Below are 108828 nucleotides of genomic sequence, written 5' to 3'. Positions count from 1 at the left end.
TACTGGAATACAAGGCTGAATGGTATGGTAGAACTGTACACAAAATAAATACCTTCTACCCTTCAAGCCAATTGTGTTCAGTATGTGGCTACCAAAATGCAGAAGTTAAGGACTTAAATATAAGGAAATGGGTATGTCCTAAATGCCATAGCATACACGATAGAGATGCTAATGCAAGTAAGAATATTCTAAAGCAAGGATTAAAAGAACTAAAAATAGAGGTGGCGTAATCCTGTAATAAATACGGTAGGAACTATCGGAATCAAGCCTGTGGAGATAGTAGATTGCGAGGTCGAAGAAGCAGGAAGCCCCATCCCCTTGTGGGTGGGGTAAGTTCACGATAAAATATTTTACGTAAACAAAAGAAAAAGGAGTATCTTTGTATGAATCTAGTTCAATGGATAGGATATGCGGCGTCAGCATGCATATTAATATCACTTACAATGACCAATATTGTAAAGCTTAGAATTGTAAATACAATAGGTTGTCTTTTGTACGTAGTATATGGTGTCTTATTAGATGCATATCCTGTGGCAATCCCCAATTTTATAATAATATTTATCAATTTGTACAATTTGTATAAGCTAAAGAAAAACAGAACACTGGAAAATGGTGAAAAAAATTAAAGATTTACGGACTAACCCTCTTCTATGGAACAATGGCAGAGGGTTTTTTTACTTTAATAATTCCAAGATTAATGGTAAGATATATATTAGTTATCTTAAAGAGAAAAGGAGAGAAAATATGAGCGTAATATCTAATTTATTTCAGCCGAGAGACATGACTGAAGGGACACCATGGAAGAGGATTGTTGAATTTTCTATCCCTATGTTGCTAGGAAACATTGCCCAGCAATTGTACAACACTGCCGATTCAATTATTGTTGGAAAATACATCGGTGATAATGCCTTAGCTGCTGTAGGCAGTGCAGGACCAATTCTAAATTTACTTATAGTATTATTCGTTGGTATATCCGTTGGAGCTGGTATAATGGTATCACAGTATTTTGGAGCCAAGGAGAGAGACAATTTATCCAATACTGTAGGGGTTTGCATAACTCTTACTGCCATTGCTTCTGTGATCATAATGGTCATTGGGCCAATCAGCACATATCCCATATTAAATTTACTAAATACCCCTAGATCCATTTTAACTTGGTCAGGGCAATATCTCATTATTTATTATTTAGGCATTGCTGGATTTGCTTATTACAATATTTTATCAGGTGTACTTAGGGGACTAGGTGATTCAATTTCATCTTTGCTTTTTTTAATCGTAGCAACCTTAATTAATGTTGGTTTAGATCTTTTGTTTGTAGCAGTTATGGATATGGGTGTAGCTGGAGTGGCATTGGCCACGGTTATTGCCCAGGCTATATCGGCAATACTTTGTATGATAAGGTTAGCACAGATGAAAGGAACCTTTGATTTAAATTTAGAGACTTTAAAACTTAAAAAAACTTTTTGTTTTCAAATCATAAAACTTGGTCTGCCTTCGGGCATTACCCAGGCTATATTTTCCATGGCCATGATAGTTGTCCAATCTCTAACAAATAGTTTTGGCGAGATGGTAATTGCGTGCAATGTAATAGTTATGAGGGTAGATGGATTTGCCATGATGCCTAATTTTACTTTTGGAAATGCTATGACCACATTCACAGGCCAAAATGTAGGGGCTAGGAAGCTTCATAGGGTACATGAAGGAACTAAGCAAGGAACAATAATTGCTGTTAGTACAGCCTGTGTCATCACGGTTGCTATTCTTTTATTTGGAAGAAGTCTAATGAGTATCTTTACAGATACACAGGAATTAGTGGATATGGGAATGAGGATGATGAAGATTCTAGCTGTGGGCTATATTGCCATGGCAATAACCCAATCTTTATCTGGTGTTATGAGAGGAGCAGGGGATACAATGACTCCCATGTGGATTTCTCTTATAGTAACGGTTTTGTTAAGAGTTCCTGTGGCATATGGGATAGCGTATTTTACAAGAAGTGTTGCTTACCCTCATGGAAGGCCTGAATCCACTTTTATATCTTTGCTAGTTTCTTGGAGTATGGGAGCTATTATAACAATTATAGCTTACAAAAAAGGTGCATGGAAAAATAAAGGCATAACTTTTAAAGGGGAATAGTATGAATAAAATAGCTGTTGTAGATGAGTTAGATAATATTATAGCTTATGAAGAAAAAATGTATGTACATGAAAAAGCCATACTCCATAGGGCTTTTTCACTTCTTATTTACAATAAAAGTGGGGAAATGCTTGTACAAAGAAGAAGTTTTTCAAAATACCATTCTCCAGGTCTTTGGACTAATGCATGCTGTAGTCATGAAATAGAAATAGATGATGATATAATGGCGGCGGTAAAAAGAAGAGTTACTGAGGAATTAGGTATTGAGATAGAAAACATTGTGGAAACTGGTGTGATAAGGTATAGATGTGATTTTCAAGATGGACTAAGCGAAAATGAAATTGATCATATATTCACATGTGAGTATAATGGGGATATTCCTTTTAATAAAGAGGAAATTCATGAAATTATGTGGATATCCCTTGAAAAGCTGAAAAAATGGGTGGAAAGCAAGCCTAGTGAATTTACATATTGGTTTAAAGTTATGGTAAAAAATAATATGATATAAATGTACCATGATATAAATATAATGGTAGTGAAGTATAATAAATATAATATATATGATACTATATATTATATAGTAAATTAGAAATGTAGAGAAAGAGGGTAAGAGTATGAAGGTTATACTTGTCAATGGGAGTTCTCATAAAAATGGTTGTACATACACAGCATTAAAGGAAGTTGAGGGGGAATTAAAGAAAGAAGGTATAGAAACTGAAATATTTCAAATAGGTTCAGGAGCTATTAGAGGCTGTATTGGGTGTGGAAAATGTAGAAACAATAATAGACGATGTGTATTCAATGATGATTGCGTAAATGAGTTCATCGAAAAAGCAGAGAAGGCAGATGGATTTGTATTTGGATCCCCTGTTTATTATGCCTCTGCCAATGGAGCACTTATATCCCTTTTAGACAGAGCTTTTTATGCTGGAAAGTGTTTTGCTTTTAAGCCAGGGGCTGCAGTTGTAAGTGCAAGAAGGGCAGGAACTACTGCTACCATAGATCAGATAAATAAGTATTTTACTATTTCGAATATGCCAGTGGTTTCATCTCAATATTGGAATATGGTTCATGGCAACACTGCAGAGCAAGTTATGCAAGACGAAGAAGGTCTTCAAACTATGAGAGTTCTTGGACGAAATATGGCTTGGTTATTAAAGTCTATTGAGGCTGGAAAAAATGCAGGTGTTACATTGCCAGAAAGAGAAACACGAGTAAATACGAATTTTATTCGATAAAATAAGCAAGGGTGGAAACATGGAAGAATTAATGAAAAATATTGACCAGTTACTTGGGTATGATCCTTTTAAATTGGTATTAAGCAATAAATCCAATAAGGATTTTGAATTTAATAAAATAGTATTCAATTTAAAGATAGACAGAGAATCTCGCAAATACTTTCAGATTGAGAAATATACTGACAAACAAGTGTTTCATGAAAACATAGATATAGCACAATTACAGGAAAAGCTTGTGGAGTATTTTTTTAATTCTTATAAGCAACTTGACTTGTGGAGTGAAGAATATACAGCAACTTTAAAAATATCAAAAAAAGGCAAGGTGTTTTTATCTAAGAAAAAAAATCAGAATGTGGTGAAGCATGATTTCAGCCATAACAAAGAAAAGAACTACATTTTGAAGGAAGGCATGCTAATTGAGCCTTTCATTGACCTGGGTATTTTCACAAAAGAGGGGAAAATAGTTAAGTCTAAGTACGATAAGTACAAACAGATTAATAGATTTGTAGAGATAATAGATGATGAAATAAAAAAAGGCGATTATAAGGAACTAACCATACTTGATTTTGGATGTGGAAAGTCCTATTTGACTTTTATACTTTACTATTATTTTGTAGAGATAAAAATAGCATAAAAATCTAGTTATCCGCATAAAAACTGGACTTATCACACTTTATCAAGGTCAAAACCACTCAATTTACTACTAATTTACTACTTATGAATGAGCTTTGATACGACGATTTATCCTTGAAAAGTGAAGATATAAAGATACTTCCAATAAAATTTGAATATTTAATAGGTAGACACTTCAAAAAATGAGGTGTCTATTTTTTTACCCGATTTTGAAAGGAAGTGAACTTATGAAAACAAAAAATCAAGAATCAAAAGGTCGTTCCCCACTCTTTAAGACCATCAAACATTCATTCAGCCAATAAAAAAGAAAGGATAGGTAAAAATATGGAACTTAAATTTGTGATTCCCAACATGGAAAAAACATTCGGCAATTTAGAATTTGCTGGCGAGGATAAAGTCGTTCAGCGAAGAATCAACGGACGGCTAACTGTCTTATCAAGAAGCTATAATCTCTATTCTGATGTTCAAAGAGCAGATGATATTGTGGTGGTGCTTCCTGCTGAAGCTGGCGAAAAACATTTCGGCTTTGAGGAACGTGTGAAGTTAGTCAATCCACGTATTACCGCAGAGGGCTACAAAATCGGCACTCGTGGTTTTACAAATTACCTTTTACATGCTGACGACATGATAAAAGAATAAAGAAAGAGAGGAAAAATGATGAGATTAGCAAATGGCATTGTATTAGATAAAGACACGACTTTTGGAGAATTGAAATTCTCTGCTCTACGTCGTGAAGTGAGAATCCAAAATGAAGACGGGTCGGTTTCAGATGAAATCAAGGAACGTACCTATGACTTAAAATCCAAAGGACAAGGACGCATGATTCAAGTAAGTATTCCTGCCAGCGTGCCTTTGAAAGAGTTTGATTATAACGCACGGGTGGAACTTATCAATCCCATTGCGGACACCGTTGCTACTGCCACCTATCAAGGAGCAGATGTTGACTGGTATATCAAGGCAGACGATATTGTGCTGACAAAGGATTCTAGTTCATTCAAAGCTCAACCACAAGCAAAGAAAGAACCGACACAAGACAAATAGTCGCTAGGTAGAAAGGAGACTTTTTCGCATGAAACAGCGTGGTAAAAGGATTCGCCCATCTGGTAAAGATTTAGTCTTTCATTTTACGATAGCGTCACTCCTGCCTGTTTTCCTGCTGGTTGTCGGACTGTTTCATGTGAAGACAATCCAGCAGATCAACTGGCAGGATTTTAACCTATCACAAGCAGATAAGATTGACATTCCCTATTTAATTATCAGTTTCAGTGTCGCAATTCTTATCTGCTTGCTGGTAGCGTTTGTATTCAAACGGGTTCGCTATGATACGGTTAAACAACTTTACCACCGTCAAAAACTGGCAAAGATGATACTTGAAAACAAGTGGTATGAATCTGAACAGGTCAAAACAGAGGGTTTCTTTAAAGATAGTGCTGGTCGTACAAAGGAAAAGATAACCTACTTCCCTAAAATGTATTATCGACTTAAAAATGGCTTGATACAGATACGGGTGGAAATCACGCTGGGAAAATATCAAGACCAACTCTTACACTTGGAAAAGAAATTAGAGAGTGGCTTGTACTGTGAGCTGACGGATAAAGAGTTAAAGGATTCCTATGTGGAATATACTTTGCTCTATGACACCATAGCCAGTCGTATTTCTATTGATGAAGTAGAAGCTAAAGATGGTAAACTTCGCTTAATGAAAAACGTATGGTGGGAATATGATAAGCTCCCTCATATGTTGATTGCTGGTGGTACAGGTGGCGGTAAAACTTACTTTATACTGACACTGATTGAAGCCTTGCTTCATACAGATTCAAAACTGTATATTCTTGACCCGAAAAATGCTGATCTTGCGGACTTAGGTTCTGTGATGGCAAATGTCTACTATAGAAAAGAAGACTTGCTTTCTTGCATTGAAACATTCTATGAAGAAATGATGAAACGTAGTGAGGAAATGAAGCAGATGAAGAACTATAAGACTGGCAAAAATTATGCTTACTTAGGTCTCCCGGCACACTTCTTAATCTTTGATGAATACGTCGCTTTCATGGAAATGCTGGGAACAAAAGAAAACACCGCAGTTATGAATAAGCTGAAACAGATTGTCATGTTAGGTCGTCAAGCTGGCTTCTTTCTAATACTGGCTTGTCAACGTCCAGACGCAAAATATTTAGGCGACGGAATCCGTGATCAGTTTAATTTCAGAGTGGCTTTAGGTCGTATGTCTGAAATGGGCTATGGCATGATGTTTGGCAGTGACGTACAAAAGGATTTCTTCTTAAAGCGAATCAAAGGTCGTGGCTATGTTGATGTAGGAACAAGTGTCATATCAGAGTTTTATACTCCCCTTGTACCAAAAGGATATGATTTCTTGGAGGAAATTAAAAAGTTATCCAACAGCAGACAGTCCACGCAGGCGACGTGCGAAGCGGAAGTCGCAGGTGTGGACTGATCTTGCTGGCTGGTGTGGCAATAGCCACGCCAGCACTTACCCCCCCGTATCTAACAGGGGGGTACAAATCGACAGGAAACAGTCAAAAAAACATTAGAAAATCCTTTGGTTACAAGGGATTTACAAAATTTCAGCGTATGTCAAATGGGCTTTAAAAGTTGACATACGCCTTTTTGATTGGAGGGATTTTTACTGAATGAACAAACTTGGTTACAGCATTTAAAAGAAAAACGCTTGGCTTATGGACTATCTCAAAACCGTTTAGCTGTTGCGACTGGTATTACAAGGCAGTATCTAAGCGATATTGAAACAGGAAAAGTCAAGCCATCAGAGGATTTACAGCAGTCCCTTTGGGAAGCTCTGGAACGCTTCAATCCCGACGCTCCCCTTGAAATGCTGTTTGATTATGTAAGAATTCGCTTTCCGACAACAGACGTACAGCAGGTGGTCGAAAACATCTTACAACTGAAACTGTCCTATTTTCTTCATGAGGACTATGGTTTCTATTCTTATTCAGAGCATTATGCTTTAGGCGACATATTCGTCCTTTGCTCCCATGAACTGGACAAAGGAGTTCTGGTGGAATTGAAAGGTCGTGGGTGCAGACAATTTGAAAGCTATCTTCTGGCACAACAAAGAAGCTGGTATGAGTTCTTTATGGACGTTTTGGTGGCTGGCGGTGTGATGAAACGCCTTGACCTTGCCATTAACGATAAGACAGGGATTTTAAATATCCCTGTACTCACTGAAAAGTGCCAACAGGAAGAATGTATCTCCGTCTTCCGCAGTTTTAAAAGCTATCGCAGTGGCGAACTGGTACGCAAAGAGGAAAAGGAATGTATGGGAAACACCCTCTATATCGGTTCATTACAAAGTGAAGTTTATTTCTGTATCTATGAAAAGGACTACGAGCAGTACAAGAAAAATGATATTCCCATTGAAGACGCAGAAGTAAAAAACCGTTTTGAGATTCGATTGAAAAATGAGCGTGCCTATTATGCAGTCCGTGATTTACTCGTCTATGACAATCCAGAGCATACCGCCTTTAAAATTATCAATCGGTATATCCGTTTTGTAGATAAAGACGATTCCAAACCTCGTTCTGATTGGAAACTGAATGAAGAATGGGCTTGGTTTATTGGGAACAATCGTGAACGATTAAAACTAACCACAAAACCAGAGCCTTACTCCTTCCAAAGGACGCTGAACTGGCTATCTCATCAAGTTGCCCCGACCTTAAAGGTTGCGATTAAACTTGATGAAATCAACCAGACGCAGGTTGTAAAAGACATTCTCGACCATGCGAAACTGACAGACCGACACAAGCAGATTTTGAAGCAACAGTCAGTAAAAGAACAGGACGTGATAACAACAAAAAAATAACTCAAATACAAATTCATTGAATATAGAGAGGAGAACATTTTTATGAATTTTGGACAAAACCTTTATAACTGGTTTCTATCAAACGCTCAATCACTGGTGCTTTTAGCAATCGTTGTGATTGGCTTGTATCTTGGCTTCAAGCGTGAGTTTAGCAAACTGATTGGCTTTTTAATTATTGCGATTATTGCGGTTGGCTTAGTCTTCAACGCTGCTGGAGTAAAAGACATTTTACTAGAGCTATTCAATCGCATTATTGGTGCTTAAATAAAACCGTTCTTTTGTGGAATATAAGTGGTTTTCTTATGTTCCGCAAAGGAATGGTACACCAAACGAAGTGCGGTAGGGATTTTTGAATCTCTACAAAGAAAGGACGTGAATATATGGACGATATGCAAGTCTATATTGCGAATTTAGGCAAATACAATGAGGGCGAATTGGTCGGTGCGTGGTTTACCTTTCCCATTGACTTTGAGGAAGTCAAAGAGAAAATCGGCTTGAATGATGAATATGAGGAATACGCCATTCATGACTACGAGTTACCCTTTACGGTTGACGAATACACTTCCATTGGCGAACTCAATCGACTATGGGAAATGGTATCGGAATTACCCGAAGAATTACAATCGGAGCTATCTGCTCTGCTCACTCATTTTTCAAGCATTGAAGAACTAAGCGAACATCAAGAGGATATTATCATTCATTCCGATTGTGATGATATGTATGACGTGGCACGCTACTACATTGAAGAAACGGGTGCTTTAGGCGAAGTACCAGCTAGTCTTCAAAACTATATTGATTATCAAGCCTATGGTCGGGATTTAGACCTTTCAGGAACGTTTATCTCAACCAATCATGGGATTTTTGAAATCGTCTATTAAATCTGTCGGTACATTACTACTGGCAGATTTTCTATTTTACGGGGTGGCTCAATCAGCTACCCCTATTTTTTATGAAAGGATTGATTACATGAAGAAAATACGAAGCTATACCAGTATCTGGTCTGTGGAAAAGGTACTGTATTCTATCAATGATTTTAGACTTCCGTTTCCCATAACCTTTACGCAAATGACATGGTTTGTCGTGTCACTCTTTGCAGTGATGATACTTGGCAACTTGCCCCCTCTTTCCATGATAGAGGGAGCATTTCTCAAATACTTTGGGATTCCTGTGGCTTTCACATGGTTTATGTCTACAAAAACTTTTGATGGTAAAAAGCCTTATGGATTTTTGAAGTCTGTCATTGCTTATGCACTGCGACCAAAGCTGACCTATGCAGGAAAAAAAGTAACGCTTGGCAGAAACCAGCCACAAGAAGCCATTACAGCAGTTAGGAGTGAATTTTATGGCATATCCAATTAAATACATTGAAAACAATCTCGTCTGGAATAAAGACGGGGAATGTTATGCTTACTATGAGCTTGTTCCTTACAATTACTCATTTCTAAGTCCAGAACAGAAAATACAAGTGCATGATTCTTTCAGACAGCTTATCGCACAAAATCGTGATGGCAAAATTCATGCTTTACAAATCAGTACAGAATCCAGCATACGTTCTGCACAAGAGCGTTCCAAAAATGAAGTCACTGGCAAGCTCAAAGCGGTTGCCTATGACAAAATCGACCAACAGACAGACGCTTTAATATCCATGATTGGCGAAAATCAAGTGAACTACCGTTTCTTTATCGGCTTTAAGTTGCTTCTCAACGATCAGGAGTTTTCTATGAAAAGTCTTACCGTTGAAGCAAAAAATGCTTTGTCTGATTTTGTCTATGATGTGAACCATAAGCTGATGGGCGATTTTGTTAGTATGAGTAATGATGAAATCCTGCGTTTTCAGAAGATGGAAAAGCTCTTAGAAAATAAAATCTCTCGTCGTTTCAAAATCCGCAGGTTAGATAAGGACGACTTCGGCTATCTGATTGAACACCTTTACGGACAGACAGGCACTGCCTATGAAGAGTATGAGTACCATCTATCAAAGAAAAAGCTGGATAATGAAACGCTGATTAAATACTATGACTTGATTAAGCCTACTCGCTGTTTGGTGGAAGAAAAACAGCGATATTTGAAAATCCAGCAGGAAGATGAAACCGTCTATGTAGCTTACTTTACCATTAACAGCATTGTCGGAGAACTGGACTTCCCGTCCTCTGAAATCTTCTACTACCAGCAACAGCAATTTACATTCCCGATTGATACGTCAATGAATGTGGAAATTGTAGCGAATCGTAAAGCCCTATCTACTGTCCGCAATAAAAAGAAAGAACTGAAAGACTTGGATAACCACGCTTGGCAAAGTGATAATGAAACCAGCTCCAATGTGGCGGAAGCTCTGGAAAGTGTGAATGAGCTGGAAACCAATTTAGACCAAAGCAAGGAATCTATGTACAAGCTGTCTTATGTGGTAAGGGTATCAGCAAATGATCTTGACGAACTCAAACGTCGTTGTAATGAAGTGAAAGATTTTTATGACGATTTAAGCGTAAAACTGGTACGACCATTTGGGGATATGCTCGGCTTACATGAAGAATTTTTACCTGCCAGCAAGCGTTATATGAATGATTATATTCAATACGTGACCTCTGATTTCCTCGCTGGTTTAGGTTTTGGTGCTACTCAAATGCTGGGGGAAAATGAGGGGATTTATGTTGGCTACAGCTTAGATACTGGACGCAATGTCTATCTGAAACCTGCTCTTGCCAGTCAAGGGGTTAAGGGTTCAGTAACCAATGCGTTAGCGTCGGCTTTTGTTGGTTCGCTGGGTGGTGGTAAATCCTTTGCGAATAACCTTATCGTCTATTATGCGGTGCTTTATGGGGCACAAGCAGTGATTGTAGACCCAAAAGCAGAACGTGGCAGATGGAAAGAAACCTTGCCAGAGATTTCCCATGAAATCAATATCGTCACTCTGACTTCTGATGAGAAAAACAAAGGCTTACTTGACCCTTATGTGATTATGAAAAATCCCAAAGATTCTGAATCACTGGCTATTGATATTCTGACATTCCTTACGGGGATTTCCTCTCGTGATGGGGAACGCTTCCCAATCCTTAGAAAAGCCATTCGTGCAGTAACCAATAGTGAAGTACGAGGGTTGATGAAAGTGATTGAGGAATTACGGGTTGAGAATACGCCACTAAGTACCAGTATAGCCGACCATATCGAAAGTTTTACAGACTATGACTTTGCACATTTATTATTCAGTAATGGTTATGTGGAGCAGTCTATCAGCTTAGAAAAACAACTGAACATTATACAGGTTGCGGACTTGGTACTTCCCGACAAGGAAACTTCCTTTGAGGAATATACCACTATGGAGCTTTTATCCGTTGCTATGCTGATTGTCATTAGTACCTTTGCTTTAGACTTTATCCATACAGACCGAAGCATTTTCAAGATTGTAGATTTAGACGAAGCATGGAGCTTTTTACAGGTAGCACAAGGAAAAACACTATCTATGAAGCTGGTTCGGGCTGGTCGTGCTATGAACGCTGGGGTATATTTCGTGACCCAAAATACAGACGACCTCTTAGATGAAAAACTGAAAAATAACCTCGGCTTAAAATTTGCATTTCGTTCCACTGACCTTAACGAGATTAAAAAGACCTTAGCCTTTTTTGGTGTAGACCCAGAGGACGAAAACAATCAGAAGCGATTGCGTGATTTGGAAAACGGGCAATGCCTTATCAGTGATTTATATGGTCGTGTCGGTGTGATACAGTTCCACCCTGTATTTGAAGAACTGCTCCATGCCTTTGATACCAGACCACCTGTGCGAAAAGAGGTGTAAATGTGAAACCATCAATAGTAAACAGAATAAAATCAAACTGGACGCTGAAACGTCTAGGTAAAGTGGCAATGACAGTGGCTTTCACACTTGTGATTGCCATTTTTCTTTTAGCCATGCTGGGAACGGTGGTTCAAGCTGCGGGCTTGGTAGATGATACGGTCAATGTGGCAAATGAATACAGCCGATACCCACTTGAAAACTATCAACTGGATTTTTATGTGGATAATAGCTGGGGCTGGCTTCCGTGGAACTGGTCGGACGGGATTGGAAAACAGGTCATGTATGGACTATATGCCATTACCAATTTTATTTGGACAATCAGTTTGTATGTTTCCAATGCGACAGGTTACTTAGTACAGGAAGCCTATTCCTTAGACTTCATTTCCGCTACAGCAGATTCCATTGGTAAGAATATGCAGACCTTAGCTGGTGTGAGTGCAAACGGATTTTCAACAGAGGGTTTCTATGTTGGATTCCTCTTACTCTTGATTTTGGTTCTTGGGGTTTATGTTGCCTATACGGGACTGATAAAGAGAGAAACCACAAAGGCAATTCATGCCATTATGAATTTTGTGCTGGTGTTTATCCTATCGGCTTCCTTTATTGCCTACGCTCCCGACTACATTAAAAAAATCAATGACTTTTCATCAGACATCAGTAATGCCAGTTTATCACTTGGCACGAAGATTGTCATGCCCCATTCCGATAGTCAAGGCAAGGACAGCGTGGACTTAATCAGAGATAGCCTGTTTTCCATACAGGTTCAGCAACCGTGGCTACTGCTTCAATACAACAGTTCAGACATTGAAAGTATCGGTATTGACCGTGTGGAAAGCCTGCTCTCCACCAGCCCAGATTCCAACAATGGCGAAGACAGAGAAAAAATTGTTGCGGAAGAAATTGAAGACAGAAGCAATACCAATCTAACCATTACAAAGACCATTAACCGTTTAGGTACAGTCTTCTTCCTATTTGTCTTCAATATTGGGATTTCCATATTTGTATTCCTATTAACAGGAATCATGATTTTCTCGCAGGTACTTTTTATCATCTATGCTATGTTTCTGCCTGTGAGCTTTATTTTAAGCATGATTCCATCATTTGATGGTATGTCAAAACGAGCCATAACAAAGCTCTTTAATACCATTTTGACACGAGCTGGAATCACATTGATTATTACGACAGCATTTAGTATTTCAACCATGCTCTATACCTTATCGGCTGGTTATCCGTTCTTTTTGATTGCTTTTCTACAGATTGTGACCTTTGCAGGAATCTACTTCAAGCTGGGCGATTTAATGAGTATGTTTTCTCTACAGAGTAACGATTCTCAAAGTGTGGGAAGTCGTGTGATGAGAAAACCTCGTATGCTTATGCACGCTCACATGCACCGTCTACAGCGGAAACTTGGACGTTCCATGACTACTCTAGGGGCTGGGTCTGCCATTGTTACAGGTAAAAAAGGACAGTCGGGTTCGGGGAGTTCTGCAAGGACACAAGCAGATCACTCCCGACCAGACGGAAAGGAAAAATCAACACTTGGAAAACGTATCGGTCAAACCATCGGTACAGTAGCTGATACCAAAGACAGAATGGTAGACACTGCTAGTGGTTTGAAAGAACAGGTTAAAGATTTGCCGACCAATGCAAGATATGCAGTATATCAAGGAAAATCCAAAGTAAAAGAGAATGTCCGTGATTTAACCAGTAGTATTTCTCAAACCAAAGCGGACAGAGCCAGTGGACGCAAGGAACAGCAGGAACAAAGGCGAAAAACCATTGCGAAGCGTCGCTCTGAAATGGAACAGGTCAAACAGAAAAAACAGCCTGCTTCTTCTGTTCATGAAAGACCGACTACAAGACAAGAACAATATCATGATGAACAGACCTCAAAACAGTCTAATATTCAGACTTCATATAAGGAATCTCAACAAGCCAAACAAGAGCGTCCAGCAGTTAAGTCCGATTTTTCAAGTCCAAAAGTGGAACGCCAAGGCAATACCGTTCAAGAAAAAACCGTTCAAAAGCCAGCAACTTCAACCACTACAGCAGATAGAACTTCACAACGTCCAATCACAAAAGAACGTCCGTCTACTGTTCAAAGAGTACCACTACAAAATACAAGAAGTAGACCACCAATCAAAACCGCCACCATTAAGAAAGTCGGTAAGAAACCATGAAGTTGAAAACTTTAGTGATTGGTGGTTCTGGATTATTCTTGATGGTCTTCTCACTGCTTCTGTTTGTTGCCATTTTATTTTCAGATGAACAGGACAGCGGAATTTCCAATATTCATTATGGAGGTGTGAATGTTTCCGCAGAAGTGCTGGCTCATAAGCCTATGGTAGAAAAATATGCCAAAGAATATGGCGTTGAAGAATATGTCAACATACTTCTTGCGATTATACAGGTGGAATCGGGCGGTACTGCGGAAGATGTTATGCAGTCCTCGGAATCCCTCGGTCTTCCACCTAATTCATTGAGTACAGAAGAATCCATTAAGCAAGGTGTGAAGTATTTCAGTGAATTATTAGCCAGTAGCGAAAGGCTCAGTGTAGATTTAGAATCGGTTATCCAGTCCTACAATTATGGTGGTGGTTTCTTAGGGTATGTGGCTAATCGTGGAAATAAATATACCTTTGAACTGGCTCAAAGTTTCTCAAAAGAGTATTCAGGTGGCGAAAAAGTGTCTTACCCCAATCCCATAGCCATACCTATCAATGGGGGCTGGCGATACAACTATGGCAATATGTTTTATGTGCAACTGGTAACGCAGTATCTTGTCACAACAGAGTTTGATGATGATACGGTACAAGCCATCATGGACGAAGCACTGAAATATGAGGGCTGGCGATACGTTTACGGTGGAGCTTCCCCGACTACTTCTTTTGATTGTAGCGGACTGACACAATGGACGTATGGAAAAGCTGGAATTAACTTACCACGAACCGCACAACAGCAATATGATGTGACCCAGCATATCCCACTATCGGAAGCACAAGCTGGCGATTTGGTTTTCTTTCATTCTACCTATAACGCTGGCTCTTATATTACTCATGTTGGGATATACCTTGGCAATAACCGTATGTTTCATGCAGGCGACCCAATCGGTTATGCCGACTTAACAAGCCCCTACTGGCAACAGCATTTAGTGGGAGCAGGACGAATCAAACAATGAGAAAGGAAGATTTAATGATGAAATTTAGAAAAAATCAGAATAAAGAAAAACAGATACCAAAGGAAAAGAAACCTCGTGTCTATAAGGTCAATCCTCATAAAAAGGTTGTGATTGCCTTGTGGGTACTTTTAGGGCTTAGTTTCAGCTTTGCGATATTCAAGCACTTTACAGCTATAGATACTCATACTATTCACGAAACAACTATCATAGAAAAGGAATACGTTGATACTCATCATGTAGAAAATTTTGTAGAGAACTTTGCGAAAGTCTACTATTCATGGGAGCAATCCGATAAGTCCATTGATAATCGAATGGAAAGTCTAAAAGGCTATCTGACAGATGAACTTCAAGCTCTCAATGTTGATACAGTACGCAAAGATATTCCTGTATCGTCTTCTGTAAGAGGATTTCAGATATGGACGGTAGAGCCAACTGGCGACAATGAGTTTAATGTAACCTACAGTGTAGACCAGCTCATTACAGAGGGAGAAAATACAAAGACCGTCCACTCTGCTTATATTGTGAGTGTCTATGTAGATGGTTCTGGAAATATGGTACTGGTTAAGAATCCGACCATTACCAACATACCTAAGAAATCAAGTTATAAACCAAAAGCCATTGAAAGTGAGGGGACGGTTGATTCCATTACAACCAATGAAATCAATGAGTTTTTAACGACGTTCTTCAAGCTCTATCCTACAGCGACAGCCAGTGAACTTTCCTACTATGTGAATGACGGGATATTAAAACCAATCGGAAAAGAGTACATCTTTCAAGAACTGGTAAATCCTATTCACAATCGTAAGGATAATCAAGTCACGGTATCGCTGACAGTGGAGTATATCGACCAGCAGACCAAAGCAACGCAGGTATCTCAATTTGATTTGGTACTTGAAAAGAACGGGAGTAATTGGAAGATTATAGAATAACAAATATTGGTACATTATTACAGCTATTTTGTAATCACGTACTCTCTTTGATAAAAAATTGGAGATTCCTTTACAAATATGCTCTTACGTGCTATTATTTAAGTATCTATTTAAAAGGAGTTAATAAATATGCGGCAAGGTATTCTTAAATAAACTGTCAATTTGATAGTGGGAACAAATAATTGGATGTCCTTTTTTAGGAGGGCTTAGTTTTTTGTACCCAGTTTAAGAATACCTTTATCATGTGATTCTAAAGTATCCGGAGAATATCTGTATGCTTTGTATGCCTATGGTTATGCATAAAAATCCCAGTGATAAGAGTATTTATCACTGGGATTTTTATGCCCTTTTGGGCTTTTGAATGGAGGAAAATCACATGAAAATTATTAATATTGGAGTTTTAGCTCATGTTGATGCGGGAAAAACTACCTTAACAGAAAGCTTATTATATAACAGTGGAGCGATTACAGAATTAGGAAGCGTGGACAGAGGTACAACGAAAACGGATAATACGCTTTTAGAACGTCAGAGAGGAATTACAATTCAGACGGCGATAACCTCTTTTCAGTGGAAAAATACTAAGATGAACATCATAGACACGCCAGGACATATGGATTTTTTAGCAGAAGTATATCGTTCATTATCAGTATTAGATGGGGCAATTCTACTGATTTCTGCAAAAGATGGCGTACAAGCACAAACTCGTATATTGTTTCATGCACTTAGGAAAATAGGTATTCCCACAATCTTTTTTATCAATAAGATTGACCAAAATGGAATTGATTTATCAACGGTTTATCAGGATATTAAAGAGAAACTTTCTGCGGAAATTGTAATCAAACAGAAGGTAGAACTGCATCCTAATATGCGTGTAATGAACTTTACCGAATCTGAACAATGGGATATGGTAATAGAAGGAAATGATTACCTTTTGGAGAAATATACGTCTGGGAAATTATTGGAAGCATTAGAACTCGAACAAGAGGAAAGCATAAGATTTCATAATTGTTCCCTGTTCCCTGTTTATCACGGAAGTGCAAAAAACAATATAGGGATTGATAACCTTATAGAAGTGATTACGAATAAATTTTATTCATCAACACATCGAGGTCAGTCTGAACTTTGCGGAAAAGTTTTCAAAATTGAGTATTCGGAAAAAAGACAGCGTCTTGCATATATACGTCTTTATAGTGGCGTACTGCATTTGCGAGATTCGGTTAGAATATCGGAAAAGGAAAAAATAAAAATTACAGAAATGTATACTTCAATAAATGGTGAATTATGTAAAATCGATAAGGCTTATTCCGGGGAAATTGTTATTTTGCAGAATGAGTTTTTGAAGTTAAATAGTGTTCTTGGAGATACAAAGCTATTGCCACAGAGAGAGAGAATTGAAAATCCCCTCCCTCTGCTGCAAACGACTGTTGAACCGAGCAAACCTCAACAAAGGGAAATGTTACTTGATGCACTTTTAGAAATCTCCGACAGTGACCCGCTTCTGCGATATTATGTGGATTCTGCGACACATGAAATCATACTTTCTTTCTTAGGGAAAGTACAAATGGAAGTGACTTGTGCTCTGCTGCAAGAAAAGTATCATGTGGAGATAGAAATAAAAGAGCCTACAGTCATTTATATGGAAAGACCGTTAAAAAAAGCAGAGTATACCATTCACATCGAAGTTCCACCGAATCCTTTCTGGGCTTCCATTGGTCTATCTGTAGCACAGCTTCCATTAGGGAGCGGAGTACAGTATGAGAGCTCGGTTTCTCTTGGATACTTAAATCAATCGTTTCAAAATGCAGTTATGGAGGGGATACGCTATGGCTGTGAACAAGGATTGTATGGTTGGAATGTGACGGACTGTAAAATCTGTTTTAAGTATGGCTTATACTATAGCCCTGTTAGTACCCCAGCAGATTTTCGGATGCTTGCTCCTATTGTATTGGAACAAGTCTTAAAAAAAGCTGGAACAGAATTGTTAGAGCCATATCTTAGTTTTAAAATTTATGCGCCACAGGAATATCTTTCACGAGCATACAACGATGCTCCTAAATATTGTGCGAACATCGTAGACACTCAATTGAAAAATAATGAGGTCATTCTTAGTGGAGAAATCCCTGCTCGGTGTATTCAAGAATATCGTAGTGATTTAACTTTCTTTACAAATGGACGTAGTGTTTGTTTAACAGAGTTAAAAGGGTACCATGTTACTACCGGTGAACCTGTTTGCCAGCCCCGTCGTCCAAATAGTCGGATAGATAAAGTACGATATATGTTCAATAAAATAACTTAGTGTATTTTATGTTGTTATATAAATATGGTTTCTTGTTAAATAAGATGAAATATTTTTTAATAAAGATTTGAATTAAAGTGTAAAGGAGGAGATAGTTATTATAAACTACAAGTGGATATTGTGTCCTGTATGTGGAAATAAAACACGATTAAAGATAAGGGAAGATACTGAATTAAAAAAATTCCCCCTCTATTGTCCGAAATGCAGACAAGAAAATTTAATTGAAATAAAGCAGTTCAAAGTAACTGTGATTACAGAGCCAGACGCAAAGACGCAGAGCCGATAAAATGAGATTAATACAATCTCATTTTATCGGCTCTTTCCGTTATGTATGGATTCTTTTAATTAGTCTTCGATGTTTCTTGCTTCGTTGATACCGCTGGCTAAAGATTCCATTAAGGATAGTTCTTTGTCTGTAAAGCTATCCATGTATTTCTCTATCTGTAATCGTCGGGTGCTTTTTACCAAGTTATTAGCAGGTAAGAAAAATTCATCAACGGAAACATGAAGTAACGATACAAGGTCATAAAGAACTTGTATGCTGGGGTGTTGCCCTTTATTTTCAATATTAGTTAAGTACCGTGGGTCAATTTCAATCAATGCTCCCACTTGTTCACGAGTTAAACCTCGTTTCAATCGAGCTTCTTTAATGGCTAAACCAAAGGCTCTAAAATCATATTTATCTTCTTTTTTACGCATAGTAGACCACCTCTATACATTTTATTGTTCCTACTGAATTAAAAACAGGTATAGAAAAACGTGTTATATGGTTTATAGGTTTATATTTAATAAAAAGCACTACTAAACGCCAATAAAAAAAACCGTTATATGGTAGTGCTATTTACGCTGTTAAAATATTGTATATTACTTCCAAATGGCGGTTTGTTGGAGGTCAACGTCGCCATGAAGTACATCATATACAATAAATTTCCTTACATTGGGTTCTTGTCAAAAAAAGTCGTCTATCTGCAATAGATAAGTACGTCCACCAATGTGGTTTTATAAATCATATAGATAGAATAACAGAAGCATGTAAACAGAGAAATAAATCTGTTTATATGCTTTTTTGGCTATTCAGAACTTTTTTACAAAGTTTATTTATCAGTAATGCAACAAATCCCCCTTTCACATTGGGACTAAGAGTGAAAGGAGATAAACGAGCAAGGCTCACTTCCTTTCCTAGACAGAAAGGGGGTGAGAAACATGAAACCATCTTCTTTTCAGACCACAATAGAAAATCAGTTTGACTATATCTGTAAACGTGCTATGGAAGACGAGCGAAAGAATTATATGCTTTATCTTTCAAGGATTGCAAAGCGTGAGGTGTCCTTTTCGGATGTTGGCGATTATCTTGTTAGCCAGTTTGCGACAACAGATAACTATTCAACTGACTTTCAGATTTTTACACTCAATGGGTTATCAGTAGGCGTTGAAAATGATTTGTTGAGTGAAGCATTACGTGAGTTGCCAGACAAGAAACGTGAAATTCTACTGCTGTTTTACTTTATGGACATGAGCGATTCAGAAATTGCAGACCTGTTGAAATTGAACCGTTCTACTGTCTATCGGCATAGAACCAGTGGACTAGCCTTAATTAAAAAGTTTATGGAGGAATTTGAAGAATGAAAACACAATATCCTATGATTCCCTTTCCTCTCATTGTAAAGGCAACAGATGGCGATACCGAAGCGATTAACCAGATTCTACATCATTACAGAGGGTACATAACGAAGCGTTCCCTACGACTTATGAAAGATGAATATGGCAATCAAAGTATGGTCGTTGATGAAGTCTTACGTGGAAGAATGGAAACCAGACTGATTACAAAGATTTTGTCATTTGAAATTAAGTAATATCCTCTCTCCTTTCGTGGAAGCGTGCTAAACCATTCCACGCTTCCCGAACAGGGAGGTTTGTTATTCCACCAAAGCATATTGAGCTTTCAATGTGTTTTGATAGGCTAACGAGCCATTGTTCTTTGAAAACTGAATAAAAGTAATCGAATACGTTTCGATAAGAAAAGAGCCAACGGAACTAACCGCCATGACCTATCTTATAAAGATAGCGAGCGATTCATGTTAGTGATCCGAGAAGCAATCTTTAGCAGGATTGCCTGCAACGACATTCTTATCGTGATAATGATACTCCCATACAGTCAATAGTCCGAGCGTGATAAAACCGTCGCAGGCAATGAGTATGGCTACATGAGAACCATGCAGGGGTGGAACTCCCGTGAGCTTTGCTAAAGCTGTTCGATTGCTGGTAAAACAACTTTTATGAAATCCAAATAAGTGATTTGGAAAGGAGGATTTTATGAAGCAGACTGACATTCCTATTTGGGAACGTTATACCCTAACCATTGAAGAAGCGTCAAAATATTTTCGTATTGGCGAAAACAAGCTACGACGCTTGGCAGAGGAAAATAAAAATGCAAATTGGCTGATTATGAATGGCAATCGTATTCAGATTAAACGAAAACAATTTGAAAAAATTATAGATACATTGGACGCAATCTAGCGTCGCCAAAGGGTCTTGTATATGATAAAATAGTATTAAGTCGTATCAAGGCTCTTTCCATAAAGGAAAGGAGCAAATGCCATGTCAGAAAAAAGACGTGACAATAAAGGTCGAATCTTAAAGACTGGAGAGAGCCAACGAAAAGACGGAAGATACTTATACAAATATATAGATTCATTTGGAGAACCGCAATTTGTTTACTCGTGGAAACTTGTGGCTACAGACCGAGTACCAGCAGGAAAGCGTGATTGTATCTCACTTAGAGAGAAAATCGCAGAGTTACAGAAAGACATTCATGATGGTATTGATGTTGTAGGAAAGAAAATGACACTCTGCCAGCTTTACGCAAAACAGAACGCTCAAAGACCAAAGGTTAGAAAAAACACTGAAACTGGACGCAAATATCTTATGGATATTTTGAAGAAAGACAAGTTAGGTGTAAGAAGTATTGACAGTATTAAGCCATCAGACGCTAAAGAATGGGCTATTAGAATGAGTGAAAATGGTTATGCTTATCAAACCATCAATAACTACAAACGTTCTTTAAAGGCTTCATTCTATATTGCTATACAAGATGATTGTGTTCGGAAGAATCCATTTGACTTTCAACTGAAAGCAGTTCTTGATGATGATACTGTCCCTAAGACCGTACTAACAGAAGAACAGGAAGAAAAACTGTTAGCCTTTGCAAAAGCTGATAAAACCTACAGCAAAAATTATGATGAAATTCTGATACTCTTAAAAACAGGTCTTCGTATTTCAGAGTTTGGTGGTTTGACACTTCCAGATTTAGATTTTGAGAATCGTCTTGTCAATATAGACCATCAGCTATTGAGAGATACTGAAATTGGGTACTACATTGAAACACCAAAGACCAAAAGTGGCGAACGTCAAGTTCCTATGGTTGAAGAAGCCTATCAAGCATTTAAGCGAGTGTTAGCGAATCGAAAGAATGATAAGCGTGTTGAGATTGATGGATATAGTGATTTCCTCTTTCTTAATAGAAAGAACTATCCAAAAGTGGCAAGTGATTACAACGGCATGATGAAAGGTCTTGTTAAGAAATACAATAAGTATAACGAGGATAAATTGCCACACATCACTCCACATAGTTTGCGACATACATTCTGTACCAACTATGCAAATGCAGGAATGAATCCAAAGGCATTACAGTACATTATGGGACATGCTAATATAGCCATGACGCTGAACTATTACGCACATGCAACATTCGATTCTGCAATGGCAGAAATGAAACGCTTGAATAAAGAGAAGCAACAGGAGCGTCTTGTTGCTTAGTAGTACAAATGAATTTACTACTTATTTACCACTTCTGACAGCTAAGACATGAGGAAATATGCAAAGAAACGTGAAGTATCTTCCTACAGTAAAAATACTCGAAAGCACATAGAATAAGGCTTTACGAGCATTTAAGAAAATATAAAAAGATAATTAGAAATTTATACTTTGTTTATAATAAAAAAGATTAAGGTTAAAATCACTGGACTTGATTTGAAAAAAGACGTCATTGAAAAGTGCAATGAAATAGCCAATAGATATGGATATGAGGATTTGCACTTTGAAGTAGGAGATATAAATGGCTACAAATTTAACAATAAATTAGATATGGTTATAACACTACATGCCTGCAATACTGCTACGGATTATGCACTTTATAACGCCATAAAGTGGAATGCAAAAATGATTTTTTCTGTACCATGCTGTCAACATGAATTTAATGAACAGATGAAAGCTGAAAAACTTAATATTCTTACCCGTTATGGTATAATACAAGAAAGAGTAGCGGCACTTATGACCGATTCTGTGAGAGCTAATCTTTTAGAATGTGTAGGATATAAAACCCAATTGCTGGAGTTTATAGATATAGCTCATTCACCTAAAAATATATTGATAAGAGCGTGCAAAAGTAGTGTATCAGAGAATAAAAAGAAACAATTTCTTGGCGAAGTGGAAGAGCTCATGAAAAATTTTAATTTTGAGCCTACATTATATAAGCTTTTAAGGGATGATAAGATATTATGATTAAAAATTTCATAGGACATTTTAAAACTATAAGCAATCACAAATTAATAGTGATGAAGTACTGTTTTAAAGTGGGATTATATAAACAGGGGCTTCTCCACGATATGTCAAAGTATTCGTGGACTGAATTCTCTACGGGTGTAAAGTACTATACTGGTCATTCTAGTCCAAATGGCTTAGAAAAACGTGAAGTAGGTTATTCTACGGCATGGCTACATCATAAGGGAAGAAATAAACACCATTTTGAGTATTGGATGGACTATGATTTAGATGCTAGCAAAGGCATTGTGGGGGCAAATATGCCTACAAAGTACGTGGTAGAAATGTTTATAGACAGAATGGCTGCCTGCAAAAACTATTTAAAGGATAAGTATCATGATAATAGCCCTCTAAAGTATTATGAGCGGGGAAAAGAGGACTATATTATGCATAAAGATTCAAGGGAGCTTTTAGAGCTACTTTTAAATAAGCTAGCAAGTGAAGGCGAAAATAATACTATAAATTATATAAAAAAGGTAATACTAAAAAAATAATATTAGTATGGGGGAAGAAAAAATATGGAAATACTATTTATAATAAAAGCTATAATAATAGCTATAGTGGAAGGTCTTACAGAGTTTATTCCCGTATCCTCAACAGGGCATATGATACTTGTAGGAAATGCTATTAATTTTAAGGGCGAATTTGTAGATATGTTTGAAGTAGTAATACAACTTGGAGCTATTCTTGCCGTAGTTGTTCTTTACTGGCAGAAGATAAAGGATAGTGTAATAGAATTCTTTAAATACATATTCACCAAGGGTAAAGAAGGTAAAACAGGATTCAAATTTGGTATAAATGTAATAATCGGTTCTATACCTGCTGGTGTAATTGGTGTGCTTTTTTACCACAACATAAAAAAATTATTTGCACCGTGGGCTGTAATTGTTGGATTTATTGTAGGTGGCCTTCTTCTAATAATAATTGAAAATAATTTTAGGAGAAAAAAGCATGCTACAAGGTCTATTGACAATATTACACCTATGCAGTCACTTAAAGTTGGTATTTTTCAGGTACTTTCCATGTGGCCAGGTATGTCAAGAAGTGCATCCACAATAATGGGTGGTTGGATTGCAGGCTTATCTACTCCTATAGCTGCAGAGTTCTCATTTTTTCTTGCAATACCAGCAATGGTAGGGTCTTCAGGAAAGGATTTGTTACACTTTAATTTTGCAATTATGAACCCCACATTATGGGTTGCGTTAATTGTTGGATTCATAGTAGCCTTTGTAGTATCCCTTGTTGTAATGGGAAAATTCGTAGCATTCCTTAAGAAAAAGCCTATGAGAGTTTTTGCTGTATACAGAGTGGCAGCAGGAACACTTTTGGCAGTTCTTGTATTCTTTAATGTTATAAAACTGTAAAACTAAAAAAACAGGTGGCAATTTTTATGCCAGCCTGTTTTTATTTGAAATTATAGTGATCTTATAGTATGGAATAAATCTTTGTTTTCAGCAACCTTTTTTTCGTTTCCGATAACACAGCAGTTATTTAGCTCCATGCCTTTTTTAAACATCTCAGCATACTGTTTTATGTCCTCTAAAGTTGCATTTAAAAGCTGATCTCTTACAAGCTGTTCATCCTCTTCTGTGATTCCAGCAATGTAGTTTATTGCTTCAAAGTAACCCTTTATGGAAGCATCTCTTGGGAAGTCTAGAAGACCAAGGGCACCAATTTTAAATACATCTAACTCTTCATTAGTATAGTTAATATCTTCAAGGAACTTATAGCAGTCATTAAATACTTCTACTGTTTCTTTCAAGTTAGGATCTCTGTATGAAGCAGCTCCCATAGCACCGTCAGTTCTGAAGATTAATGCACAACCGTAGGCACCGCCTTGAAGACGAACCTTTGACATAAGGTATTGAGGCTGAAGAATATTTTTAAGTACTCTCATATAACCGGTGAAGTTATATCCTAGAGCTTTAGTGTTAAATGTTTTTGCCACATAGCATACGTTAGATGGAATCATTATACCTTCGTTTACAGGAGTCTTGTCCATTTTTAATAAGTTAGGTTTTTTATCTTCTAAAGGAAGTTTTTCAAGGAATGCATCTATAGCCTTTTCGGACTCCTGGAAGATTGTCTTTTCACCTGTGAAGGAAAGTATTAAGTTATTTCTACCTATTATTTCTTTGTATACCTTTTGTAAACTAGAAATAATCTCATCAGCTTTATCATCGAAATTTTCTTCCAGTGATTTTATGAAATCATAGTATCTTATATACTCAACCATGTCATCATATCTGTATCTAAGTGATATGTTACCCATAGAATGAATAAATCCAATTAGGTCAGCGGAGCCGCATATTTCACTGTAAAGTAAAGCTTTCTTTTCTTTTAAAATGCTCTTTATTCTTTCTTTGTTTGTAAAATCACTAGTGTAAATTATATCATTTATAAGATCAAATAAAGTATTTATGTTTGAATTTAATACTTTTGATGAAATAACAAGCTTAGGATGTACTATGTCATCGTTGTTTTTGTCAGCTACTGTAATAGTAGATGTACTTATATTTCCTGTGTATTTGAATATTTTTGTGGTAAGTGATGAATAATTATCTTTTGCTGTATCCACTTGACATAGACAATCTCTCAGAAGACCAGCATAAGGGACTAGTTGGCTGTCCAAATGTGCATAGTCAAATATAAATTCTAAATATGATATGCCATTGGTTGGCTGCTCATGGAATAATACAGTACTGTGGTTTTTCTCTATAACAGTTTGAGGAGTCTTTTCATGCTTTTTGCTAATGTCTGATAGAGGTACCTTTGGTATAGTATCCATTTCTTCCTTTGTAAGCTTTCTTACCTGTTCTTGTCTAAGCTTTTCATTTCTTTCTTTTAATTCCTGAAGTTCTTCTTTTGAAAGAGATTCCTTGTACTTTTTAAGTTTTTCTTCGATCTCTTTTGCTTTAATCTCAGCAAGTCCTTTTTTAGGTTTTAGTACAATAAGGGCACAATGAGGATTGTTTATCATATTGTCCTCAATGTATTTCTCAAAGTATCCATTTTTAGCGCCTTCTTTGATTTTTGCAAGAGGTTCTTCAAAGGCAATATGATTAAGAGGATTACCATCGTATAATGAGCTGTGAAGGGCTCTCCACATATACTCCATACCCTTATTGGCAGTTTTTGAAGGATCAGCTTCTCTAAGGTAGAATTCTACGCTGTTGATAGCAGAATCTAGAAGGTCACCGTCTATACCGTTTTTAACCATATCTTTTAATGTGTTCATTATAGTGTCTTTGAATAAATCCTTTTTATCAGGATTTGTATGGTTTACAATAAGGCTTATATATCCTTGCTTTAATGGATCCATATACATGTCATCATATGTTATAAAACTGTCACCTATATTGTTTTCAAATAAAGCTTTCTTTATTGGAGATGCTGGTGAAGTAATTAGCATGTTGTAAATAACCTTTAGTGTAAGTTCATTTACAGGATCGGAATTATATCCATGAACAAAGTTAAGCGCAAGAGCAGTTTTATTGTTGTCATCATCATCTGCAGAAAGAGCATATTCTTTTTCTATAACATGCATTTCAGTAAATGCAGGGACAACAGGAATTTCTGCACTCTCTTCTGTTTTAGGGAAATTTACTAAATATTTTTCATTGATGTGTTTTAAACACTTATCTAAATCTTGATCTCCATACAAGTACATATATGAATTTACTGGGTGATAGTATTTTTTATGGAATGCTTCAAATTCTTCTTGTGTAAGATCAGGAATGAATTCTGGCATACCACCTGCATCGTAAGCATAAGGGGAATCAGGGAACAAAGAAGCATATATTTCTTTGCACATCATACCACTGATTGAGGAGTAAACCCCATTCATCTCGCTGTAAACTATTCCCTTATAGCAAAGGTCTTGGCCGTTTTCCTTGAAATCATATCTCCATCCTTCTTGACGTAGGATTTCTTTATTAGTGTAAATATTAGGGTATAGCGTAGCATTTAAATATACATCCATTAGATTATAAAAGTCTGTCATATTTCTACTAGCTATTGGATATGTAGTGTTATCAGGGAAAGTAATGGCGTTAAGGAAAGTTTTAAGGGAACTCTGAGATATATCTCTAAAAACACTTTTTATTTGGTAGTCCCTAGAACCACATAAAACGGAGTGCTCAAGTATGTGTGTTATACCACAATTGTTGTGAGACAATGTTTTATAAGATACTGAAAAAACCTTGTTGTCATCTTTATTTTCAAGATGTAGAAGGTGAGCACCACTTGTGATATGCTCGAAAATTCTAGCAGTGGAGTTAGCTTCCTCTACTCTGCATTCTTCTAAAAGCTTAAATCCGTGATAAATGTTACCGACTTTGTACATAATTTACCTCCTAAGTTACTATAGTATAGAACTTATTTTATCATAATAATTATCAATAATCAAAAAAGTGTGCGTTTTAGATAAACACATTAATCATGAAAGAAAAGAAGGAAAAGTTGAATAAATACCTTATTACGGGTAAATATTATTTAAGAAATAAAAAATAACTGTTTAAATATGATTTTACTTTATGTATAATATATAAGTATTTATTTTTTAGAGAGGTGATATTATGGAGATAGGATTTGATCACGAAAAGTATTTGGATGAACAATCCAAGTTTATCCTTGAACGCGTCAATAACTTTGATAAACTGTACTTAGAATTTGGTGGAAAACTTATGTTTGATTTACACGCAAAAAGAGTTCTACCTGGATTTGACGAAAATGCAAAAATTAAATTATTACATAAGCTTAAGGATAAAGCAGAAATAATTATATGTGTATATGCGGGAGATATTGAGCGAAACAAAATTCGTGGAGATTTTGGTATAACATATGACCTTGATGTTTTTAGACTTATTGATGATTTGAGAAGCTATGACCTTCAAGTTAACAGTGTTGTCATAACAAGATATGAAGATCAACCATCCTGTACCGTATTTATAAACAAATTAGAGCGAAGAGGCATAAAGGTATATAAGCATAGACATACAAAGGGATACCCAACAGATGTGGACACAATTGTCAGTGATGAGGGGTATGGACAAAATCCTTATATAGAAACAACAAAACCAATAGTTGTAGTAACAGCACCAGGACCGGGCAGTGGAAAACTAGCTACTTGTCTTAGCCAGTTATATCATGAGTATAAACATGGGAAGATGGCAGGGTATTCAAAATTTGAAACCTTTCCAGTTTGGAATGTTCCTTTAAAACACCCTCTCAATATTGCATATGAAGCTGCCACTGCGGACCTTAAGGACGTGAATATGATAGATTCATTTCATTATGATGAATACAATACCATGGCAGTAAATTACAACAGAGACCTTGAGATGTTTCCCGTTGTAAAGAGGATAATTGAAAAAATAACAGGCAAAGATTCCGTATACAAATCACCTACAGATATGGGTGTGAATAGAGTAGGGTTTGGTATAATAAATGATAAAGTTGTAAGAGAAGCTTCAAAACAAGAAATAATAAGAAGGTACTTTAAGACTAGCTGTGATTATAAAAAGGGAAATACAGATTTAGAAACCTTTAATAGAGTGAAACTTATTATGCAGTCATTGAATCTTAAACCAGAAGATAGAAAAGTAGTTATACCTGCTAGGGAAAAATCAGAGAAAATTAGGGAAAGTAATTATAAAAGCGATATATGCTCTGTAACAGCACTGCAGTTAGAGGATGGCACAATATTAACCGGAAAGAGTTCAGAAATAATGGAAGCCACCCCTGCTGTCATTTTAAATGCTATAAAGTACCTTGCAAACATAGACGACAGCATACATCTTATTGCGCCAGTTATTTTAGAACCTATAATTAACTTAAAGCAAAATATACTATCTGCAAAGGTTAAAGCTTTAAACTGCGAAGAGGTTCTAATGGCCCTAAGCATCTGTGCCGTGACAAACCCAATGGCAAAAGTTGCTCTCGTAAAACTTAGCGAGTTAAAAGGTCTACAGGCACATTCAACTACAATAATAAGTGACAGTGATGAGCAAACCTTTAGAAAGCTTGGTATAGATGTTACTTGTGATGCCCAATACCCAACTGCTAGCTTATACTATATATAAAAAAGTAATTAGCGTCCATGTTTTTACATGGACGTTTTCTTATGTAAACAATTATAAACAATGAGAAAAGAATAAATGGAAATAATTTTAAAAAAAGTATGGATTATAATTTAATGCTATGGTATAATATGGATAAAACTGAACAAAGGGGGATAAAATATGGAACTGAGATTTGAAAAAAAACAGGATGTACTTATTATACGCATGTACGGAGAGTTAGATCACCATACCTGCGAGGAGGTGAGAAACAAACTAGATGATAGGATTGAAAGGGAAAAAGTTAAAAAGGTCATATTGGATTTTAGAGCTATAACTTTCATGGACAGCTCAGGAATTGGTGTGATTATCGGAAGGTATAAAAAAATCAACCAAAGTGGCGGAAAGATTTGTGTGGCGGAGGCCACGGGAACAGTGGAAAAGGTTTTTATGCTTTCAGGTATGAACAAGATAATAGATATATATACTACAGTAGATAATGCACTAGAAAAACTTAGTTAGGGGGAAAAAGCAAATGCAAAAAAATATGATGAAATTAGAATTTCAGAGTAAATCAGAAAATGAAAGTTTCGCCAGAGTAGCAGTGGCAGCCTTTGCTACTCAGCTTGATCCTACACTGGAGGAAATTTCAGATATTAAGACAGCAGTGTCTGAGGCTGTTACAAATGCCATAATTCATGGGTATGGCAATGAAGAGGGAATTATAACTATAGAGTCTTATATTGAAGGCAATGAATTCACTGTTATAGTAAGCGACAAGGGTAAGGGTATAGAAGATGTAGAATTAGCGGTACAGCCATTGTATACCTCTAGACCGGATTTAGAAAGATCTGGTATAGGGTTTACTGTCATGGAGACGTTTATGGATGATATGAATGTAGTTTCAGAATGCGGGCAAGGCACAAGAGTTACTCTTAAAAAAATTTTTAAGATATGAAGGTAACGTAATGTGATGGAGGAAATGGTATATGGATAAAAGTATGGACTACGATGAAAATACTGTACTCATTGATAAAGCCAAAAATGGTGATAGAGAAGCTATGAATAGAATCTCAGAAATGAATTTCCCTTTAGTTGCATCCATTTGTAAAAAATTTCTCAACAGGGGATATGAGTATGATGACTTATTTCAGATAGGCTGCATAGGCCTTGTGAAAGCTGTGAATAATTTCGACAACAGTTTTAATGTGAAATTTTCTACCTATGCTGTTCCAATGATCATGGGAGAGATAAGAAGATTCTTAAGGGATGATGGTATTTTAAAGGTAAGTAGAAGTGTAAAAAATACGGCAAAGCAGTTGCATTATGATAGGGAAAAGTTAACGTCAGAGCTTGGAAGAGAGCCTAGCATAGATGAGTTGGCTAGGTATTGTCACAAGGATAAGGATGAAATACTTTTTGCATTAGAAGCATTGGCAGGGCCGCAATATTTATACGATGTAATTCATCAGGATGATGGGTCTCCTGTTTTACTTATAGATAAAGTTGGAAGTACTGTGGATGAGGGAGAAAATTTAATAGATAGGCTTACCTTGCAAGAAATACTAAATACTTTAGATCAAAGGTCAAGACAAGTTATTGCACTTAGGTATTTTAAAGACCAGACTCAGATAGAAGTAGCAAAAGCCATGGGAATCAGTCAAGTACAGGTTTCAAGAATTGAAAAAAGGGTTTTAAAACAATTAAAAGAAAAATTAAGTGGATAGAAAAGAGCTCTAAAGTTTAGGGGCTCTTTTTGCATTATTATGTTTAAAAAAAATAATATTGCTTAAACTAAGAACTAAAGGATTTAAATATGAAAGGTGGTGAATTCCTGATAAATATTTCAGGAAGAATTTTGAATAACAATGAAAAAGACAAAAATAAAAAAGAAACACTGCAGGAAGAAAAAATAAAAAAGAAGTTTGAACAGTTAAACCAAGAGGAAAAGCCTAAACCACAAATTTTACTTCACTGTTTTCAAGCTTTTTGGGTTGGAGGACTTATATGTTGTATAGGCGAATGTTTTAGACTTTTGTATTCAAATTATTTTAACTTGTCTAAAGATGTCACAGGGGCCTTTGTTTCTATTACCATGATATTTTTAGGAGCGCTTTTAACAGGTATTGGTGTTTATGATAGATTTGCAGAATATGGAGGTGCTGGCACATTAGTTCCTATAACTGGGTTTTCCAATGCCATGGTATCCCCAGCCATTGAGTTTAAAAAAGAAGGTTATGTATTTGGAGTGGCTGCGAAAATGTTTATAATTGCTGGACCAGTTCTTGTATATGGAACCATCGCATCTATGATAGTTGGGACTATTTATTATTTCTTTGTATTTTAGTTTGGAGGTTTTTATGGGTAGACGAATAGGAAAGCAAACAATTATTTTGGAAAATAGGCCAAGAATCATATCATCATATAATATTGTGGGTCCCAAAGAAGGTGAGGGGCCTTTAAAGCAGTATTTTGATGAAATCCTTACAGATGACATGAATGGCCAAGAATCATACGAAAAGGCTGAGAGCAGTCTTAGCTATACGGCCATTGAGAAGTGCATTAAAAAAGGAAATTGCAAAGAAGAAGATATTGACTTTCTTCTTGCTGGAGACCTTTTAAATCAACTAACTGCATCTAGTTTTGCCGTACGAGATATCAACATCCCATTTATTGGACTGTATGGTGCGTGCTCAACTATGGCATTATCCCTAAGTGTGGCATCTATGCTTGTGGACGGGGGTTATGCTAACCACGCGATTGCATCTACCTCATCTCATTTTTCTTCAGCAGAAAGGCAGTTTAGGACCCCTCTTGAATACGGAGCACAGAGGCCAGAGACTGCTCAGAGAACGGTTACAGGAGCGGGGGCCGTGCTACTTAGTGGACTGGATAAAGACAAGGATGTTCCCTATGTGACTCACGTAACAATTGGAAAGGTAAAGGACTACGGAGAGAAGGATCCATCCAACATGGGAGCTGCCATGGCTCCGGCAGCTGTAGATACAATTAAACAGCATTTTATAGATACAAATAGAAAACCCGAGGACTACGATTTTATCTTAACAGGGGATTTAGGTACTTTGGGAAAAACCATAACGGAAAAGTTGTTGCTAGAATATAATATTGACATTGGCAAGGTTTACAAAGATTGCGGGATGGAGATTTTTAAGTTGGAAGAACAGGATGTAAAATGCGGTGGAAGTGGATGTGGATGCTCTGCAGCAGTATTTACTGGGTTTGTGTACAAAAACATGATGCAAAAAAAAATACATAGGATTCTCCTTGTATCTACTGGTGCACTAATGAGTCCAACTTCTTCTCAGCAAGGTGAGAGCATACCTGGAATAGCCCATGCTGTAGCCGTAGAGATCTAATTGAGAAAGGATGAATGTATATGATCATGGATTTTATAAAGGTATTTATAGTAGGTGGACTTATCTGCGTTATAGCTCAAATACTTATGGATACCACAAAATTAACGCCAGCTAGGATACTTGTGGTTTTTGTGGTATTGGGTACGATTTTAGGTGCCTTTGGTTGGTACGATAAATTAGTTGAGTTTGCTGGGGCGGGAGCCACTATTCCATTGCCTGGGTTTGGAAATGTCCTTGCCAATGGAGTTATTGAAGAGGTAAAGGAAGCGGGGTTTTTAGGCATATTCACTGGTGGAACAAAGGGGGCTGCAGCTGGAATAGCCTCAGCCATAGTTTTTGGATATATAATGTCCATAATATTCAACGCTAAAACTAAAGAATAGAAAAAAGCTGTTACTTAGTATAAAACTATGTAACAGCTTTTTCTACTATTAAAACGTACCTTCATTGCCCTAAGGTGAAGGACTGTTGTTCACGCTGGAGTCGGGTAGATTTGGCTTAGTAGGTTTTACATCATTATCTCCAGGCACTGTATCATCTGGGTTCTCAGGCTCCAGGATGTCAGGTGGGATATTTGTTCCAACACCAGTATCATACTCCGTAGGTTCTAATAAACTCTTATCATTGTCACCTAGAAGGTGTGCGTATTGTTGTTTTATGAATGTTTTCTCTTCGATTTTCCCTGGATCGCTCTTATCTGTTGCTAATAGATAAGTGCCATTGCTGTTTTTTACTACTTTTAATTTAACATACATCTCCTCAGAAGTGTTTTCAGGTTCTGAATAAGTGTTGTCTAAAAAGTATTCGTTATAAATTTTGTATCCCTTTATGATAATAGGAAGGTCCTTTATAAAGTTACCAGAAAGAGGGGATACTTTTTTTACTACAACACCTTTTGGCATTTTAACAGAGATATTATCCTTTCCTGCATTGGCCTCTTTCATTATTTTAGCCCAAATTTTAGCAGCGGTGTTACTTCCCATGCCTTTTATAACTGTGGCATCGTCATTGCCTACCCATACTGCACAAGAGTAATGAGGTGTTAAACCTGCAAACCACAGATTTTTTTGATCTGAAGATGTACCTGTTTTACCCCTTACTTCCATAGAACCGAAATTTGCAGAGGGACCAGTACCAGAAGACGATACGGGTTCTTTTAACATATCGTACACAATAAATGCAGTTTGTGGAGAAATAACCTGCCTGCTTTCAGCTTTGTTTTCAAACAAAACTGAGCCTTCACGACTTACAATTTTTGTGTACAAAACAGGTGATGTAACTTTTCCATTGTTTCCAAAGGCACCATAGGCTGCGGAAAGTGTCAGCGGATTTGTACCATTTCTGCTGCCAGTATCAAGCTGTCCTAGTGCCATGGAAGAAATATATTTTTTGTCATCAGGGTCAATTTGTATACCAAATTTTTCAGCGTATTTTGAAGATGTACTTAAGCCTACTTCATCTACCACTCTTACAGCCACCACGTTGGAGGATTTTTTTAGAGCGTTTCTAAGGGTAATCATTCCATCATAAGTATTTGGAGAGTTTTTGGGATTGTATGGAGTTCCATCGGAACCATACTTGGTTTGTAATTCAGTTGAAAGTGGTTCATCTTCAACCATAGATGCCGCTGTAAATTTTTTTGTATCAATAGCTGGGGTGTAGACGGCAAATGGCTTAAGTGCAGAACCAGGTGGTCTTAAAAAGCTCTCAGAGGCAGCTCTGTTATAAGACAGCGCATTCTGCTCTCCTCTTCCACCTACAATAGCTTTAACTTCTCCAGTATGGTAGTCCATGACAGTTGCTGAAGCCTGCAGGTTCTCTTGTAGTGGCTCTAAATTGGAGGTTCTAGGGAAAAGATACTGCCATGCACTTTTTTTGTCTTCGGTCTTTTTATCATCTATTATTTCTTGAGTTTTATTCTGAAGTTTTGTGTTCATTGTAGTGTATATTTTCAATCCACCATTGGCTAGAAGACCGTGTACTTCTAAATCAGTGTAATTGTATCGCTTTTTTAAATCTGCGGAAACCTGCTCAATGACAGGTCTTGAAAACCATTCGTATTTCATTTTACTTCTCAAAGTATCCTTAAAAGAATAGGATAGCTGTGGAACGATGGCTTTATCGTACTGTTCTTGGGTAATTTTCCCTTTCTCAAGAAGTTTTTTTAGCACAATTTTAGTACGAGGTGATTCGTGAAGTTCTTTTTTATCGTAAGCATATTTTGCAGCTCCAAAAGATACAGTTGGGCTTTGGGCGCAACTAGCTAAAAATGCACATTCAGTAACGGTAAGTTGATCTAAATCTTTATTAAAATATTGTCTTGCAGCGGATTTAACGCCGTAAGCACTTCCACCAAGGAAAATAGTATTCATATATGTTTCAAGAATTTTTTCCTTGGAAAGCTTTTTCTCCAATTCAACAGCCATAGACATTTCTTGAATTTTTCTTGTGAAACTAAGTCTGTCATCTAAAGAACTCTGAAGAAAATACTTTTGCTTTATCAGCTGTTGAGTTATGGTTGAGGCACCAGTAAAATTCTTCTTGCCAGTGACAAGGCTCTTGACGTTTCCAATGGTTGCACCTATAAGTCGTTTAAAATCAATGCCGTTGTGGCTCTCAAATCGCTCATCCTCTATGGCAATAAAAGACTCTCTTAATAATTTAGGAATATTGTTATAGCTTACAGGCTCTCTTTGCTCTGTGGTAAGATATTCGTCAATTAGCACACCTTTATCATCGTAAAACTTAGATGGCTCATTGAAAGTACAAATTACTTTTAAATCTACATCTGGAGCTGTTTTTGCAATTCCTAAGAAGATAGCCCCTCCTATAATAAATACAGCAGCGAAGAAAATCAAAAAGCTGATAAGAACTATCTTTAATACTCTTTTTTTTCTATTTCTCTTTTTTAAGGATTTGCCCTTAGTGGGCGCAGGATTTACATTTTTTTTATTATTATCTTTCATAATTTACCCTTATGGTTTTCAACTCCTCTCCATAAAATGGTTAAAATTTCTTATACTGATGCTAAGTATGGGTAAAGCTTATCAGTATATTATATCATATTGTAAACTATTATTATATAAGTGCATTTTTGCAGCATTGGTGAGTATTTTATTTACAGTAGTGATTTTATAGTATAAAATTAAGTAATAGTTGTCAAGAATATAGAAGATTTATTATATTAAAATATTCAATATGAGATGAAAAAAAGTGTTTTTTGTTTACTAGGAGGAAAATTATGATATATGGAAATGTAGAGGGAATAAGGGACAGTATTCTTAACAAGCTGTCTGAAATATATAAATTGGAAGTGTGGAAAAGCGATGTTTTATCCCAGGAACTTGTTTCTATTATGGAGGAAGTTACTTTAAAAATTGAAAGGGAAGTCAGTGTTGCCATAACACGAAAGGGAAAGATAATTAGCGTTGCAGTAGGAGATAGTTCTACTGTAGAATTGCCTCTTATCGATATAAGAGAAAATAGATTATCAGGGGTTAGAATAATCCACACCCACCCAAATGGAAACCCTAAATTGTCTGCTTTAGACTTATCGGCCCTTGTAAGGTTGAAATTAGACTGTATTGTGGCTTTAGGAGTCTGCCAGGGTGTCGGTGTTAAGTGTAATGTTGGATTTTGTTCGGTGGAAAATAATACACTGATAAAAGAAGAATTATGCAACCTAACTGTGGAAGAAGTAGAAAAATTGGATTTTCTTGACAAGGTAGACCATATAGAAGAGCTTATAAAAAGCAATGATGTTGTAGAAGAGGATAGCGAAAGGGCAGTTCTTGTGGGCATAGATAGCGAAGAGAATCTTGACGAATTAGAAGAATTGGCCAAAGCTTGCAAGGTGGAAACAATAGAGAAGGTATTTCAAAGGAGAAGCAAGGCGGACAATGCATTTTGTGTTGGCAAAGGTAAGGTGGAAGAGATAGGAATGATCCTTCAAGCCATGAAATGCAATCTTGTCATTTTTGATGATGAGCTAAAGGGATCTCAGGTGAGAAATCTTGAGGAAAACCTAGGGGTAAAGGTCATCGATAGAACAACTCTTATTTTAGATATTTTTGCAAAGCGAGCTAGATCAAAAGAAGCAAAATATCAAGTGGAACTAGCACAATTAAAGTACAGGAGTGCAAGATTAGTCGGTTTAGGCACAATTTTATCTAGAACTGGCGGAGGCATAGGAACAAAGGGACCAGGAGAGAAAAAACTAGAAATTGATAAGCGAAGAATAAGAGATAGAATAGTTGAGTTAAATAAAGAATTAGAAAAAATAAAGGACATAAGAGGTGTTCAGAGGGATAATAGGAGCAGAGGAAATGTACCCAAATTAGCTTTAGTTGGGTACACCAATACAGGGAAATCTACCTTGAGAAACAAATTGTGTGAGTTAGTGCCAGGTAGAAGGGACGTTGTGAAAGAGAAGGTATTTGAAGCTGATATGCTTTTTGCCACACTAGACACTACAACCAGGGCCATTAGTCTGCCAGATGGAAGAATAGCCACCTTATCTGACACTGTAGGATTTATAAAGAAATTATCCCACGATTTAGTTGAGTCCTTTAAATCCACCTTAGAAGAAGTGATAAACTCAGACTTACTTATACACGTTGTGGATGCATCCAATGATAAGGTACATGAGCAAATCGCTACAGTGGAAAGTGTGCTATTAGAATTAGGGTCAGAGACTAAAAATCTAATTCTTGTTTTAAATAAAATAGATAAGATTTCACAAGAAAAGTTAGAGGAACTTGAAGAATCACTAAAAGAGTACACAAAGGTTGCTATCTCAGCCAAGGACAACTTGAATGTGGACTTGTTGCTAAACACAATATGCGAAAAATTACCACATAGAATGAAGGAATGCACCTTTATTATACCTTACAGTGAACAGAAATTAACTTCCTTTATACACGATAAATGCAAGGTTATAAAAGAAGAATATGAAGAAATAGGCACTAAAATTACAGCATTAGTAGATGAACAGGTGTATAATAAATGTAAATCTTATGAGATACAGGAATAGGGAGGGGTTTCATTGAACAGGACCATTATAAATTATCAATGTGCATATTCTAAAACCGTAGAAAAACTCAAAGATAAAGATGGAATATTGGGTGTATTTGTATTTGGATCCATTGTAAATGGTGACTTGTGGGAGAAGTCTGATATCGATTTAATTGTTGTGCAGGAAAACGGTTTTTCACCGGAGAATATAAATATATACTCAGAAGAAAATAAAGTTCCAGTTCACATAAGACTTATTTGCAAAGATAAATTGATTAGGCTTTGCAAGGGAGATAATAAAGGTGGACACATGCACAGAATATTTTGTTCGTCAAAACTTGTCTTTTCAAAGGACAAGGAACTGGACTCTCTATACAATGAAGAAAGGTATTACAATGAAATCCACGGAAAGAAGTGGACCTTATCTTACCTTGGAAACATCTTAAAGGACATTGCAGAGTGTAAAAAATACCTCCACTTAGGATCCATATTCAATTCCTATACCATCGCAAACAACGCAGTTAGGGATTTTTCAAAGCTCATAGTAAATTACAGAGGTTATATGATAAATAGGGATGTTGTCAGTATGGCCATGAACTTCGATGTGGAATTCCAGCAGATAGCCAGTGATTTTTTTTCACAACAGAAAAGTTTGGAAGTTAAAATAAAAAACTTAATCTCTTATTTAGAGCAAAATATAGAGCATAATTTAAGGGAATATGCTGCAGTTGTTATAGAATATATGTGGACACTAGAACAAGCAGTAAGCTCTTCAGAATTGATGCAACATGATATGTTTAAAGAGTACAGTATAAATATGGAAGAAGTACTAGACAAGATGTATTTATGCAATATACTAAAAAAAGACAGAAGAGCATATAAGAGAAATGATGGCAATTCTCTTGTTGACGAAAACGTTTATTATATATAATGGAAAATATTATGGATAAGTTTAATATTATCTTTCAAAAAGACAGTCCTAAATATATGCAAATAGCTATTCACATAGAAGAGTTAATACAAAGAGGCATGATGGAGGATAGGGATAAGCTACCCTCCATCAGAAAACTTAGCCATTATCTTGGAGTTAACAAAGATACGGTGATTATGGCCTATAACAAACTTTGTCAACATGGAGTTTGCTATCAAAAACTTGGCAGTGGCACTTATGTAAAAAGCCCCTATAACAATAGAGATTATAAAAAAGTGTATGCACAGGCATTAAAAAAGTTAAACTTGAAACACCATTCTTACATTGATTTCGTAGGTGACAGTATAAGAGAGGAATTTTTTCCTATAGAAGATTTTAAAAAGTGCATAAATTACATTATGGATAGAGATGGGGCAAAGGCATTTCTTCACAATGATGCAAAGGGCTTTGAGGGATTGAGAAAAACCATAAACGAAGCATTTTGGGACAATAAGTACTTGCCAGGAGATTTTTTAATTATATCCGGGGCACAGCAAGGAATCGACCTTATATCTCGAACTTTAATAAATAGTGCTGACAATGTGGTGGTGGAAAGCCCTACATATAATGGGGCTTTAAATGTGTTCAATTGGAGAAAAGCTAATGTTATAGATATTCCACTTCAAGAGGATGGTATAGATTTAGATAAGTTTGAAAAGGTTCTTATGAAAAATGATATAAAGTGCTTTTACACCATGAGTTCATTGCACAATCCCACGGGGATATGCTACAGCTATGAGAAGAAAAAGAGAATATTGGAATTAGCTGAAATATACAACTTTTATATTTTAGAAGACGATTATATGTCAGAGCTAATTTACCATGAAAAAAATGAAAATACAAGTTTCAAATATTTAGATAACAATAATAAAGTTATATATGTAAAGAGCTTTTCCAAAACCTTTCTTCCAGGTATAAGGCTTGGGTATCTTCTTCTTCCTAAAGAATTAAAAGAGATGGTATTAAACTTTAAAATCAACACAGACATCAGCACATCTAGTATAATGCAAAGGGCACTTGAAGTGTACATAAAAAAAGCCTACTGGAAGACACATGTAAAAAAACTCAGAACAGAGTATGAAAAGAGGTATAGCTTTTTAGTTGAAATTATTCAGAAAGAGCTTCAAGAACATCTTCAATATACGGAGTCTAAAGGTGGACTCAGTGTTTACCTTACAATAAAAAACAACATGAATTCCATGGAACTTTTTGAAAAGGGTTTTAAACAAGGAGTTGTAATTACTCCAGGAGTGTTTTTCTATAAAAATCCTGAGGATGGGTATAAGCATTTTAAAATTGGATTTGCTAGAGCCACTGAGGCCGATATGGTGACAGGCTTAGCTGTCATAAAAAATATCTTTAATGAATTAAAGAGGTAAGAACTTTGGAAAATAAAAATTATAACATACAATCAAATAAAAATTGGAATAATATAGATGATGTTTCGGAAGAGGATATAACATACTTTTTATTTCTTGAAGATAAGCCTATTGATTCTATTGCAAAGATACGCCATTTAACAAGGGAACAAGTGCAGCAACATATTATAAAGGGTAAATTAAAATATGGCGTCATATCAAAATGCAAAAATTCAGAGGAACTATTTCAATATCTTTGCAAGGTGAGTAAAGAAAGCAGATTAAAATCCTTTGAAACTTTAAATGAAGCACTGAAATCCCAACTTTGTGCATACATTGTGGATTCATTTGGAGATATGAACTGGTTTGAAAAGGAAAAAGCTATATGGATTATAGGTGAATTGAATTATAAAGATGGCACAGGGATTTTGATTAAGTGCACTGTTCATGACAATGTAACCTTAAGGAGATTGTCAGTATCAGCCCTTGGAAAACTAAAGTCGGAGCAAGGCGAAATGGCACTAATTAGGGCACTAGAAGATCAAAACAATCAAGTTGTAAGTTATGCTATATCATCTTTAATGAAGATAAATAGCGTAAAGTGTAAAGAGAAAATTGAATTTATAATGAACAATACTGATAAAGATTACATAAGAGAAAAGTGCAAAGCATATCTCCATTCTGTAAAATAAAAGGTTAGGGAGTGAGGGAAAGTGAGTTATTTTACAATAATAAACCAAGGTACTAGTGAATTTGAAGAGAAGAAGTCTAGATTTATAGGCAATGTAATGAGGGTTGAATCGGAGGATGAGGCAAAAAAGTATATAGAGGAAATAAAAAATAGGTATAAGGATGCCAGACATAATGTGTTTGCATATATTGTTGGGGAAAACATGGGGATTCAGAGGTATAGTGATGATGGGGAGCCTAAGGGAACGGGAGGAATACCAGTGTTAGAGGTGCTTAAGAGAAACAATCTAACGGATGTAGTAGTTGTTGTTACTAGATATTTTGGCGGTGTGCTTCTTGGAGCGTCTAACCTTACAAGGGCTTATTCTAACGGAGCTTCCCTGGCATTAAAGGCAACAGAGATTGTGGAAAAGGTGAGAGGATTCACAGTAAGAATGGAATTCGACTATGATTTGCTAGGCAAAATCCAGTACACCTTTGAAAAAAATCAATGGCATATAGAGGACACAGCATATACTGACAAGGTAGCAATAACTGTAAACATTGAAAAGCATAGTAGAGCTGACTTAGAAAACACAGTTAAGGACCTTACCATGGGAAAGGTTACCATAGAAATCGATGAAGAGCAGTACTTTTTTAAGATGGGATACAGATTATATGCATAAACATTTGACAGTAGGACTTTAAGAATGTAAAATTTATTATGTTATAATTTTATTTATATATAAACAAAACATAGATTTACAATAAATATTATTGAAATAGGAGGAAACAATCATGTCAGGACATTCAAAGTGGCATAATATACAAGCCAAGAAGGGAAAAGCGGATGCGGCAAGAGGTAAAGTCTTTACAAAGATAGGTAAAGAACTTGCCATAGCTGCAAAAAATGGTGGAGCAAACCCTGAGGCCAATCCAAAGCTTAGGGATGTAATTGCAAAGGCAAAAGCAAATAACATGCCTAAAGATTCAATAGACAGAGCTATAAAAAAGGCAGCAGGAGAGCTTGGCAGCGTAAACTACGAATCTATAAGATACGAGGGCTATGGTCCAAATGGAATAGCTGTTATTGTGGATGCTTTAACTGACAACAAAAACAGATCAGCTGGAAACGTTAGAAGTGCATTTACAAAAGGCGGCGGGAACATGGGCACCACAGGGTGTGTAGGCTTTATGTTCCAAGAGAAGGGCGAACTCGTAATTGATAGGGAAGATTTAGATGAAGATGAAGTAATGATGTTAGCCTTAGAAGCTGGGGCAGAAGATTTTCAAGCTGAAGAAGATGTGTTTGTCATCACAACGGAACCAGAAAACTTCGGAGCTGTAAGAGAAGCCCTTGAAGAAAAAAATATTGAATTCTTAGAAGCAGCAGTTAAAATGATCCCTGATACATATAGTGAGTTAAACGAGGATGACGCTAAGAAATTCCAGAAAATGCTTAACTTGCTTGACGATGATGACGATGTCCAGGATGTGTACCACAATGCAGAATTCCCTGAAGGATGGGATGAATAGATAGAAGAATATGCCTTTCATTATATTTATAAATGATGAAAGGTATTTCTTTAAGATAACAAACCAAATTTTTCTATATGGATTTAAAATATTTAAATTGTTAAAAATTTAATTTAGAATATTGTATATACTTCTAAACTAGTATATGGTATAATATCCATGTGATGAAACGTAGTTTTTAAAACTTGTATTTAAGAGGTGAATGTATGAATAAAATTGCTTTAGTTACCGATAGTGCATGTGATTTAAATAGTGAAATAATAGAAAAATACAAAATAAGAGTGTTACCATTTAGGGTTATTTGTGACAATGAAGAGTTTAGAGATGGTATAGATATTAGCTCTGAGCAAGTGTATTCTAAACTTGATGACTGCAATGTAACTACCTCACTTCCTTTGTTATCTGACATGGAATGTACTTTTAATGAACTTATAAAAGAAGGTTATACTCACGTCATTTGCATAACTTTGTCCAGTGGCTTATCTGGAATATTCAACGCTGTAAATTTGGCAAGTAAAGAATTTAATGACATAAATATATTTGTCTACGACTCAAGAGGTATTTCTATGTGTCAAGGACTTATAGTAGAAAAGTGCGCAGAGTTAATAGAGCAAGGAAAAGATTTTGAAGAGATTATAGAAGAAATTCCTAGAATAAAAGAGAAAATAAAGGGTTATTTTGTAATCGGCACCTTGAAGTATCTTAAAAAAGGTGGAAGAATAGGAAAGATAACTGGTACCTTTGGAGAATTGATAAATTTAAAACCTATTGTTACCATCGATGATGATGGAAAATATGTTACTTATGAGAAAATGCGTGGCAGAAAACAGTCCCTTAGAAGAATGGAAGAAATCATTTTAGAACCTAAGGAATTAGTAGATGTGTATCTTGTATACGGAAATGCAGAGCAGGAAACCTTAGAGATGGCAGAAAATCTTAAAGGCAAAGAGTTCATTCGAAGTGTAAAGGTAGTTGGAAACGTAAGCCCTGTTTCTGGTGTACACAGTGGCCCTGGCCTAATTGGTGTAATTTGCTACAAAGTAAAGTAAACAGCATACAATATAACAACAATAAAAGAAATAAACGGTGAAGCTGGCCGGATTATTTCTTTTTTGCATATTACCCCCTTTTCATGGAAATACTTAATAAGAAAGGGTGATAATATGAAATATTTTAAAAAAATTTTTTTTAGTGCAATGACAGCATTGTTTTTATTTTTTAATGTATCCTACAAAACCACAAATATGCTTTTTACAAAGGCCATATTTAGAGAAAAGGTGGAGGTAGTTATGTTGTCCACTAAATCGACAAAGTATAAATATGCGCCAAATAAATACGTAATAGGCATAGAAGGAAAATATGTTGCCATATTAAAAAGCGATGAAAAAGGAAATGTAAAGCTTGAAAGTGAAAAAGACATATCCAACATAAATATATTTATGTTGCCAAAAGACGATATAGAACTTTTAAGAAATGGGGATAAAATATATCAGTATGATACAAGGGAAGATGCTCATGAAGCATTGATAGGAATCTTTAAATCGTAAAAATAAAAAACTCATATTTGGTTGAAATCCTATGTCATTAATGGTAAAGTAAATTGTAAGTTTATCTATGGGAAGCTATAGATAACGACTTCTAACCTTTACATGGAGTTAAAAATCCACTTGAAGGTAAGAATTTTGCTTATAAAATGAGGTGAAGATGTGTACGAATACATTAAGGGGATTTTCAAAGGGATAAATTTAGATTACATTGTTTTAGAAAACAATGATATAGGCTATAAGATCTTTTCATCGGGAAATACTATGTCATATCTGCCGCCTGTAAATGAAAAGGTCACACTTCATATTCTCCAGATAGTTAGGGATGATTTTATTGGATTGTATGGATTTTATTCTGTAGAAGAGTTGGAGCTGTTCCAAAAGCTACTCACTGTAAATGGAGTAGGGGCAAAAGCTGCGCTTTCCCTTTTATCTGTTACCACAGTCAGCAATCTTAAAAATGCCATAGTTAACGGAGAATACAAACTTCTTATGAAGGCTCCGGGAGTTGGGAGTAAGATAGCTCAAAGAATTATTTTAGAGTTAAAAGATAAGATTGAAGTTGAAAACTGTGGAGATGAAAACTCCGATTTACAGAAAAACAAGGTCAATTGTGATGAGGCTTGTGAGGCATTGAAAGCATTAGGATACAATGAAAAAGAAATTGAAAAAGCTATGAAAAATTTGGAACGCATTGAGTCGGTGGAAGATACAATAAAAGAATGCTTAAAGTTCCTTATGAATTGAGGTGGAAACATTGGATGACAGATTTATTACACCAGAATTTATAGAAGAAGATGAAGTTTGTGAGTTATCTTTGCGGCCTACAAGATTAAGTGAATATATAGGACAAAAAAAGGTTAAAGAAAATCTTAAAATATTTATTAAGGCAGCTCAAAAAAGAGGAGAAGCCCTCGATCACACTCTACTTTATGGACCACCAGGCCTTGGGAAGACAACACTTGCAAACATAATAGCAAGAGAAATGGGAGGAAGTCTTAAAATAACCTCTGGACCTGCTATTGAAAGGGCTGGAGATTTAGCTGCAATATTGACAAGCTTGTCAGAAAATGATGTTTTGTTTATAGATGAAATACACAGATTATCAAGGACTGTAGAGGAAATCTTGTATCCTGCCATGGAAGACTATGCCTTAGACATAGTAATTGGAAAAGGGGCACAGGCAAAATCTATACGAATAGATTTGCCAAAGTTTACACTAATAGGAGCCACCACCAGACTAGGGCTTCTGACCTCACCTCTTAGGGATCGATTTGGCATATTGTGTGCTATGGAGTTTTACGAGGAAGAGGAATTGACAGAGATAATAACCAGATCGGCCAATATACTTCAGGTAAATATGTCTAGAGATGGGGCTTGGATATTAGCTGGAAAATCAAGAGGAACTCCTAGAATCGCCAATAGATTGTTGAAAAGAGTCCGAGATTATGCCGATGTGTATGATGCTTCTGTGGTGGATGAGAAATTAGTGGAAAAGTCTACGGCTATGCTTGGAATAGATGAGGAAGGCTTTGATTCTGTAGACAATAAGATTTTGGAAGCCCTTGTTTTTAATTTTAAGGGGGGACCTGTAGGGGTAGAGACCTTGGCATATTTTATAGGAGAGGAAACTTCCACAGTTGAAGATGTGTACGAACCTTATTTGTTACAAAAAGGTTTTCTTATAAGAACTCCTAGAGGAAGAATAGCAGGTGAAAGAGCTTATAATCATCTAAAAGTATCTCAAGAAGAAATTAGCGAAAATAGATTTAATGGCAAACAGTGTAGTATTTTTGAATAGATGAGAGGTGTATAATTTGAAAGTTACAGATTTTGATTTTGATTTACCGCAGGAATATATTGCACAACACCCAATAGAAAATAGGGATCAGTCCAGATTGATGGTGCTAGATAAGAAAACGGGAGATATTGAACACAAAGTGTTTAAGGATATTTTGGACTACCTGGAGCCAGGGGACTGCTTAGTACTCAACAATACAAAGGTGATACCAGCAAGGCTTATAGGACACAAGGAGGATTCCATGGGGAAAATGGAATTCCTTTTGCTTAAGAGAATAGATGATAACCACTGGGAGACCTTGGTTAAACCAGGAAAACGAGCTAAAGTAGGGTCACGATTTGTATTCGGCAATGGTGAATTAAAAGCTACTGTTGTGGATATAATTGAAGAAGGAACTAGAATAGTGGAGTTTCAATATGAGGGCATTTTTGAAGAGGTTTTAGACAAACTAGGTGAAATGCCATTGCCACCGTATATAACTGAAAAACTTGAAGAAAAAAATAGATACCAAACAGTATACTCTAAGGAACTTGGTTCCGCTGCAGCTCCTACAGCAGGGCTTCATTTTACTACAGAGCTCTTAGATGCTATCAGAAAAAAAGGAGTAAATGTGGAGTTTGTTACACTACACGTTGGATTAGGGACTTTTAGGCCTGTAAAGGCAGAAAATATTGAAGAACATCACATGCACTCGGAATTTTATGTTATGGGCAAAGAAACAGCAGATGTGATAAATAAAACAAAAAATGCAGGAAAAAAAGTAGTGGCAGTAGGCACAACCTCTTGTAGAACAATTGAAAGTATAGCAGACGAAAATGGCATGGTTAGAGAATGCTCAGGTTGGACTGATATTTTTATATATCCAGGTTATAGGTTCAAAGTATTAGATTGTTTGATAACAAATTTTCACTTGCCTCAGTCCACTTTAATTATGTTAGTTAGCGCCCTAGCAGGTAAAGAGAATGTTATGAATGCCTATGCTGTGGCGGTGGAGAAAAAATATAGATTCTTTAGCTTTGGCGATGCCATGTTTGTAAAGTAGACGCAAATTAAGGAGTACATTATATGGGAAAATATACATTATTAAAAAAAAGCGGTAAGGTTAGAAGAGGACAGTTTGAAACAGTCCACGGCACAATACAGACACCTGTATTTATGAATGTAGGAACATTGGCAGCAATAAAAGGTGCAGTTTCTTCCATGGACCTTGAAGAAATAGGCTGTCAGGTAGAGCTGTCAAATACATATCACCTTCATTTAAGACCTGGTGACAAGGTAGTAAGGGAACTGGGCGGTTTACATAAGTTTATGAATTGGAAAAAGCCAATTCTAACGGATTCAGGCGGATTTCAAGTGTTTTCACTTGCATCCATAAGAACAATAAAAGAAGAAGGTGTTTATTTCAATTCTCACATAGATGGAAGAAAAATATTTATGGGACCAGAGGAGAGTATGCAAATTCAAAGCAATTTAGGATCTACTATAGCAATGGCCTTTGACGAGTGCGTATCAAATCCATCTCCAAGAGATTATGTTGAAAAATCTGTAGCAAGAACCACCAGATGGCTAGAGAGATGTAAGGTAGAAATGGATAGGTTAAACAAATTGGAGAACACCGTAAATAAGCAACAGATGTTATTTGGTATAAACCAAGGTGGAGTATACGAAGACATAAGAGCCGAACACGCCAGAACTATTGCCAAGATGGACCTTGACGGTTATGCCATAGGGGGTCTGGCTGTGGGAGAAAGTCATGAGGACATGTATAGAATAATTGATGCGGTAGTACCAAATCTCCCACAAGATAAGCCTATATATTTGATGGGGGTTGGAACACCTGAAAATATACTAGAAGCTGTATCTAGGGGTGTAGACTTTTTTGATTGCGTTCTGCCAGCCCGAAATGGAAGACATGGACATTTGTTTACTAAAGATGGCGGCATAAACATAATGAATGCAAAGTTCGAGCTGGATACCCGCCCTATAGATGAAGGGTGTAATTGTCCTGTGTGTAGGCATTACACAAGAGCATATATACGCCACTTATTTAAGGCTAAAGAGATGCTAGCCATGAGGCTTTCTGTTCTTCACAATCTATTCTTTTACAATAAGCTGATGGAAGATATCCGAGATGCAATTGACGGAGATTATTTTGAACAGTTTAAAGAAGAAAAATTGCAACAGTGGGGTTGCAAAAAATAGAAAATTAAAGTATCATTATTTAATGATAAGCTATATAATGATTCATATTATATAAGCAAACCGTAATTGAAAGGAGAGAAAAAGATGAATATACTTGTACAGTTATTACCAATAGTACTTATGTTCGTATTGTTGTACTTCCTTATGATCGTTCCGGATAAAAAGAGAAGAAAACAGTATGAAAGTATGTTAGATAATTTGAAGGTTAATGATGAGATAATGACCAAAGGCGGTATCATTGGTAGAATTATCAATATTGATGAAGAAAACATAGTTTTGGAAACAGGCCCAAGCAGAGCTAGAATTAAATTAAATAAAAATGGAATTGGCCAGGTTTTAAATTCTAGAGAAGAAGAAAAACCAAAGGAAGAAAGCAACACTGAAGAGCTTCCAATGGCTAAAGAAATTAAAGAAGAGAAATAAAGGTAATATTGACACCTCTTTTCGCATAAATAATATTAGTTAAAAGTATAATATTATTTTCGAAGGGAGGTATTTTTATGCAATTAAAGGTTAAAATTTCTTGTGTTTCCCAAGGTTTTTTAAGGGCCGTTATATTCACTATAATATGTCTCATGGCGTACACCCTTATTGCTACATTTGGAAAGGTTGCTATATCTGACAAAACCTATGGCATTATATTTATGGCCATAACCCTTGTAAGCGTTTTACTTGGTGCAGGATATGCATCAAGAAAGGCAGGGGAAAATGGTTGGTTAATTGGAATGATAGTTGGATTTACATATATAGTTTTTATATATGTGGTATCCATGGTATCCATGGGAAAATTTAGTTTTTCCATGTCAGATCTTATGAGAATTTTGCTTTGCGTATTTGCAGGAACATTGTCGGGAATGTTAGGAATTAATATATAACACTCTTTATTTGTTTTTTCACATATGGTATAATGTTTATGAAAAAGTTTGAATGGGGGACTTATACATGAAACACATAAAGGTTTTAAACAAATCAAGTTTAAAAAATAGCTTAAAAAAGCCTGGATGTAAGGAATGTGCAAATTCATGTCAATCTGCATGTAAAACATCTTGCACAGTAGCAAATTTAGCTTGCGAAAACTAATTGATTTGCTAGTATCATGGCAGTAACTCAAGGGTTACTGCTTTAACTTTATTATGACTACATTATACAAGGAGGAGTTTAATATGGCATTAATACATAAATTCAAACAGAGAGAAGATTATTTTGTAATCGACGTAAATTCAGGATCATTGCACAATGTTGATGAATTAGTTTTTGATTTGTTAGATGAAGATAAACTTAAGCCTTTAGAAGAGCTTAAGCAAATATATGCAGGTAAATACAGTGCAGAGGAAATGGAAGAGGCCTATGGAGAAATTCAGGAGCTAATTCAACAAGAGTATCTGTATACAAAGGATCCTTATGAACTAGTTGCAATGAGCATGGGCCAATCTGAATCCTACATAAAGGCATTGTGTCTTAACATAATCCATGATTGTAACTTAAGGTGCAAATACTGTTTTGCTGATGAAGGGGAATATCATGGATGTAGGGAGAGAATGTCTCCAGAGGTGGCAAAAAAAGCCATAGATTACATTATAAAGCATTCAGGTCCGAGAAAAAACATAGAGGTGGATTTATTTGGTGGGGAACCTCTTATGGCTATGGATACTGTAAGGGAAGTTGTGGATTACGCTAGGAGTATAGAGAAGCAATATGATAAAAATATTAGATTTACTATGACTACAAACTGCACACTCTTAAATGATGAAATTATAGAGTATTTAAATGAAAACATGGTAAACATCGTATTGAGCCTTGATGGAAGAAAAGAGGTAAATGACAAAGTTAGAGTTAGGGCTGACGGAAGCGGAAGTTATGATTCCATAGTTCCCAAAATCAATAAAATGATCGAAAAAAGAGATAAGGATAAGCTTTATTACGTAAGAGGTACTTTTACAAGAGAAAATCTTGATTTCTTTGAGGATATAAAATATTTAGCAGAAATAGGGTACAAAGAGATATCTGTGGAACCGGTAGTATTGCCAGATGAACATGAACTTTCGCTTAGAAAGGAAGATCTTCCACAAATCTTCGAACAATATGATAAACTATATGATGAAATGGTAAAAAGATATGAAGAGAATAGAGAATTTAATTTCTATCATTTCAACGTGGATTTAAAGGGTGGACCTTGTGTATATAAGAGAATTTCAGGTTGTGGCGCTGGTCATGAATATGTAGCTATAACCCCTGAAGGGGATGTTTTCCCATGTCATCAATTCGTAGGAAATGACGAATTTAAACTTGGAAATATATACGACGAAGACTATTACAATGAAGAATTGAGCAATAATTTTAAAACTGCCCATATTTACAATAAACCTGCTTGCAAAGAGTGTTGGGCAAGATTCTATTGCAGTGGAGGATGTCAGGCCAACAACTACAATTTTAATGGAGATATACATGTACCTTATGAAATTGGCTGTGAAATGCAAAAAAAGAGAATTGAGTGTGCCATAGCTTTAAAAGCAAAGAAAATGGAAAATGAAGAAAAATAGCCAACAAATCTCATGGATTATTTAAAATATTGACTAAATATCCTGGGGGGAATATAATATTTCTATAATTGTCTTTACATTTGTAGCAGAAATTTAACATAATTTAAAATGCGAAGGAGGATAAAATAATGAAGGGAAAGAAAGGTAATTCCAAAATAAGGAGTTCGATTATATTTTCTCTATGCGTGGCTTTGGTATTATTATTTTGTTATATCGGATACTTTGGATTGGAAGCCTTTGGATATAGATTCTTAAAGTTTTCAAAGGTTATAAACAGAGGATTGGATCTTCAGGGCGGTATATCCGTTGTAGAGGAAATCCAAGCTGATAAAGTTAGCGATGCCGATATGGCCCGTGAAATTGAATTTATTAATATGAGAGTCAACAAACTAGGAGTTGCTGAAACTGAGGTAAAACAAGAGGGAGAAAAGAAAATCAGAATAGAAGTCCCTGGAGTTTTTGATTCAGAAGAGGTAATGTCACTCATCGGTAAAACAGGGGAATTGAAATTCCTAGACGCTGAGGGAAAAGAAGTATTAAACGGAAAAGATATAAAAAATGCTTATGCAGAGTATGACAATGAAATGAAGCCTATGATAAAGCTAGAGATGACCACTGAAGGCACAAAGAAGTTTGCTACGGCTACTACAGCAAATTTAGGCAAAGTTATATCTATAAAAATGGACGACGAAGTAATAAGTGCACCAACGGTTAGTGTTCCAATAACAGATGGTATTGCTGTTATATCCGGAAGTAAAGATCTTGAAGAAGCTACAACCACCGCTAGCATAATTAAAGCCGGTGCGTTGCCACTACCTGTAAAGCCAGTAAGCTTCAAAACTGTAGGAGCTACACTAGGTGCAAAGGTTATACCTGCTACTAAGTGGGCTGGTATGATAGGAATTGGACTTGTGTTTCTTTTTATGATGCTTTTATATAGAGTACCAGGTATTTTAGCCGATATAGCATTAACTGTATTTATACTTCTAGATTTATTAGCTTTTGCTTTAACAGATGTAACTATTACTTTATCCGGTATAGCTGGATTCCTTTTAACTGTGGGTATGGCAGTGGACGCCAATGTGCTTATTTTTGAGAGGATAAAAGAGGAGCTTAACACAGGAAAGTCAATTAAATCTTCTGTGGAAGCTGGATTTAACAAAGCATTGACTTCCATACTTGATTCAAATATCACCACCATGATTGCTGGTCTTATACTTTACCTTGTTGGTTCAGGTTCAGTAAAAGGTTTTGCTCTTACTTTAATGATGGGTATTGTTATAAGTATATTCACAGCCTTCTTTATCACCAGATTCCTACTAAGACTTTCCATTGATATGGGGCTTTTAAGAAAGGCAAGTCATTTTGGAGCTAAGAAAAAAGAGAACAGGAAATTTAATATATTAAAAACAAGCAAAATTTGGTTTGCAGGTGCAGCCATTGTTATAGTTGTGGGAATTGGATTTTTGTCCTTTAAGAGTTTGAATTTTGGTATAGACTTTACAGGAGGAACTCTTATTGACATTGGAATGAGTTCAAAGATTACAACTGAGCAGACTACAAAAATGAAGAAACTACTTGATGGATACACAAAGAAATATTCTTTAAGGGAAATAAACGAAGGAAAAGAATATGAGCTTGTAATACAAACAGATGCAGTTGACGCTGAAACCATAGGTAAAATTAAAAATGAAATAAAAACTGAGTTTAAATTGGACGATAAAAGTATACTAAGCGAAGACAATATATCAGGATCCGTTGGTAAAGAATTATCGAAAAAAGCATGGCAGGCTATAGTACTTGCCACTGTAGCAATGCTTATTTATATTGCCATAAGATTTGAGACAGATTTCGCTGTAGCGGCTATTGTGGCTCTTATGCACGATGTCTTAATTACAATAAGTTTATTTGCTATATTTAGAATGCAAGTAAATTCATCCTTCATCGCAGCTATGCTTACTATTGTTGGTTATTCCATAAATGACACTATAGTTGTATTTGATAGAATAAGAGAAAACAAGAAAAGGCTTGGAAAAGTAGACTTAGAGGAATTGGTAGATATAAGTATAAGTCAAAGTATAAAGAGATCTATAAATACATCACTTTCGACGCTACTTACCATAATATGTCTTGTTATATTAGTTCCTTCTATTAGAGAATTCACAGTTCCTCTAATTATTGGTATAACAATTGGTACTGGCTCTTCAATATTTGTTGCAAGTCCAATTTGGGTTGCATTAAAGAAATTTAAGCAAAAACGAAAATTAATTAAGAAAAATAAAAAGTAATAGAATAAAAAAGTAATAAAATAAAAGGGTTCTGCAGAATAAAATTTTGTAGGACCTTTTCATTAGTACTTATAATTATGTTTATTTTCATAAAAGGAATTGTAAAAAGTGAAGATTTCCATTATAATATATATGCTTTGTTTAAAATGTGGGGGATAAATTATGAGTGCAAATATAAAAAATAAAATGGAAGTCCATAAAATAATTCAGCAAAACAGAAAAGAATTAAATATTGGTCGGTATCCTTACCATAAGGTAAATATGAGCTATTGCATAGAGCGTATTGTTAAGGCTATAAACAACAGGGAGAAAATACTAGTGTTTGGATATTACGATGTAGATAAAATTGCTAGTATTTCAATTCTTATGTTGGTTTTGCGCTATCTCAATGCAGATGTAGAGTATTACATACCTAATGACATTAGAACAACAGACAACCTTACATATAGTGATATAAAGGATCATATAAAATTCCTTGGCACTAAGCTGATTATTTCCATAGGCGGAAATTTATCCTCGGAAACAGAAGCCGAGCTGTGCAGAGAGCTGAACATGGATTTAATAGTTCTGTCAGATTTGAGAGATTTAAAGAGTAAATATGGATGTGTTGTAAAGCCTCAAGGTGGATGCTCAGGAGACAAATGCCATGAGCTAAGTTACGCGGGTATCACTTTTAAGTTAGTTCAGCAATTGGGAATTTACTATAGAACGAACATATTCAATAAGTACATAGATCTTGCTTGTATTGGTACTGTAGCATCTGGCAAAGATATAACAGAACAGAATGCTGTTATAATTAAAAGGGGTATGGACAGACTAAATAATACTAGAAATTATGGCTTAAAAGCTGTAAAAGAAATTCACAACATAAATACAATAGACATGTGTAGTATAAAGCAGATTGTACAATTCTTAAGACCAAGGGTGAATGCCATGGGAAACATGGACGATGCAAAAATTATTGTGGAGCTTTTTACTACAGGAGATACATATAAGGCCAAACAAATAGTGAAGTATATACAAGGATAATGGAGGTCATAAAATTGAATTTGAGAGATAAAATAAGGATAATAGAGGGTTTTCCAAAGGAAGGTATAAGCTTTAAGGATATAACTACGCTAATCTCAGATGGCGCCGCTTATCATCAGTGTATAGATGAGCTATGTAAAGCTTTGGAAGAAAAAAATGTGGATTTAATAGTGGCACCTGAAGCGAGAGGCTTTATTTTTGGATGTCCTGTTGCTAGCAAATTGCGCATAGGGTTTGCACCTGTTAGAAAACCAGGGAAGTTGCCTTTTGAAACAAAAACTGCAAGCTATGAACTAGAGTATGGCCAAGATACAGTGGAGATACATAGCGATGCAATAAAAAAAGGTTATAGAGTAGCTATCATCGATGATTTGCTTGCCACAGGTGGCACGGTGGGTGCCATTGCAAAACTAGTAGAAGAAATGGGCGGAGAAATTGTATCTATTAATTTTGTAATAGAACTTACTGACTTAAAGGGCAGAGATAAGTTAAAGCAATATAAAGTAGACTCCCTTATAAAGTATGATATTTAATTTATATTTTAGATTAGGTTAAAATTGCATATTACGGGTTAATATTATATAATAATAATAAGAATGTTTAACGGCTGGTTTTATACCAGTCGTTTGATTTAGGAGAGTATCATAAATGTTGGAGAAGCTATTAGATTTAATCAGGGAAAATTGTAGTAATGTAGATGAAAATATTGTTATAGAAGCGTTTAATGTGGCCAGTGAAGCTCACAAGGACCAAAGGCGCAATTCTGACGAGCCTTATATTATCCATCCCGTAGAAGTTGCTTGTATTTTAGCGCAACTTGGCATGGATACAAGTACAATTGTGGCTGGGCTTTTGCACGATATAGTTGAGGATACGCCTATTACTTATGAACAGGTAAAGGACGAGTTTGGAGAAGAAGTGGCTGTTCTTGTAGATGGTGTAACTAAACTTGGCAAAATTAAATACAAGTCAAAAGAAGAGCAGCAAGCTGACAATGTTAGAAAAATGTTACTGGCTATGGCAAAAGATATACGCGTTATCCTGATAAAATTAGCAGATAGACTTCACAACATGAGAACACTAAAGTATATGTCTGTGGAAAAACAGAAAGAGAAATCAAAGGAAGTTATAGATATATACGCTCCCCTAGCTCACAGACTAGGAATTTCAATGTTAAAGTGGGAATTAGAGGATCTAGCGCTTAGATACTTAAATCCAGAATTGTACTATAATCTAGTAAAAGAGATTTCAGAAAAGAGAATAGAAAGAGAAGAACAGATAAAAAATATAATAGATGAGTTAAAGCTAAAACTTCAATCTTCCGGAATTCAATGTGAAATAGATGGTAGGCCTAAACACTTTTATAGCATTTACAACAAAATGAAAAACAAAAATAAAACTATAGATCAAATCTTTGACCTTACAGCCATTAGAATACTTGTAAATACTGTAGTAGATTGTTATTCTGCCCTTGGCATTGTTCATACAATATATAAACCTATGCCAGGTAGGTTCAAGGACTATATTGCCATGCCTAAGCCTAACATGTATCAGTCCCTGCATTCTACAGTAATAGGACCCAAAGGAAGACCCTTTGAAATACAGATACGGACCTACGAGATGCATAAAACCGCAGAATACGGTATTGCGGCCCACTGGAAGTATAAAGAGGGAGTTAACAGTGTAAACTCAGAAAATGATCTGCAGGGAAAATTGTCTTGGCTTAGGGAAATACTTGAGTGGCAAGGTGAAACCTCTGATCCACAAGAATTTATGGAAGCCTTTAAAATCGATTTATTCGCAGATGAAGTCTTTGTATTTACTCCAAAGGGTAAGGTTATTAGCTTGCCAAGGAATTCAACTCCTATCGATTTTGCTTATAGAATACACACAGACATCGGAAATAAATGCGTTGGAGCTAGGGTGAATGGCAAAATTGTACCTTTAGATTACCATCTTACTACGGGAGAAATAATTGAGATAATTACATCAATTAATAGCAAAGGCCCTAGCATTGCATGGCTTACCATAGCCAACAGCAATCATGCAAAAAGCAAAATTAAAGCATATTTCAAGAAAATTAAGCGAGAAGAGAATATAGAAAAGGGCAAAGAAACTTTAGAAAAAGAAGCTAAAAAACAGGGTTGTGTTTTGACAGAACTTGCAAATGAAGAAATTCTCCACAAAGTGATGAAAAAATACAACATGAAGAACATAGAAGATTTATATGCTTTGGTGGGTGCTGGAATTATTATTGCATCTTCTATCATCGTAAAAATGAAAGTAAAATTGTCTGAGACTCAGATATCACCAGATGAAGAGATTAAAAGGAAAATTCAATCAGTGAATAGCAAAGAAGAGGGAAATAAACAGGGCAAAAGCCAATTTCCTGAACTTACTTTAAAGGGTTCTGACAACCTTATGGCTAGATTTGCTAAATGCTGCAATCCTGTACCGGGCGATGATATCCTAGGGTATATAACAAAAGGCAAGGGTATTACAGTACATAGAAGCGATTGCAAAAATGTGAAATCACTATTAGAGCGAGAAGAAGAAAAAATAATTACAATTAATTGGGATAATATAAAGGGAAAAGATTTTATATGCGAATTAAAGGTGCTTTGCATGGATAGGGATGGTATTTTAGCAGAGTTAATTCAAATGCTATCTCAAAATAAAATACACATGACATCTATAAATGCCAATACCTATGAAAATGGATATTCTCTTATTCACCTAAAGATTAAAATTGATGGTGTGGAAATTTTAAATGATATATACAAAAAAATAAAGAAAATAAAAGGTGTAAGGGAAATAAGTAGGGTAAATCAATAAAAAATTAGCTAACATTGGAGGGAGCGTCGTGAGAGCAGTTGTTCAAAGAGTAAATTATTCAAGTGTTGAGGTAGACAATAAACTAGTGGGTGAAATTCACAAAGGATACAATGTTCTCCTAGGTGTTTCCACAGAGGATACAATAGAGGATGCCGTTTACTTAAGGGATAAAATAGTGAATTTAAGAGTTTTTGAAGATGAAGATGGTAAGATGAACAGATCTCTATTAGATGTTCAGGGAGAGCTTCTAATTGTGTCACAATTTACATTGTATGGAGATTGTAGAAAAGGTCGAAGACCAAGCTTTGTTCAGGCCCTTGGGGGAGATAAAGCAAAGGAATTATATGAATATTTTCTTGAAATTTGCAAAGAGGAAGTTTCTAAAGTAGAACATGGTATTTTTGGTGCTGATATGAAAGTTACAATAGAGAATTCAGGACCAGTGACAATACTTATAGACAGCAAAAAATTATTTTAAAATAACAATAAATTAAGGGGAAATAGATATGATAATAAAGAGAGTAGTAGCAGGAATATATGCGGCTAATTGTTATATTATTATGGATGAAGACACAAATGAAGGTGTGGTTCTAGACCCTGGCGGAGATGTGGATGATATTTTAAAAGAAATTGAAAAGATGGGCGTAAAGGTAAAATACATATTTTTAACTCATGGTCATTTGGATCACACTTCGGGAGTGGAACTTTTAAGGAATTCTTTAAATGAAGCACCTCTCATAGGAATTAGCCAAGAAGATAGTGAGCTTATAAATCAGGGCGCTCATCTGTACGGACCTCTTTTAGAAGGTAAAGAGCCAGATATATATATAAAGCATGGAGATGTTTATAAATTTGGCAACAAAGAAATAAAATGCGTATCAACGCCTGGACACACGCCAGGTGGAATTTCCTTTATTGTGGACAACAATATATTTACAGGAGATACATTATTCTATATGTCCATGGGAAGAACGGATCTTACAGGTGGAAGCAATGAAGTAATGATGAATACACTGAAGAATGTGATAAAGCCTATGCCTGATGAGCTTATTGTATACCCAGGTCACAGCAGGCAAAGTACTTTAGAGTATGAAAAAAAGAACAATCCTTATCTAAAAACACTATAAAGCAGGGGAGTGCGTGATTAAAAAAGTGGAATATAGACAAAAATTAAATGTAAGGCTTAACAAAGAGGAATACAAATATGATGTATTTCAGATGATAAATTTATATTTGCCCTTTTGCCATGTGGAGTTTTCAGAACAAAGTTTTGAGAACAATACAGATACAGATATAAATATAGATATAGATGACGAAAAAATAGAAATTGAATCAATGGGAAAGATGTATGCTTATATTGTGGATAAAAGATTTACTCTGAAGGAAGAAGTAAAAAAGGCTGTATTTAAGTATTTTTCAAAAGAAACCAATAAATATATGCCCTGGGGTACTTTAATTGGCATAAGACCTTCAAAAAGAGCTATGAAATTGCTTGTGGATGGGAAAAGCCATGAGGAGATAATACAGCATTTCAAGGATGTAGCTTTGACTTCTGAGGAAAAAGCTAAGCTTTGTATAGAAGTGGCGAAGAGAGAAATGAAATACATCCATCCGCAACAAAAGAAAGTTAGTTTGTATATAGGCATGGCTTTTTGCCCTACAAGGTGTTTATACTGTTCCTTTGCTGCAAATCCTATTGCAGGATTTAAACATGAAATAATAGAAGCTTATGTGGACTGCTTATGTAGAGAGATTGGCAGCATGGCTTCATACATAACACAGCATAATCTCCAAATACATACTGTGTATTTTGGTGGTGGAACTCCTACTTCTGTGGATGAGCTACTTTTTGAGAGGGTTATGAAGTGCATACACCACAACCTTTTGAAAGATCATAGTGTCTCAGAATTTACTGTGGAGTGTGGCAGACCTGACAGCATTAGCGGAGAGAAATTGAGCACAATGAAGAAATATGGCGTGAGTCGTATAAGCATAAATCCTCAGAGTATGAACGATGACACACTAAAACTCATAGGAAGAAACCATACTAGTGAACAAATAAAACATGTATTCAAAATGGCAAGACAAATGGAATTTAACGATATAAATATGGACATAATTGTAGGACTTCCAGGAGAAAAGCTACATCATATTGAAAAAACATTAGAATGTATAAAGTCCTTTAAACCTGATAGTTTTACAGTGCATGGGCTGTCTGTTAAAAGGGCATCTAGGCTCTATGACAACATAATCAACGATGTGAAATACGAAATAGCATCTCAAGATGAATTGAATAAAATGTTTATCTCTACAGCTAAGTGCGCTAAAGAGATGAATATGAAACCCTATTATATGTATAGACAAAAAAATATGGTGGGAAACATGGAAAACATAGGCTATTCAATCCATGGCAAGGAATCTGTGTACAATATAGAAATGATGGAGGATAGAGAGACTATTATTGCTATAGGGGCAGATGCTGTAACTAAAGTAGTTAACCTTTCAAACGATAAAATTGAAAGATTTGGCAACGTGAAAGATGTAAAGCTGTACATAGATAGGATAGAAGAAATGATTGAGAAAAAAATCCAACTATTAGATACAATATATAGTTAAATATGGAGGAGACAAATGATAATTAAAACAGTAAAGGGTACCAAGGATTTACTTCCACAGGATTCCTATAAATGGGTATATGTTGAAGGAAAACTAAGGTGTATAGCCAATACCTTTGGATTTAAGGAAATAAGAACTCCTATGTTTGAGGAAACTGCTCTTTTTGAAAGGGGAGTTGGCGACACAACAGATGTGGTACAAAAAGAGATGTATACGTTTGAAGATAAGGGTGGTAGAAGCATAACTCTAAAGCCAGAGGGCACAGCACCGGTGGTTAGAGCATTTGTGGAGAATGGTATATATGCGGATGCACAACCTACTAAAATGTTTTACTTTACAGACGCCTTTAGATACGAAAAATCCCAGAAAGGTCGTCTTAGACATTTCCACCAATTTGGAATAGAGGTGTTTGGTTCAAGTGAGGCCTCTATTGACGCTGAAGGAATTGCATTGGCCATTAGAAGCATAAAAGATCTTGGCGTAGATGAACTTTCTTTAAATATAAATAGCCTTGGTTGTCCACATTGTCGTAAAAATTTTAATGATGCATTGAAGGCCTATTTAAAAGAGAACTACCAAGAATTATGTGAAACTTGCAAAACAAGATTTGAGAAAAATCCAATGAGGATATTGGACTGCAAGGAGAAAACTTGCAAAGAAATCAGCAAAGGAGCACCAATAATTTTAGATTTTCTTTGTGAGGAATGTAAAGAGCATTTTGAACAGGTTAAAATATATTTGGATGCTTTACATATCAAATATGTGGTTGATCCTTACATAGTTAGAGGATTGGATTATTATACGAAAACTGTGTTTGAGGTTATAAATAATGCCGATGGACTTACTATATGCGGTGGTGGAAGATACGATGGACTTATAGAAGAACTTGGAGGGCCTTCTATGCCAGCTTTTGGTTTTGGCATGGGAATGGAAAGGCTTATAATGGTATTGGAAGCTGCTAAGGTAGAAATACCTGAACCCGTATATATGGACCTTTACATTGGTTCTATGTCTAAAGAGGCCAACATGGAAGCCTTTAAGATTTGTAGCGATCTTAGGAAAATGGGTATAAAATGTGAAGTTGATCATATGAAGAGAAGTGTTAAAGCTCAGATGAAGTACGCAAACAAAAACCAGTGCAGATTTTCTTTGATTATTGGGGATGAAGAATTGGAGAACAAACAGGCAAAACTTAAGAGAATGAGCGATGGAGAAATATTCTCAGTTCAATTAGATTACGTAAACTATATTTATAATAAAATAATAAAGGACTAAGGAGACGGTGAACCGATGGGAGAGCAAATTAATGGTTTAAAAAGAACCATGATGTGTGGTGAAGCCAGAGAGTGTAACAATGGGCAAAAGCATACGTTTATGGGTTGGGTGCAAAGAAAAAGAAATCTTGGATGCCTAGTTTTTGTAGATTTAAGAGATAGAACAGGAATTGTGCAAGTTGTTTTTGGAGAGGAAATTAACAAAGAAGCTTTTGAAAAAGCTAATGAAGTTAAATCAGAATACTGTATAGCAGTTACAGGTGAGTTGGTATTGAGACAGTCCCCTAACACAGCTATGCCAACAGGTATGGTGGAGTTAAAGGCTGAAAACATTAAAATACTGTCAGAATCAGAGACACCACCAATCTATATAAAAGAAAATTTAGACGCTGCGGAAAATATACGATTAAAATATAGATATCTTGATTTAAGAAGACCTGATATGCAGAGGAATCTTATATTAAGACATAAGACAACAAAAATAGTAAGAGACTTTATGGATGAAAATGGGTTCTTAGAAATGGAAACTCCAATGCTTACAAAGAGCACTCCAGAGGGAGCTAGAGATTATCTTGTGCCAAGCAGAAATTACAATGGGAAATTCTACGCTTTGCCACAGTCTCCACAGTTATTTAAGCAATTGCTTATGGTTTCTGGTTTTGATAGATACTTTCAAATTGTAAAATGCTTTAGAGATGAAGACCTTAGAGCAAATAGACAACCAGAGTTTACACAGATAGATTTAGAGATGTCTTTTGTAGAAGAAAATGATGTAATGTCCATAAACGAAAAATTGATAAAAAGAGTTTTTAAGGAAATTTTAGATTATGATGTGCAACTTCCAATAGAGAGGATGCCTTATAGCGAAGCCATGGATAAATACGGTTGCGATAAACCAGATTTAAGATTCGGCATGGAGATAAACAACATAAGCTCTATGGTAGAGGACAGTGAATTTCCTCCTTTTAAATCTGCCATAGATGCTGGAGGTTCTGTAAGATGCATTATAGCTCCAGGTGCTGCAGATATGGGAAGAAAACAAATTGATAAACTTGTGGAATTTGTAAAAACATATAGAGCAAAAGGGCTTGCGTGGATAGCAGTAAAAGAGGATGGGGTAAAATCTTCTGTAGATAAATTTTTTACAGCTGAACAGTTGCAAAATATAATCCAATCATTAAAAGCAAATAAAGGAGACCTTATACTCATAGTAGCTGACAAGGATGAAGTTGTTCTTCAATCGTTGGGTGCTCTAAGACTGGAAATGGCAGAAAAACTTGAAATACTAAAGGATAATAAGGAATTTAGATTTGTATGGGTTACAGATTTTCCATTGTTCGAATACAGCGAAGAAGAGGATAGGTTTGTGGCAAAACACCATCCATTTACCAGTGCTAAGGATGAAGATCTGCAGTACCTAGAAAGCCAACCAGAAAGAGTAAGAGCAAAGGCTTACGATATTGTATTGAATGGTGAAGAAATAGGCGGCGGAAGTATAAGAATACACGATGCAGCTATACAGGAGAGAATGTTTAAGGCTCTTGGATTCACAGAGGAACAGGCTTGGGAAAGGTTTGGATTCTTGATGGAGGCCTTTAAATTTGCACCACCTCCACATGGCGGAATGGCTTACGGTCTTGATAGATTAATAATGTTCTTAGCTGGAACAGACAATATTAAAGATGTTATTGCATTCCCTAAAAATCAAAATGCATTTTGTCCAATGTCTGAAGCACCAAATGTTGTTGATGAGAAACAACTTAAAGAGTTGGGAATAGATATAAGAAATAAAGAAGATAATCTAGTAAAATAATATTTGATTTTGTGTTAAAGTTCTGGGCTACAATTCTTAAAGTTAAAGCTCAGGACTTTATCTATTATAAAATTATAAAAAAAATGGACTACCCAATAAGGCTTGTCCACTCTTTATGTACTATTTGTCGCTTTTTAATTCTGCAAGACAGCTCTGGCAGATATTTTTTCCTTTGTAGTTTACAACGTCTCTAGCGTTTGCACAGAAAATGCAAGAAGGATTGTACTTCTTTAATATAATTTGTTCTCCTTCAGTGAAGATCTCCAAAGAATCCTTTATTTCTATGTCAAGAACCCTTCTAAGTTCTATAGGAATAACAATTCTTCCTAATTCGTCAATTTTTCTAACAATACCAGTTGATTTCATTTTTTAGTACCTCCTGTATATTCGTTTTTTTATAAGTAGAGTATAACATTAAAAGTAAATTAAGTCAATTGAAATTTAATAATATTTAAAAATTATCTATGAAAACGCATTATTTTTTTCTTAAAAAGTACAATTATAATGAAAAATGTAGATTTATCACTTATTTTTATGCTTTATATTAGTATAATTCTTAGTTTGCTTTAAAATTCTCGACACGGTAGAAACTAAAATAATACCTGTGGCAATGAAGCCAGCATCGTATAAAGTCTTAAGTCCTGTGTGCAATGAAGCACTTAAATTTCCTTTAACAGCTTCGTAGGTTGTGTAAAACATTCCGCTACCAGGTACAAGTGGTATCATAGCTGCTATTATAAAAACTGTAACAGGTTGTTTTTCGATTCGTGCCATGATCTCAGCATATACGCTTATACAGATGGTTGCAAGAAAGATAGCAGTAGCTGAAGATGTAATGTTGTACATAGAAAGAAGTCTGTAAATAAACCATCCTATGGCGCCACCGGCAGAAGCATAATATAAGCTTTTCCCTCTCACATTGAATAATATGGCAAAACCTAAAGAGCCTACAAAAGAGTATATCATTTCAAGAATAATAGTCATTTTAAAGTCCTCCTAAAAGCCTTATTCCTATATTAAATCCAATACCAGTTCCCAAGGCTATGGATATAGCTGCCAACATGGCCTCAATTGACCTAGACATTCCAGAAACAAGATCTCCAGCTATAATATCTCGAATGGCATTTGTAATAGCTATACCCGGCAAAAGAAGCATTATTGAACCTATGACTATCTTGTCGTGCTGAGACCCTAATCCAATATTAACTGCAATCATTCCTAGAAATGATGTGAGAAATCCAGCAACTATGTTTACGAAAAAACCATTAACATCCATAGAATTAAGATAGGAAGTACAAAGGCTTAATAAGTTTCCGAGAACAAAGGTGACGAAAAAATCTTTGTAATTTCCTCCAAATAAAAGGCAAAATGATGCAGAAGCAAGGGCAGTGAAAAATGTAGATGATAGTTTAGAATACTGTGGGGATTGGTCGATTTTGTCAAGCTGTTTATTAAGCTCACTTATTGAAATTTTCTCTGTTACAATTTTTCTAGACAAGTCATTGACTAAGGAAATTTTATTTAAATTTACAGTTCTCGAACGTATTCTTTTAATCATCGTAAAAGTTTCACCATTACTTGAGGTTATAGAGACAGAAATAGTGGAAGGAATTACAGAACTTTCACATTGTGTGTAGTTGTAAGACTTACTCACAATATTAATGGTTTGTTCCACTCTATAGGTTTCTGCGCCATTTTCTAACATAAGCTGACCAAGTTTACATACTACTCTCAGCAAGCTTTGGACTTCGTCGTTTTTTGTCATAGAACATCCTGATAAATACAGGATTCCCACCTGCCTTTCCTTAATTACTTTTATTATTTCCACATTTTATTTATAAATTCATCTCTTCCGGAAATAGATCTATCAACTTTGTACTCATCCTTGTGAGTGGTGGAAAAGTTTTGATGGTATTCTTCCGCCACATTGAAGTTTACAAGGGGTAAAATGTCGGTTACAATTGGATTTTGGAATTTACCACTTTCCTCTAATTGTAGTTTTGACTTTTCAGCAAGCTCTTTCTGTCTTTCGTTCTCATAAAATATAGCCGAAGTATAAGAATGACCTCTGTCTTGAAACTGGCCGCCATTGTCTGTTGGGTCTATTTGTCTCCAAAACATATGAAGCAGTTCTTCATATGAAGTAACATTTTCATGGAAGTAAACCCTAGCCACTTCCCGATGAGAAGTATTTTGTGATTTTACATCCTTGTACGTGGGATTTTTCTCTTTTCCACCGGCATAGCCCACAACTACATCTACAACGCCTTCCAATAGATAAAAACAGTCCACCATACACCAGAAACAGCCGCCAGCAAAGGTAGCCGTAGAAATATTATTTTCCATTTTAAACCTCCTAAACATTATTTGTTTCATTTTCAATGTAAATGTATTGTGCTACTGGTTTTCCAATAAATCTTACAATTAAGAATATAACTAGAATAGCCAAAGGCAAAGTTATATACACTGGAATACCTAACCCGCTAGGAACGTAACCTGCTACTATGGATACAAAACTTACCACCATAACGTAAGTAAATTGGGTTTTTACGTGATCTAAGTGATCGCATCCGCATCCCATGGAGGAAAGTATAGTAGTATCAGAAATAGGGGAACAGTGATCTCCTACAATACTTCCAGTTAAAACGGAGCTTATAGATAGCACTACAAAGGAGTAATCATTATTTAATGCAAATGCTATAGGTATAGTAAGAGGCATCAAAATACTCATGGTGCCATATGAAGTCCCCGTTGCAAAAGAAATTAATGCGGATAATATAAAAATTATAGATGGAAGAAGAAATGCTGGTAAAGCAGATTCTTTTATAATGTCTACAAGATAAAATGCCGTTCCTAACTCCTTAATAATAGCACCTATAGACCAGGCTAGCAATAATATAACGGCAGTAATTATCAAAGATTTTACACCTTTTACCCAAGTTTCAATAGCTTCATCTAATTTTAATATTTTTTGGAAGCAAGCCATAATAATGGACACAATGCTTGCCAACATTGCAGCAGCGAAAATTACTATACTAGCATCAGAAGATCCAAAGGTTGCTTGAAGGGCTTCTAAGGATAAAGGTCTTGAAGCCATTAAATTGTAGAATTCATTAGCAGGGTCTGCCATAATAGCCTTATAACCATTGAAATAAAATCCTAGGAATGATGCAATAATAAGAATCATTATGGGCAGTATAGCATTTATCATGCGAAGTTTTACATTGGATTTTGGATCTAAATCCGATTCCTCTGAAGCCAAAGGATGAGAATCTTTTCTAAGAGTTTCTCCTGTAGTCCTAGCTCTTTCTTCAGCTTTTCTCATAGGACCAAATTCTCTAAGCAAAACAGCGGTAAAAACAATAAATAAAAGTATAAGAATATTGTAATATCTATAGGGAATAGTGCTCAAAAACGTGGAGTAGGCGTTTTGTGTAAATCCTATGCTTTCAAAGCCATCTTTTATAAGACTGAGTTCTAGACCTATCCAAGTAGAAATAAGTGCAATTCCTGCAATGGGTGCAGCTGTGGCATCTACTATAAAGGAAAGCTTTTCTCTTGAAACTCTCATTTTGTCAGTGACAGGTCTCATTATAGGTCCTACGATAAGTGAATTTGCATAATCATCAAAGAAAACTAGTATACCTAATGTGAACGTAACAATCTGAGAACTTCTTGAGGATTTTGCTTTCCTTGCTAGATAATTGGCTACAGCCTTTGTTCCACCGGTTTTACTTATAACAGCAATAAGACCACCAATGGTAAGACATTGGAGAATGATTCCAGCATTCCATGGGGATGCAAGGGAGTTTAGTAAAGTTGAAATTGTAGTTTGAAAAGCCCCGTACAGCGCTACAAAAATGTTGAGCCCAGAAAAGTTCAGTATCAGAGCTCCAGCAAACAAGCCTAAGAAAAGAGAAATAATTACATTCTTAGTGACAAAAGATAACACTATAGCTACAAGCGGCGGCAATAATGTTAATATACCGAATTTATGTGCATTAGCCTGGAGAGCTGTATCTCCATCGCTGGCAAAAGCACATAGGGTAAGACAAATTGTAAAAACAATTGTGAGTAGAGTGGTTCGGGTAATGAATTTTGACATGATTTGTTGGTTTTTCATAAATAGTTCCTCCTAGATTTGTGGTTAGTCAAGAGGAAATGTCAATTAAAAAAGAAAAGCCCAGGAAAAATCCTGGACTCATTGTAACAGTTTAGATAAACAAAATAATCCTAATGTTTTATTGTAAACGAAAATAGGATAATTAAGAATATCGTACTTTAAAAACAAGAACAAGATAGCTCTCCACAACTGAAGTGTGACAGTCATACATATGTTGTATGTATGACCAGCGCATAACCATAAGGCATAGGGTATACACTTCGGCCATATTTCCTTTCAACTTCTTTCATCAATGCCTATCTCAAGGAGTTTACTAATAAATACAGCGCCTCTATCGGGTCTAACCACATTATTATATTTTAAGTATATTATAAATAGATTTTTCACAAAGTCAATAGCAAAAAAAGGAAATGAGCAAATTTATTCAAAAGTAAGAGAAGCCTCCTCAGTTTTTACAGAAGTTTCAACAAGTCTTTTAATTTCTTCAAGTTCACTATCAGTAAGGTATCTCCACTTTCCCAGGGGCAGACCTTTAAGCGTCACATTCATGATTCTCACCCTTTCAAGTTTTGTCACAGAATAACCCAAGTATTGGCACATCCTTCGAATTTGCCTATTTAGTCCTTGAGTCAATATTATTCTAAAAGTGAACTTCCCCTCTTTTCTTATCTTGCATTTTTTAGTAACTGTATTTAAAATGGGCACACCATTTCCCATTTTTCTAATAAAGTCATCGGTTATGGGCTTGTTTACCGCTACAACATATTCTTTTTCATGATTATTTCCAGAACGCAGGATTTTATTTACTATATCCCCGTCATTAGTCATGAAAATAAGCCCTTGAGATGGCTTATCTAAACGTCCTATGTGGAATATTCTTTTTGGATAATTTATGTATGATATTATATTATCCTTTATAGAGGTATCTGTGGTGCAAGTTATGCCCACAGGTTTATTAAAAGCCATATAAATAAGTTTATCCTTTGTTTTTATGGGCTTACCCTTTATAAGAATTTCATCATCATCGCATACATCCATTCCTATTTCAGCAATAATTCCGTTGACTTTCACTAAACCTTTGTCAATTAATCTGTCTGCTTCGCGCCTAGAGCAGATTCCTTTTTCACTTATAAATTTATTAAGCCTCATATTTATCACTTCTCACGCTTATTTAAGATCAATATGTCTTGTTGTGTATTCAATGTGATCGTTTAACGAAATATTGTATGATTCATCCATTAGATTTGAGTGGAAAAGAAAATCAGCTGTGGATTTATTCATGGCGCAAGGTATATTGTATAAGGTAGCTATTCTCAAAAGCGCCTTAACATCTGGATCGTGAGGTTGTGATTCAAGAGGATCCCAAAAGAAAACAAGCATATCTAAATCAAAGTTTACAATAGTTGCACCCAATTGCTGATCTCCACCAAGAGGTCCGCTTTTAAAGGCTGTTATGTTAAGCCCAGTAGTTTCAGATATTATCTTGCCGGTAGTTCCAGTAGCAAATAGGTTATGGCGTTTAAGCATCTCCTTGTTTTCTTCTGACCATTCTAGCAGTTCTTGCTTTTTGTGGTCATGAGCTACTAGGGCTATATTTTTTTTTGCTTCAATTTTTCTTGTAATATTGTTCATAGTCTTTCCTCCAGATTATAATAAAATAATGACAAATTTTTTTTCATGTTTTTGTTTATATACATTATACATTAAATATATGATAATATATATATATGAGTATTCTAACATAAAAAAATTAGAAACGAGAAAAGAAAGCGTTAAAAATTTGTAATTTAATAATAAGATATGGAAAGTTGAACTGGAGGAAAGGCAAGTAAATGGAGAAAACATTATACATAATTAAAAAAAACAAATTATATGGATTTATGAATGAAAAAGGTGAAGAGGTCATTCCATGCTCTTATCATGATGCTAGGGAGTTTTCTTATGGATATGCACCTGCTTTAATGAACAATTTATGGGGACTTATAGATTCTAATGGACACACTGTTATAGATTTTCAATATGAGGATTTGTACTTTTTAGATGACAATAGGTTGGCAGCAAAAAAAGAGGATAAATTTGCCCTTATAGATTTTCATAACAATCAACTGACAGATTTCGATTTCCATTCCATAAGACCTTTCTCAGAAGGTATGGCTGCAGTGAAGGTAGACTATAACTGGGGATTTGTAGATCACAATGGCTCTTTAACTATAAAAGCTCAATTTATAGATGCCTATGATTTTAAGGACGGAGTGTGCCTTATACAGCTAGGAGGAAAACTTGGCTATATAGACAAGGAGGGACAAATCATTATAACTCCAGTTTACGATTATGCTGGGAATTTTAGTGACAATTTAGCTCCAGTGGCAATTGGCAACAAGTACGGTTTTATAGACAAAAATGGAGCTGTAAAGATAAATAGTCAGTTTTATGTAGCTATGGAATTCAGCGAAGGAAAAGCTGTGGTAGTAGCAAATGGAAAAGCAGGATATATAAATACAAGTGGAGAAATGATAATTCAGCCTCAGTTCCATACTGCGGAAGAATTTTTAAACGGAAAAGCTGTAGTTAGTATTGACGACAAATACGGATACATAGATGAAAGTGGTAAGGTTATATTGCCTTTGATATACGATGATGTGGACTATATCTCAGAAGACCTGGTAGGAATAATGGTGGGAGATAAATGGGGATATGCCGATCTTTGTGGAAATATAATAGTGGAACCCCAGTTTGAAGAAGCGTACCCATTCTATAGAGGGTTAGCTCAGGTGCAGAACGGCACAAAAATTGGGTATATAGATATAAAAGGAAATTTCATAAGAGAACTTACAAAATAATAAAATTCCTCTGATGAAATAATTCAGAGGAATTCTGTTTATCTTATCTCTTTTTCTTTTTTTGTATGGAGAAACCGAATTTCCCTTGAGTTTTTTCCGGAAGGGTGTAATATTCGCCGTGGCTATAGGATAAAAGATGAGCTTTTTCAAAGTGTATTTTACCTTTTGCGTCTATTAAAGACTCGTCTACTTTAACCCCTTTTATGTTAGCTAAAAACATATCATGGCTTCCAAGGTGAATTATTTCCTTTACACTACATTCTAGGTTGATTGGGCATTGGCTTATGGAAGGAACATTTACATTGCTACCCTGGTCTAAATCTAAATTGAAGTAGTTGATTTTATCAACATCTCTTCCAGACTTTACGCCGCAAAAGTCAACTATTTTTGCCATATTTCCTGAAGGTATATTAACTACAAATTCTTTGCTTTCTTTTATTAAATCATAAGATAATCTTTCAGGCCTAATGGATATGGATAACATAGGAGGTTGACTACAAACAATGCCGGCCCATGCCACCGTAAAAACGTTTACAAAATCCCCTTTTTTTGATGTAACAAGTACCACAGGAAGGGGATTCAACATGGCGCTACCTTTAAATAATTTTTTTGACAAAAATAACACTTCCTTTACTATTGAAATCTGATTATATACTACATTATAACATCTATACTCAGTATGGGCGGTGGAAAAATAAATTTAAATTTATAAGGAGAAATAAAATGTTCGATAATCATATACATACAGAGATATCAGCTGATTCATCTATGTTACTTTCAGAAGCTATAAAGGCAGCTGAAAATAAAAATTTATCTTTATGTCTTACGGAACACATTGATCTTGCCTATCACAATCAGAAGCTGGGACAGGGTTTCACCTTTGATATTTTAGAGTACAAGAAAAAGTATGGTAAATCTAGAAATGATAAATTATTACTTGGAGTAGAACTTGGGATGAGGCCCGACATGTTTGAAGACAATGTAAAAATAATGGAAAATCAAGACATGGATTTTATAATAGGCTCTATACATTATGCTCAAGGAGTGGATGTATACAGTGAAAACTTTTACCAAGGGAAAACAAAAGAAGAAGCATACGGATTGTACTTAAAAGATATGATAACCTGTGTTGAGATGTACAATGATTTTGATTCCCTAGGCCATATTGACTATGTAGCTAGATATTCTAACTACGCTGATGCTGAAATTCATTATGATGAGTTTAAAGATCAAATTGATACGGTTTTAGAATTAATAATTGGAAAGCATAAAGTAATGGAGATTAATACTAGGCGCCTTCACATGAAAGGTGTAAAAGAGAATTTTATGAAGATATATGGAAGATATAAAGAATTAGGTGGAATGTATGTAACCGTTGGCTCCGATGCTCACAGTATTGAAAACATAGGAATGAACTTTGATATAGCAAGACTCATGGTCAGGGAGCTTGGCTTGGTACCAGTGTATTTTAAAGATAGAAAAATGATTGTAGATGAAATATAAAGCAAAAAAAGGTTGTGACTTTACTAAGCCATAACCTTTTTTTTATTTTATTTTTTGTACTTCTCTAAGTATGCTTTTATAATTTTAACTTCTTTTAGAGGTTTATCTAATGAAGTTTTATCCTTTGATGTTTCCACAGCAGCTATTTTATCAACCACATCCATACCTTCAATCACTTGACCGAAGATGGTGTACTGATAATCTAGTTGAGGTACTCCGCCTACTTTTTTGTATTGTTCTATCACTGGGTCTGTAAAACTTTCCCCACCTATTTTTTTCATCTGATCTACAGTATCTTGAAGAACTTCAGTTCCTTGCACTATGTAAAATTGGCTTCCGTTGGATGCAGGTAGCGAGCTGTGGGCCATAGCTAAAGTCCCCCTAAAGTGGTGTAGCTTTGGAGTTACTTCATAATCAAAGCCCTTTCCATATATGCTCTCACCACCGGTTCCTGTGCCAGTAGGATCACCACCTTGAATCATAAAGTCCTTTATTACTCTGTGAAAGATAATACCATCATAGTACTTTTTTTCAATAAGTTTTGTGAAATTTTCTACTGCTTTTGGGGCTTCACTAGGGAAAAGCATAAGTTTTATTTTCCCCATGGAAGTTTCAAGTACAGCTATACTTTCACCATCCTTTGGTTCTTTGAACTGTATAAGTTCTTCGTTTGGCATGTTTTCAACCTTTGATGTATCCTTTTTATCTTCTTTATCATCTTTTTTATCATCTTTTTGTTCAACTTCAGTTTTATTTTCCTTGTTGCTGTCTGAAGACGTGCTGTCATTGCCCTTGCTGCAGCCTATTATCGAGAAAGCAAGAAAACAGGTAAGCAATATAGAAATTAGTTTTTTCATAAAAATCCTCCAATAAATGTTTTGTAGTAGTAATATTTCCTTGTATTATTATATCATAACTTTGAATATAGTACATATTTAAAATATGAACAAAATTCGTGTTTGTTAACAATTTAACTGAGATTAAAAGTAAGTAAAAGGTATAACCTAGAAATCATAGAATGTGAAAAAATAAACGAATATTAAGTTGTTTAAAGGAATTAAACCTCATAAATGTGTTATATAGAAAAACTATAAAACAAAAAAATAATGAACAAAATATAAATAAAGATTGAATAAGTTATAAGAATATAATATAATTGTCTTTGTGAAAATACAAAAATATGTATTAAAATAATTTATCTTAAGGGGATAAGGCTTTGAGGAGGATTTTATGGCAATTTTAGGACAATTTATAACTACAGTTAGCGACTTTCTTTGGAATTATATTCTTGTATTTCTATTGTGCGGAGTCGGAGTTTTCTTTATGTTCAAACTTAAGTTCATCCAGATAACTAAGCTGAAACAAAGTTTTGTAGCGACTTTCGGAGGCTTGAAATTTGGAAAGAAGGCCGAGACTGGAAAAATGAATTCATTCCAAGCATTGGCAACGGCTATTTCAGCTCAAGTTGGGACAGGCTGTTTGGCAGGAACAGCAACGGCATTAATAATGGGTGGACCTGGTGCTATTTTTTGGATGTGGGTTAGTGGATTCTTAGGTATGGGTACCATTTTTGCAGAAGCTACACTAGCACAAGAGTACAGAAGCGAAATAAACGGACAAATGGTAGGTGGACCAGCTTACTACATAAAAAAAGGATTAAAAAATAAATACTTAGCAGGTTTCTTTGCTGGAGCAATGTGCCTTTCTTCTTTATTTACAGGAAATGCCGTTCAGTCCAATGCTATAGGAACTGCCTTCAAGGCTTCATTTGGAATAAATCCATACATCATGGGTGCTATACTTGTGGTACTTGCATTGATGATTTTACTTGGTGGGATGTCAAGAATCGGATCCTTTGCTGAAAAGGTTGTTCCAATTATGGCGGGAATTTTTGTTGTAGGAAGTGTATTTATAATAGGAGCTAACTACAAAAATATATGGCCAGCATTTCAACTTATATTTAAAGGAGCATTTTCTCCAGATGCTGTGGTGGGAGCTACGGCTGGTGTTATAATCAAAAATGCTATGCGTTATGGTATGGCAAGAGGATTGTTTTCAAATGAGGCAGGTATGGGATCTACACCACATGCCCATGCAGTGGCAGATGTAAAGCACCCTTGTCAGCAAGGTCTTGTGGCTATGATGGGTGTATTTATCGATAATTTCATCATATTAACCCTTACAGCCATGGTAATAATGACTACCATATCTCCTGCCATGTTCAGTGATTATAAAGGAATAGACCTTACACAGGCAGCGTTTACCGTCGGCATGGGAGGCTTTGGTGGAAAGTTCGTTGCAATATCACTATTCTTCTTTGCGTTTTCCACAATTATAGGTTGGTACTTCTTTGGAGAGACCAATGTAAAATATCTATTTGGCAAAAAGGGTGTAGTACCATTTCAAGCGATCTTTTTAACATGTACAATGATTGGATGTGCTTTAAGGGTTGATTTAGTGTGGGCTATGGCAGATTTGTGCAACGGTCTTATGGTTCTTCCAAACATTTTAGCTTTATTTGCCTTATCTAATATTGTAAAGAAAAAGTTAGAGGAATATTCTCAGCTTGATGTTACAAGTAAAATAAAAACTGTGAATAAATAAACAAATATCGGATGATATAATAATTCATCCGATATTTTTTTTGTAAAAATGCGTTTTTGTTCGTTATATGTCTTTCAAATTGTAAAAATATATATTATAATAATATCGAACAATAAAATAATATTATAAAAAAATGTTCGTAAAATGATAACCTGAAGGGGGATTAAGATGAGTTTACAAGTATTTAGAGCTTATGTTGAAAAAAAGGCAAACTTTAACATTGAAGCTGAGAGATTGTTAAGAGATTTCAGAGAGAATCTGAAGTTGACAGGTATAGAGAAAGTAAGACTTATGAACCGTTATGATGTAGAAGGGTGTACAAAAGACGAGTTTGAACTTGTTAAAAAGTATATCTTAAGCGAGCCTAATGTGGATGAAGTATTTGATGAAACTTTACAACTTGATGAGGATAAAACTTTTGCTGTGGAGTATCTTGAAGGACAATATGACCAAAGAGCAGATTCAGCAGAACAATGTATACAATTAATATTAAAAGGCAAAAAATGCAATGTAAAAAACGCTAGGGTTATAGTATTAGAGGGAAATGTAAGTAAAGAAGACCTTGAATCAGTAAAAAATTATTACATCAATAAAGTCGATTCAAAGGAAGCTTCTTTAGAGATGAGAAACAATCTTAAAGTAACTCTTGAAAGCAAAGATAAAGTGGAAACTATTGAAAAATTCAATTCCTTAAATGAAGAGGAGCTTAAATCCTTTATAAAAGAAATGAACCTTGCTATGAGTTTCGAGGATGCAAAGCTTTGTCAGGAATATTTTAATAAAGAAAAAAGAAATCCTACAATTACAGAAATCAAAGTAATTGATACATACTGGTCTGATCACTGCAGACATACTACCTTTAACACAGTGATTGAAAAAGTAGAATTTGAAGATGGAAAGTACGTAGAGCCTGCAAAGAAGACTTACGATGAATACGTTGAGATGAGAAAATCACTTTACAAAGGCAAAGATAAGGCTCAATGCCTTATGGATATGGCTGTTATAGCGGCAAAAAAATTAAGAGCAGAGGGAAAGCTTGATGACTTAGATAAGTCTGAAGAAATAAATGCTTGTAGCATTGTGGTTCCTGTAATGGTGGATAACAAAGAAGAAAAATGGCTTCTTATGTTTAAAAATGAAACTCACAATCATCCAACTGAAATAGAGCCTTTTGGAGGAGCATCTACTTGTCTTGGAGGAGCTATAAGAGATCCATTATCGGGTAGAAGTTATGTTTATGGTGCTATGAGACTTACCGGTGCTGCAGATCCTACTGTAAGTATCAGCGAAACCATTAAAGGCAAACTTCCACAGAGCAAGATTACTAAAGAAGCTGCCAAGGGTTATAGTAGCTATGGAAATCAAATTGGACTTGCAGCAGGGCAGATTACAGAGGTTTATGATGAAGGATTTATGGCAAAAAGAATGGAAGTTGGTGCTGTAATTGGAGCTGCTCCATACGAAAATGTCATTAGGGAGACACCAGAAAAAGGCGATGTAGTTGTGCTTCTTGGTGGAAGAACAGGTAGAGACGGATGTGGAGGAGCTTCAGGTTCCTCAAAGGAACACGATGAAAAGTCAATATTAAACTGTGGCGCTGAAGTACAAAAAGGAAATGCTCCTACAGAAAGAAAAATTCAGAGACTTTTTAGAAATCCCAATGTAACCACATTGATAAAGAGATGTAATGATTTTGGTGCAGGTGGGGTATCTGTTGCCATAGGGGAACTTTCAGATGGCTTAAATATCGACTTAGATAAAGTACCTAAAAAATATGCTGGATTAGACGGTACAGAACTTGCTATATCTGAGTCTCAGGAGAGAATGGCAGTAGTTATTAGAAAAGAAGATGTAGAAAAATTCATAGCATACTCAGAAGAAGAAAATCTTGAAGCTGTGGTAGTAGCTGAAGTTACAGATGAAAATAGAGTTAGAATGAATTGGAAGGGCAACACTATTCTAGACTTAGATAGAGATTTCTTAAATACAAATGGGGCAAAACAATATACCAATGTGAAAGTTGTGGCGCCAAAGGAAGACAGCTATTTCGAAAACAGAGATAAAGAATTTCATGGAAAAAACATAAAAGAAGCTTTCCTTGAGAACCTTAAGGATCTTAACGTATGTTCACAAAAAGGTTTGGTGGAAATGTTCGATAGTTCCGTGGGCGCAGGTACTGTATTTATGCCTTTCGGAGGAAAATATCAGTTGACACCAAATGAAGTGCTTTGTATGAAACTGCCAGTATTGCATGGTGAAACTACAACAACTTCACTTATGTCCTTTGGATACAACCCTAAAGTTGGAAAATGGAGTCCTTTCCATGGAGCCTTATATGCAGTGGTGGACTCTGTAGCTAAAATAGTTGCTGCTGGTGGAGATTATAGAAAGGTTAGATTATCTTTCCAAGAATACTTTGAAAAATTAGGAAATCAAGCAGAAACATGGGGCAAGCCTTTTGCAGCACTATTGGGATCTATATGTGCACAAAATGCATTTGGCATACCAGCCATAGGTGGAAAAGACAGTATGTCAGGTACATTTAAGGATATAAGTGTACCACCTACATTGATTTCTTTTGCTGTGACCACAGCGGAAATGGATGAACTTGCAACACCAGAATTCAAAAAAGCCAATTCAAAGGTGGTTGTGTTTAAAGCCCCAAGAGATAATAGTGGAGTAATAGATTTTAATGTAGTAAAGAGAAATTACGAAGTTATAAAAGAAATGATAAAAAATAAAACTATTTTAGCTGCCAGTGCATGTAAATTTGGAGGAGTAGCTGAAAACATAGCAGAAATGTGCTTTGGAAATAAGCTTGGATTTAGATTTAGTCCAAATTACAATGATAAAAATATGTTCAGCTATGAGTCTGGAAGCATAATATGCGAGTTAAACGGCAGTTTATCAAGTCTTGAACAATACAAAGACATAGTTTTTGAGGAAGTAGGAGAAGTTATAAACGAACAATGCATATGCATGGGCAAGGAATGTATTTGTCTTCACAAGGCACTAAATGCATGGCAGGGAACTTTAGAGAAGGTGTTCCCTTCAGAATACGCTGATAATAAGTTTCATGACAAATTTATTATAATGGATGAGTTTCATGCTAAAGAACAGAGGAAGTGTAATATTATTATAAAAGAAGCTAAGCCAGCAGTACTTATCCCTGTATTCCCAGGCAGTAACTGCGAGTATGATTGTATGAGAGCTTTTGAAAAGGCTGGAGCTGAGGCAAAACTTCTTGTATTTAATAATATGAGTCCAGCTCACATAGAAGAGTCCATTGGAGCTTTAAAGAGGGAGATTGGAAAATCTCAAATTATCATGCTGCCAGGTGGCTTTAGCTCAGGCGACGAACCAGATGGCTCTGGAAAATTCATTTCTGCAGTGTTTAGAAATGAGCTTGTCAAGGAAGCTGTAAGAGAACTTCTTAATAATAGAGATGGTTTAATGCTAGGAGTGTGCAATGGCTTCCAAGCACTTATTAAATTAGGTCTTGTGCCATTTGGTGATATAGTTGATACTAAAGAAGATGCCCCAACCCTTACATTTAATGCATTAGGACGTCATATTTCTCAAATAGTTAGCACAAAAATTGTGTCCAACAAGTCACCTTGGTTCAGCGATTTTAAAACAGGAGAAATTGTATCTGTTCCAGTGTCTCACGGTGAAGGAAGATTTTACGGAAATGATCAAGTTGTAAGAAAGCTATTTGAAAATGGACAGGTTGCAACACAGTATGTTGATTGCAATGGAAATCCAACCTACGATGTAAGGTACAACCCTAATGGATCAGTGATGGCTATAGAGGGAATAACTAGCCTTGATGGAAGAATTCTTGGAAAGATGGGCCACACTGAGAGAATATCCAACGGAACCTTTAAAAATGTCATTGGAAATTATGATGAAAGATTATTTAAATCAGGTGTGGAATATTTTAAATAAATGTAAAATAGAATAAAAACCAAGGATAATGTTCGTACCGTAACGAACATTATCCTGGATAATTTGAAATAACATATTGACTATCTTATATTGCCATGGTATTATGATTATATAATGAATACAAATTTCAAACATTAAGGGGGAAAATATATGAAAGTTGCAATTATTTTCGGCAGTAAATCAGACACAGAAGTAATGAAAAATGCTGCAAAGGCCCTGAAGGAATTTAATGTGGAGTACAGTGCACATGTTCTTTCAGCACATAGAGTACCTGAAAAATTAGAAGAGGTTTTAGCACAGCTTGAAAAAGAAGGCTACGAATGTATTATAGCGGGAGCAGGTCTTGCTGCACACTTACCAGGAGTTATTGCTTCTAAAACTGTATTGCCTGTTATAGGAGTGCCAATTAAAGCGGCCCTTGAAGGTATGGATGCATTGCTTTCCATAGTTCAGATGCCAAAGTCTATTCCAGTAGCAACTGTAGGAATTAATAATAGCTACAATGCAGGCATGATGGCTGTAGAGATACTTTCTATAAAATACCCAGAGTTAAAACAGAAATTAATAGATTTTAGAATAAAAATGAAAGCTGATTTTATAAAAGATAATGAAGAAGGAGTGGAATTATAATGGAAAAATTACAACAGTTATACGAAGGAAAAGCAAAGAAAATATACGCTACAGATAAGGCTGACCAGGTAATAATATACTATAAAGATGATGCAACTGCTTTCAACGGCGAAAAGAAAGCTACAATAAACCAAAAAGGTATACTAAACAACGAAATTACAACTATACTTTTCGAATTACTTGCAAAAGAAGGAGTTAAATCTCACTTTATAGAAAAGTTAAATGACAGAGAGCAGCTTTGCAAGAGAGTTGACATAGTTCCACTAGAAGTTATAGTAAGAAACGTGGCAGCAGGAAGTATGGCAAAGAGATATGGTCTTGAAGAAGGAACAGAACTTAAGACAACAGTTCTTGAATTAAGCTACAAAAATGATGATTTAGGGGATCCTTTAATGAATGATTATCATGCTATGGCTATGGGACTTGTTACTCGTGAAGAACTTGATCATATATTCCAGCAGGCATCAAAAGTTAATGAAGTTTTAAGTAAGTTCTATGCTAAACAGAATTTAAGATTGGTAGATTTCAAAATAGAATTTGGCAGATACAACAATGAAATCATCCTTGCAGATGAAATTTCTCCAGACACATGCAGACTATGGGATATGACAACTGGCGAAAAACTTGATAAAGATAGATTCAGAAGAGAACTTGGAGATCTTGTTGAGGGTTACACTGAAATTCTAAATAGAATGAAAAAATAGATAAATATCATATGTCATAGTTAGTTTAATATTGTAAAATATAAAACGACTATGACATATTAGTCTATACTAGATTATAATGAGGGGAGAACAAGTATGGAAAACAGAAACGATGACAAACTTCATGAAGCTTGTGGAGTTTATGGAATATATTGTAGTGATACTGAGGCAAAAGTTGGAACATTAACTTACTACGGTCTATATGCTCTTCAACACAGAGGTCAGGAAAGTTGTGGTATTGTTACTACAGATGGTGAAAAAATGAATAGCCACAAGGGAATGGGTATTGCTAGTGAGGTTTTCAATGAACATATACTAAGTGGCATGAATGGTAAATCTGCCATAGGTCACGTAAGATATGCTACAGCAGGAGAAAGCTCTATAAAAAATGCTCAGCCTGTAGTTGGAGCTTGCAAATTAGGCGAACTTGCCATTGCCCACAACGGCACACTTATCAATACTTCTGTAATAAGAGAACTTCTAGAAGACTGTGGTTCCATATTTCAGACTTCCGTGGATTCAGAAGTAGTTTTAAATCTTATATCTAGAAGTGCAAAAAAAGGCATGGAGAGTGCAGTAATAGATGCAATGCAAGCTATAAAAGGCTCTTACGCCCTTGTAATACTTACAAACAATGAACTAATCGGTGTAAGAGATCCAAATGGTATAAGACCTCTTTGCCTTGGAAAACTTGAAAATGGGTACGTGCTTGCATCTGAGAGTTGTGCCTTAGATTGTACAGGAGCAACATACGTAAGGGATATTGAGCCAGGTGAAATAGTAATAATAAATGACGAAGGAATAAAATCAATAAATTTTGTAGAGAAGAGCAAAAAAGCAGTTTGTGCTTTTGAATACGTGTATTTTGCTAGACCAGACAGTGTTATGGATGGCATAAGCGTAAATAATGCTCGATATTTATCTGGCAGAAAGCTTTATGAGGAAAGTCCTGTGGAGGCTGACATAGTAATTGGAGTACCGGATTCTGGTATACCAGCAGCCATTGGGTATTCTAGGGCATCGGGAATACCTTTTGAAATGGGCCTTATAAAAAATAGATATGTGGGCAGAACTTTTATAGCACCTACACAGGAATTAAGAGAGAAGGCTGTTGCAGTGAAACTTAATGCCTTAAAAGAAGTTGTGAACGGAAAAAGTGTAGTGCTTATAGATGATTCAATAGTGAGGGGTACTACAAGCAAGAGACTTATAGACACTCTTAGAAAAGCAGGGGCTAAGGAAGTACACCTTAGAATAGCATCGCCAATAGTTCAATATCCGTGTTATTTTGGAATTGATACTCCTAATAGAAAAGAATTAATAGGTGCAAATATGGAAGTGGATAAAATAGCTGAAACTATAGGAGCAGATTCCCTAGCATATATAAGCTGTGAAGGGCTTGTAGAGTGCATAAAAAAAGATGGTGGTTTTTGTCTTGGATGCTTTAATGGAGTGTATCCAATGTCAGCACCAAAAAATGAGTAATATAATAATTTGGAGGCAAGGCAATGATAACATATAAAGAAGCAGGGGTTAATATAGAAGAAGGATATAAAGCTGTAAAACTTATGAAGGAATACACAAAAAGAACGTATAATGAAGGGGTTTTAAATAATCTTGGAAGTTTTGCAGGTATGTTTGAAATTGGTACAGGTTACAAAAATCCAGTGCTTGTTTCTGGTACAGACGGAGTTGGAACAAAGCTTGAAATAGCATTTAAAACTAAAAAGTATGATACTATAGGTATCGATTGCGTTGCCATGTGTGTAAACGATGTACTTTGTCATGGTGCAAAACCTCTTATATTTTTAGACTATATGGCATGTGGAAAGCTTGATGCTGATGTGGCTGCAGATATCGTAAAGGGAGTTTCTGAAGGATGTGTTCAGGGATGCTCAGCTTTAATAGGTGGAGAAACAGCTGAAATGCCTGGATTCTACAAAGAAGGGGATTACGATTTAGCTGGTTTTTCTGTAGGCATAGTAGATAAAGATGAAATAATTGATGGAAGCAAAATAGAAGATGGCGATGTACTTATTGGTATAGCATCTTCAGGAGCACACAGCAATGGATATTCTCTAATTAGAAAAATTTTTACTGATTTAAACGAAGAATTCATGGGAAAGCCAGTATGGGAGACTCTTTTAACTCCAACTAAAATTTACGTAAAGCCTGTTTTAGAAGTTTTGAAGAAATTCCAAGTAAGAGGTATGGCTCACATAACTGGTGGAGGATTCTACGAAAATATTCCAAGAATGTTTAAAGGTGATTTTACAGCAGTGATAAACAAGGATAGCTTTGAGATTCTTCCTATATTCAAAGAAATTATGAGAAGAGGTGTTGACGAGGACCATATGTTCAATACTTACAATATGGGAATAGGATTTGTTCTTTGCGTTAAGAAGGAAGATGCAGTAGGTGTTCAGGAATTACTAAAATCCCTTGGTGAAAAGTGCTATGAAATTGGATATGCTAAGGCTGGAGGTTCAGGAGTATGCTTAAAATAGCAGTTCTTGTATCTGGAAGTGGTAGCAACCTACAATCAATTATAGATGAGATAGAAGAAGGCAAGCTTAATTGTAGCATTGAATGTGTTATAGCGGACAAAACACAGGCTTTTGGACTTGAGAGAGCAAGAAAACATAATATAGCAGCTTATGGACTTAGCAAAAAGGAATTGAAAGATAATTTATCTGATGGAATACTTAAAATCATAGATGGTAAAGTGGATCTTATAGTTTTAGCTGGATTTTTGTCCATCTTAAAGGGCAATATTATTGAAAAATTCAAGGATAAAATTATCAATATTCATCCATCGCTTATACCTAGTTTCTGTGGCAATGGTATGTACGGTATAAGAGTACATGAGGCGGCAATAAAATATGGAGTTAGGGTGTCAGGATGCACAGTGCATTTTGTAGACGAGGGTACTGATACTGGCCATATTATCCTTCAAAAGGCAGTAGCTGTTAAGTGCGAAGATAGTGCAGAAGACTTACAGAAAAGAATTTTGGTTCAGGAGCACATTGCATTGCCAGAGGCTATTGGTCTTATTGCAGATGGAAGAGTATCTATAGTAGATGGTAAGGTTATAATAAAGTAGTATATTTAAAGCTTCAGCGAGAGTATTTCTAACTGAAGCTTGATTTTTAAATTAGGCGAAATCTATTTGGAGGAAATAAAAAATGAAGATATTACTTTTAGGCTCAGGTGGAAGAGAACATGCCATAGCATATAAAATGGCACAGAGTGAAAAAGTTGAAAAAATATATGTGGTTCCAGGTAATGATGGCATTGCCTTAGAAGAAAAGTGCGAATGTATCAACATAGGAAATAATTCAGATATAGTTGAATTTGCAAAAAAACAAAACATTGAACTTACTGTGGTAGGACCGGAAGCGCCACTCTGTGATGGCATTGTAGACGATTTCAGAAAGCATGGACTGAAAATATTCGGACCTGGCAAAAATGGTGCTATTCTTGAAGGTAGTAAGGCTTTCTCAAAGGATTTCATGAAAAAATACAATATAAGAACGGCAGAATATGAAGTTTTTAATGATGCAGATAAAGCCCTTGAATACTCTAAGACTTCAAAATATCCTTTAGTAATAAAGGCAGATGGTCTTGCAGCTGGAAAAGGTGTGGTTATAGCAGAAAATAGAGAGATAGCAGAAGCTACTATTATAGAGTTCATGGAAAAGGATTTATTTAAAGGTGCAGGAAGTACCATAGTTTTGGAGGAATTCTTAGAAGGAAAAGAAGCATCCATATTGTCTGTTACAGATGGAAATGTTATTCTTCCGTTTATGTCTTCTAAGGATCACAAGCAGATCTTCGATGGAAATAAGGGACCCAATACAGGAGGTATGGGGGTAATTGCTCCTAATCCATATTGCACTGAAGAAATCATGGAAGATTTCAAAAAGAATATCATGGAACCTACTTTAAGAGGAATTCAAGAAGAAAAAATGGATTTCAAGGGTGTAATTTTCTTTGGAATCATGATATGTCATGGAAAAGCTTATCTTCTAGAATACAATGTAAGAATGGGAGACCCTGAGACGGAATGCGTACTTCCAATGATGAAAACTGACCTTGTGGAAATCATGGAAGCTGCTGTAGAGGGAAGGCTTAAGGATGTAAATATCCAGTGGAATACGGGCTCAGCATGTACAGTGATAGCTGCGGCAGAAGGTTACCCACATGCCTATAACAAGGGTATGGAGATTAAACTACAAGATAAGATCCAGGGAAAAGTTTTCTTTGCAGGAGTTAAAAATAGAGAAGGAAAGCTTACAGCCAATGGTGGAAGAGTTCTTGCTGTAACTTGCATAGGTGAAAATCTAGAAGAAGCCATAGACAAAGCATATGAAAACATTAAAAAAGTATCCTTTGATGAAATGTACTATAGAAAAGATATAGGAAGAGCATAGTATAGAACAAAATAAAAAAATCTCGTGTATATTTTCATATGAAATCACGAGATTTTTTATTTTTTAAAACTATTTCGTAGTTTCATACGTATATAAGATGAGGGTGAAAATGAAAACTGTGTGGATAAGTTAGGGGTGACTAAAATTACTGAAGAAAAATTAATTAAACTTGTGAAGAAAAACGGGGATAAATCTGCTGCTAGCAGTTTAATCGAGATATATTATAAAGACATATACATTTATGTATATAGACAGACTCATGAGGAAGAGCTTGCAAAGGATTTAACTCAGGAAACATTTATATCTATGTTAAAATCTATGGATAAATTTGATGAAAAAAAGGCTAATTTTAGAACTTGGCTATACAAGATCGCAAGTAATAAGATAATCGATATCTATAGGTCAACATATTATAGATATGTAATTATAGTTGAAGAGATTGAGCGATGTACTAATAATTATAATGATAACTTTGAAAATTTATTTTATATAAAAGAAGATACAAAGGAAATTTTACAAATACTGAGTAAGTTTAATACTAATATTCAGCAAATTATAAGGTTGAAAATATTTGGTGAAATGACTTTCGCTGAAATAGCTAATCTTCTTGAATTATCAGAGTCTACTGTAAAAAGCAGGTATTATGCCACAATCAAAAATATAAAAAAAGCAATGGAGGTAAAAAATAATGGATCCACAGAAAGATAAAAAAGATATAGAAGTTCCTAAAATAGATTTTAATCAAATAGAAGACATTGTAAATAATAACATTAGAACAAAAAACTCTTTTATAATGTATTTGCGAAGGTCACTTAAGGAACTAGGTTTAAAAAATATATTCCATGATAAAACTGAATTGATAGCCATTGGTATGGTAGTAAGTTTAATATTAATATTTTATATGAAAAAGCTGGCCAATATAGATGCAAATGAATTGTATGGTTTTGTATTTGTAGGAGCCCCCATAGTATACTTAGGTGCAGTTACATTTTCATTTTACAATTCTAAAGAAAGAGGAACTTTTAATATTGAAATGACTTGTAAATATAATTTATACCAAGTAATTGCCTTAAAGATGTTTTGTTTTAGTGTTATAACTATTGTAATCAATACATCTTCAATATTGATCATAGGATCTATATTCAAGACTGTTAATGTTATTAGAATGATAATTATATCCATTAGCGGATTATTTATTTTTTCAACAGTGTTTTTGTATTCTTTAGTAGGCGTAAGAATAATAAGTGCCAAATATGTAGTTATTGTAGCATGGTTAAGTATAAATGTTATCTTAAATAGGTTGAATTGCAGGCTATATACTATTTTTATAATGAATACTCCAATATATATTCATCTGTTTGTTTCCGTAATATGTGGATTTTTGTATATGAAAAATCTAAATAGACTAATAAATTATAGAAGAAAAATGGGGGAGATTTAAATGTTAGTTGTTAATAATGTAACTAAAAAGTATAAAAGTTTTACGGCACTTGAAGATATAAATTTAGAATTCATAAATGGAGTTTATGCACTTTTATCGCCCAATGGAGCTGGGAAAACCACCTTACTTAATATGCTAACTACACTTAGTTTTCCTACTAAAGGGGAGATACTTTACAATGGCGTTGATATAGTTTCATTGGATGATGAATATAGAAATATCATTGGATATTTACCTCAAGATTTTGGATATTATAGAAGTTATAGTCCTAATAAATTTTTGCTATACATAGCAGCCTTAAAGGGATTAGAAGAAAAAGAAGCTAAAAAAACCATAGATAAACTTTTACAAATGGTGGCTTTAGAAGGTGTAGCAAATAAAAAAATGCGACAATTTTCTGGGGGAATGATTCAACGAGTTGGCATAGCTCAAGCCTTATTGAATGACCCTAAAATACTTATTTTGGACGAGCCCACAGCAGGATTAGATCCAAAGGAGAGAGCAAGATTTAGAAATTTATTAAGCGAGATGTCTAGGGATAGGATTGTTATTATATCAACTCATATTGTATCTGATATTGAATTCATCGCAAATGAAGTTATTATGATAAAAGATCATAAACTATTGTATAAAGATACTGTAAAAAACATATGTGACACAATTAAAGGAAAAGTATATGAAACTAAAATAGAGCATGACGAAGCAAAGGAATTTAGGAAAAATCATCTTGTTATTTCAGAAAGACAAGAAGAAGAAAAAATGAAGATAAGATTCGTAAGCTGTGAAGAACAAAGTTCATCATGGGAAGAAGTGAATCCTACCTTAGAAGATGTATTCCTATATGAATACAATGAAAGTATAATTGAGGGATAAAAATGAATATAAAAAAGTTGGAATTTAAAAAAATAATATCTTCTCCTATATTCATAATACTTACCTTAATATTTTTAGCCTACAATACCAGGATGATTATAAACAAATCACATAATATAAAAAATAGCATGAAGGTTTTAAATGAAATAGTCAGTGAGCTAGGATATGTAATAAATGATGACATGATATTAGAATTCAAAAGTTATTATGAAAATAAGTTGAATGAGGCTAACAATATTTTAAATAAGAAGGGATATGGATCATATAATACCATAGGCCAATTTTTTCAAGAGAATGTAAGAGCTAACATGGAAAATAGTGAATTAAGTAATGAGGAAAGAGTATTATTAGAAAATATATCTACCATAGAGAATTATTACTTTTTCTCAACTGAACTGCAGCAGAAATATGACAGCATAGATATTAACAGAATGGCCCAGAGTGAATTAGCTAAAAGTCGCCATAGTGATACCCTAAAAAGTTTTATAAAGAGAAACTATGATGAATTTGCCATACGATTTAATGAGTTGAAAGAAAATGGTGAACACAAAAATCTATTTTTTTATGGTATGAAATATAGAATGCATTCTTTTCTATTTAATGATTTGCTAACAAAATTAATTTACGAAACCATGATTTTAATTGTGTTATCCACCGCCTTTGTATTAAATTATGAGTTTGAAAATAAAACAGCAACAGTAATATATTCAACAAGACGAGGAAGAAATTTAATTAAGGATAAACTCTTCAGCGCTTTAATATTCGCTATATTGGCAACAACCATAGTTGTAGGAACAACACTCTTAATTTATTTTAGTGTATTTGATTATTCTGGATTATGGGGAACATCTGTAAGTAGTTGCTTTGCACAAGAGTTTAGTATTCCTTATCTTACTTGGTTTACTATGTCTGTGGGAAAATATTTAGCATTAAGCGTCCTTGTTATATACACTCTTGAATTAATATTTTTTGGATTAACATTTATGTTGGCTTCATTTACGAAAAATACATATATTACATTTGGAATGTTTGTAATAATGTTAGGAGGGGGAATAATTTTACCTGGACTTATGCCAAATACATTAAATATTGTTATTGCAACTGTATATACCCCATTCATATTAATACTTAATACTTCATGGTGGTTTATGTTAAAAAGTGATATATGTAGTAATAAATATTATGAAATTGTTACATTGATATCATGGAGTATAGGGGTGTTTATTGTAGGTGCATTATGTGTAAAGAAATTTAAAAAAGAAAGCATTAAATAGAGGTAGAGAGATGAAAATTGTTATAAATGAAATGAAAAAAATATTTAACCTTAAGATGGTGTGCCTATTAATAGTAGGAAGCACAATCTTTTACCAGAGATTTATTGCCTTTCACATAGACATTTTCCCCAATGGAAGGCCTGAACAGGATGAGTACAACATAATGGTACAGATGATTAAAGACTATGGTCATAGCATGGATGAAATAGAAGTGAAAGATTTTAAAAAGATCCATGAGGCAAAAGTAGCAAAGGCTGACAAGTTTTTAAGTACTAATGAGGAATTTAATCAATTGGAAGTTTATTCTTACGAAGATTATCTTAAAAAAGATTACATGAGCCTTACTGATGAAAACTATGAGAAATTAACCGAAGTTAAGTGGAAGTATCTAGATAGAGAAGAGGGGAGAGTATTTTGGGAATTGCAGGTGTACTCTAAGCTCATAGAATCTTATGAACATAGAGATGAGTATTTGGAAGATTTACCATGGGGAAATTACAATAATAGAATAAATGAGATAATCAATAATAATGAAAATGAATCCATATTATCTTGGAGTGTTTTTATGAACTACAATAATATTATAATATATTTTGCAGTGTGCATAGTCATAGGTATTGCCTTTATGTTGACACCAATGTTCTTGAAGGATAAAAAAGCTAAGGTTGATTATATTCAATATTCAAGTAGAAATGGGAGAAAATTATTTAAGGATAAGTTAATGGCTGGCTTTCTTTCCACACTTATTATTACAACCATAGAACTTGCAGTTTGTTTCTTTTTATATAAGGGTAATAAAACTTCCATGTTCTTTGGAAGCAATATTAATTCTAGATTTAACAGCAGCTTTTGGTTTGATATAACATTTGGACAATATATAATCATAACATTTGTGTCTATATATATCATAAGTATTATAACGGCTTTTATAACTATGTTTATATCAAGTAAGATAAATCATTATATAGTAGGTATAGGAGTTCAAGTTCCAACGTTATTTGTTATTGGTGGAGTAACGGCAACTATACTATTAAATCAATTGTTCTCAACATATATTCCTAAATATTCAACAACAGTAATATATACTATTTTAATCATAGTTGCAGTGCTCATTACCAAAGTATCAATTAAAAAAGAAAGAACTAAAGATATAAATAGTTGAGAAAATGTGTTGGTAAGACGGAGGCTTAGTGATAAATAACTTAATTGTGAAAATATATTGACAAATACTTTTAAAGGTAGTATTGTACAATATAAATAAAAGGGGTGATAATATGCTTACAATAATAAGCTTCGAATTGAAGAAGCTTTTTAAAAGCAAGAAAAATATCTTTTCTATAGTTTTAATATTTTTCACAGTGTTTTTGTTCACTGGCATAAAGGACATGCAGTCGGAATTGAATTCCGATGAAGATCGTAGGAATATGACTGCTGAAATATTAGTGGCTGAGCAGTTTGACTTAAAAAGCAAATTAGGTATGGATACTGGTGATATGGTAAATATACCAGGGCAAGAAGGGGAAGAGACTATACAAGCAGCTAAAGCCAAAGACATAACAGAAATTGAAAAAAAGGAGTTAGAGCAAAGATTAGTCAATGTGGAACAAGCTTTAAAAAGTATAAAATCAGAGGATTGGGAAAATTTCCATCCTGCATATTTAAAAGTGTTAAAAGATGAAGTAAAAGAAACGGATGAAAATGATGTATTATATGAAATACAAAAATATGAATTGAGAAAAGAGGAAGAGTTGGCTAAAGTAAAACTTCCCATTATACAAGACAAAACTAGTATGCAATCTTCTAACTTTCTAAGAGTGCTTTTGCAACAGAATGTGCTTATTGTCCTGGTAATCTTAATAATCATGATTAATACTGAAGTTTATTCTAGGGAAATGGAGGGCAACACATATAAATTACTGTACACTCAGAGTATGGGAAAAAATAAAATTTTCTTTGGTAAATTCATTGCACAACTTATTATTTCTATGACCTCTGTTTTTTTAGCCCTTTTTATATCCTTTATATTTTGTGGTGTAAAGCACGGATTTGGAAGTGCAGTTTATCCGTATATATTGATATTGAAGGATAAGATGGTATGCATAACTGCATGGCAACGAAATCTCTGCGAATTATCTATGATAGCTCTCATTATAATTTGTACCTGTTCTTTGTGCACTGTCATATCTAATGCGGTGAAAAACAATAATACTGGTATTTTTATAAATATATGTACCACAGGTTTTTTGTATTTAGCTACATCAAAAAAATTTTTTGAATCCATTTTATACGTTATACCCTTTAGTTATTTCAATATATCCAGCGTTATGATGAATGTATCATTGGACTATCATTTTGATAAATTTATAAAAGGTCAATCTGGGCATTTTCTAAACATACCCTTTTGGTACGAAAGTGGGTATGATCTTATAGTGGATCCTAAGATTAATTTTTGTAATGGCATGATCTGCTTAACTGTTATCAGTGTAGTATTGATATTAATAGCTTATAAACTGTTTAATAGAAAGGAATATAACTAATAAAATATGTGGAGGATAGAATTATGGAAGTTTTAAGCATAGATAATTTAAATAAATCATATAGCAAAAAAGTACTGGATAATATAAGCTTCAAAATAAACCAAGGTGAAGTAGTAGGTCTTGTGGGTCCCAATGGTGTGGGTAAGACCACATTAATGAAGATAATATGCAATCTAGGATTACAAGATTCAGGTTGTATAAAAATATGTGGTGTGGATTCCAAAGATAAGGGAGAAAAGAAAAAACAATATCTCTCTAGTTTTTCCTGTGTCATAGAAAATCCTGCTTTGTACGAAGAATTGTCAGGATATGAAAATATTGAATTTATAAGGAAACTCAACAAAATCCCAAAGGAAAGCATGGAAGAAATGCTGGAATTCGTGGGTATTGGAAATATGATAAAGAAGAAGGTCAAATTTTACTCTTTGGGAATGAAACAGAGACTTGCTCTTGCCATATGTCTTATAACATCTCCTAAACTGCTTATTTTGGATGAACCTACTAACGGCTTAGATCCTGATGGAAGTATGGAGTTTAGAAAAATGCTGAATAAATTGTCACAGGAAAAGCACATAGCAGTGTTGATTTCTTCACACATTCTTTCGGAACTTGATAAAACCTGTAGCAGGATTCTCTTCTTAAAAGATGGAAATATAGTTCAATGCGATGTAAAGGAAGTCAGGGAAAATAATAAGAAAATATTAATCAGTACTAAGGAAAACATGGAGGTTTTAAAAAAAATATTTCAAGGCGAAGAGGTAGGGATATCTTCAAAATCTAATGGGGTGTACTGTATACGGCTAAAGAAAGAGAAGGTAAGTAATGCAGTAAAACTTTTAGCAGATAGTGGAATAGAGTATGATGATATAACTATAGTAGCGGATGATGTAAGTGATCTATATAACTCTGTATTCGGGGGTGGCGAAGATGAAGTCCCTAATATGGATTGAATTTAGAAAATTTATAAAAAGTAAAAGATTTTTTCTTTGTCTTTTCATAATGTCTGTTATAACTATAATTTTTATTCAACAAAACTCATATGAAGAAAGCAATGCTAAATTTACCATAAGAAATAAAATAAATCGAGAAATAAGTGTTACAAAGTATGCTTTAAGGGGTAAAGAAGGAAATAAGGAACTTACCAATATTATAAAATTGGGTGAAGAGCTTAGAAAAAATCATTTTTCTATGAAGGAAGGGAAGGATACAAAAAAATATATTAGATCACAGATAAAAGTAAACGAAAATGCAATAAAACTTAATGAAAAAAAATTTGACCTTTTTTTTATGAGGGATTCATTAAACTACAATAAAAGCACGGAACAACTAAAACTAGAAAATGATTTATTGAATGAACTTCTTAATAAGAATATAGAATACGAAAATGACAATAATTCTATGAAAGGTTTTAACTTTTTAAAATTGTATTTCAATGAAGTTAATATGATTATGGTTTTATGTATGATATTGTATATAAGCTCTGATGCTTATTCAGGGGAAGTGGAAAAGAAGACCTATAAAATTTTGTATACTCAACCTATATCCTCTAAAAAAATCTTTTTTGGCAAATTAATAGGAAAGGTATTGTGTTCAATGCTTGTGATTATCATTTGTATAGGTGGGTGGTTTATATATCTTTCCATAACAAGAGGTATGGGTTCTCTTAAATATCCTGCTAGAGTATTTAGCCAAGGTGTAATGAAAATAATGACGGTTAAAGATGTTTTAGTAAGGTATCTTATTTTATTTATTCCCTTATGTATCTTTGCCAATATATTGGGAATATTCGTATCAATGATTACAAAGAAAGCAACATCAACTTTAACTATGTCTCTTATAGTATCTGCGATATTGTATATTCTATCCATGGTCATGGGTAAAGTGGGGGGTATCATACCTATAAAATATATAGACTTATTTTCTTCTGTAAGTAGCGGAGAAATATCCCAAGGGATTTTTAAATATACGTTTTCAGGAGAAAACGTGCTTGTGGGATGTATAGCTTGCATTGTTGTAACGGTAATCTTATGTGTTATATCTTTGAATGTGGCAGATAAAAAAAGATTTATGGTGGAATGATAAAAAGCCTTAGAACTATAAAAATAGTTCTAAGGCTTTTTAAGTGGAATAAATTTTAAAATATAGAAAAATAAAATTTGTCGAATGACAATACATCTTTACTCAAATAATTTAATATAATTAATTTATTATAAAGATTAATAATTAACTAAAAATTATGTGTAATTATCTTCACAATTATGTTACAATTTAATTGGGATAAATTTTATTTAGGAGTGTGGTTTCAATGTTAATGAAACAGGATTTTTTGAATTTAGATGGGAAGGTGGCCGTCATATCAGGCGGTGCAGCAGGAATAGGTCTGGCAGCTGCAGAACTTTTATCAGCTTATGGTGCTAAAATTGCCATGCTCGACGTAAGCCCTAAGGGTGAATCGGAGGCTGAAAAGTTTGTGGCTGAAGGAAGAGTAGCAAAGTTTTATAAGTGTGATGTTACATCCTTTGAACAGTGTAAATCTGTCATAGAGCAGATTAAAATTGATTTTGGCAGAATAGATATATTGTTTAACAATGCTGGTGTAACCTTTAGAAAAACTGTGGTGGATTTAGAAGAAAGAGAATGGGATAAAGTTATCGACGTAGGACTTAAGGGAACCTATCAACTGTCCAAATTTGCCATACCTGTAATGAAAGAAAATGGCGGTGGAAGCATTATAAATACGGGCTCAGGATGGGGATTAAAAGGTGGAGATAAGGCTGCAGCATATTGTGCTGTTAAGGGTGGTATTGTAAACCTTACAAGAGCCATGGCTATTGACCACGGTCCAGATAATATAAGAGTCAATTCTGTAAACCCAGGAGATACAGTGACAGATCTTTTAAAGGATGAGGGACGTCAACTTGGTTTAGAGGAAAACGGTTTCTTAAAGGAGTCTGCTAAAGGAAGACCAATTGAGAGACTTGGTATGCCTGAGGATATAGCAAGAGCAGTACTATTCCTTGCTAGCGATTTATCCTCATGGATAACTGGAGCTGCCATTGTAGTTGATGGTGGAGGTATTGCTTAACAATCTTATAATTTTACAAGGAGGGAATGTTATGACTATGAAAAATATTAATTGTCATCCATATATACCTAATTCAAATATTGAAGTACAGGATGAAATGTTAAAGGAAATAGGGTTAAATAATTTAGAACAACTTCATGAGGAAGTACCAGAGGAAATAAGACTAAAAAGGAAAATGAACCTTCCAGAACCCTTAGTTTCAGAGCAGGATTTAAAAACTCACGTTGAAGGAATACTAAAAAAGAACTCAAACTGTGAGAAAAATATAAACTTCCTTGGCTATGGATGCTATCAGCATTATGTGCCAGCTATTTGTGATGAAATAAATACAAGATCAGAATTTCTAACAGCTTACGGTGGGGAGCCCTATAATGATCATGGAAGATTCCAGTCTTTGTTCGAATTTGAAAGTTTGATAGCTGAACTTGTGGATATGGATGTGTCTAATGTGCCAACCTTCGATTGGGATCAGGCCGCTTCTACAGCTATTCGAATGGCTTCCAGGATAACTGGAAGATATGAGGCTCTTGTGCCTAAAACCATGAATATGGATAGATACAAAGTAATGAAAAATTACTGCAATCCAACAGTGGAACTTGTATTTGTGGATTATGATGAGGAAACTGGGAATCTTGATTTAGAAGACCTAAAAAATAAAATAACGGATAAAACCTGTGCTGTGTACATTGAAAATCCGTCAGCTTTAGGTATTATAGAAACTCAAGGTATGGAAATATCAAAGATAGCCCATGACCACGGTGCTATAAGTATTGTTGGAGTAGATTCCATTTCCCTTGGAGTGCTTACTCCTCCAGGTCAGTATGGTGCAGATATAGTGGTAGGAGATGTGCAGTGCCTTGGTAACCACATGAACTATGGTGGTGGACAATGTGGATATATTGCCACTCATGATGAAGAAAAATTTGTTATGGAGTACCCTTCTAGATTATTTGGAATAGCACCTACAACCGTTAAAGGTGAGTATGGATTTGGTGATGTAGCCTACGATAGAACTTCTTTTGGACACTTAAGAGAACAGGGAAAGGAATATGTTGGAACGCAAGCAGCGTTGCTTGGTATCACAGCTGCTGTATACCTATCTCTTATGGGACCTAAGGGTATGAGAGAAATCGGACAAACTATAATGCAAAAATCACAGTATGCTTCAAAGAAAATTGGAGAAATAAAAGGTGTAAAGGTAAATGTATTCAAATCTGCTTTCTTCAAAGAATTTGTGGTGGATTTCAATGATACAGGAAAAACAGTGGAGCACATTAACAAGAAGCTTTTAGAGAAACATATTTTTGGAGGCAAGGATCTATCTAAGGATTATCCAGAGTTAGGTGAAAGTGCACTGTACTGTGTTACAGAAATTCACACCAAGGAACAAATAGATACCCTTGTGGATGCTCTTAAATCCATATTGGCATAAGTTGATGAAAGGGAGGAAATAGAACATGAAGGTTATAAATAGAGAATTTAAAAATAGAAAATTTCATCAAGCAAAGTGGAATGAACCAGTTATTTTTCAACTTTCCACTAAGGGCGAAAGAGGAGTGATACCTCCAAGAGCTTCAGAGGAAGTTGTAAAGGAAGTTGGCGATGGAATAGGCATTGTTCCGGATTCTATGATAAGAAAAGATGAAATAAATCTTCCGGAAGTTGCCCAGCACAGAGTTTTAAGGCATTATCTAAGACTCTCTCAGGAAACCATGGGAGCTGACTTAAATGTGGAAATTGGACAGGGTACTTGTACCATGAAGTATAGTCCTAAAATCAATGAAAAACTAGCAAGAATGCCAGAGATGACTGAGATGCATCCTCTTCAAGATGTGTCAACAGCTCAAGGTATATTGGAAATAATGTACAAAACAGAACAGTATATGAAAGAAATTTCCGGCATGGATAGATTCACCTTCCAGCCTAGTGGTGGTAGCCAAGCTATATTTGCCATGGCATCCTTGGTGAGAGCTTACCATGATAAAAATGGTGAAGGTGACACACGAGATGAGATAATAACTACTATATACTCTCATCCATCAGATGCAGCAGCTCCTGCTGTTAAAGGATATAAGATAATAAAAATATTCCCTGATGAAAATGGTTATCCAGATTTTGAAGCCTTTAAAAATGCTGTATCTCACAAAACGGCAGCTTTTATAGTGGCAAACCCAGAGGATACTGGTGTATTCAATCCTAGGGTAAAGGAATTTACAGATCTTGTGCATTCCCATGGTGGACTGTGCTGTTATGATCAGGCCAATGCCAATGGTTTGCTTGGGGTAACTAGGGCTAAAGAGGCGGGATTTGATATGTGCTTCTTTAATCTTCACAAAACCTTTTCAGCTCCTCATGGCTGTGGAGGACCTGCCTGCGGTGCCTTAGGTGTAAGAGATGAGATACGAACATTTTTGCCAGCACCTTTGGTGGATTTTGATGGAGAAAAATATTTCTTAAACTACAATATAGAAAATAGCATTGGAAAGGTAAGAAGCTTTGCTGGGGTTGCACAAGTTATTTTAAAGGCATATGCATGGATGGCAAGTCTTGGAGCAGAGGGTCTATATGAAGTGGCAAAAGTAGCTGTGTTAAATAACAATTATATGTTCAAAAAGCTCATGGAACACAAAGCAGTTGGAGCACCATATATAGAAGGAAAGCAGAGAATAGAGCAAGTTAGATATAGTTTAGAAAAAATGAAGAATGACACCGGTGTAGGCACCGAAGATGTTCAGAGAAGAATGATGGATTTTGGCATGCATTACTGGACAAGTCATCACCCATATTATATTCCAGAGCCAATGACTTTGGAGCCTACGGAAACACCTTCTAAAGCAGATATGGATGAATATATACAAGCTTTAGAGAGCATATTTGAAGAAGCATATACAGAGCCTGATACAGTTTTAAATGCACCACATGCAAGCACTATACACAGGTTGGATGAATCCAGCTTAGACGACAAGGATCAATGGGCAATAACTTGGAGAAGCTATTTAAAGAAAGCAGAAAAATAGATTTAAGGGTGTGTTAATTTGAAGAGAGTGGGACTTATAGTAAACCCCATAGCTGGCATGGGAGGAACTGTTGCACTTAAGGGTACGGATGGTGAGCGTATACTAAAAAAGGCTATAGAACTAGGTGCAGAGAGAAAAGCTCCTGGTAAAATGGTAAGAGCTCTAGAGGAAATAATTCCTTTGAAAGATGAAGTGGAATTTTTAACTTGTTCTGGAGACATGGGAGAAAACCAAGCTAAGGCTCTTAATTTCAATTATAAAGTGGTTTTTGAAATTCACGATAAAATCACAAGAGAGGATCATACCATATTAGCAGCTGAAAGGTTACTCGAGGAAGGTGTGGATTTAATTATTTTTGCAGGTGGAGATGGCACAGCAAGGGATGTATACAAAGCTACTAAAGGTAAGGGTGTTGTCATTGGAGTGCCAGCCGGTGTAAAAATTCATTCCCCCGTATATGCCATTAATCCTTCCATGGCTGGGAAATTGGCTGCAGATTATATAAGTGGAAGGGTTGTAAAGGTTAAAGAAGTGGAAGTAATGGATATAGATGAAGATGCCTTTAGACAAAATATAGTAAGGACAAAATTATATGGCTATTTAAATATACCTGACGAAGAAAAATTGTGTCAAAATAAAAAAGCGCCTACACCACTTTCGGACAAGGTGGCCAAGGAGGCAGCAGCACAGTATATAATTGATAACATGGTAGATGATCTTGTGTATATTTTGGGGCCAGGATCTACTACAGAACCTATAATGAGAAATTTAGGACTTGAAAATACACTGCTAGGCGTTGATATAATAAGGAATAAAAAGCTTGTTATGAATGATGCCACAGAAAAGGACATTCTAAAAATAGTAAAGACAAATATGTGCAAAATTGTAATAACTCCTATTGGTGGACAGGGCTTTCTTTTTGGGAGAGGAAACCATCAGCTAAGTCACAAAGTAATATCAACCGTTGGCAAAGAAAACATTATAGTACTTGCTACAGAAGGAAAAATAAGAGAACTCAAATTTCAGCCTTTCTACGTAGATACTGGAGACGAAACAGTGGATAATCTTATGAAAGGGTATATAAGGGTCATAATCGGCTACGGACAAGAGATGATGTATAAGATTCAATAAAAAAGAGGGAGTTATTCCCTCTTTTTTTTATTTGAAAATATTTTCAATGAATGGATATACAAGCTTTATAGCCACAGCCATGGACATGGTTACAAAGATAGGCTTTATAAATTTTGCACCGTTTTTTATGGCTAGCTTACTGCCTAGGTGTGCACCCATCATCATAAAGATGGCCACTGGTATGGCATAGGTGTACAGTATTTGTCCCTTTATGGCAAATAATATAAAGGAACATACATTGCTGACAAAGTTCAGAACCTTGGCGTTACCGGTGGCTATGGTGAAATCTTCACCAAAAATTTTTATTAACCCAAACACAAGGAAGGAACCAGTGCCAGGCCCAAAAAAACCATCGTAAAATCCAATAATAAATGCGAATAAAATACCTATAGTAATTCTTTTTTTTGTTAGTTCAAGGTTTTTATTTATTTGGCCCAGATTTTTTGAAAAAATCGTGTATACACCAATAAAAATAATTAAGATAAGTATAAGTGGTTTTAAAAAATCTGATGGTATGTACGAAACTGCAGTTACTCCTAGAGCTGCCCCCATAAAAGTAAACGGAATTAAGTATTTTAAAATAGAGAAGTCCACTTTTCTTTCTTTTATGAATTTTAATGAACTTGTAAGAGAGCCAGATGTGGCACAAAATTTGTTAGTTCCTAGAGCTTTGTGGGCTGGAATTCCTGTCATTAAAAATGCAGGTAAACTTAGAATTCCGCCTCCGCCAGCTATGGAATCTACAAAAGCAGCAATAAACCCCACTACACATAGTAAAAATATTGTCATAGATATCCCACCCTTGTTCCATATTGTTTTAAAAAAGTTTCATAATAAGTTTAACAGAAATAAAGGATTTATAAAAGAGAATTTGTAAATTATATAAATCTTGCAGTGCTTCTAACAATCATGGAGATATTGCAGCAATAACAGATGTATTGAGCTATAAATATGATATAATTAGTATGTAATATTGAATACAACACTGCAGGGAAAGGTGGATATGGGTATATGGGAAAATTATATGTCACAGATCTTGATGGTACACTACTTAAAAATGACGCCACATTGTCTTCGTTTTCGAGGAATGGCATAATTAGTATATTAGAAAATGATTCGTCAGAGTTTACAGTGGCTTCAGCAAGGGGATTGAATTCCATAAAATACGTTTTAGGAGAAATCCACTTTAAACTACCCATAGTGGAAAATAACGGTGCCTACATAACGGATTATGAAACAGGGGAACATCTTCAAATCAACAATATAGACCCTGAGATTTGCAGAAATATTGTTCACATAGTAGAAAAAGGTGGATTATCTCCATATATATCATCTACTTGCAATTCAGGAGACAAGCTCTATTATAAAAATATACTAAACCAAGGCATGGAGCTACTTAGGTTGACGAAAATTGAACAAAAGGATAAAAGACTTACAAAAATAGATGATTTTGAAAGTGTGCTTAGGGAAGACAAAATAGTAGCTTTTACAGTGATAGGCAAGGAGAAGGATTTAGATCCTATAGTCAAAGAGATAAAAGAACTCTATGGAGAAAAATTAAATTACAATTATGAAGAGGATCAGTATTATCCAGGATGGCATTGGTTTATTATAAATGATTTTTTTGCAACTAAAGCAAAGGCCATAGAGATTTTGAGAGAAAAATATTGTAGTAACTGTGAAGAGCTCATAGTATTTGGTGATAATACAAATGATCTTCCCATGTTTAAAATTGGGGATGTTGCTGTAGCAGTGAGCAATGCCAAAGAGTTGGTAAAAAAGGTGGCTACTTGCGTTATAGGCAGCAACGAAGAAGACAGTGTAGTTAAGTATATTTTAGATTATATTAAAACTTATGAAAAATAGCTTGGGAGGAATTAAGATGGAAATTGGAAACAAAGAGAGAATAAAAAGCTTTAAAGATTATTTGCAAAAAAACGGATTGCACGGCAATTATCAATTTGAAATGAGCAATGGTATTGGCTTTTTTAAGGGAGCTTTTACTTTGGGGAAAAGAAAAAAATATTTTAATATTATAATGACAGAAGAACCAATAGTTCAATCAATATACGTTATAGCTGATTTTAAGGATTACATTAGAATAGAGGAACTCTTAGAAGTAGCCAATAGCTTAAATATAAAAAATAGGGGTGCTAGGTATTTTGTAGATGAAAAAGAAAACTTGTGCGTTCTATACGAGGATATATGTGTGGATAGAGAGTTTTCTCCGAAGAGCTTCATAAAAAATAGCACTGAAAAGTTTAAAGAAGCCATAAAATCTTTAGATGAAATGGAGAGTACAATTAAGGAGTATCATGAGAAGAAGTTAAAACTTCAGGATATAACTTTAAATTAGGTGTATACGAGGAGATAAATATGAATTTAGTAGAGATATTGAATGAAATTAATAGACAAAGCGATGAAAATGGGGACAAAATTGCACCAGTGGAAGTTTTAAAGACCATGACCAAGGGAAGGTCCGGTGCAGGCGTTTACATGGTAGAGTACGGACAAGATAACAGAGTTGGTATTCTTAAGGTAACTGATAGTAGTTTAGAAACCAATGTATACAACAAAGCCTACGAAGTTGCTGTAAAGAATAACATGAACAAGTATATATCAAAGATGGTTGCCAACTATTCTATGGATATACGGGGAAGTGTACTTCAGTCAAATCTTTACGATTTAGCAGGGGATGATATTTACAACGTGGACACATTCCTAGATAAGGTAATAAATGAAGATGAAATAAAGGACTCTGTCATGTCCAAAATAACTCGCTTTGCTTTTACATGGAATAAAGAGCACACAAAAAAATTTCTCTCACCCATTGATATTGTCAAAGGTGAGCTTTCTTACAGGTTTATGGATGAAAAGCTTGTAGGTGTATTTGATGAAATGAATATAAGCAAAGAAAAACAGTGGATATCAGTAGATGGAACAGAGGATATTCTTCCAAATCCCTACTATTATTTCTCCAATGAAGGTGTATGGGGTGATTTAAAGGTTACTTGTTTAACTTCCTATGCCCATGGAGATTTTCAGGGAAATAATATTATGATAACGGAAATTAAACCTATTATCATTGATTTTTGTGATGTAATCGAGGACTGTAATGTATTCCACGATGTTAGGTATTTAGAGTCCATAACTCTATCTGACTATATGGAATTTGATACAAAGTTTGATAGAGATTTGTGGATAAAAATATGCCGATGCGTCACGGAAAAGATTCATGAAGTTGACATTCCAAGAGGTAAAGGCATGTCCCTTCTTAGACAGTTGGTGCCGAAATTTAGGGAAAACATAAAGTTGGTAGTTTCAGATACTAGAAATGTTTTGTATAATCCGTCTTTCTACCTTGCAGGAGTTGCCTGTGGTCTTATAAATATGAGAAAGATAAAAAAGCAGGAAAAAAGAAAAGCCGCATTTTTGTATGCAGCCTATAATCTAAAAATGTTTATGAAGGATGAAAGTGTAAACATGTACAAACCTAAACTCAATTCTTGCATGACTTTGCCTTGGATTGACTTAGATGAGAAAGTTTACGATGTGAAACTACAATAATAATTGAACCAAATAAGTTGCAAAACCACAAAGCAGTGCGGAAAAATAAAGCAAAAATGTTATTCGCATTGCTTTTTTTCTATTGTTTTTTACTTTGAAAAGCATAAGAAGTCCAAGGCCTGCATTGGAACTTAATCCCGCTATAAGAGAGCTAAAAAGTATGCCGCCTCTTAAAAATACATCTACTAAAGCTACTGACGTGGCACAATTAGGTATCAGTCCAATTAATGACGTAAATAGAATTTGTGGAACAACCATAGAGCTGCTGTATTTAATTATAGAGTCTAGTGCTTTAAGTTCAAATATAAGGTTGAGGACAAAACTAACTATGATGATGTAAATGCATATGGTTGCTGTGCGCTTTAAGGCATTGTTTAGAACTGTATACGGTTTTATTGCTGTTTTTTCACTCTGCTGGTCATGATCACAGGAGCAAGTATTACAACAATGGGCTGAATTAACATTGTCAATAGGATTGATTTTGAAGTAATCCTTGTTTTTGAAAATCAGATCTACAATGTATCCAATAACTATGCCTAAAATCAATTTTGTTGCAATTAGTGGTATAACCATAGATACGGATTTAGGCATTGCTAAAAGCATTGGAATTGCTTCATCCGATGTGGATATGAATATGGATATAAGTGTGCCTATGGAAATGGCATTTTTTGAGTATACACTAACTGCCAGAACGGATATTCCGCATTGAGGTATGACTCCAAGAATAGCTCCGATAATAGGTCCATATTTTTTTGAGACCTTAAAGGCACTGTCCACTCTGTGCTGATTTTTAATTTCTAAGTATTCAAATATAGTAAACACTGCTATCAATAGAGGCAGCATTTTTACAGTATCCATCAAGGCGTCTTTAAAACTATCAATAATAAACATAAATTTCTCCTTTAAAATATAAATGCAGTTGCAAATCTTTTGCAACTAAATATATTATAGAATACATTGTAGTTTTTTTCAACAAGGAAAATAACAAACTTAGGAAATTTAAGGAAAAAGAAAAGACAACACCTGCAAAAAAGTAGGTGTTGTCTTTTAAAATCATTATTTAATTCAATCTAGTAAACTGAGGTGCAAAAGAATCTCTTGTAAGTTTATCAAAATCGTATCCTTTTTCTTTTAACCCCGATATTATTTCAGGTAGGGCCTCCGGGGTAGTGGTTTTTGGATTAAGATCATGCATTAGAACCACGGAGTTATGATAAAGAACAGCTTCATTAAGTACAGATGAAACTATTTTCTCTTTACTCTGCTTAAAGGTAGAGGCATCAGTAGAATCCACATTCCAATCAAAGTAAATGTATTCAGGTGTAATAGATTGTATTATGTTTTTCATATTCCCTCTATTAGATCTATTAGGACCAACTAGGTTGTTTGAGCCACCAGGGAATCTTAAAAGGTGTAGGGGGGCTTGTCCGGTTACTCTCTCAATGAAATCATCTAGCTTTTTAACATCAGCCTTAAAGGCTTCAGGAGATTGGTATATCTTATTGTAATCATGGCTGTATGTGTGGTTAGCAATAGTATGTCCACCATCAGCTATAGCTTTGTATAAGTGTTCCAGCTCAGGTTTACCATTTACAAAAAAAGTGGCCTTCACATTGTTTTGTTTTAATATATCTAAAATCTTCATGGTGTTACTAGATGGACCGTCATCAAAGGTAAGGTAAACTATTTTTGAATCTTCTTGCTGTTTCTTTAACTTGGCAGCAAGAGTTTCTATATCTTTATTTAAGGTTTCTATGTTGCCTTCAGTTTTCTTTATATCTGTTTCCATGGACTGTATGCTAGTCTCAAGATTTTTTTTGTTTGATTTTATTTTCATTCCTTGAGCTTGTGTAAATATTGCCATAGCAAAACATACTAAAAATAAGCTAAAAAGAATTATATTTAATACTGAGTTGTGGGTTTTTTTTCTGTATGTAGATTGACGTCTAGTATCTTTCATGGTTCTCCTCCTATTTCTTAATTTTTGACTCTATTTCGTTTTTCTTTGTGAGTAGCTCTTGCTCTTTAGCTTTAAGAGTATCTTGTTGACTTTTCAATATGTCATATTTTTTCTGTAGCTGCTCTTGGGAAGTTTTTAATTCGTTGGAGGAGGTACGATTAAATAGTATAAGTCCTACACTGGCAACGATTAAAATTGTTGTTAAAATAGCAAAGCGTTTTTTCAAGTCTAACACCTCCGTTAAAATATTTTATCTTATGGTTGGTAGCATTAATATCTTTTATATAACCATGGTTTATAGTTATATTATATAGCATACTTTCCAAAGGTGACATTACATTTTAGTAACAAGTAGCTCAATAACCCTTCCATACTTATTGTATGTAAAATATCTTCATATATTCTTTACTCGAAATTATTGAAATTTATTTAATAAATCATTCAAAAGTGAAGACATATAGTATATAATGTACTTGTATTGAAAAATGCATATTAGAGTTTTATGTTAATTGGTATGAAAGGTGGAGACGAATATGTTGGTTAAAGAAAAAGTTGAAAAGCTTCAACAATTAATGAGACAAAAGGGTATAGATACATATGTTATTCCAAGTGCCGATGCACATCAGAGTGAATATGTTGCACCACACTGGAAAAGCAGAGCATGGATATCAGGGTTTACAGGATCTGCAGGTACAGTTGTTATAACACTGGACAAGGGCAATTGCTTATGGACAGATGGAAGATACTTTATTCAGGCTGAAAAGCAACTGGAAGGTTCAGGAATAGATTTGTATAGAATGGGACAACCTTCTGTACCAACCATATCTGAATGGTTAAAAGAAAATATTGAAAATGGAAGCACAATTGGATTTGATGGCAAAGTTATATCAAAGAGCTTCTTTGATAACCTTGAGAAAAACCTTTCTTGCAAAGATATAAAATTCAATTTAGAATATGATTTAATTGATGAGATATGGGAAGATAGACCTGAAATACCTATGGACGAAATTTTTACTTTTGACGTAAAATATGCTGGAAAAAGCAGAATTGAAAAATTAGCAGAAGTAAGAGAAAATATGAAAAAAACAGGAAGCACGCACTTCGTACTTAGCTCTCTTGATGATATAGCTTGGCTATTTAACATAAGAGGAAATGACGTACCAAGCAATCCAGTAATTATAGCTTATGCTTTAATTTCAATGGACAAGGCTACTGTATTTGTAGATTCTAAAAAGGTTCCACAGGAAGTTAAGGAAGAATTAAACAAGGATGGCGTGGAGTTAAGAGAGTACGATGAAATAGGCAAGTGCTTAAGTGAACTTGAAACAAGCGCTATTGTGACATATGATGAAGCAAAAACTAATATGTGGATAGTTAATTCCTTAAACAGCAATATAAAAGTAAATGCACAGAGCAATTATACTACACTACTTAAAGCAGTAAAAAATGAAGTTGAAATTGCCAACATGAGAAACTGCCAGCTTAAAGACGGTGTAGCTATGGTAAAATTCCTTTATTGGATTGACAACAATGTAGGCAAGCAGGAGATAACAGAAATATCAGCTGCCGATGAGCTTGAAGGTTTTAGAGCTGAGGGAGAAGATTTTAGAGGTATAAGCTTTAGCACAATTGCAGCTTACAAAGAACACGCCGCTATGATGCACTACTCAGCAAATGAAGAGACAGATTATGAGCTTAAAAAGCAGGATATGTTCCTTGTTGACTCAGGTGGACAGTATTTAGATGGAACTACAGATATAACTAGGACTATAGTTTTAGGTGAATTATCTGATGAGCAGAAGAGAGACTTTACTCTTGTGTTAAAAGGTGTGATAAACCTTAGTATGGCAAAATTTTTACACGGTTGCACAGGTGTGAATTTAGATATACTAGCTAGAAGACCACTTTGGGAGTACGGCATAGACTATAAGTGTGGAACAGGTCATGGTGTTGGATTCTACTTAAACATTCATGAAGGTCCTCATTCCATAAGGGTTAACTATGTTCCTACAGTGCTTGAAGAAGGTATGGTTGTAACTAACGAGCCAGGAGTTTATAAAGAGGGCAAACATGGTATTAGAACTGAGAATATGCTTGTAGTTAGAAAAGATGAGAACACTGAATATGGTGGACAGTTTATGAAGTTTGAAACTATAACATTCTGCCCAATTGATTTAAGAGGTGTTGTTGTGGAAATGCTTACAGCAGAAGAAAGAGCTTGGTTGAATGATTATCACAAGCAAGTTTATGATAAATTAAGCCCATATCTTGACGAAAGCCACAAATCATGGTTAAAATATGCTACAAGAGCAATTTAGGCATTTACAAATTATAAAATCAAATATATAATATGAAATGTAAAGTACAATTAATATATTATGGTGATGAAGAAGAAAAGTAATTATTTTATTTGTTTAAGAGAGCTGGGTATGGTGGAAACCGGTACATTTACTTTAATGAAAGAAGCTTTGGAGCTATGGATCGAAAATCATAGATATTTAAAAATATGGAGTAGATTCGTGGGGCGCTTCCCTTAAAGAGCTTAGAGAACTGAAATGTATTATTAATTTTAGTTGAATTTAGGTGGTAACACGTGAGTAAATCCTTTCGTCCTATAAAGTTTTGTGGGGCGAAGGGATTTTTTTATCTATGTTTATATAATAAAATAAAAGAAAGGTGGATAAAATGGACAATAATAAATTAGCAAACATGCTTTTCCCAGAAGTCAATAATAGCGTAGAATATTATATGGAAAAGTATCCAAAAAGAAATTTAGAAGAAGGCGCAGAGGTAGTGAGATTTGCACCGAGCCCTACAGGTTTTCTTCACATTGGCGGTGTATTCACTGCATTGCTTGACGACAAGATAGCAAGCCAAAGCCATGGTGTAACTATAATTAGGATAGAGGACACAGATCAGAAGAGAGAAGTAGAAGGTGCCATTGTAGATATAATAAAGACTATGAACCACTACGGAATAAACTTTCAAGAGGGTATGATTAACGAAACTGAAGAAATAGGTAATTATGGCCCCTACAAACAAAGTGCGAGAAAAGATATTTATCAAAGCTTTGCCAAAGAGCTTGTAAAAAATGGATTGGCATATCCTTGTTTCTGTACAGAAGAAGAGATAAATGCCATAAGAGAAGAACAAATAAGTAAAAAACTTAACCCAGGATATTATGGGCAGTGGGCAAAGTGTAGAGATTTGAGTCTAGAGGATATTGAAAACAAAATAAAAAGCGGCGAGAGATTTATTGTAAGATTAAAATCCCCTGGTAAAGAAGATAACAGGGTGGTAATTGACGACCTTATAAGAGGAAAGGTTTCTTTCCCAGAAAATCAGCAAGATGTAGTTATAATAAAATCCGATGGACTTCCTACATACCATTTTGCCCATGCTGTAGATGATACATTGATGAGAGTAACCACCATCATAAGAGGGGAGGATTGGCTTTCATCATTGCCGATACACGTGCAACTTTTCCAAGTCATGGGACTTCAGGCTCCAAAATACGCTCATATACCAAACATAATGAAAATAGATGGAGAATCCAAGAGAAAATTAAGCAAGAGAAAAGACCCTGAAAGCGCAGTAAGTTATTACAATGAGCAAGGATATCCAGTGTCTTCTGTAGTTGAGTACCTACTAAATATAATAAACTCAACTTTTGAGCAGTGGAGAGAAGAAAATCCACATTCTGACAATGAAGAATTCCATGTATCTCTTGATAAGATGAGCAAGAGCGGTGCCTTATTTGATATTGTGAAACTTAACGATGTAAGTAAGAATGTAATTTGCCGTTTTAAACCTGACAGAGTTTATGAAGAATGCAGCGCTTGGGCAAAGGAATATGATGAAGAATTATTTAAACTTTTAGCTGACAATGAAGAAATGTGTAAAAAGGTATTTAATATAGACAAAGAAGGGCCAAAGCCTAGAAAAGACTTTGCAAAGTGGAGTGATGTTAAAGAAAAAATATTCTATTTCTTTGACGAACTTTTTGAAAGAGATGAGAACATAGAACTGCCAAAAAATATGGATATAGAAGAGGCCAAGAGGATAATAGCTGTATATAATGATAAATTTAACTTTAATTCAGATCAAGATGCTTGGTTTGAAGAGCTTAAGGGAATAGCTACAGACCTTGGCTACACTCCTGATAGAAAAGCCTTTAAGAAAACCCCAGAAGCCTTTAAGGGAATGGTTTCTGATGTGGCAGGTGCAGTTAGAGCTGCTCTAACTCATAGATCCAACACCCCAGATTTGTATACTATAATGCAGATTTTAGGTGAGAAAAAAGTAAAAGAAAGATTTAATAATTTTATTAAATAGCATAGAAAATAAAGATCAACAGAATAAGCAAAATTCTGTTGATTTTTTATTATATCTGTTCTATTATATATATAACAAGTATAACAATAATATGATTATAAAGGCAGGGAGATTATTATGTTAGAAATAAAAAAACTTTCAAAATCCTATAGTAAAGGTAAAAATGCCATAGATGACATAAACATAGACGTAAAGGCTGGTGAAATCTTTGGCTTCATAGGTCACAATGGAGCAGGGAAAACCACCACCATAAAATGTGTAGTGGGGATTCTAAACTTTGAACAGGGTGAAATTACTGTAAACAACCATTCTGTAAAAAAAGAGCCTTTGCAGTGTAAAAGTGATTTTGCATATATTCCAGACAATCCTGATATATACGATGCTCTTACAGGAATACAGTATTTAAATTTTATTGCAGATATATACAGAGTTTCAAAGGACATAAGGGAAGAAAGAATAAAAAGGTATGCAGATGCCTTCGAAATTACTGAAAACCTGGGAGATTTGATTTCATCTTATTCCCATGGTATGAAACAGAAACTAGCTTTAATTTCTGCATTTGTTCATGAACCCAAGCTACTTATATTAGACGAGCCTTTTGTGGGACTTGATCCAAAGGCATCTCACATTTTAAAGGGATTTATGAAAGAGTTATGTCAGCAAGGTGGGGCAATTTTCTTCTCCACTCACGTTTTGGAAGTAGCTGAAAAACTTTGTGATAAAATAGCTATAATCAAAGGCGGTAAAATAGTGGCATCTGGATTTATAGATGAAGTAAAAGGAGATGGTAGTCTTGAAGAAGTTTTCATGGAACTCATTGAGCATAAAGAATCTTAAGCTTATTCTAAAAATAAATCTAATAAATACTCTTGGATTGAATAAGCTAGGCAAAAAACATAGAAAATCTAATTTAAAAGATATATTTGTAGGGGGAGGAGTGCTGTTTTCCCTTATTATTATCGGCATTTTAGTAAGTCTCTACTTTTCACTAATGGCAAAGGGACTTAAATCTGTTGGCATGCTAGATTTATTGTTGTATATGTCAGTTCTTGTTGTTATGTTACTTACTTTTTTTACTTCCATGTTCAAAGCCCAAGGCATACTTTTTTCGGCAAAGGATTTTGAGCTTCTAATGACAATGCCTGTGCAACCTAGCACTATATTGTCCAGCAAAATCATAGAACTGCTTGTGATAAATTACCTATTTTCGGCCATGGTTATATTCCCATCATCCATAATATATTTCACTTATAAGCAGGGTGTAAATCCAGTATTTTTTCTTTTTATCATAGCATTGTTTTTCTTTGTACCCCTTTTACCCATAGTTATATCTTCTTTATTTGCATTTTTACTATCTTATATTTCTTCAAAGGTAAAAGCAAAAAATATAGTATTAATGATTTTGTCCATGGCTTCTTTAATACTAATTTTAGTTGGATCATCTAAAATGAATACACTGATATCCTATGTTATGAAAAATAGTACTTCTATTACCAATGCCATAAATAAACTTTGTCCACCAGCATTTTTATATGTAGATGCTGTGACAAATTACAACATTATATCCTTAATAAAAATGATTTTGTGGAGTTTAATACCATTCATTTTGTTTGTGGCTGTATTTTCTAAAGGGTATATGGATATAAATTTAAAATTAGGTGAAATATATAAAAAAGGAAATTACAAGATTAAAAGACTAAAGCAATCTTCCGTGTTTAAAGCTTTATTAAAAAAAGAAATAAAAAGATATATATCTTCCCCAATATACGTTATGAATACTAGTGTTGGCGTTGTTATGTCTACCGTAGCGGCAGTGTCTAGTTTATTTGTTGGCAGCCAAGGCATTATAAAAATTCTAGCTAGTGGAAATGATATGACAGCTGTGATGCCTCTTATGCTGCAATTTATACAACTTATACCCATAGCTGTTTTAGTGTTTAGTGCTTCCTTGAGTTGCACCACCGGTTCTTCCATATCCATAGAGGGCAAGAATCTGTGGATATTAAAAACCCTACCAGTAGAAGCGAAACAGGTATTTTTAGTTAAAATATTTGTCAATTTAATAATAACTGTGCCTGCCATAATTTTGGATTCCATACTATTTGCCATAGGATTTAAATTAAATCCTTTGAATTTTTTCTTTGTATTGAGTATCCCACTATTGCTATCCTTATTTTCCGCTATCTCTGGACTTATAATAAATCTTACTTTCCCCAATTTTTCATGGAAAAGTGAAACCTACGTTGTAAAACAAAGCATTAGTTCCATGCTTAGCATGTTTTTAGGTATAATTGTAATGATAGCCATAGGATTTATAATATACCTGACATATAAATTTACTTCAATAAGAAATCTATATGTATACCTTACAGCTGTAATTGTGGTTTTGACAATATTGATTTTTATTGCCATAATGAAATTAAGGAAAAAAGGAGAGCAAATGTTTAGAGAACTATAAGAACAGTGAGGGAAAAACCATTGATATTGAGAATAGATTTTGATTCAGAAGTGCCCATATATATGCAGATAAAAAATCAAATTGTGGAAGGTATCGCCAAGGGAACTATTGAGGATGGCGAAGAGCTTCCTTCAGTGAGAAGTCTAGCTGATGACATAGGTATTAATATGCATACGGTAAATAAGGCCTATAACCTTCTAAAGGAAGATGGATATGTAAAGATAGACAGACGGCGTGGTGCCATAGTGTCACTGAGCCTTTGTGTTTCCAACGAAAAATTTCAGCAAGAGTTTCGCAACAATCTAGAATATTATGCGGCGGAGTGTTTTAATAGGGGCATAGATAAGGAAGATATAATTAAGAGTATAGAAGATATTTTCAAGGATTTTAGAAGGGGAGAGCAATAATTATGAATAGAACAATATTTTTAGTTAGCTTTAACTTTACAATTTTCCTTTTATTATTTTGCCCGTAAAACCTCGTGCCCTTGTGGTCGAGGATGTAAGGGCTTTAAGTTAGGGGAGTTCGATACTCCCCTAACTTAACATTACACTAACTTCTGATTTAGAACAAAATACAATATGAAAGTTAATTCTGACGTCATTTCAATAGCATTGTATAATAACTATACAAACTACATAAAATACATAAGAAATGAGGTGGATATTGTGGAGAAGTCTTTTAAATTTAGGTTAGTGCCAACTAAAGAACAAGAAATTATGTTAAGTAAGACTTTCGGCTCTTGCAGATTTGTATATAATCACTATCTTGGAAAGAAGATAGACTTGTATAAAAGTGAAGGTA

103 protein-coding genes, 3 pseudogenes, 1 riboswitch and 1 other annotated feature are annotated in these 108828 nt (G+C 34.9%); of the genes and pseudogenes, 90 read left to right on the top strand and 16 right to left on the bottom strand.

The features are described from left to right. The 20 genes and pseudogenes from BUA73_RS08220 to BUA73_RS08120 form a co-directional block, all read left to right on the top strand. Positions 1 to 230, top strand: a 230-nt coding sequence (locus tag BUA73_RS08220; RefSeq protein WP_143146990.1) for a zinc ribbon domain-containing protein, incomplete at its 5' end; no start/stop codon positions are given. Positions 231 to 383: 153 nt separating this feature from the next. Beyond that, positions 384 to 626: a YgjV family protein gene (locus tag BUA73_RS08215; protein WP_072903635.1), complete on the top strand. Its 243-nt coding sequence runs from the start codon at positions 384 to 386 to the stop codon at positions 624 to 626. 118 nt (positions 627 to 744) lie between these two features. Further along, complete coding sequence (locus BUA73_RS08210) at positions 745 to 2136, top strand: MATE family efflux transporter (protein ID WP_072903632.1); 1392 nt, start codon at positions 745 to 747, stop codon at positions 2134 to 2136. 1 nt (position 2137) lies between these two features. Continuing rightward, positions 2138 to 2644: an isopentenyl-diphosphate Delta-isomerase gene (gene idi, locus BUA73_RS08205; protein ID WP_072903631.1), complete on the top strand. Its 507-nt coding sequence runs from the start codon at positions 2138 to 2140 to the stop codon at positions 2642 to 2644. A gap of 106 nt (positions 2645 to 2750) precedes the next feature. After that, the gene (locus tag BUA73_RS08200; RefSeq protein WP_072903629.1) at positions 2751 to 3374 is read left to right on the top strand and encodes a flavodoxin family protein; all 624 of its coding nucleotides are present in this window, start codon (positions 2751 to 2753) and stop codon (positions 3372 to 3374) included. 19 nt (positions 3375 to 3393) lie between these two features. Continuing rightward, positions 3394 to 3999, top strand: a pseudogene (locus BUA73_RS08195) (methyltransferase); the annotation flags it as partial. A 332-nt stretch (positions 4000 to 4331) separates the two neighbouring features. Next, positions 4332 to 4646, top strand: coding sequence for a YdcP family protein (locus BUA73_RS08190; RefSeq protein WP_000420682.1), 315 nt, complete (start codon positions 4332 to 4334; stop codon positions 4644 to 4646). A gap of 18 nt (positions 4647 to 4664) precedes the next feature. Next, positions 4665 to 5048 (top strand): YdcP family protein, encoded by a 384-nt coding sequence (locus BUA73_RS08185; RefSeq protein WP_001234286.1) that lies wholly within the window; start codon positions 4665 to 4667, stop codon positions 5046 to 5048. Positions 5049 to 5076: 28 nt separating this feature from the next. Next, a complete protein-coding gene (locus BUA73_RS08180; RefSeq protein ID WP_000813488.1) occupies positions 5077 to 6462 on the top strand; it encodes an FtsK/SpoIIIE domain-containing protein in 1386 nt (461 codons plus the stop codon). A 192-nt stretch (positions 6463 to 6654) separates the two neighbouring features. Continuing rightward, on the top strand, positions 6655 to 7845 hold the full coding sequence (gene mobT / locus BUA73_RS08170) for a MobT family relaxase (RefSeq protein ID WP_191619837.1): 1191 nt from the start codon (positions 6655 to 6657) through the stop codon (positions 7843 to 7845). Positions 7846 to 7887: 42 nt separating this feature from the next. Beyond that, a complete protein-coding gene (locus tag BUA73_RS08165; protein ID WP_001009056.1) occupies positions 7888 to 8109 on the top strand; it encodes a hypothetical protein in 222 nt (73 codons plus the stop codon). 116 nt (positions 8110 to 8225) lie between these two features. Beyond that, the gene (locus BUA73_RS08160) at positions 8226 to 8723 is read left to right on the top strand and encodes an antirestriction protein ArdA (protein WP_000342539.1); all 498 of its coding nucleotides are present in this window, start codon (positions 8226 to 8228) and stop codon (positions 8721 to 8723) included. Positions 8724 to 8811: 88 nt separating this feature from the next. After that, the gene (locus BUA73_RS08155) at positions 8812 to 9204 is read left to right on the top strand and encodes a conjugal transfer protein (protein ID WP_000723888.1); all 393 of its coding nucleotides are present in this window, start codon (positions 8812 to 8814) and stop codon (positions 9202 to 9204) included. After that, the gene (gene tcpF, locus BUA73_RS08150; RefSeq protein ID WP_000331160.1) at positions 9188 to 11635 is read left to right on the top strand and encodes a conjugal transfer ATPase TcpF; all 2448 of its coding nucleotides are present in this window, start codon (positions 9188 to 9190) and stop codon (positions 11633 to 11635) included. The genes BUA73_RS08155 and tcpF overlap by 17 nt, the downstream gene beginning before the upstream one ends. Before the next feature lie 14 nt (positions 11636 to 11649). Beyond that, the gene (locus tag BUA73_RS08145) at positions 11650 to 13815 is read left to right on the top strand and encodes a CD3337/EF1877 family mobilome membrane protein (RefSeq protein WP_430516984.1); all 2166 of its coding nucleotides are present in this window, start codon (positions 11650 to 11652) and stop codon (positions 13813 to 13815) included. Continuing rightward, entirely contained in the window at positions 13812 to 14813 is a 1002-nt protein-coding gene (locus tag BUA73_RS08140; RefSeq protein WP_000769868.1) for a bifunctional lytic transglycosylase/C40 family peptidase, read from the top strand. The genes BUA73_RS08145 and BUA73_RS08140 overlap by 4 nt, the downstream gene beginning before the upstream one ends. Beyond that, positions 14810 to 15742, top strand: a complete 933-nt coding sequence (locus BUA73_RS08135) for a conjugal transfer protein (RefSeq protein WP_001224318.1) — start codon at positions 14810 to 14812, stop codon at positions 15740 to 15742. Before BUA73_RS08140 ends, BUA73_RS08135 begins: the two co-directional genes overlap by 4 nt. A 313-nt stretch (positions 15743 to 16055) precedes the next feature. Continuing rightward, a pseudogene (locus BUA73_RS14650) lies at positions 16056 to 16103 on the top strand (hypothetical protein); the annotation flags it as partial. Positions 16104 to 16118: 15 nt separating this feature from the next. Beyond that, positions 16119 to 18038, top strand: coding sequence for a tetracycline resistance ribosomal protection protein Tet(M) (tet(M), locus tag BUA73_RS08125; RefSeq protein ID WP_026389858.1), 1920 nt, complete (start codon positions 16119 to 16121; stop codon positions 18036 to 18038). 97 nt (positions 18039 to 18135) lie between these two features. After that, the gene (locus BUA73_RS08120) at positions 18136 to 18324 is read left to right on the top strand and encodes a cysteine-rich KTR domain-containing protein (protein ID WP_012962334.1); all 189 of its coding nucleotides are present in this window, start codon (positions 18136 to 18138) and stop codon (positions 18322 to 18324) included. A 59-nt stretch (positions 18325 to 18383) separates the two neighbouring features. Here the strand turns inward: BUA73_RS08120 and BUA73_RS08115 are convergent, their stop codons facing one another. Then, on the bottom strand, positions 18384 to 18737 hold the full coding sequence (locus tag BUA73_RS08115; protein WP_001227347.1) for a helix-turn-helix transcriptional regulator: 354 nt from the start codon (positions 18735 to 18737) through the stop codon (positions 18384 to 18386). A gap of 504 nt (positions 18738 to 19241) precedes the next feature. Between BUA73_RS08115 and BUA73_RS08110 the strand changes: the two genes are divergently transcribed. The 7 genes and pseudogenes from BUA73_RS08110 to BUA73_RS08075 all read left to right on the top strand — a co-directional run bounded on the left by BUA73_RS08110 (position 19242) and on the right by BUA73_RS08075 (position 24001). After that, positions 19242 to 19664 carry a sigma-70 family RNA polymerase sigma factor gene (locus BUA73_RS08110; RefSeq protein ID WP_000804885.1) on the top strand — a complete coding sequence of 141 codons (423 nt, stop codon included), beginning with the start codon at positions 19242 to 19244 and terminating at the stop codon, positions 19662 to 19664. Further along, entirely contained in the window at positions 19661 to 19891 is a 231-nt protein-coding gene (locus tag BUA73_RS08105) for a helix-turn-helix domain-containing protein (RefSeq protein WP_000857133.1), read from the top strand. The genes BUA73_RS08110 and BUA73_RS08105 overlap by 4 nt, the downstream gene beginning before the upstream one ends. Before the next feature lie 460 nt (positions 19892 to 20351). After that, on the top strand, positions 20352 to 20555 hold the full coding sequence (locus tag BUA73_RS08095) for an excisionase (RefSeq protein ID WP_000814511.1): 204 nt from the start codon (positions 20352 to 20354) through the stop codon (positions 20553 to 20555). Positions 20556 to 20636: 81 nt separating this feature from the next. Continuing rightward, entirely contained in the window at positions 20637 to 21854 is a 1218-nt protein-coding gene (locus BUA73_RS08090) for a tyrosine-type recombinase/integrase (protein WP_001291561.1), read from the top strand. A gap of 171 nt (positions 21855 to 22025) precedes the next feature. Next, positions 22026 to 22598 (top strand): annotated as a pseudogene (locus BUA73_RS08085) (methyltransferase); the annotation flags it as partial. Then, complete coding sequence (locus BUA73_RS08080; protein ID WP_072903625.1) at positions 22595 to 23131, top strand: DUF5662 family protein; 537 nt, start codon at positions 22595 to 22597, stop codon at positions 23129 to 23131. The pseudogene BUA73_RS08085 and the gene BUA73_RS08080, both read left to right, overlap by 4 nt. A gap of 24 nt (positions 23132 to 23155) precedes the next feature. Beyond that, entirely contained in the window at positions 23156 to 24001 is an 846-nt protein-coding gene (locus BUA73_RS08075; RefSeq protein ID WP_072903623.1) for an undecaprenyl-diphosphate phosphatase, read from the top strand. Positions 24002 to 24051: 50 nt separating this feature from the next. On the opposite strand, the gene BUA73_RS08070 is transcribed toward BUA73_RS08075, so the two are convergent. After that, positions 24052 to 26982: an insulinase family protein gene (locus tag BUA73_RS08070; RefSeq protein WP_072903621.1), complete on the bottom strand. Its 2931-nt coding sequence runs from the start codon at positions 26980 to 26982 to the stop codon at positions 24052 to 24054. Between the two features lie 232 nt (positions 26983 to 27214). Between BUA73_RS08070 and BUA73_RS08065 the strand changes: the two genes are divergently transcribed. The 7 genes from BUA73_RS08065 to spoVAE all read left to right on the top strand — a co-directional run bounded on the left by BUA73_RS08065 (position 27215) and on the right by spoVAE (position 32456). Next, positions 27215 to 28720, top strand: coding sequence for a DUF1846 domain-containing protein (locus tag BUA73_RS08065; protein ID WP_072903620.1), 1506 nt, complete (start codon positions 27215 to 27217; stop codon positions 28718 to 28720). Positions 28721 to 28879: 159 nt separating this feature from the next. Next, on the top strand, positions 28880 to 29218 hold the full coding sequence (spoIIAA, locus tag BUA73_RS08060; protein ID WP_072903618.1) for an anti-sigma F factor antagonist: 339 nt from the start codon (positions 28880 to 28882) through the stop codon (positions 29216 to 29218). 13 nt (positions 29219 to 29231) lie between these two features. After that, on the top strand, positions 29232 to 29654 hold the full coding sequence (gene spoIIAB, locus BUA73_RS08055) for an anti-sigma F factor (RefSeq protein ID WP_072903617.1): 423 nt from the start codon (positions 29232 to 29234) through the stop codon (positions 29652 to 29654). Between the two features lie 31 nt (positions 29655 to 29685). Then, positions 29686 to 30423: an RNA polymerase sporulation sigma factor SigF gene (sigF, locus tag BUA73_RS08050; RefSeq protein ID WP_072903615.1), complete on the top strand. Its 738-nt coding sequence runs from the start codon at positions 29686 to 29688 to the stop codon at positions 30421 to 30423. An 89-nt stretch (positions 30424 to 30512) separates the two neighbouring features. Beyond that, positions 30513 to 31043, top strand: a complete 531-nt coding sequence (spoVAC, locus tag BUA73_RS08045) for a stage V sporulation protein AC (protein WP_084672158.1) — start codon at positions 30513 to 30515, stop codon at positions 31041 to 31043. Positions 31044 to 31056: 13 nt separating this feature from the next. Next, on the top strand, positions 31057 to 32073 hold the full coding sequence (spoVAD, locus tag BUA73_RS08040; protein ID WP_072903613.1) for a stage V sporulation protein AD: 1017 nt from the start codon (positions 31057 to 31059) through the stop codon (positions 32071 to 32073). Positions 32074 to 32099: 26 nt separating this feature from the next. Next, entirely contained in the window at positions 32100 to 32456 is a 357-nt protein-coding gene (gene spoVAE / locus BUA73_RS08035) for a stage V sporulation protein AE (RefSeq protein WP_072903645.1), read from the top strand. Positions 32457 to 32525: 69 nt separating this feature from the next. On the opposite strand, the gene BUA73_RS08030 is transcribed toward spoVAE, so the two are convergent. After that, positions 32526 to 35039: a transglycosylase domain-containing protein gene (locus tag BUA73_RS08030; RefSeq protein WP_072903611.1), complete on the bottom strand. Its 2514-nt coding sequence runs from the start codon at positions 35037 to 35039 to the stop codon at positions 32526 to 32528. Positions 35040 to 35314: 275 nt separating this feature from the next. Between BUA73_RS08030 and hflX the strand changes: the two genes are divergently transcribed. The 25 genes from hflX (at position 35315) to aspS (ending at position 61561) form a co-directional block, all read left to right on the top strand. Further along, positions 35315 to 37105 (top strand): GTPase HflX, encoded by a 1791-nt coding sequence (gene hflX / locus BUA73_RS08025; RefSeq protein WP_072903610.1) that lies wholly within the window; start codon positions 35315 to 35317, stop codon positions 37103 to 37105. Positions 37106 to 37117: 12 nt separating this feature from the next. Next, positions 37118 to 38017, top strand: a complete 900-nt coding sequence (locus BUA73_RS08020) for a nucleotidyltransferase domain-containing protein (RefSeq protein ID WP_072903609.1) — start codon at positions 37118 to 37120, stop codon at positions 38015 to 38017. A gap of 11 nt (positions 38018 to 38028) precedes the next feature. Continuing rightward, positions 38029 to 39435 carry a MocR-like pyridoxine biosynthesis transcription factor PdxR gene (gene pdxR, locus BUA73_RS08015; RefSeq protein WP_072903607.1) on the top strand — a complete coding sequence of 469 codons (1407 nt, stop codon included), beginning with the start codon at positions 38029 to 38031 and terminating at the stop codon, positions 39433 to 39435. A gap of 5 nt (positions 39436 to 39440) precedes the next feature. Continuing rightward, positions 39441 to 40106 carry a HEAT repeat domain-containing protein gene (locus BUA73_RS08010; protein ID WP_072903606.1) on the top strand — a complete coding sequence of 222 codons (666 nt, stop codon included), beginning with the start codon at positions 39441 to 39443 and terminating at the stop codon, positions 40104 to 40106. A 21-nt stretch (positions 40107 to 40127) separates the two neighbouring features. After that, positions 40128 to 40769, top strand: coding sequence for a YigZ family protein (locus BUA73_RS08005; protein WP_072903605.1), 642 nt, complete (start codon positions 40128 to 40130; stop codon positions 40767 to 40769). A gap of 112 nt (positions 40770 to 40881) precedes the next feature. Next, positions 40882 to 41619 carry a YebC/PmpR family DNA-binding transcriptional regulator gene (locus BUA73_RS08000; protein ID WP_072903604.1) on the top strand — a complete coding sequence of 246 codons (738 nt, stop codon included), beginning with the start codon at positions 40882 to 40884 and terminating at the stop codon, positions 41617 to 41619. Between the two features lie 206 nt (positions 41620 to 41825). Then, positions 41826 to 42668, top strand: a complete 843-nt coding sequence (locus BUA73_RS07995; RefSeq protein ID WP_072903602.1) for a DegV family protein — start codon at positions 41826 to 41828, stop codon at positions 42666 to 42668. Positions 42669 to 42782: 114 nt separating this feature from the next. Then, on the top strand, positions 42783 to 43166 hold the full coding sequence (locus BUA73_RS07990) for a hypothetical protein (protein WP_072903600.1): 384 nt from the start codon (positions 42783 to 42785) through the stop codon (positions 43164 to 43166). A gap of 159 nt (positions 43167 to 43325) precedes the next feature. Continuing rightward, on the top strand, positions 43326 to 43910 hold the full coding sequence (gene ruvA, locus BUA73_RS07985) for a Holliday junction branch migration protein RuvA (RefSeq protein ID WP_072903598.1): 585 nt from the start codon (positions 43326 to 43328) through the stop codon (positions 43908 to 43910). A gap of 10 nt (positions 43911 to 43920) precedes the next feature. Then, positions 43921 to 44964, top strand: a complete 1044-nt coding sequence (gene ruvB, locus BUA73_RS07980; protein ID WP_072903597.1) for a Holliday junction branch migration DNA helicase RuvB — start codon at positions 43921 to 43923, stop codon at positions 44962 to 44964. Positions 44965 to 44980: 16 nt separating this feature from the next. Next, positions 44981 to 46006: a tRNA preQ1(34) S-adenosylmethionine ribosyltransferase-isomerase QueA gene (gene queA, locus BUA73_RS07975; RefSeq protein WP_072903596.1), complete on the top strand. Its 1026-nt coding sequence runs from the start codon at positions 44981 to 44983 to the stop codon at positions 46004 to 46006. Between the two features lie 23 nt (positions 46007 to 46029). Then, entirely contained in the window at positions 46030 to 47166 is a 1137-nt protein-coding gene (gene tgt / locus BUA73_RS07970) for a tRNA guanosine(34) transglycosylase Tgt (RefSeq protein ID WP_072903595.1), read from the top strand. Positions 47167 to 47250: 84 nt separating this feature from the next. Beyond that, complete coding sequence (gene yajC / locus BUA73_RS07965; RefSeq protein WP_072903594.1) at positions 47251 to 47589, top strand: preprotein translocase subunit YajC; 339 nt, start codon at positions 47251 to 47253, stop codon at positions 47587 to 47589. Between the two features lie 77 nt (positions 47590 to 47666). Beyond that, positions 47667 to 48041, top strand: coding sequence for a TIGR04086 family membrane protein (locus BUA73_RS07960; protein ID WP_072903592.1), 375 nt, complete (start codon positions 47667 to 47669; stop codon positions 48039 to 48041). Between the two features lie 67 nt (positions 48042 to 48108). Further along, entirely contained in the window at positions 48109 to 48246 is a 138-nt protein-coding gene (gene scfA, locus BUA73_RS07955; protein ID WP_072903590.1) for a six-cysteine ranthipeptide SCIFF, read from the top strand. An 83-nt stretch (positions 48247 to 48329) separates the two neighbouring features. Beyond that, complete coding sequence (scfB, locus tag BUA73_RS07950) at positions 48330 to 49706, top strand: thioether cross-link-forming SCIFF peptide maturase (RefSeq protein WP_072903589.1); 1377 nt, start codon at positions 48330 to 48332, stop codon at positions 49704 to 49706. A 128-nt stretch (positions 49707 to 49834) separates the two neighbouring features. Further along, entirely contained in the window at positions 49835 to 51994 is a 2160-nt protein-coding gene (secD, locus tag BUA73_RS07945) for a protein translocase subunit SecD (protein WP_072903587.1), read from the top strand. A gap of 162 nt (positions 51995 to 52156) precedes the next feature. Continuing rightward, positions 52157 to 53023: a DHH family phosphoesterase gene (locus tag BUA73_RS07940; RefSeq protein WP_084672156.1), complete on the top strand. Its 867-nt coding sequence runs from the start codon at positions 52157 to 52159 to the stop codon at positions 53021 to 53023. Between the two features lie 14 nt (positions 53024 to 53037). After that, positions 53038 to 53556 carry an adenine phosphoribosyltransferase gene (locus tag BUA73_RS07935; RefSeq protein WP_072903586.1) on the top strand — a complete coding sequence of 173 codons (519 nt, stop codon included), beginning with the start codon at positions 53038 to 53040 and terminating at the stop codon, positions 53554 to 53556. A 115-nt stretch (positions 53557 to 53671) separates the two neighbouring features. Then, positions 53672 to 55858, top strand: a complete 2187-nt coding sequence (locus BUA73_RS07930) for a RelA/SpoT family protein (protein WP_072903584.1) — start codon at positions 53672 to 53674, stop codon at positions 55856 to 55858. 28 nt (positions 55859 to 55886) lie between these two features. Then, complete coding sequence (gene dtd / locus BUA73_RS07925; protein ID WP_072903582.1) at positions 55887 to 56336, top strand: D-aminoacyl-tRNA deacylase; 450 nt, start codon at positions 55887 to 55889, stop codon at positions 56334 to 56336. A gap of 28 nt (positions 56337 to 56364) precedes the next feature. Beyond that, the gene (locus BUA73_RS07920; RefSeq protein WP_072903580.1) at positions 56365 to 56985 is read left to right on the top strand and encodes an MBL fold metallo-hydrolase; all 621 of its coding nucleotides are present in this window, start codon (positions 56365 to 56367) and stop codon (positions 56983 to 56985) included. A 13-nt stretch (positions 56986 to 56998) separates the two neighbouring features. Beyond that, positions 56999 to 58474, top strand: a complete 1476-nt coding sequence (locus tag BUA73_RS07915; protein ID WP_278319411.1) for a coproporphyrinogen III oxidase — start codon at positions 56999 to 57001, stop codon at positions 58472 to 58474. A 15-nt stretch (positions 58475 to 58489) separates the two neighbouring features. Beyond that, positions 58490 to 59749 (top strand): histidine--tRNA ligase, encoded by a 1260-nt coding sequence (gene hisS, locus BUA73_RS07910; protein WP_072903578.1) that lies wholly within the window; start codon positions 58490 to 58492, stop codon positions 59747 to 59749. A 15-nt stretch (positions 59750 to 59764) separates the two neighbouring features. Beyond that, complete coding sequence (gene aspS, locus BUA73_RS07905; protein WP_072903576.1) at positions 59765 to 61561, top strand: aspartate--tRNA ligase; 1797 nt, start codon at positions 59765 to 59767, stop codon at positions 61559 to 61561. A 120-nt stretch (positions 61562 to 61681) separates the two neighbouring features. On the opposite strand, the gene BUA73_RS07900 is transcribed toward aspS, so the two are convergent. From BUA73_RS07900 to BUA73_RS07870, 7 genes are all read right to left on the bottom strand, one after another. After that, the gene (locus BUA73_RS07900; RefSeq protein ID WP_072903574.1) at positions 61682 to 61927 is read right to left on the bottom strand and encodes an AbrB/MazE/SpoVT family DNA-binding domain-containing protein; all 246 of its coding nucleotides are present in this window, start codon (positions 61925 to 61927) and stop codon (positions 61682 to 61684) included. Positions 61928 to 62083: 156 nt separating this feature from the next. Continuing rightward, positions 62084 to 62545 (bottom strand): threonine/serine exporter family protein, encoded by a 462-nt coding sequence (locus tag BUA73_RS07895; RefSeq protein ID WP_242942349.1) that lies wholly within the window; start codon positions 62543 to 62545, stop codon positions 62084 to 62086. 1 nt (position 62546) lies between these two features. Beyond that, positions 62547 to 63326 (bottom strand): threonine/serine exporter family protein, encoded by a 780-nt coding sequence (locus BUA73_RS07890; protein ID WP_072903641.1) that lies wholly within the window; start codon positions 63324 to 63326, stop codon positions 62547 to 62549. A 53-nt stretch (positions 63327 to 63379) separates the two neighbouring features. Beyond that, positions 63380 to 63907, bottom strand: a complete 528-nt coding sequence (msrA, locus tag BUA73_RS07885) for a peptide-methionine (S)-S-oxide reductase MsrA (RefSeq protein WP_072903573.1) — start codon at positions 63905 to 63907, stop codon at positions 63380 to 63382. A 10-nt stretch (positions 63908 to 63917) separates the two neighbouring features. Beyond that, complete coding sequence (locus tag BUA73_RS07880; protein ID WP_093426690.1) at positions 63918 to 65684, bottom strand: Na+/H+ antiporter NhaC family protein; 1767 nt, start codon at positions 65682 to 65684, stop codon at positions 63918 to 63920. A 168-nt stretch (positions 65685 to 65852) separates the two neighbouring features. Continuing rightward, positions 65853 to 66026, bottom strand: a riboswitch (Lysine riboswitch). Positions 66027 to 66104: 78 nt separating this feature from the next. Beyond that, positions 66105 to 66833, bottom strand: a complete 729-nt coding sequence (gene rluF / locus BUA73_RS07875; RefSeq protein ID WP_072903572.1) for a 23S rRNA pseudouridine(2604) synthase RluF — start codon at positions 66831 to 66833, stop codon at positions 66105 to 66107. 18 nt (positions 66834 to 66851) lie between these two features. Next, positions 66852 to 67316, bottom strand: coding sequence for a methylglyoxal synthase (locus tag BUA73_RS07870; RefSeq protein WP_072903571.1), 465 nt, complete (start codon positions 67314 to 67316; stop codon positions 66852 to 66854). A 200-nt stretch (positions 67317 to 67516) separates the two neighbouring features. On the opposite strand from BUA73_RS07870, the gene BUA73_RS07865 reads away from it, so the two are divergent. Continuing rightward, positions 67517 to 68524 (top strand): WG repeat-containing protein, encoded by a 1008-nt coding sequence (locus BUA73_RS07865; RefSeq protein ID WP_072903569.1) that lies wholly within the window; start codon positions 67517 to 67519, stop codon positions 68522 to 68524. A gap of 43 nt (positions 68525 to 68567) precedes the next feature. Here BUA73_RS07865 and BUA73_RS07860 read toward each other — a convergent pair whose 3' ends face one another. Further along, entirely contained in the window at positions 68568 to 69140 is a 573-nt protein-coding gene (locus tag BUA73_RS07860) for a flavin reductase family protein (protein ID WP_072903568.1), read from the bottom strand. Positions 69141 to 69247: 107 nt separating this feature from the next. Here BUA73_RS07860 and BUA73_RS07855 point away from each other — a divergent pair, with 107 nt between their 5' ends. Further along, positions 69248 to 70027 carry a histidinol-phosphatase HisJ family protein gene (locus BUA73_RS07855; RefSeq protein ID WP_072903567.1) on the top strand — a complete coding sequence of 260 codons (780 nt, stop codon included), beginning with the start codon at positions 69248 to 69250 and terminating at the stop codon, positions 70025 to 70027. A 47-nt stretch (positions 70028 to 70074) separates the two neighbouring features. On the opposite strand, the gene BUA73_RS07850 is transcribed toward BUA73_RS07855, so the two are convergent. Next, positions 70075 to 70884, bottom strand: a complete 810-nt coding sequence (locus tag BUA73_RS07850) for a peptidylprolyl isomerase (protein ID WP_072903566.1) — start codon at positions 70882 to 70884, stop codon at positions 70075 to 70077. Positions 70885 to 71257: 373 nt separating this feature from the next. On the opposite strand from BUA73_RS07850, the gene BUA73_RS07845 reads away from it, so the two are divergent. The 20 genes from BUA73_RS07845 to BUA73_RS07750 all read left to right on the top strand — a co-directional run bounded on the left by BUA73_RS07845 (position 71258) and on the right by BUA73_RS07750 (position 95704). Next, a complete protein-coding gene (locus BUA73_RS07845) occupies positions 71258 to 72631 on the top strand; it encodes an alanine/glycine:cation symporter family protein (RefSeq protein ID WP_072903565.1) in 1374 nt (457 codons plus the stop codon). Positions 72632 to 72799: 168 nt separating this feature from the next. Then, on the top strand, positions 72800 to 76579 hold the full coding sequence (locus BUA73_RS07840; protein ID WP_072903564.1) for a phosphoribosylformylglycinamidine synthase: 3780 nt from the start codon (positions 72800 to 72802) through the stop codon (positions 76577 to 76579). A gap of 150 nt (positions 76580 to 76729) precedes the next feature. Next, complete coding sequence (purE, locus tag BUA73_RS07835) at positions 76730 to 77209, top strand: 5-(carboxyamino)imidazole ribonucleotide mutase (protein ID WP_072903563.1); 480 nt, start codon at positions 76730 to 76732, stop codon at positions 77207 to 77209. Next, a complete protein-coding gene (purC, locus tag BUA73_RS07830; RefSeq protein ID WP_072903562.1) occupies positions 77209 to 77913 on the top strand; it encodes a phosphoribosylaminoimidazolesuccinocarboxamide synthase in 705 nt (234 codons plus the stop codon). The genes purE and purC overlap by 1 nt, the downstream gene beginning before the upstream one ends. Before the next feature lie 96 nt (positions 77914 to 78009). Then, a complete protein-coding gene (gene purF / locus BUA73_RS07825; protein WP_072903561.1) occupies positions 78010 to 79398 on the top strand; it encodes an amidophosphoribosyltransferase in 1389 nt (462 codons plus the stop codon). A 23-nt stretch (positions 79399 to 79421) separates the two neighbouring features. Next, positions 79422 to 80420, top strand: coding sequence for a phosphoribosylformylglycinamidine cyclo-ligase (purM, locus tag BUA73_RS07820; protein WP_072903560.1), 999 nt, complete (start codon positions 79422 to 79424; stop codon positions 80418 to 80420). After that, the gene (gene purN / locus BUA73_RS07815) at positions 80408 to 81016 is read left to right on the top strand and encodes a phosphoribosylglycinamide formyltransferase (RefSeq protein WP_072903559.1); all 609 of its coding nucleotides are present in this window, start codon (positions 80408 to 80410) and stop codon (positions 81014 to 81016) included. Before purM ends, purN begins: the two co-directional genes overlap by 13 nt. Before the next feature lie 82 nt (positions 81017 to 81098). After that, positions 81099 to 82346, top strand: a complete 1248-nt coding sequence (purD, locus tag BUA73_RS07810) for a phosphoribosylamine--glycine ligase (protein ID WP_072903558.1) — start codon at positions 81099 to 81101, stop codon at positions 82344 to 82346. Between the two features lie 120 nt (positions 82347 to 82466). Next, entirely contained in the window at positions 82467 to 83054 is a 588-nt protein-coding gene (locus tag BUA73_RS07805) for an RNA polymerase sigma factor (RefSeq protein ID WP_072903557.1), read from the top strand. Then, positions 83035 to 83787 (top strand): hypothetical protein, encoded by a 753-nt coding sequence (locus tag BUA73_RS07800; protein ID WP_072903556.1) that lies wholly within the window; start codon positions 83035 to 83037, stop codon positions 83785 to 83787. The genes BUA73_RS07805 and BUA73_RS07800 overlap by 20 nt, the downstream gene beginning before the upstream one ends. Continuing rightward, on the top strand, positions 83788 to 84660 hold the full coding sequence (locus BUA73_RS07795; RefSeq protein ID WP_072903555.1) for an ATP-binding cassette domain-containing protein: 873 nt from the start codon (positions 83788 to 83790) through the stop codon (positions 84658 to 84660). It begins immediately after the preceding gene. A gap of 2 nt (positions 84661 to 84662) precedes the next feature. Then, the gene (locus tag BUA73_RS07790) at positions 84663 to 85934 is read left to right on the top strand and encodes an ABC transporter permease subunit (RefSeq protein ID WP_072903554.1); all 1272 of its coding nucleotides are present in this window, start codon (positions 84663 to 84665) and stop codon (positions 85932 to 85934) included. A gap of 10 nt (positions 85935 to 85944) precedes the next feature. Then, positions 85945 to 87096, top strand: a complete 1152-nt coding sequence (locus BUA73_RS07785) for a hypothetical protein (RefSeq protein WP_072903553.1) — start codon at positions 85945 to 85947, stop codon at positions 87094 to 87096. Positions 87097 to 87208: 112 nt separating this feature from the next. Next, entirely contained in the window at positions 87209 to 88471 is a 1263-nt protein-coding gene (locus BUA73_RS07780) for an ABC transporter permease subunit (RefSeq protein ID WP_072903552.1), read from the top strand. A 23-nt stretch (positions 88472 to 88494) separates the two neighbouring features. Beyond that, positions 88495 to 89421, top strand: a complete 927-nt coding sequence (locus BUA73_RS07775; protein ID WP_072903551.1) for an ABC transporter ATP-binding protein — start codon at positions 88495 to 88497, stop codon at positions 89419 to 89421. Continuing rightward, positions 89399 to 90550: an ABC transporter permease subunit gene (locus tag BUA73_RS07770; protein WP_072903550.1), complete on the top strand. Its 1152-nt coding sequence runs from the start codon at positions 89399 to 89401 to the stop codon at positions 90548 to 90550. The genes BUA73_RS07775 and BUA73_RS07770 overlap by 23 nt, the downstream gene beginning before the upstream one ends. A 226-nt stretch (positions 90551 to 90776) precedes the next feature. After that, positions 90777 to 91556, top strand: coding sequence for an SDR family NAD(P)-dependent oxidoreductase (locus BUA73_RS07765; protein ID WP_072903549.1), 780 nt, complete (start codon positions 90777 to 90779; stop codon positions 91554 to 91556). 31 nt (positions 91557 to 91587) lie between these two features. Further along, complete coding sequence (gcvPA, locus tag BUA73_RS07760) at positions 91588 to 92988, top strand: aminomethyl-transferring glycine dehydrogenase subunit GcvPA (protein WP_093426688.1); 1401 nt, start codon at positions 91588 to 91590, stop codon at positions 92986 to 92988. Between the two features lie 25 nt (positions 92989 to 93013). Next, positions 93014 to 94573 (top strand): aminomethyl-transferring glycine dehydrogenase subunit GcvPB, encoded by a 1560-nt coding sequence (gene gcvPB, locus BUA73_RS07755; RefSeq protein ID WP_072903548.1) that lies wholly within the window; start codon positions 93014 to 93016, stop codon positions 94571 to 94573. A 27-nt stretch (positions 94574 to 94600) separates the two neighbouring features. Further along, positions 94601 to 95704 carry an ATP-NAD kinase family protein gene (locus BUA73_RS07750; protein ID WP_242942351.1) on the top strand — a complete coding sequence of 368 codons (1104 nt, stop codon included), beginning with the start codon at positions 94601 to 94603 and terminating at the stop codon, positions 95702 to 95704. A gap of 27 nt (positions 95705 to 95731) precedes the next feature. On the opposite strand, the gene BUA73_RS07745 is transcribed toward BUA73_RS07750, so the two are convergent. Beyond that, on the bottom strand, positions 95732 to 96493 hold the full coding sequence (locus tag BUA73_RS07745) for a TSUP family transporter (RefSeq protein ID WP_072903546.1): 762 nt from the start codon (positions 96491 to 96493) through the stop codon (positions 95732 to 95734). Between the two features lie 222 nt (positions 96494 to 96715). On the opposite strand from BUA73_RS07745, the gene BUA73_RS07740 reads away from it, so the two are divergent. The 3 genes from BUA73_RS07740 to BUA73_RS07730 are packed head-to-tail and all read left to right on the top strand — an operon-like array spanning position 96716 to position 99271. Further along, positions 96716 to 97570, top strand: coding sequence for an HAD hydrolase family protein (locus BUA73_RS07740; RefSeq protein WP_072903545.1), 855 nt, complete (start codon positions 96716 to 96718; stop codon positions 97568 to 97570). A gap of 16 nt (positions 97571 to 97586) precedes the next feature. Continuing rightward, positions 97587 to 98060 carry a hypothetical protein gene (locus tag BUA73_RS07735; protein ID WP_072903544.1) on the top strand — a complete coding sequence of 158 codons (474 nt, stop codon included), beginning with the start codon at positions 97587 to 97589 and terminating at the stop codon, positions 98058 to 98060. Positions 98061 to 98080: 20 nt separating this feature from the next. Beyond that, the gene (locus tag BUA73_RS07730) at positions 98081 to 99271 is read left to right on the top strand and encodes a hypothetical protein (protein WP_072903543.1); all 1191 of its coding nucleotides are present in this window, start codon (positions 98081 to 98083) and stop codon (positions 99269 to 99271) included. Here BUA73_RS07730 and BUA73_RS07725 read toward each other — a convergent pair. From BUA73_RS07725 to BUA73_RS07715, 3 genes are all read right to left on the bottom strand, one after another. Then, a complete protein-coding gene (locus BUA73_RS07725; protein WP_072903542.1) occupies positions 99263 to 100162 on the bottom strand; it encodes a putative manganese transporter in 900 nt (299 codons plus the stop codon). The genes BUA73_RS07730 and BUA73_RS07725 overlap by 9 nt on opposite strands. A gap of 169 nt (positions 100163 to 100331) precedes the next feature. After that, entirely contained in the window at positions 100332 to 101231 is a 900-nt protein-coding gene (locus tag BUA73_RS07720) for a polysaccharide deacetylase family protein (protein WP_072903541.1), read from the bottom strand. 10 nt (positions 101232 to 101241) lie between these two features. Then, positions 101242 to 101457, bottom strand: a complete 216-nt coding sequence (locus BUA73_RS07715) for a hypothetical protein (RefSeq protein ID WP_072903540.1) — start codon at positions 101455 to 101457, stop codon at positions 101242 to 101244. Between the two features lie 307 nt (positions 101458 to 101764). On the opposite strand from BUA73_RS07715, the gene BUA73_RS07710 reads away from it, so the two are divergent. The 6 genes from BUA73_RS07710 to BUA73_RS14515 form a co-directional block, all read left to right on the top strand. After that, the gene (locus tag BUA73_RS07710; RefSeq protein WP_072903539.1) at positions 101765 to 103549 is read left to right on the top strand and encodes an aminopeptidase P family protein; all 1785 of its coding nucleotides are present in this window, start codon (positions 101765 to 101767) and stop codon (positions 103547 to 103549) included. 57 nt (positions 103550 to 103606) lie between these two features. After that, positions 103607 to 103849 (top strand) — a binding site (T-box leader). 67 nt (positions 103850 to 103916) lie between these two features. Then, on the top strand, positions 103917 to 105566 hold the full coding sequence (gene gltX, locus BUA73_RS07705; RefSeq protein ID WP_072903538.1) for a glutamate--tRNA ligase: 1650 nt from the start codon (positions 103917 to 103919) through the stop codon (positions 105564 to 105566). Between the two features lie 117 nt (positions 105567 to 105683). After that, the gene (locus BUA73_RS07700) at positions 105684 to 106403 is read left to right on the top strand and encodes an ABC transporter ATP-binding protein (RefSeq protein ID WP_072903537.1); all 720 of its coding nucleotides are present in this window, start codon (positions 105684 to 105686) and stop codon (positions 106401 to 106403) included. Beyond that, complete coding sequence (locus BUA73_RS07695; protein WP_072903536.1) at positions 106360 to 108024, top strand: putative ABC transporter permease subunit; 1665 nt, start codon at positions 106360 to 106362, stop codon at positions 108022 to 108024. The genes BUA73_RS07700 and BUA73_RS07695 overlap by 44 nt, the downstream gene beginning before the upstream one ends. 20 nt (positions 108025 to 108044) lie before the next feature. Next, positions 108045 to 108431, top strand: a complete 387-nt coding sequence (locus BUA73_RS07690; RefSeq protein ID WP_072903637.1) for a GntR family transcriptional regulator — start codon at positions 108045 to 108047, stop codon at positions 108429 to 108431. Between the two features lie 174 nt (positions 108432 to 108605). Next, a partial coding sequence (locus BUA73_RS14515; RefSeq protein WP_207649867.1) for a helix-turn-helix domain-containing protein occupies positions 108606 to 108828 on the top strand: 223 nt, incomplete at its 3' end.

Origin of the sequence: Hathewaya proteolytica DSM 3090, assembly GCF_900142225.1 — a bacterium.
In the GTDB taxonomy this organism is placed as follows: Bacteria; Bacillota; Clostridia; order Clostridiales; family Clostridiaceae; genus Hathewaya; species Hathewaya proteolytica.
Note: the sequence above shows the minus strand (reverse complement) of the source record. Positions and strands in the feature narration are given on the sequence as shown.

What these genes read in the sequence shown, in the direction of transcription:
- BUA73_RS08215 (WP_072903635.1), top strand. Translation starts at nt 384, where the DNA reads ATGAATCTAGTTCAATGGATAGGATATGCGGCGTCAGCATGCATATTA.
- BUA73_RS08210 (WP_072903632.1), top strand. Translation starts at nt 745, where the DNA reads ATGAGCGTAATATCTAATTTATTTCAGCCGAGAGACATGACTGAAGGG.
- idi (WP_072903631.1), top strand. Translation starts at nt 2,138, where the DNA reads ATGAATAAAATAGCTGTTGTAGATGAGTTAGATAATATTATAGCTTAT.
- BUA73_RS08200 (WP_072903629.1), top strand. Translation starts at nt 2,751, where the DNA reads ATGAAGGTTATACTTGTCAATGGGAGTTCTCATAAAAATGGTTGTACA.
- BUA73_RS08190 (WP_000420682.1), top strand. Translation starts at nt 4,332, where the DNA reads ATGGAACTTAAATTTGTGATTCCCAACATGGAAAAAACATTCGGCAAT.
- BUA73_RS08185 (WP_001234286.1), top strand. Translation starts at nt 4,665, where the DNA reads ATGAGATTAGCAAATGGCATTGTATTAGATAAAGACACGACTTTTGGA.
- BUA73_RS08180 (WP_000813488.1), top strand. Translation starts at nt 5,077, where the DNA reads ATGAAACAGCGTGGTAAAAGGATTCGCCCATCTGGTAAAGATTTAGTC.
- BUA73_RS08165 (WP_001009056.1), top strand. Translation starts at nt 7,888, where the DNA reads ATGAATTTTGGACAAAACCTTTATAACTGGTTTCTATCAAACGCTCAA.
- BUA73_RS08160 (WP_000342539.1), top strand. Translation starts at nt 8,226, where the DNA reads ATGGACGATATGCAAGTCTATATTGCGAATTTAGGCAAATACAATGAG.
- BUA73_RS08155 (WP_000723888.1), top strand. Translation starts at nt 8,812, where the DNA reads ATGAAGAAAATACGAAGCTATACCAGTATCTGGTCTGTGGAAAAGGTA.
- tcpF (WP_000331160.1), top strand. Translation starts at nt 9,188, where the DNA reads ATGGCATATCCAATTAAATACATTGAAAACAATCTCGTCTGGAATAAA.
- BUA73_RS08140 (WP_000769868.1), top strand. Translation starts at nt 13,812, where the DNA reads ATGAAGTTGAAAACTTTAGTGATTGGTGGTTCTGGATTATTCTTGATG.
- BUA73_RS08135 (WP_001224318.1), top strand. Translation starts at nt 14,810, where the DNA reads ATGAGAAAGGAAGATTTAATGATGAAATTTAGAAAAAATCAGAATAAA.
- BUA73_RS08115 (WP_001227347.1), bottom strand. Translation starts at nt 18,737, where the DNA reads ATGCGTAAAAAAGAAGATAAATATGATTTTAGAGCCTTTGGTTTAGCC.
- BUA73_RS08110 (WP_000804885.1), top strand. Translation starts at nt 19,242, where the DNA reads ATGAAACCATCTTCTTTTCAGACCACAATAGAAAATCAGTTTGACTAT.
- BUA73_RS08105 (WP_000857133.1), top strand. Translation starts at nt 19,661, where the DNA reads ATGAAAACACAATATCCTATGATTCCCTTTCCTCTCATTGTAAAGGCA.
- BUA73_RS08095 (WP_000814511.1), top strand. Translation starts at nt 20,352, where the DNA reads ATGAAGCAGACTGACATTCCTATTTGGGAACGTTATACCCTAACCATT.
- BUA73_RS08090 (WP_001291561.1), top strand. Translation starts at nt 20,637, where the DNA reads ATGTCAGAAAAAAGACGTGACAATAAAGGTCGAATCTTAAAGACTGGA.
- BUA73_RS08080 (WP_072903625.1), top strand. Translation starts at nt 22,595, where the DNA reads ATGATTAAAAATTTCATAGGACATTTTAAAACTATAAGCAATCACAAA.
- BUA73_RS08075 (WP_072903623.1), top strand. Translation starts at nt 23,156, where the DNA reads ATGGAAATACTATTTATAATAAAAGCTATAATAATAGCTATAGTGGAA.
- BUA73_RS08070 (WP_072903621.1), bottom strand. Translation starts at nt 26,982, where the DNA reads ATGTACAAAGTCGGTAACATTTATCACGGATTTAAGCTTTTAGAAGAA.
- BUA73_RS08065 (WP_072903620.1), top strand. Translation starts at nt 27,215, where the DNA reads ATGGAGATAGGATTTGATCACGAAAAGTATTTGGATGAACAATCCAAG.
- spoIIAA (WP_072903618.1), top strand. Translation starts at nt 28,880, where the DNA reads ATGGAACTGAGATTTGAAAAAAAACAGGATGTACTTATTATACGCATG.
- spoIIAB (WP_072903617.1), top strand. Translation starts at nt 29,232, where the DNA reads ATGCAAAAAAATATGATGAAATTAGAATTTCAGAGTAAATCAGAAAAT.
- sigF (WP_072903615.1), top strand. Translation starts at nt 29,686, where the DNA reads ATGGATAAAAGTATGGACTACGATGAAAATACTGTACTCATTGATAAA.
- spoVAC (WP_084672158.1), top strand. Translation starts at nt 30,513, where the DNA reads ATGAAAGGTGGTGAATTCCTGATAAATATTTCAGGAAGAATTTTGAAT.
- spoVAD (WP_072903613.1), top strand. Translation starts at nt 31,057, where the DNA reads ATGGGTAGACGAATAGGAAAGCAAACAATTATTTTGGAAAATAGGCCA.
- spoVAE (WP_072903645.1), top strand. Translation starts at nt 32,100, where the DNA reads ATGGATTTTATAAAGGTATTTATAGTAGGTGGACTTATCTGCGTTATA.
- BUA73_RS08030 (WP_072903611.1), bottom strand. Translation starts at nt 35,039, where the DNA reads ATGAAAGATAATAATAAAAAAAATGTAAATCCTGCGCCCACTAAGGGC.
- hflX (WP_072903610.1), top strand. Translation starts at nt 35,315, where the DNA reads ATGATATATGGAAATGTAGAGGGAATAAGGGACAGTATTCTTAACAAG.
- pdxR (WP_072903607.1), top strand. Translation starts at nt 38,029, where the DNA reads ATGGATAAGTTTAATATTATCTTTCAAAAAGACAGTCCTAAATATATG.
- BUA73_RS08000 (WP_072903604.1), top strand. Translation starts at nt 40,882, where the DNA reads ATGTCAGGACATTCAAAGTGGCATAATATACAAGCCAAGAAGGGAAAA.
- BUA73_RS07995 (WP_072903602.1), top strand. Translation starts at nt 41,826, where the DNA reads ATGAATAAAATTGCTTTAGTTACCGATAGTGCATGTGATTTAAATAGT.
- BUA73_RS07990 (WP_072903600.1), top strand. Translation starts at nt 42,783, where the DNA reads ATGAAATATTTTAAAAAAATTTTTTTTAGTGCAATGACAGCATTGTTT.
- tgt (WP_072903595.1), top strand. Translation starts at nt 46,030, where the DNA reads ATGGGAAAATATACATTATTAAAAAAAAGCGGTAAGGTTAGAAGAGGA.
- yajC (WP_072903594.1), top strand. Translation starts at nt 47,251, where the DNA reads ATGAATATACTTGTACAGTTATTACCAATAGTACTTATGTTCGTATTG.
- BUA73_RS07960 (WP_072903592.1), top strand. Translation starts at nt 47,667, where the DNA reads ATGCAATTAAAGGTTAAAATTTCTTGTGTTTCCCAAGGTTTTTTAAGG.
- scfA (WP_072903590.1), top strand. Translation starts at nt 48,109, where the DNA reads ATGAAACACATAAAGGTTTTAAACAAATCAAGTTTAAAAAATAGCTTA.
- scfB (WP_072903589.1), top strand. Translation starts at nt 48,330, where the DNA reads ATGGCATTAATACATAAATTCAAACAGAGAGAAGATTATTTTGTAATC.
- secD (WP_072903587.1), top strand. Translation starts at nt 49,835, where the DNA reads ATGAAGGGAAAGAAAGGTAATTCCAAAATAAGGAGTTCGATTATATTT.
- BUA73_RS07940 (WP_084672156.1), top strand. Translation starts at nt 52,157, where the DNA reads ATGAGTGCAAATATAAAAAATAAAATGGAAGTCCATAAAATAATTCAG.
- BUA73_RS07930 (WP_072903584.1), top strand. Translation starts at nt 53,672, where the DNA reads ATGTTGGAGAAGCTATTAGATTTAATCAGGGAAAATTGTAGTAATGTA.
- BUA73_RS07920 (WP_072903580.1), top strand. Translation starts at nt 56,365, where the DNA reads ATGATAATAAAGAGAGTAGTAGCAGGAATATATGCGGCTAATTGTTAT.
- hisS (WP_072903578.1), top strand. Translation starts at nt 58,490, where the DNA reads ATGATAATTAAAACAGTAAAGGGTACCAAGGATTTACTTCCACAGGAT.
- aspS (WP_072903576.1), top strand. Translation starts at nt 59,765, where the DNA reads ATGGGAGAGCAAATTAATGGTTTAAAAAGAACCATGATGTGTGGTGAA.
- BUA73_RS07900 (WP_072903574.1), bottom strand. Translation starts at nt 61,927, where the DNA reads ATGAAATCAACTGGTATTGTTAGAAAAATTGACGAATTAGGAAGAATT.
- BUA73_RS07895 (WP_242942349.1), bottom strand. Translation starts at nt 62,545, where the DNA reads ATGACTATTATTCTTGAAATGATATACTCTTTTGTAGGCTCTTTAGGT.
- BUA73_RS07890 (WP_072903641.1), bottom strand. Translation starts at nt 63,326, where the DNA reads ATGACAAAAAACGACGAAGTCCAAAGCTTGCTGAGAGTAGTATGTAAA.
- msrA (WP_072903573.1), bottom strand. Translation starts at nt 63,907, where the DNA reads ATGGAAAATAATATTTCTACGGCTACCTTTGCTGGCGGCTGTTTCTGG.
- BUA73_RS07880 (WP_093426690.1), bottom strand. Translation starts at nt 65,684, where the DNA reads ATGAAAAACCAACAAATCATGTCAAAATTCATTACCCGAACCACTCTA.
- rluF (WP_072903572.1), bottom strand. Translation starts at nt 66,833, where the DNA reads ATGAGGCTTAATAAATTTATAAGTGAAAAAGGAATCTGCTCTAGGCGC.
- BUA73_RS07870 (WP_072903571.1), bottom strand. Translation starts at nt 67,316, where the DNA reads ATGAACAATATTACAAGAAAAATTGAAGCAAAAAAAAATATAGCCCTA.
- BUA73_RS07865 (WP_072903569.1), top strand. Translation starts at nt 67,517, where the DNA reads ATGGAGAAAACATTATACATAATTAAAAAAAACAAATTATATGGATTT.
- BUA73_RS07855 (WP_072903567.1), top strand. Translation starts at nt 69,248, where the DNA reads ATGTTCGATAATCATATACATACAGAGATATCAGCTGATTCATCTATG.
- BUA73_RS07850 (WP_072903566.1), bottom strand. Translation starts at nt 70,884, where the DNA reads ATGAAAAAACTAATTTCTATATTGCTTACCTGTTTTCTTGCTTTCTCG.
- BUA73_RS07845 (WP_072903565.1), top strand. Translation starts at nt 71,258, where the DNA reads ATGGCAATTTTAGGACAATTTATAACTACAGTTAGCGACTTTCTTTGG.
- BUA73_RS07840 (WP_072903564.1), top strand. Translation starts at nt 72,800, where the DNA reads ATGAGTTTACAAGTATTTAGAGCTTATGTTGAAAAAAAGGCAAACTTT.
- purE (WP_072903563.1), top strand. Translation starts at nt 76,730, where the DNA reads ATGAAAGTTGCAATTATTTTCGGCAGTAAATCAGACACAGAAGTAATG.
- purC (WP_072903562.1), top strand. Translation starts at nt 77,209, where the DNA reads ATGGAAAAATTACAACAGTTATACGAAGGAAAAGCAAAGAAAATATAC.
- purF (WP_072903561.1), top strand. Translation starts at nt 78,010, where the DNA reads ATGGAAAACAGAAACGATGACAAACTTCATGAAGCTTGTGGAGTTTAT.
- purM (WP_072903560.1), top strand. Translation starts at nt 79,422, where the DNA reads ATGATAACATATAAAGAAGCAGGGGTTAATATAGAAGAAGGATATAAA.
- purN (WP_072903559.1), top strand. Translation starts at nt 80,408, where the DNA reads ATGCTTAAAATAGCAGTTCTTGTATCTGGAAGTGGTAGCAACCTACAA.
- purD (WP_072903558.1), top strand. Translation starts at nt 81,099, where the DNA reads ATGAAGATATTACTTTTAGGCTCAGGTGGAAGAGAACATGCCATAGCA.
- BUA73_RS07800 (WP_072903556.1), top strand. Translation starts at nt 83,035, where the DNA reads ATGGATCCACAGAAAGATAAAAAAGATATAGAAGTTCCTAAAATAGAT.
- BUA73_RS07795 (WP_072903555.1), top strand. Translation starts at nt 83,788, where the DNA reads ATGTTAGTTGTTAATAATGTAACTAAAAAGTATAAAAGTTTTACGGCA.
- BUA73_RS07790 (WP_072903554.1), top strand. Translation starts at nt 84,663, where the DNA reads ATGAATATAAAAAAGTTGGAATTTAAAAAAATAATATCTTCTCCTATA.
- BUA73_RS07785 (WP_072903553.1), top strand. Translation starts at nt 85,945, where the DNA reads ATGAAAATTGTTATAAATGAAATGAAAAAAATATTTAACCTTAAGATG.
- BUA73_RS07780 (WP_072903552.1), top strand. Translation starts at nt 87,209, where the DNA reads ATGCTTACAATAATAAGCTTCGAATTGAAGAAGCTTTTTAAAAGCAAG.
- BUA73_RS07775 (WP_072903551.1), top strand. Translation starts at nt 88,495, where the DNA reads ATGGAAGTTTTAAGCATAGATAATTTAAATAAATCATATAGCAAAAAA.
- BUA73_RS07770 (WP_072903550.1), top strand. Translation starts at nt 89,399, where the DNA reads ATGAAGTCCCTAATATGGATTGAATTTAGAAAATTTATAAAAAGTAAA.
- BUA73_RS07765 (WP_072903549.1), top strand. Translation starts at nt 90,777, where the DNA reads ATGTTAATGAAACAGGATTTTTTGAATTTAGATGGGAAGGTGGCCGTC.
- gcvPA (WP_093426688.1), top strand. Translation starts at nt 91,588, where the DNA reads ATGACTATGAAAAATATTAATTGTCATCCATATATACCTAATTCAAAT.
- gcvPB (WP_072903548.1), top strand. Translation starts at nt 93,014, where the DNA reads ATGAAGGTTATAAATAGAGAATTTAAAAATAGAAAATTTCATCAAGCA.
- BUA73_RS07745 (WP_072903546.1), bottom strand. Translation starts at nt 96,493, where the DNA reads ATGACAATATTTTTACTATGTGTAGTGGGGTTTATTGCTGCTTTTGTA.
- BUA73_RS07740 (WP_072903545.1), top strand. Translation starts at nt 96,716, where the DNA reads ATGGGAAAATTATATGTCACAGATCTTGATGGTACACTACTTAAAAAT.
- BUA73_RS07735 (WP_072903544.1), top strand. Translation starts at nt 97,587, where the DNA reads ATGGAAATTGGAAACAAAGAGAGAATAAAAAGCTTTAAAGATTATTTG.
- BUA73_RS07730 (WP_072903543.1), top strand. Translation starts at nt 98,081, where the DNA reads ATGAATTTAGTAGAGATATTGAATGAAATTAATAGACAAAGCGATGAA.
- BUA73_RS07725 (WP_072903542.1), bottom strand. Translation starts at nt 100,162, where the DNA reads ATGTTTATTATTGATAGTTTTAAAGACGCCTTGATGGATACTGTAAAA.
- BUA73_RS07720 (WP_072903541.1), bottom strand. Translation starts at nt 101,231, where the DNA reads ATGAAAGATACTAGACGTCAATCTACATACAGAAAAAAAACCCACAAC.
- BUA73_RS07710 (WP_072903539.1), top strand. Translation starts at nt 101,765, where the DNA reads ATGTTGGTTAAAGAAAAAGTTGAAAAGCTTCAACAATTAATGAGACAA.
- gltX (WP_072903538.1), top strand. Translation starts at nt 103,917, where the DNA reads ATGGACAATAATAAATTAGCAAACATGCTTTTCCCAGAAGTCAATAAT.
- BUA73_RS07700 (WP_072903537.1), top strand. Translation starts at nt 105,684, where the DNA reads ATGTTAGAAATAAAAAAACTTTCAAAATCCTATAGTAAAGGTAAAAAT.